This is a genomic window from Pseudomonas sp. D4002 (assembly GCF_013385665.1).
Lineage (GTDB): Bacteria > Pseudomonadota > Gammaproteobacteria > Pseudomonadales > Pseudomonadaceae > Aquipseudomonas.
In genome coordinates this window covers 228,892-344,234 of sequence record NZ_JACAPN010000021.1, presented here as the reverse complement: position 1 = coordinate 344,234, position 115,343 = coordinate 228,892, and the positions used below count along the sequence as shown (strand labels likewise).

General features: G+C 61.9%; 98 protein-coding genes and 1 pseudogene (2 of these 99 only partly in view). 43 read left to right on the top strand and 56 right to left on the bottom strand.

Annotated elements, in window-relative coordinates:
* The 10 genes and pseudogenes from HX824_RS32975 to ubiE all read right to left on the bottom strand — a co-directional run.
* Nucleotides 1-741 (bottom strand): annotated as a pseudogene (locus HX824_RS32975) (methyl-accepting chemotaxis protein); its annotated part reaches 318 nt to the left of the window's first position; the annotation flags it as partial.
* Between the two features lie 178 nt (nt 742-919).
* Nucleotides 920-1,627, bottom strand: coding sequence for a 16S rRNA (uracil(1498)-N(3))-methyltransferase (locus tag HX824_RS16600; RefSeq protein WP_003209293.1), 708 nt, complete (start codon nt 1,625-1,627; stop codon nt 920-922).
* The gene (gene tatC, locus HX824_RS16595; protein ID WP_026078063.1) at nt 1,624-2,415 is read right to left on the bottom strand and encodes a twin-arginine translocase subunit TatC; all 792 of its coding nucleotides are present in this window, start codon (nt 2,413-2,415) and stop codon (nt 1,624-1,626) included. Before tatC ends, HX824_RS16600 begins: the two co-directional genes overlap by 4 nt.
* Complete coding sequence (gene tatB, locus HX824_RS16590) at nt 2,412-2,858, bottom strand: Sec-independent protein translocase protein TatB (protein WP_003209296.1); 447 nt, start codon at nt 2,856-2,858, stop codon at nt 2,412-2,414. Before tatB ends, tatC begins: the two co-directional genes overlap by 4 nt.
* Before the next feature lie 10 nt (nt 2,859-2,868).
* Complete coding sequence (locus HX824_RS16585) at nt 2,869-3,147, bottom strand: twin-arginine translocase TatA/TatE family subunit (RefSeq protein ID WP_003209298.1); 279 nt, start codon at nt 3,145-3,147, stop codon at nt 2,869-2,871.
* Between the two features lie 25 nt (nt 3,148-3,172).
* Nucleotides 3,173-3,505, bottom strand: a complete 333-nt coding sequence (locus HX824_RS16580) for a phosphoribosyl-ATP diphosphatase (RefSeq protein ID WP_008439273.1) — start codon at nt 3,503-3,505, stop codon at nt 3,173-3,175.
* A 2-nt stretch (nt 3,506-3,507) separates the two neighbouring features.
* Complete coding sequence (hisI, locus tag HX824_RS16575; RefSeq protein ID WP_010169173.1) at nt 3,508-3,900, bottom strand: phosphoribosyl-AMP cyclohydrolase; 393 nt, start codon at nt 3,898-3,900, stop codon at nt 3,508-3,510.
* A gap of 41 nt (nt 3,901-3,941) precedes the next feature.
* On the bottom strand, nt 3,942-5,546 hold the full coding sequence (ubiB, locus tag HX824_RS16570; RefSeq protein ID WP_003209302.1) for a ubiquinone biosynthesis regulatory protein kinase UbiB: 1,605 nt from the start codon (nt 5,544-5,546) through the stop codon (nt 3,942-3,944).
* Nucleotides 5,543-6,166, bottom strand: a complete 624-nt coding sequence (locus HX824_RS16565; RefSeq protein WP_003209304.1) for an SCP2 domain-containing protein — start codon at nt 6,164-6,166, stop codon at nt 5,543-5,545. The genes ubiB and HX824_RS16565 overlap by 4 nt, the downstream gene beginning before the upstream one ends.
* Nucleotides 6,166-6,936, bottom strand: a complete 771-nt coding sequence (gene ubiE / locus HX824_RS16560; RefSeq protein WP_003209306.1) for a bifunctional demethylmenaquinone methyltransferase/2-methoxy-6-polyprenyl-1,4-benzoquinol methylase UbiE — start codon at nt 6,934-6,936, stop codon at nt 6,166-6,168. Before ubiE ends, HX824_RS16565 begins: the two co-directional genes overlap by 1 nt.
* 143 nt (nt 6,937-7,079) lie before the next feature.
* On the opposite strand from ubiE, the gene HX824_RS16555 reads away from it, so the two are divergent.
* The 3 genes from HX824_RS16555 to HX824_RS16545 all read left to right on the top strand — a co-directional run bounded on the left by HX824_RS16555 (nt 7,080) and on the right by HX824_RS16545 (nt 8,906).
* Nucleotides 7,080-7,355 (top strand): polyhydroxyalkanoic acid system family protein, encoded by a 276-nt coding sequence (locus tag HX824_RS16555; protein WP_008439272.1) that lies wholly within the window; start codon nt 7,080-7,082, stop codon nt 7,353-7,355.
* 105 nt (nt 7,356-7,460) lie between these two features.
* Entirely contained in the window at nt 7,461-7,883 is a 423-nt protein-coding gene (locus tag HX824_RS16550) for a phasin family protein (protein ID WP_003209309.1), read from the top strand.
* Between the two features lie 12 nt (nt 7,884-7,895).
* Nucleotides 7,896-8,906: a phasin family protein gene (locus HX824_RS16545; RefSeq protein WP_177054815.1), complete on the top strand. Its 1,011-nt coding sequence runs from the start codon at nt 7,896-7,898 to the stop codon at nt 8,904-8,906.
* Between the two features lie 171 nt (nt 8,907-9,077).
* On the opposite strand, the gene HX824_RS16540 is transcribed toward HX824_RS16545, so the two are convergent.
* From HX824_RS16540 to HX824_RS16495, 10 genes are all read right to left on the bottom strand, one after another.
* Nucleotides 9,078-9,698: a TetR/AcrR family transcriptional regulator gene (locus tag HX824_RS16540; RefSeq protein WP_003209312.1), complete on the bottom strand. Its 621-nt coding sequence runs from the start codon at nt 9,696-9,698 to the stop codon at nt 9,078-9,080.
* A gap of 27 nt (nt 9,699-9,725) precedes the next feature.
* Nucleotides 9,726-11,408, bottom strand: coding sequence for a class II poly(R)-hydroxyalkanoic acid synthase (gene phaC, locus HX824_RS16535; protein WP_003209314.1), 1,683 nt, complete (start codon nt 11,406-11,408; stop codon nt 9,726-9,728).
* Between the two features lie 101 nt (nt 11,409-11,509).
* Nucleotides 11,510-12,355 (bottom strand): poly(3-hydroxyalkanoate) depolymerase, encoded by an 846-nt coding sequence (gene phaZ, locus HX824_RS16530; RefSeq protein WP_003209316.1) that lies wholly within the window; start codon nt 12,353-12,355, stop codon nt 11,510-11,512.
* A gap of 174 nt (nt 12,356-12,529) precedes the next feature.
* Nucleotides 12,530-14,209, bottom strand: a complete 1,680-nt coding sequence (phaC, locus tag HX824_RS16525) for a class II poly(R)-hydroxyalkanoic acid synthase (RefSeq protein WP_102605853.1) — start codon at nt 14,207-14,209, stop codon at nt 12,530-12,532.
* Between the two features lie 249 nt (nt 14,210-14,458).
* Complete coding sequence (locus HX824_RS16520; RefSeq protein ID WP_003209319.1) at nt 14,459-14,836, bottom strand: gamma-butyrobetaine hydroxylase-like domain-containing protein; 378 nt, start codon at nt 14,834-14,836, stop codon at nt 14,459-14,461.
* A 162-nt stretch (nt 14,837-14,998) separates the two neighbouring features.
* Nucleotides 14,999-16,336, bottom strand: a complete 1,338-nt coding sequence (gene hslU, locus HX824_RS16515; protein WP_003209321.1) for an ATP-dependent protease ATPase subunit HslU — start codon at nt 16,334-16,336, stop codon at nt 14,999-15,001.
* A gap of 38 nt (nt 16,337-16,374) precedes the next feature.
* The gene (gene hslV, locus HX824_RS16510) at nt 16,375-16,905 is read right to left on the bottom strand and encodes an ATP-dependent protease subunit HslV (protein ID WP_003209323.1); all 531 of its coding nucleotides are present in this window, start codon (nt 16,903-16,905) and stop codon (nt 16,375-16,377) included.
* Between the two features lie 256 nt (nt 16,906-17,161).
* Nucleotides 17,162-17,866 (bottom strand): SPOR domain-containing protein, encoded by a 705-nt coding sequence (locus HX824_RS16505; RefSeq protein WP_003209324.1) that lies wholly within the window; start codon nt 17,864-17,866, stop codon nt 17,162-17,164.
* A gap of 1 nt (nt 17,867) precedes the next feature.
* Nucleotides 17,868-19,604, bottom strand: a complete 1,737-nt coding sequence (gene argS, locus HX824_RS16500; protein WP_003209327.1) for an arginine--tRNA ligase — start codon at nt 19,602-19,604, stop codon at nt 17,868-17,870.
* Between the two features lie 169 nt (nt 19,605-19,773).
* On the bottom strand, nt 19,774-21,993 hold the full coding sequence (locus HX824_RS16495; RefSeq protein ID WP_177054814.1) for a primosomal protein N': 2,220 nt from the start codon (nt 21,991-21,993) through the stop codon (nt 19,774-19,776).
* A 297-nt stretch (nt 21,994-22,290) separates the two neighbouring features.
* Between HX824_RS16495 and rpmE the strand changes: the two genes are divergently transcribed.
* The 3 genes from rpmE to HX824_RS16480 all read left to right on the top strand — a co-directional run bounded on the left by rpmE (nt 22,291) and on the right by HX824_RS16480 (nt 24,801).
* Entirely contained in the window at nt 22,291-22,521 is a 231-nt protein-coding gene (rpmE, locus tag HX824_RS16490) for a 50S ribosomal protein L31 (protein WP_003209330.1), read from the top strand.
* A 41-nt stretch (nt 22,522-22,562) separates the two neighbouring features.
* The gene (locus HX824_RS16485; protein WP_177054822.1) at nt 22,563-23,351 is read left to right on the top strand and encodes a thermonuclease family protein; all 789 of its coding nucleotides are present in this window, start codon (nt 22,563-22,565) and stop codon (nt 23,349-23,351) included.
* Between the two features lie 181 nt (nt 23,352-23,532).
* Complete coding sequence (locus HX824_RS16480; protein ID WP_003209334.1) at nt 23,533-24,801, top strand: malic enzyme-like NAD(P)-binding protein; 1,269 nt, start codon at nt 23,533-23,535, stop codon at nt 24,799-24,801.
* Between the two features lie 195 nt (nt 24,802-24,996).
* Here HX824_RS16480 and HX824_RS16475 read toward each other — a convergent pair whose 3' ends face one another.
* On the bottom strand, nt 24,997-27,453 hold the full coding sequence (locus HX824_RS16475) for a penicillin-binding protein 1A (protein WP_371319416.1): 2,457 nt from the start codon (nt 27,451-27,453) through the stop codon (nt 24,997-24,999).
* Between the two features lie 220 nt (nt 27,454-27,673).
* Between HX824_RS16475 and pilM the strand changes: the two genes are divergently transcribed.
* The 10 genes from pilM (at nt 27,674) to hemE (ending at nt 42,205) form a co-directional block, all read left to right on the top strand.
* Nucleotides 27,674-28,327, top strand: a complete 654-nt coding sequence (pilM, locus tag HX824_RS16470; protein WP_177039677.1) for a type IV pilus biogenesis protein PilM — start codon at nt 27,674-27,676, stop codon at nt 28,325-28,327.
* Complete coding sequence (locus tag HX824_RS16465) at nt 28,327-28,878, top strand: PilN domain-containing protein (protein ID WP_102367941.1); 552 nt, start codon at nt 28,327-28,329, stop codon at nt 28,876-28,878. The genes pilM and HX824_RS16465 overlap by 1 nt, the downstream gene beginning before the upstream one ends.
* Nucleotides 28,875-29,900, top strand: a complete 1,026-nt coding sequence (locus HX824_RS16460) for a pilus assembly protein PilP (RefSeq protein ID WP_177054812.1) — start codon at nt 28,875-28,877, stop codon at nt 29,898-29,900. Before HX824_RS16465 ends, HX824_RS16460 begins: the two co-directional genes overlap by 4 nt.
* A 69-nt stretch (nt 29,901-29,969) precedes the next feature.
* On the top strand, nt 29,970-31,307 hold the full coding sequence (locus tag HX824_RS16455; RefSeq protein ID WP_177008353.1) for a type IV pilus secretin PilQ: 1,338 nt from the start codon (nt 29,970-29,972) through the stop codon (nt 31,305-31,307).
* 4 nt (nt 31,308-31,311) lie between these two features.
* Nucleotides 31,312-31,830: a shikimate kinase AroK gene (gene aroK / locus HX824_RS16450; RefSeq protein WP_003209345.1), complete on the top strand. Its 519-nt coding sequence runs from the start codon at nt 31,312-31,314 to the stop codon at nt 31,828-31,830.
* Nucleotides 31,831-31,977: 147 nt separating this feature from the next.
* Entirely contained in the window at nt 31,978-33,078 is a 1,101-nt protein-coding gene (gene aroB / locus HX824_RS16445; protein WP_003209346.1) for a 3-dehydroquinate synthase, read from the top strand.
* 10 nt (nt 33,079-33,088) lie between these two features.
* On the top strand, nt 33,089-34,648 hold the full coding sequence (locus tag HX824_RS16440) for an SPOR domain-containing protein (RefSeq protein ID WP_177054811.1): 1,560 nt from the start codon (nt 33,089-33,091) through the stop codon (nt 34,646-34,648).
* 350 nt (nt 34,649-34,998) lie between these two features.
* The gene (gltB, locus tag HX824_RS16435; RefSeq protein WP_003209351.1) at nt 34,999-39,444 is read left to right on the top strand and encodes a glutamate synthase large subunit; all 4,446 of its coding nucleotides are present in this window, start codon (nt 34,999-35,001) and stop codon (nt 39,442-39,444) included.
* Nucleotides 39,445-39,476: 32 nt separating this feature from the next.
* Nucleotides 39,477-40,895 carry an FAD-dependent oxidoreductase gene (locus HX824_RS16430; protein WP_003209353.1) on the top strand — a complete coding sequence of 473 codons (1,419 nt, stop codon included), beginning with the start codon at nt 39,477-39,479 and terminating at the stop codon, nt 40,893-40,895.
* Nucleotides 40,896-41,137: 242 nt separating this feature from the next.
* Nucleotides 41,138-42,205, top strand: a complete 1,068-nt coding sequence (hemE, locus tag HX824_RS16425; RefSeq protein ID WP_087692524.1) for a uroporphyrinogen decarboxylase — start codon at nt 41,138-41,140, stop codon at nt 42,203-42,205.
* Nucleotides 42,206-42,258: 53 nt separating this feature from the next.
* Here the strand turns inward: hemE and HX824_RS16420 are convergent, their stop codons facing one another.
* Complete coding sequence (locus HX824_RS16420) at nt 42,259-43,476, bottom strand: MFS transporter (protein ID WP_371132458.1); 1,218 nt, start codon at nt 43,474-43,476, stop codon at nt 42,259-42,261.
* A gap of 181 nt (nt 43,477-43,657) precedes the next feature.
* Here HX824_RS16420 and HX824_RS16415 point away from each other — a divergent pair, with 181 nt between their 5' ends.
* Nucleotides 43,658-44,551, top strand: a complete 894-nt coding sequence (locus HX824_RS16415; protein ID WP_177054810.1) for a LysR family transcriptional regulator — start codon at nt 43,658-43,660, stop codon at nt 44,549-44,551.
* A gap of 161 nt (nt 44,552-44,712) precedes the next feature.
* Here the strand turns inward: HX824_RS16415 and HX824_RS16410 are convergent, their stop codons facing one another.
* The 19 genes from HX824_RS16410 to HX824_RS16320 form a co-directional block, all read right to left on the bottom strand.
* Entirely contained in the window at nt 44,713-45,153 is a 441-nt protein-coding gene (locus tag HX824_RS16410; protein WP_003209360.1) for a hypothetical protein, read from the bottom strand.
* A 26-nt stretch (nt 45,154-45,179) separates the two neighbouring features.
* A complete protein-coding gene (locus HX824_RS16405) occupies nt 45,180-46,406 on the bottom strand; it encodes a beta-ketoacyl-ACP synthase (RefSeq protein ID WP_177054809.1) in 1,227 nt (408 codons plus the stop codon).
* Nucleotides 46,406-47,134: a 3-oxoacyl-ACP reductase FabG gene (gene fabG, locus HX824_RS16400; protein ID WP_087692521.1), complete on the bottom strand. Its 729-nt coding sequence runs from the start codon at nt 47,132-47,134 to the stop codon at nt 46,406-46,408. The genes HX824_RS16405 and fabG overlap by 1 nt, the downstream gene beginning before the upstream one ends.
* Entirely contained in the window at nt 47,131-47,592 is a 462-nt protein-coding gene (locus HX824_RS16395) for a hotdog family protein (RefSeq protein ID WP_102604305.1), read from the bottom strand. Before HX824_RS16395 ends, fabG begins: the two co-directional genes overlap by 4 nt.
* Nucleotides 47,589-48,755, bottom strand: coding sequence for a beta-ketoacyl-[acyl-carrier-protein] synthase family protein (locus HX824_RS16390; protein WP_102604304.1), 1,167 nt, complete (start codon nt 48,753-48,755; stop codon nt 47,589-47,591). Before HX824_RS16390 ends, HX824_RS16395 begins: the two co-directional genes overlap by 4 nt.
* Complete coding sequence (locus HX824_RS16385) at nt 48,752-49,234, bottom strand: hypothetical protein (protein WP_173883011.1); 483 nt, start codon at nt 49,232-49,234, stop codon at nt 48,752-48,754. Before HX824_RS16385 ends, HX824_RS16390 begins: the two co-directional genes overlap by 4 nt.
* Nucleotides 49,231-49,965 carry a class I SAM-dependent methyltransferase gene (locus tag HX824_RS16380; protein ID WP_102604302.1) on the bottom strand — a complete coding sequence of 245 codons (735 nt, stop codon included), beginning with the start codon at nt 49,963-49,965 and terminating at the stop codon, nt 49,231-49,233. Before HX824_RS16380 ends, HX824_RS16385 begins: the two co-directional genes overlap by 4 nt.
* Nucleotides 49,962-52,280 carry an MMPL family transporter gene (locus HX824_RS16375; protein ID WP_177054808.1) on the bottom strand — a complete coding sequence of 773 codons (2,319 nt, stop codon included), beginning with the start codon at nt 52,278-52,280 and terminating at the stop codon, nt 49,962-49,964. Before HX824_RS16375 ends, HX824_RS16380 begins: the two co-directional genes overlap by 4 nt.
* Nucleotides 52,270-52,995 carry an outer membrane lipoprotein carrier protein LolA gene (locus tag HX824_RS16370; RefSeq protein WP_177054807.1) on the bottom strand — a complete coding sequence of 242 codons (726 nt, stop codon included), beginning with the start codon at nt 52,993-52,995 and terminating at the stop codon, nt 52,270-52,272. The genes HX824_RS16375 and HX824_RS16370 overlap by 11 nt, the downstream gene beginning before the upstream one ends.
* Nucleotides 52,992-53,417, bottom strand: a complete 426-nt coding sequence (locus HX824_RS16365) for a thioesterase family protein (RefSeq protein ID WP_177028670.1) — start codon at nt 53,415-53,417, stop codon at nt 52,992-52,994. Before HX824_RS16365 ends, HX824_RS16370 begins: the two co-directional genes overlap by 4 nt.
* Nucleotides 53,410-54,951, bottom strand: coding sequence for a histidine ammonia-lyase (gene hutH, locus HX824_RS16360; protein WP_177008294.1), 1,542 nt, complete (start codon nt 54,949-54,951; stop codon nt 53,410-53,412). Before hutH ends, HX824_RS16365 begins: the two co-directional genes overlap by 8 nt.
* Nucleotides 54,935-55,870 (bottom strand): glycosyl transferase, encoded by a 936-nt coding sequence (locus tag HX824_RS16355; RefSeq protein ID WP_003209381.1) that lies wholly within the window; start codon nt 55,868-55,870, stop codon nt 54,935-54,937. The genes hutH and HX824_RS16355 overlap by 17 nt, the downstream gene beginning before the upstream one ends.
* Nucleotides 55,867-56,601: a glycosyltransferase family 2 protein gene (locus HX824_RS16350; RefSeq protein ID WP_177054806.1), complete on the bottom strand. Its 735-nt coding sequence runs from the start codon at nt 56,599-56,601 to the stop codon at nt 55,867-55,869. The genes HX824_RS16355 and HX824_RS16350 overlap by 4 nt, the downstream gene beginning before the upstream one ends.
* A 167-nt stretch (nt 56,602-56,768) precedes the next feature.
* Nucleotides 56,769-58,439, bottom strand: a complete 1,671-nt coding sequence (locus HX824_RS16345; RefSeq protein ID WP_177054805.1) for an acyl-CoA synthetase family protein — start codon at nt 58,437-58,439, stop codon at nt 56,769-56,771.
* Entirely contained in the window at nt 58,436-58,981 is a 546-nt protein-coding gene (locus HX824_RS16340; protein ID WP_008439202.1) for a membrane protein, read from the bottom strand. The genes HX824_RS16345 and HX824_RS16340 overlap by 4 nt, the downstream gene beginning before the upstream one ends.
* Entirely contained in the window at nt 58,978-59,232 is a 255-nt protein-coding gene (locus tag HX824_RS16335; RefSeq protein ID WP_003209389.1) for an acyl carrier protein, read from the bottom strand. Before HX824_RS16335 ends, HX824_RS16340 begins: the two co-directional genes overlap by 4 nt.
* A gap of 9 nt (nt 59,233-59,241) precedes the next feature.
* Nucleotides 59,242-59,511, bottom strand: coding sequence for a phosphopantetheine-binding protein (locus HX824_RS16330; protein WP_008439197.1), 270 nt, complete (start codon nt 59,509-59,511; stop codon nt 59,242-59,244).
* Nucleotides 59,489-60,301, bottom strand: a complete 813-nt coding sequence (locus HX824_RS16325) for a 1-acyl-sn-glycerol-3-phosphate acyltransferase (protein ID WP_177054804.1) — start codon at nt 60,299-60,301, stop codon at nt 59,489-59,491. Before HX824_RS16325 ends, HX824_RS16330 begins: the two co-directional genes overlap by 23 nt.
* Nucleotides 60,277-60,999, bottom strand: a complete 723-nt coding sequence (locus HX824_RS16320; protein WP_177049099.1) for a beta-ketoacyl synthase chain length factor — start codon at nt 60,997-60,999, stop codon at nt 60,277-60,279. Before HX824_RS16320 ends, HX824_RS16325 begins: the two co-directional genes overlap by 25 nt.
* A gap of 348 nt (nt 61,000-61,347) precedes the next feature.
* On the opposite strand from HX824_RS16320, the gene HX824_RS16315 reads away from it, so the two are divergent.
* Together HX824_RS16315 and HX824_RS16310 are read left to right on the top strand one after the other, a co-directional pair.
* On the top strand, nt 61,348-62,118 hold the full coding sequence (locus HX824_RS16315; protein ID WP_003209397.1) for a ParA family protein: 771 nt from the start codon (nt 61,348-61,350) through the stop codon (nt 62,116-62,118).
* Between the two features lie 441 nt (nt 62,119-62,559).
* Nucleotides 62,560-62,808, top strand: coding sequence for a DUF6124 family protein (locus HX824_RS16310; protein ID WP_003209399.1), 249 nt, complete (start codon nt 62,560-62,562; stop codon nt 62,806-62,808).
* On the opposite strand, the gene trxC is transcribed toward HX824_RS16310, so the two are convergent.
* Nucleotides 62,796-63,230: a thioredoxin TrxC gene (trxC, locus tag HX824_RS16305; RefSeq protein WP_003209402.1), complete on the bottom strand. Its 435-nt coding sequence runs from the start codon at nt 63,228-63,230 to the stop codon at nt 62,796-62,798. The two genes, HX824_RS16310 and trxC, sit on opposite strands and share 13 nt — an antisense overlap.
* A gap of 235 nt (nt 63,231-63,465) precedes the next feature.
* Here trxC and HX824_RS16300 point away from each other — a divergent pair, with 235 nt between their 5' ends.
* Both HX824_RS16300 and HX824_RS16295 read left to right on the top strand, forming a co-directional pair.
* Entirely contained in the window at nt 63,466-63,762 is a 297-nt protein-coding gene (locus HX824_RS16300; RefSeq protein WP_093202502.1) for a type II toxin-antitoxin system HigB family toxin, read from the top strand.
* Nucleotides 63,759-64,160 (top strand): type II toxin-antitoxin system HigA family antitoxin, encoded by a 402-nt coding sequence (locus HX824_RS16295; RefSeq protein WP_008439186.1) that lies wholly within the window; start codon nt 63,759-63,761, stop codon nt 64,158-64,160. The genes HX824_RS16300 and HX824_RS16295 overlap by 4 nt, the downstream gene beginning before the upstream one ends.
* A gap of 6 nt (nt 64,161-64,166) precedes the next feature.
* Here HX824_RS16295 and selO read toward each other — a convergent pair whose 3' ends face one another.
* From selO to HX824_RS16275, 4 genes are all read right to left on the bottom strand, one after another.
* On the bottom strand, nt 64,167-65,630 hold the full coding sequence (gene selO / locus HX824_RS16290; protein WP_177054803.1) for a protein adenylyltransferase SelO: 1,464 nt from the start codon (nt 65,628-65,630) through the stop codon (nt 64,167-64,169).
* 50 nt (nt 65,631-65,680) lie between these two features.
* Complete coding sequence (gene mscK / locus HX824_RS16285; RefSeq protein WP_102604294.1) at nt 65,681-69,031, bottom strand: mechanosensitive channel MscK; 3,351 nt, start codon at nt 69,029-69,031, stop codon at nt 65,681-65,683.
* Between the two features lie 70 nt (nt 69,032-69,101).
* Entirely contained in the window at nt 69,102-70,844 is a 1,743-nt protein-coding gene (locus HX824_RS16280) for a potassium/proton antiporter (RefSeq protein ID WP_008439183.1), read from the bottom strand.
* Between the two features lie 234 nt (nt 70,845-71,078).
* Complete coding sequence (locus HX824_RS16275) at nt 71,079-72,704, bottom strand: methyl-accepting chemotaxis protein (protein ID WP_177028666.1); 1,626 nt, start codon at nt 72,702-72,704, stop codon at nt 71,079-71,081.
* A gap of 277 nt (nt 72,705-72,981) precedes the next feature.
* Between HX824_RS16275 and HX824_RS16270 the strand changes: the two genes are divergently transcribed.
* Together HX824_RS16270 and HX824_RS16265 are read left to right on the top strand one after the other, a co-directional pair.
* The gene (locus tag HX824_RS16270) at nt 72,982-73,212 is read left to right on the top strand and encodes a hypothetical protein (RefSeq protein WP_010169256.1); all 231 of its coding nucleotides are present in this window, start codon (nt 72,982-72,984) and stop codon (nt 73,210-73,212) included.
* The gene (locus HX824_RS16265; protein ID WP_003209415.1) at nt 73,209-73,502 is read left to right on the top strand and encodes a cell division protein ZapA; all 294 of its coding nucleotides are present in this window, start codon (nt 73,209-73,211) and stop codon (nt 73,500-73,502) included. Before HX824_RS16270 ends, HX824_RS16265 begins: the two co-directional genes overlap by 4 nt.
* Here HX824_RS16265 and HX824_RS16260 read toward each other — a convergent pair.
* Nucleotides 73,499-75,301 (bottom strand): acyl-CoA dehydrogenase, encoded by a 1,803-nt coding sequence (locus tag HX824_RS16260; RefSeq protein WP_177054802.1) that lies wholly within the window; start codon nt 75,299-75,301, stop codon nt 73,499-73,501. The genes HX824_RS16265 and HX824_RS16260 overlap by 4 nt on opposite strands.
* Before the next feature lie 227 nt (nt 75,302-75,528).
* Nucleotides 75,529-79,482 carry a trifunctional transcriptional regulator/proline dehydrogenase/L-glutamate gamma-semialdehyde dehydrogenase gene (gene putA, locus HX824_RS16255; protein ID WP_008439180.1) on the bottom strand — a complete coding sequence of 1,318 codons (3,954 nt, stop codon included), beginning with the start codon at nt 79,480-79,482 and terminating at the stop codon, nt 75,529-75,531.
* 29 nt (nt 79,483-79,511) lie between these two features.
* Here putA and HX824_RS16250 point away from each other — a divergent pair, with 29 nt between their 5' ends.
* Both HX824_RS16250 and putP read left to right on the top strand, forming a co-directional pair.
* The gene (locus tag HX824_RS16250; protein WP_158213528.1) at nt 79,512-79,802 is read left to right on the top strand and encodes a hypothetical protein; all 291 of its coding nucleotides are present in this window, start codon (nt 79,512-79,514) and stop codon (nt 79,800-79,802) included.
* 138 nt (nt 79,803-79,940) lie between these two features.
* On the top strand, nt 79,941-81,425 hold the full coding sequence (putP, locus tag HX824_RS16245; RefSeq protein WP_003209422.1) for a sodium/proline symporter PutP: 1,485 nt from the start codon (nt 79,941-79,943) through the stop codon (nt 81,423-81,425).
* A gap of 268 nt (nt 81,426-81,693) precedes the next feature.
* Here putP and HX824_RS16240 read toward each other — a convergent pair whose 3' ends face one another.
* Nucleotides 81,694-82,188 (bottom strand): DUF2165 family protein, encoded by a 495-nt coding sequence (locus HX824_RS16240; RefSeq protein ID WP_008439179.1) that lies wholly within the window; start codon nt 82,186-82,188, stop codon nt 81,694-81,696.
* Between the two features lie 188 nt (nt 82,189-82,376).
* On the opposite strand from HX824_RS16240, the gene HX824_RS16235 reads away from it, so the two are divergent.
* Together HX824_RS16235 and HX824_RS16230 are read left to right on the top strand one after the other, a co-directional pair.
* On the top strand, nt 82,377-84,410 hold the full coding sequence (locus HX824_RS16235; protein WP_177054801.1) for a type VI secretion system tip protein VgrG: 2,034 nt from the start codon (nt 82,377-82,379) through the stop codon (nt 84,408-84,410).
* Nucleotides 84,407-85,120, top strand: coding sequence for a DUF4123 domain-containing protein (locus HX824_RS16230; protein ID WP_023659354.1), 714 nt, complete (start codon nt 84,407-84,409; stop codon nt 85,118-85,120). The genes HX824_RS16235 and HX824_RS16230 overlap by 4 nt, the downstream gene beginning before the upstream one ends.
* On the opposite strand, the gene HX824_RS16225 is transcribed toward HX824_RS16230, so the two are convergent.
* Entirely contained in the window at nt 85,106-86,383 is a 1,278-nt protein-coding gene (locus HX824_RS16225) for an O-acetylhomoserine aminocarboxypropyltransferase/cysteine synthase family protein (RefSeq protein WP_008439168.1), read from the bottom strand. The two genes, HX824_RS16230 and HX824_RS16225, sit on opposite strands and share 15 nt — an antisense overlap.
* A 174-nt stretch (nt 86,384-86,557) precedes the next feature.
* On the opposite strand from HX824_RS16225, the gene HX824_RS16220 reads away from it, so the two are divergent.
* Nucleotides 86,558-87,394 carry a 23S rRNA (adenine(2030)-N(6))-methyltransferase RlmJ gene (locus HX824_RS16220; RefSeq protein ID WP_003209435.1) on the top strand — a complete coding sequence of 279 codons (837 nt, stop codon included), beginning with the start codon at nt 86,558-86,560 and terminating at the stop codon, nt 87,392-87,394.
* Nucleotides 87,395-87,517: 123 nt separating this feature from the next.
* On the opposite strand, the gene msrA is transcribed toward HX824_RS16220, so the two are convergent.
* The 4 genes from msrA to aceE all read right to left on the bottom strand — a co-directional run bounded on the left by msrA (nt 87,518) and on the right by aceE (nt 95,543).
* The gene (gene msrA / locus HX824_RS16215; protein WP_003209436.1) at nt 87,518-88,165 is read right to left on the bottom strand and encodes a peptide-methionine (S)-S-oxide reductase MsrA; all 648 of its coding nucleotides are present in this window, start codon (nt 88,163-88,165) and stop codon (nt 87,518-87,520) included.
* A gap of 74 nt (nt 88,166-88,239) precedes the next feature.
* Entirely contained in the window at nt 88,240-90,930 is a 2,691-nt protein-coding gene (locus tag HX824_RS16210) for a bifunctional diguanylate cyclase/phosphodiesterase (RefSeq protein WP_003209437.1), read from the bottom strand.
* Nucleotides 90,931-91,245: 315 nt separating this feature from the next.
* The gene (gene aceF / locus HX824_RS16205) at nt 91,246-92,886 is read right to left on the bottom strand and encodes a dihydrolipoyllysine-residue acetyltransferase (protein WP_177054800.1); all 1,641 of its coding nucleotides are present in this window, start codon (nt 92,884-92,886) and stop codon (nt 91,246-91,248) included.
* An 11-nt stretch (nt 92,887-92,897) separates the two neighbouring features.
* Entirely contained in the window at nt 92,898-95,543 is a 2,646-nt protein-coding gene (gene aceE / locus HX824_RS16200) for a pyruvate dehydrogenase (acetyl-transferring), homodimeric type (protein WP_003209439.1), read from the bottom strand.
* 383 nt (nt 95,544-95,926) lie between these two features.
* Between aceE and glnE the strand changes: the two genes are divergently transcribed.
* The 8 genes from glnE to HX824_RS16160 are packed head-to-tail and all read left to right on the top strand — an operon-like array spanning nt 95,927 to nt 105,868.
* Entirely contained in the window at nt 95,927-98,866 is a 2,940-nt protein-coding gene (gene glnE, locus HX824_RS16195; RefSeq protein ID WP_102367964.1) for a bifunctional [glutamate--ammonia ligase]-adenylyl-L-tyrosine phosphorylase/[glutamate--ammonia-ligase] adenylyltransferase, read from the top strand.
* Between the two features lie 55 nt (nt 98,867-98,921).
* Nucleotides 98,922-99,956: a lipopolysaccharide heptosyltransferase II gene (gene waaF, locus HX824_RS16190; RefSeq protein WP_003209441.1), complete on the top strand. Its 1,035-nt coding sequence runs from the start codon at nt 98,922-98,924 to the stop codon at nt 99,954-99,956.
* Between the two features lies 1 nt (nt 99,957).
* Entirely contained in the window at nt 99,958-101,016 is a 1,059-nt protein-coding gene (waaC, locus tag HX824_RS16185) for a lipopolysaccharide heptosyltransferase I (RefSeq protein ID WP_003209442.1), read from the top strand.
* The gene (locus HX824_RS16180) at nt 101,016-102,140 is read left to right on the top strand and encodes a glycosyltransferase family 4 protein (RefSeq protein WP_177054799.1); all 1,125 of its coding nucleotides are present in this window, start codon (nt 101,016-101,018) and stop codon (nt 102,138-102,140) included. The genes waaC and HX824_RS16180 overlap by 1 nt, the downstream gene beginning before the upstream one ends.
* Nucleotides 102,137-102,943: a lipopolysaccharide core heptose(I) kinase RfaP gene (rfaP, locus tag HX824_RS16175; protein WP_134325629.1), complete on the top strand. Its 807-nt coding sequence runs from the start codon at nt 102,137-102,139 to the stop codon at nt 102,941-102,943. The genes HX824_RS16180 and rfaP overlap by 4 nt, the downstream gene beginning before the upstream one ends.
* Nucleotides 102,943-103,677 carry a lipopolysaccharide kinase InaA family protein gene (locus HX824_RS16170; protein ID WP_003209451.1) on the top strand — a complete coding sequence of 245 codons (735 nt, stop codon included), beginning with the start codon at nt 102,943-102,945 and terminating at the stop codon, nt 103,675-103,677. The genes rfaP and HX824_RS16170 overlap by 1 nt, the downstream gene beginning before the upstream one ends.
* Nucleotides 103,674-104,426, top strand: a complete 753-nt coding sequence (locus HX824_RS16165) for a lipopolysaccharide kinase InaA family protein (RefSeq protein WP_008439156.1) — start codon at nt 103,674-103,676, stop codon at nt 104,424-104,426. Before HX824_RS16170 ends, HX824_RS16165 begins: the two co-directional genes overlap by 4 nt.
* Nucleotides 104,426-105,868 (top strand): lipopolysaccharide kinase InaA family protein, encoded by a 1,443-nt coding sequence (locus HX824_RS16160; protein ID WP_008439147.1) that lies wholly within the window; start codon nt 104,426-104,428, stop codon nt 105,866-105,868. The genes HX824_RS16165 and HX824_RS16160 overlap by 1 nt, the downstream gene beginning before the upstream one ends.
* Before the next feature lie 66 nt (nt 105,869-105,934).
* Here the strand turns inward: HX824_RS16160 and HX824_RS16155 are convergent, their stop codons facing one another.
* Nucleotides 105,935-108,025 (bottom strand): TonB-dependent receptor, encoded by a 2,091-nt coding sequence (locus HX824_RS16155; RefSeq protein WP_177039700.1) that lies wholly within the window; start codon nt 108,023-108,025, stop codon nt 105,935-105,937.
* A 157-nt stretch (nt 108,026-108,182) separates the two neighbouring features.
* Between HX824_RS16155 and HX824_RS16150 the strand changes: the two genes are divergently transcribed.
* From HX824_RS16150 to HX824_RS16120, 7 genes are all read left to right on the top strand, one after another.
* Nucleotides 108,183-108,515, top strand: coding sequence for a YceK/YidQ family lipoprotein (locus HX824_RS16150; RefSeq protein ID WP_010169294.1), 333 nt, complete (start codon nt 108,183-108,185; stop codon nt 108,513-108,515).
* Nucleotides 108,516-108,568: 53 nt separating this feature from the next.
* Entirely contained in the window at nt 108,569-108,922 is a 354-nt protein-coding gene (locus HX824_RS16145; protein WP_008439144.1) for a YceK/YidQ family lipoprotein, read from the top strand.
* A gap of 154 nt (nt 108,923-109,076) precedes the next feature.
* Complete coding sequence (locus tag HX824_RS16140; protein WP_008439143.1) at nt 109,077-110,834, top strand: carbamoyltransferase; 1,758 nt, start codon at nt 109,077-109,079, stop codon at nt 110,832-110,834.
* A complete protein-coding gene (locus HX824_RS16135) occupies nt 110,835-111,731 on the top strand; it encodes a GNAT family N-acetyltransferase (RefSeq protein ID WP_003209464.1) in 897 nt (298 codons plus the stop codon).
* Nucleotides 111,728-113,134, top strand: coding sequence for a PIG-L deacetylase family protein (locus HX824_RS16130; RefSeq protein ID WP_087692494.1), 1,407 nt, complete (start codon nt 111,728-111,730; stop codon nt 113,132-113,134). The genes HX824_RS16135 and HX824_RS16130 overlap by 4 nt, the downstream gene beginning before the upstream one ends.
* 85 nt (nt 113,135-113,219) lie before the next feature.
* Nucleotides 113,220-114,368, top strand: coding sequence for a glycosyltransferase family 4 protein (locus HX824_RS16125; protein WP_008439138.1), 1,149 nt, complete (start codon nt 113,220-113,222; stop codon nt 114,366-114,368).
* The gene (locus tag HX824_RS16120) at nt 114,365-115,249 is read left to right on the top strand and encodes a glycosyltransferase (RefSeq protein ID WP_102604281.1); all 885 of its coding nucleotides are present in this window, start codon (nt 114,365-114,367) and stop codon (nt 115,247-115,249) included. The genes HX824_RS16125 and HX824_RS16120 overlap by 4 nt, the downstream gene beginning before the upstream one ends.
* A gap of 66 nt (nt 115,250-115,315) precedes the next feature.
* On the opposite strand, the gene HX824_RS16115 is transcribed toward HX824_RS16120, so the two are convergent.
* On the bottom strand, nt 115,316-115,343 hold the 3' portion of the coding sequence (locus HX824_RS16115; protein WP_008439137.1) for an O-antigen ligase family protein. The gene runs 1,850 nt beyond the window's last position; the window shows 28 of its 1,878 coding nt (coding positions 1,851-1,878); the start codon falls outside the window, past its right edge — the gene reads right to left on this strand; the stop codon is at nt 115,316-115,318.

The following is a 115,343-nucleotide window of genomic DNA, read 5'->3' as shown; positions in this document are numbered from 1 at the left end:
CACCTGGGAGTCGCGGTACTGGCTCACGGCGGCGCGGTAGGCCTGCAGCGAGACGCTGGCCTCTTGCAGGTTGGCCCGGTATTGCTCGGGCAACTGGTCGTTGAGGTCGGTGATTTTCTTCAGGGCGTTGTCGATGGCATCCAGCGCCGGTTGTTCGGCCTCGACCTTGCCACTGTAGGTGTAGCCGCGCACCTGGAAGCGCGCTTGCTGGATCAGTTTGCTCAGGTCGACCACGCTGTTGAACAGGGTGACGCTGTCGCCTTGCAGCAGGGATTTTTCCACTTCGTTGATTTTCGCGACGGCGTTGTCGGCGGTATCGCCCAGTTTGCTGCGGGCGCCTTCACGCTTGAGGCCGGCCTGCACCATGGCGCCGAAGGCTTTTTTGTATTGCCCCAAGGCATCCTGTTGCTGCTCTACCACGAGCTTGTCGTCGGGTTGCTCGATCAGGTCTGCGGCGGTTTTCAGGCCACTGTCCAGCTGGGTGATCAGGTCGTTGACCGCGCTGGTGCCTTGTTCGCCACGGCGCATTTCGAAGTCCAGTCGGGCCAGGCGCAGGTCCTTGGTCAGCCCGTTGAGGCTGGAGATGTAGCCCAGCTTGTCGCCACGGCTGATCACGCCGCTGAGGCCGGTCCAGCCGGTGAAGGTGATCAATAGGGTCAGGACCAATACCAGGCCGAAGCCTATGCTCAGCTTGCGGTTGACGCTGACATTCCCCAGTTTCTCGGCTAACCAACGATACATGCTGCGAACTCCCCTGGAACAAGGCTTGGACTTATTCAGAGCGTATCGGCAGATTCGGATGTTTCTGTAGGAGCGAGCTTGCTCGCGAAGGTCGTCAACGATAACGCGGGCATTCTGAGTGAGCGCGGTGTCCTTGAGTTTTTCGCGAGCAAGCTCGCTCCTACAGGAGAGGGCGGTGTTAGAAAAGGCGGGCGAGCAATGCGGTGACGGCGGTTTCGACTCTCAGGATGCGCGCGCCGAGTTGCACCGGCTGCAACCCGGCCTTGGCCAGCAGGTCCACCTCGTAGGGAATCCAGCCGCCTTCCGGCCCGATGGCCAGGGTGACCGGCTCATCCAGCCCGCGAGGGCAGGGCGGATAGTCGCCAGGGTGACCAATCAGGCCGAGGGTGCCTTGCGCCATGGCGGGCAGGCGGTCTTCGACGAATGGCTTGAAGCGCTTTTCGATCACGATCTCGGGCAGCACCGTGTCCCGGGCCTGTTCCAGGCCGAGGATCAATTGCTCGCGAATCGCTTCCGGCTCCAGGAACGGCGTCTGCCAGAAGCTTTTTTCCACGCGATAGCTGTTCACCAGCACCACTCGCGGCACGCCCATGGACGCCACGGTTTGCAGCACCCGGCGGAGCATTTTCGGACGGGGCAGGGCCAGCAGCAGGGTCAGGGGCAGTTTGGCCGGCGGCGGCTGGTCGAAGGTCACTTCCAGCTCGGCTTCCCGGGCTTCCAGGCGCAGCAACTGCGCGTTGCCCATCAAGCCGCCAATCCGTCCGACCCGCAGGCTGTCGCCTACGGCGGCACGGTGGACTTCCTGCATATGCACCAGGCGCCGATCACGCAGCACCACCCGGTCGGCCGCGATAAAGTCGGCCTCCTCAAGCAGCAGCAGGTTCACGGCTGGGTCGCTGGCGGCTGGTCGTCGTCGGCGGGTTGGTCATCGGGGTGATCGCCACGCTTGCTCACCAGGCTGCCAAACAGGATGCCAATCTCGAACAGCATCCACATCGGTACGGCCAGCAGGGTCTGGGAGAAGATGTCCGGCGGGGTCAGGATCATGCCGACCACGAAGCAGCCGATGATCACGTACGGGCGGATCTTCTTCAGGTATTTGACGTCGACCACGCCGATCCATACCAGCAGCACCACGGCCACCGGGATTTCGAAGGCCACGCCAAAGGCGAAGAACAGCGTCATCACGAAGTCGAGGTAGCTGGTGATGTCGGTCATCATTTCCACACCGGCCGGGGTGGCGGCGGCGAAGAACTTGAAGATCAGCGGGAACACCAGGAAGTAGGCGAAGGCCATCCCGGTGTAGAACAGCAGGATGCTCGACACCAGCAGCGGCACGGCGATGCGTTTTTCATGCTTGTACAGGCCCGGCGCGATAAAGCCCCAGATCTGATGCAGGATCACCGGGATCGCCAGGAACAGCGAAACCATCATCGTCAGCTTCAACGGCGTGAGGAACGGTGACGACACGTCGGTGGCGATCATCGTCGCGCCAGCCGGCAAGTAGTCGCGCAGCGGCGTGGAGACGAAGGTGTAGATCTGCTGGGTGAAGGCAAACAGCCCGGCAAAGATGATGAAGATCGCCGCGACACAGCGCAGCAGGCGGGTGCGCAACTCGGTGAGGTGCGAGACCAGTGGCATGTGCTGGTCGGTTTCCGGTTTATCAGCGCTCATGGGGCTCGCGGCGGCAATGTAGGGTCGTGGGGCGCGGGCGACACGGCAGGTGTCGGCGCGGGTTCGGTCGGGGTCACGGGCGCAGTGGGCGCAGGCTCGACGGCGTGCACGGGTTCAGCGACCGGTGCAGGCGCGGGTGCGGCGGGCGGAGCAATCGAATGCTCGGCCACAGGCTCGACCGGCTTGGGCGTTTCCTGCACCGGCGAGAGAATCTTCCGTGCCTCCTGCTCCAACGACAGAATGTGTTCGTTGTGCAGTTGCCGGCGAATCTCGTCGGCGCCGATTTCCCGTTCAACTTCCTGTTTGATCGCGTTGAAACTGCGTTTCAGGCGCCCGATCCACAGGCCGGCCGTGCGCGCGGCACCGGGCAGGCGTTCCGGCCCCAGTACCAGCAGGGCCACGAGGCCGACGAGCAGCAGTTCAGAGAAGCTGATACCAAACATTATTCAGTACTCACGAGTCTTTTTGGTTCTGCTCTTTGACGTGCTCGGCCTGCACGTCGAAGGTGCGACGTTCAGTGATCGGCTGAGTGGCCTGCGGGTGTACAGGCTGCGCCGGTGGCACCGGATTGACGGCCGGGTCGGCAGGCTTTTCGTCGTCGTTCATGGCCTTGCGAAAGCCCTTGATCGACTCACCGACGTCGGTGCCGAGGTTTTTCAGTTTCTTGGTGCCGAACACCAGCACAACGACCACAAGAATGACGATCCAGTGTTTCCAGTCAAAAATGCCCATGCTGCAATTCCTCTGTAAAAGTTGGTCAGACGGACGGGCGCGAGGCCTTTTCGGCATGCCCGGACAAGCCGAAGCGACGGTCCAGTTCATCAAGCACTGCCTGTGGATGCTGCCCCAGTTGGGCGAGCATGACCAGACTGTGGAACCACAAGTCGGCAGTTTCGTAGATCACGTCGCTGCAGTCGCCGCTGATTTGCGCGTCCTTGGCCGCAATAATCGTCTCGACGGATTCTTCGCCGAGTTTTTCCAGGATCTTGTTCAGACCCTTGTGGTACAGGCTGGCGACGTAGGAGCTGTCGGCGTCCGCGCCTTTGCGGTCTTCCAGCACCTGGGCCACACGGTTGAGGGTATCGCTCATGTTCAGTGTCCTGCCGAATAGATAGCGTGCGGGTCTTTGAGCACGGGCTCGACGGTCTTCCACTCGCCGTTCTCGAACACGCGGTAAAAGCAGCTGTGACGGCCGGTGTGACAGGCGATATCGCCGATCTGCTCGACCTTGAGGATCACCACATCGGCATCGCAGTCGATGCGCATCTCATGCAGGGTTTGCACGTGCCCGGACTCTTCGCCCTTGCGCCACAGTTTGCCACGGGAACGTGACCAGTAGATGGCGCGGTTCTCGGCGGCGGTCAGGCTCAGGGCCTCGCGGTTCATCCAGGCCATCATCAGCACGCGCCCGGTCTTGTAGTCCTGGGCAATGGCCGGCACCAGGCCGTCACTGTCCCACTTGATCTCGTCCAGCCAGTCTTTCATTTTCGGCTCCGGCAATTTGCGACAGTGTATAACCGGATTGGCTATCGACGCACGATCAGATACACGCCCACCGCGACCATGATGCCGGCCGGCCAGTGGCCCAGTTCATTCAGCGGCCCGCCGGCGGCCAGTATCGTACCGCCCACCAGGTGCGCGGCGCCCAGCAGGCGCAGGAACCAGTCGTCCTTGCGCTTGTGCCACGGCGGTGCGGGGTCCTTGGCGTGGGGCTGGGACATGCGCTCCAGCAGGTCGCGGGTCATGTTGGCCAGGTGCGGCAGTTGCTCGACCTGGCTTTGCAGGTTGCCCAGCAGGGTTTTCGGGCTGATACGGTCCCGCATCCAGCGCTCGAGGAACGGCTGGGCGGTGTTCCACAGGTCGAGGTCCGGGTACAGCTGGCGGCCCAGGCCTTCGATGTTCAGCAGGGTCTTTTGCAACAGTACCAACTGCGGCTGCACTTCCATATTGAAGCGCCGCGCCGTCTGGAACAGACGCATCAGCACCTGACCGAAGGAAATATCCTTTAACGGTTTTTCAAAGATCGGCTCGCACACAGTGCGGATCGCCGCTTCGAATTCGTTGAGCTTGGTTTCGGCCGGCACCCAGCCCGAATCGATGTGCAACTGCGCCACGCGGCGGTAGTCACGCTTGAAGAAGGCAAACAGGTTGCGCGCCAGGTAGTCCTGGTCTTCCGGGGTCAGGCTGCCGACGATGCCGCAGTCGATCGCAATGTACTGCGGGCTCCACGGGTTCACGGTGCTGACGAAGATATTGCCGGGGTGCATGTCGGCGTGGAAGAAGCTGTCGCGGAACACCTGGGTGAAGAAAATCTCCACGCCGCGCTCGGCAAGCATCTTCATGTCGGTGCGCTGGTCGGCCAGGGTCGCGAGGTCGGTGACCTGCACGCCGTAGATGCGCTCCATCACCAGCACTTTCGGGCGGCACCAGTCCCAATAGACTTGCGGCACGTACAGCAGCTGCGAGCCTTCGAAGTTGCGTTTGAGCTGGCTGGCGTTGGCCGCTTCGCGCAGCAGGTCGAGTTCGTCGTAGATGGTTTTTTCGTAGTCCAGCACCACGTCCACCGGGTGCAGCAGGCGTGCATCGGCAGAAAAGCGCTCGGCGGCGCGGGCAAGAATGAACAGCCACGCCAGGTCCTGGCCGATGATCGGCTTGAGGCCCGGGCGGATCACCTTCACCACCACTTCTTCGCCGCTTTTCAGTTGCGCGGCATGCACCTGGGCCACCGAGGCCGAGGCCAGCGGCGCGATGTCGAAGCGGCTGAAGACTTCGCTGATCTTCTTGCCCAGCTGTTCTTCAATCAACGTGACTGCCAGTTGCGAGTCGAACGGCGGCACGCGGTCCTGCAACAGCATCAGTTCGTCGGCGATGTCTTCGGGCAACAGGTCGCGGCGGGTGGAGAGGATCTGCCCGAACTTGATGAAGATCGGCCCCAAGTCCTGCAACGCCAGGCGCAGGCGCGCGCCACGGCTCAGCTCGAGGGTCTTGCGCGGGAACCAGCGCCACGGCAGCACATAGCGCACCGCCAGCAGAAACCACGGCAGCGGCAGGGCGAACAGCAGGTCATCGAGGCGGTAGCGGATTACGACGCGCTGGATACGAAACAAACGGCGGACGGCGAGCAGCTTCATGCGTTATCGCTTGAATCAAGGGAGCGGCTCAGGCGCTCGAAGCGCGCCTCAAGTCGTTCCAGGTCGAGTTTGGCCTGGTCGAGTTCGCGAAAGCGCGCTTCCGCTTCCCGTTGTCCGACCAGGGTGCGCGATTCTTCGCTCAGGTATTCGGCGAGGTTCTGGTTCAGGCTGGCGAAACCCTGCTGGTACCAGCGCGTGCGGCTGCGCAGGTGACCGCTGATCAATTGGGTGGCCACCGGGCCGAGCCAGCGTGACAGCTCGTATTCCCAGTCCAGTTCCAGGTCTTGCAGCACGGCGGCCAGGTCCATCAGCACCGCGCTGTCGCCTTCAAGTTCCACGTCCGGGCCGTGGAGGATCGCCGTCTTGTCCCGGCTCAGGGCCAGGCGCAGCAGGCTTGAGCCGGAAGCACGCAGGGTGCAGTCGGCGTCGGCGGCCCAGTGGGACGCCAGCAACAGGCCTTCATCGCTGGGCAGGATAAACAGCTGCAAGGCGGGGCTGGTGCAGTCGACGGCGATGATCCTGCCGTTCAGGTGCGCCAGCCGTGCCAGGGCGGTGCTGTCCAGGCGCAGTACACGGTTGAGGCCGTGTTCGACGCTGGCGAGAAGGCCTGCGAACAGCATCAGGGCTTGATGCCGCGGTGCAGGGCGACGATGCCCGAGGTCATGTTGTGGTAGGTCACGCGGTCGAAACCGGCCTCTACCATCATCGACTTCAGGGTTTCCTGGTTCGGGTGCATACGGATCGATTCGGCCAGGTAGCGGTAGCTTTCGGCGTCATTGGTGATCAGCTTGCCCATCAACGGCATGAAGGCGAACGAGTAGGTGTCGTAGACCTTGGACATCAGTGCGTTGGTCGGCTTGGAGAACTCCAGCACCAGCAGGCGACCGCCGGGCTTGAGTACGCGCAGCATCGAGCGCAGTGCGTCTTCCTTGTGGGTCACGTTACGCAGGCCGAAGGCGATGGTCACGCAGTCGAAGTGGTTGTCCGGGAACGGCAGCTTTTCAGCGTCGGCCTGGACGAACTCGATATTGCCCGCCACACCTTTGTCCAGCAGGCGATCACGACCGACCTTGAGCATCGAGCCGTTGATGTCGGCCAGTACCACCTGCCCGGTGGGGCCCACCAGCTTGGAGAACTTGGCGGCCAGGTCGCCCGTGCCGCCTGCGATATCCAGCACACGGTTGCCGGTGCGTACACCCGACAACTCAATGGTGAAGCGCTTCCACAGGCGGTGCATGCCGCCGGAGAGCACGTCGTTCATCAAGTCGTACTTGGCGGCGACCGAGTGGAACACCTCGGCGACTTTTTCCGCTTTCTGGCTTTCCGGGACGTTCTTGAAGCCGAAGTGAGTGGTGGGTTCGGCATCGCTGCCTTTGCGCTGATCAGTCATATCGCTGTCACCAAAAGAGAATGGGGGCATTCTAATCCCCAAGGCATGCTTTGTCTTGGCAAGGCTGAAGGTAAGATAGGTGGTCACCGAGACCTTTTGCCGCATGGCGGGTCGACAAGTCTCTATAACGAGGAGTCATTCAAATGGCCCGTATACAGGTTGAACGTGCCCACACACTGGGCAAAGACGCTGCGCGAGAAAAAGCCGACAAGTTGGCGAGCAAACTCAAGGAGCAATATGGCCTGGAGTCTTCCTGGGCCGGCGACACACTGAACCTCAAACGTTCGGGCGTTAAAGGCACCGTGAAAGTGGCGGAAGATTCCCTGCGGATTGAAGTCGAACTGGGCCTGTTGATGTCGGCCATGAGTGGCACCATCAAGTCCGAAATCGAGAAGGCACTGGATAAAGCCCTGGCCTGATTTGCGACCTTCTTAGGGTGCCGATTCTAATTTTTCTGCCTACTTTGTGCCCAAGCCCCCAACTTCTGTGGGCAGTTCCTCCCCCCTTTATGCGTGAGGTGCACCATGGCCAAAGTTATTTTGAAGAAAAAAATTGCTACCGGAACTAACGCCCTGACTGACGTTAAATCCTATGCCCGCAAGATCTGGCTGGCCGGTTTGGGGGCTTACGCCAAGGTCGGAAGCGAGGGCGCCGAGTACTTCAAAGAGCTGGTTAAGACTGGTCAACATGTTGAAAGTAAAGGCAAAAAAGTTGTGATTGAACAACTTGATGCAGCCAACAGTCAGATTGATCAAGTCAAGAGCGAAGTCTTCGGCATCAAAGGTCGAGTCGAAGTGCAACTGGATAAAGTTGAAAGCGCTTTTGATAGTCGTGTTGGAAGTGCCTTGAATCGGATCGGCATTCCGTCTAAACATGACGTGGAGACACTCTCTGCTAAGCTCGATGAGCTGACGGCATTGCTCGAACGTGTCGCGCGTAAACACTAAGGAGACAACGGGATGGCTGGTAAAAAGACTACTGATAAAGAAGGCAGCTCGTGGATCGGGGAAGTTGAAAAATACTCCCGCAAGATCTGGCTGGCCGGTTTAGGCGTGTACTCGAAGGTGAGCAGTGACGGCGGTAAATACTTCGAGACTTTGGTTAAAGACGGCGAGAAGGCCGAGAAGTTGACCAAGAGCACAGTGGGTAAACAAGTCGATGCGGCAAAGGCTTCCGCCGGTTCTGCCAAATCACGTATCAGCGACAAGTGGGGCGAACTGGAAGGGGCTTTTGACAAGCGCCTGAACAGTGCCATTTCGCGACTGGGCGTACCTAGCCGTACTGAAGTGAAAGCGCTGCACAGCAAGGTCGATACCTTGACCAGGCAAATCGAAAAACTCACCGGCCTCAAAGCTGCGCCAGTTGCGGCTAAAACTGCAGCGGCTAAACCGGCTGCCAAGCCTGCGGCGAAAACTGCAGCGGCCAAGCCTGCTGCTAAAACCGCCGCTAAACCGCTGGTCAAGGCCGCCGCCAAACCGGCAGCCAAGCCAGCCGCCAAGGCGCCGGCCAAAGCTGCTGCAAAACCGGCTGCCAAGCCTGCGGCGAAAACCGCAGCGGCTAAACCGGCCGCCAAGCCTGCCGCTAAACCAGTGGCCGCTAAAGCAGCTGCAAAACCTGCGGCGAAACCTGCAGCCAAGCCGGCAGCAAAAGCAGCAGCCAAGCCAGCGGCGAAAACCGCTGCCGCCAAACCTGCTGCTGCCAAGCCAGCCGCTGCGAAACCTGCAGCCAAGCCGGTTGCTGCCAAACCCGCCGCCAAGCCTGCGGCTGCAAAACCTGCAGCGGCCAAGCCAGCTGCAAAACCGGCTGCGGCGAAGAAGCCGGCCGTAGCCAAAAAGCCAGCAGCGCCGAAGCCAGCGGTAGCGGCCAAGCCTGCAACTGCAGCGCCGGCGACCAACTCGGTCACGCCACCGACGCCTGCTGCTACCCCGACTGCAACGCCGGCAACCCCGACGCCTACCAGTCAGTCCTGATTTTTACGGGACACATAAAAACGCCCGGCCTGCGAAGGTCGGGCGTTTTTTATGGAATCTACAGAACAACACAAATCCAATGTGGGAGCGGGCTTGCTCGCGAAAGCGGTGGATCAGTCACACATGTATTGACTGACACTCCGCTTTCGCGAGCAAGCCCGCTCCCACATTTTAGTCCGCGTCGTCCAGGTAGCGCAGCGCCAACCTCTCTGTCGCCAGCCTCGCCGGCATCAGCAGATGCGGGGCCACCAGCATCATGATCTGGTACACCACCACCCGCACCTCACCTTCTCGGTCGAGAATCCGCTGGTAGTCCAGGGAAAACAGCAAGGTCATGGTGATCTGTTCCACCAACTGCCCCAGCGCTTGGGTTTCACTGACCAGTTGCCCATCCGTCTTGAGGCGGGCCAGCAACGAGGCCAGCGTGCGCTTGAGCGCCGTCAGCAGGTTGCGGATGCCCTTGGCCAATTTCGGCAGGCGGCCCGCCAGGTTCGACAGGTCCTGGAACAGAAACCGATAGTGCGCCATGCGCTCCACGATCAGGTGCAGGAACAGCCAGTAATCCTCGGCCGCCAGTTGGGCGTCTTCCGGCGGATCGAGCAACGGCGCCAATTCGTTTTGAAAGCGCTCGAACAGCCCGAGCACCAACGGTTCCTTGCCATGGAAGTGGTAATAGAGATTGCCGGGGCTGATCCCCATTTCATTGGCCACCTCCATGGTCGACACGTTCGGCTCGCCCTTGTGGTTGAACAACTGCAAGGCACATTCAAGGATACGGTCGCGGGTCTTCATCCAGTCTTCTTAAAGTCGTCGTGGGGCTCAGCGGACTCGCACATAGGTGCCCGGCGCCGCTTCCATCGGTGGGTAATTCTGGTTGCCCAGGGCGGTCAGTGTTTCGCGCTGCACACCGGAGCGCTGCTGGATCCACGCCAGCCAGTTGGGCCACCAGCTGCCCTCGACATGATTGGCGTCGTAGTACCAGGCGCGCGGGTCGCTGCTCAGCTTGAGGTTCTCGACGTAGTTGGCCTTGGGGTTGCCCGGTGGGTTGAGGATGCTCTGGACATGCCCGCTGTTGGACAGAATGAAGCGCTTGTCGCCGCCCAGCAGTTGGGTGGAGCGGTACACCGCGTCCCACGGCGTGATGTGGTCGTTGATGCCGCCCACGCTGAAGCTGTCCACCGTCACCTTCTGCAAGTCGACAGGCGTGCCGCACACCTCCAGGCCGCCGGGGTGGCTCAGCGGGTTGTGCTTGAAGAAGTCCAGCAAGTCGCCGTGCAGCGCGGCGGGCAGGCGGGTGTTGTCGTTGTTCCAGTACAGGATGTCGAAGGCCGGCGGTTCCTTGCCCAGCAGGTAGTTGTTGATCCAGTAGTTCCAGATCAGGTCGTTGGGACGCATCCAGGCGAATACCTTGGCCATGTCCCGGCCGTCGAGTACGCCTTGCTGGTAAGAGCGGCGCTTGGCGGCTTCCAGCGTCTGTTCGTCGGCGAACAGGGTGGCGGGGCTGTCGATCTGGCTGTCCAGCAGGCTCACCAGGTAGCTGGCGCTGGAGATGCGGCGCAGCTGGCGCTTGGCCTGCAGATGGCCTTGCAGCGCGGCGATGGTCAGGCCACCGGCGCAGGCGCCCATCAGGTTGACCTCACGGGCGCCGGTGATTGCGCGGGTTACGTTCAGCGCTTCTTCCAAAGCCGCGACGTAGGTGGACAAGCCCCATTCGCGGTGGCGTACATCCGGGTTGCGCCAGCTGACCATAAACACTTGCAGGCCATTTTTCAGGGCGAACTGGACGAAGCTGTTGTTCGGGCTCAGGTCGAAAATGTAGTACTTGTTGATTTGCGGCGGCACCACCAGCAGCGGCTTGGCGTACTGTTTTTCGCTCATGGGCTTGTACTGGATCAGCTCCAGCAGTTCATTGCGAAACACCACCGAACCGGGTGTGGTGGCCACCGTCTTGCCGACTTCAAAGGCCTGCTTGGTGACCTGGCGCGGCAAGCCGTTGTTGTGCAGCAGGTCGTCGAACAGGTTGCTGACGCCACGCACCACGCTGTTGCCGCCGGAGTTGAGCAGCTCCTTGATCGCCAGCGGGTTGAGCAGGGTGTTGGATGGCGACACCGCATCGTTGAGCAGGGCAAAGGCAAAGTGCGCCCGCGCCCGGTCGTCGGCGCTGAGGTTGCTGTCGTCGATCCAGTGGCGGGTCTGTTTTTGCCAGCTCAGGTAGGCTTGCAGGCTACGCCGATAAAACGGGTTGAGCTGCCAGGTCGGGTCGGCGAAGCGGCTGTCCTTCGGGTTCGGCTCGTGCACCGTTTCCCCGAGCAGCACGCGGCCCAATTGCCCGCCCAACTTCAAGGCGTGGCGGGCGGTGTGCACCGGATTGCGCAAGCCGTGTGCGGCGACGCTGCGCAGGGTCGAGAGCAAATCCCGGCCGCGCAGGCCGGTGATCGCACTTTCAATATTGATGAACGCGGCGGGTGTGGGCACCGGGTTCGATACGGGTCTTTCTCGCATGCGCCAACACTCCTTCGTCAAGCCATCAACAAGCACGCCAATTCAGAACCATAGTCGGTTCTGGCCAAGTTGCGCGGCGCGGTCGTCCTGACCGCCGCCGTCTAAAGTGCGGGTTGCGGGTGAATCACCGCCCTCAGGCGTTCCTCTTGGAGAAACTTCATGATGATCGGCGCCACGGCCTCGGCCCGGGTAATCAGGAACAGATGGCCGTCGTCGATGATGTGCAGTTGGGCGTTGGGAATGCGCCAGGCCAGCATGCGCATGTTGATCAGCGGGATCAGTGGGTCGTCGTCGCCGGCCAGCACCAGGGTCGGCTGCTTGATCTTGTGCAGCCAGTGGATGCTGGTCCAGCCAAGCCCGGCGAACAGTTGCCAGTAGTAACCCAGCTTGCCCGCCGAACGCACTTTGCTCGCGTGTTCGGCGGCCAGTTTCGAATCCCGACGGAAGGAGCCGCCGTAGATCATCGGTGCAATGCGCACCACGTGGGACGGTTGGATATAACGCCGGGGGCTGGCCATCAGCCACAAGACCTTCGGCTTGCCCGGCACCATGAAGGCACCGGCGGCGGTGGCGGCCAGAATCAGCTTCTTGCAGCGTTCCGGATAGTCATAGGCGAACTGCTGCGCCAGCGCGCCGCCCCAGGAAACGCCCACCGCGTTGACCTGGCCATAGTCCAGGTAGTCGAGCATGCGCGCGGTGAGTTTGGCCAGGCCGGGAAAGCGATAAGGCCGGCTGGGGGTCGACGAGCCGCCGACGCCTGGCACATCAAAGGCAATCACTTCCAGGTCCGGGTCCAGGGCCTGGACGAACGGAAACACCAGCTCAAGGTTGGCGCCGATGCCATTGAAAATCAGCAGCGGCGTCAAGTGAGGCTTGCCCGGGCGTACCGCCGTGCGGATAGCTTGGCCATCCAGGTCGATGGTACGGAAGATGAACGGTTGCGGCATGGGCTTGCCCTGCAAAATGGCGCGCTATTCCCTGTCGGAACTCGGTCAGTGTGGGAGCGGGCTTGCTCGCGAAGGCGGTGAATCCGTCTCTAGATGCATCAACTGACACACCCCCTTCGCGAGCAAGCCCGCTCCCACAGTTGATACCGTTCCAGTCACAAAAGTGTGTGTGCTTTATCGTTCATGTACATAAGTGCCCGGCGCCGCTTCCGCCGCTGCATAAGTCTTGTTGCCCAGGTTCGCAGGCGCCTTCTTCAACTTGCCCGACCGCTCCGCCTGCCACGCCTGCCAATGCAACCACCACGAATCGGTGTGCTTGGTGGCGTTCTCCTGCCAGTCCAGGGCCTTGCCCGGCATTGTATCGCTGGTCTGGTAACGCGATTTTGGATTGCCCGGCGGGTTCAGAATGCTCTGGATATGCCCGCTGCTGGACAGCACAAACTCCACCTTGCCGCCAAACAGCTGCGCCGACTTGTAGCAGGACTGCCACGGTGTGATGTGGTCGTTGGTGCCGGCCAAAGAATAAATATCGGCAGTGACCTGCTTCAGGTCGATCGGCGTGCCGCACACTTCCAGGGCATTGGCGCGCACCAAGGGATTGTTCTTGAACAGTTCGATCAGGTCGCCATGGAACGCGGCCGGCAAGCGGGTGGTGTCGTTGTTCCAGAACAGGATGTCGAACACCGGTGGCTCGTTGCCCAGCAGGTAGTTGTTGACCCAGTAGTTCCAGATCAGGTCATTGGGGCGCATCCAGGCAAACACCTTGGCCATGTCGCGGCCTTCCAGCACACCGGCCTGGTAGGAATGGCGCTTGGCCGCTTCCAGGGTCTGTTCGTCGACGAACAACGCCACCTGGGTGTCCAGGGTGGTGTCCAGCACGCTCACCAGCAAGGTCAGGGCGTTGACCTTCTTCTCGCCCAGCGCCGCGTAGTGGCCCAGCAGGGCGGTGCAGGTGATGCCGCCGGAGCAGGCGCCGAGCATGTTGATGTCTTTGCTGCCGGTGATCGCGCTCACCACATCGACCGCTTCTTTCAGCGCCTCGATGTAGGTCGACAGGCCCCACTCGCGCTGGGCCTTGGTCGGGTTGCGCCAACTGACGATAAACGTCTGCTGGTTATTGCGCAGGCAGAAGCGCGCCAGGCTCTTGTCCGGGCTCAGGTCGAATACATAGAACTTGTTGATCTGCGGCGGCACTACCAGCAGCGGACGTTCGTGCACCTGCTCGGTGATCGGCCGGTACTGGATCAGCTCCAGCACATCGTTGCGAAACACTACGGCGCCTTCGGTGGTGCCCAGGCTCTTGCCCACTTCAAAGGCGCCCATGTTGACCTGGCTCGGCATGCCGCCGTTGTGCACCATGTCCTTGGCCAGGTTGGACAGGCCATCCAGCAGGCTCTTGCCGCCGGTTTCAAAGAAGCGTTTGACCGCCGCCGGGTTGGCTGCGCTGTTGGTGGGCGCCATGGCTTCGGTCATCAGGTTGATGACGAAGTGGCCGCGGCTGATGTCGTGTTCCGACAGGTTGCTGTCACCGATCCAGTCGTGCAGCTCCTTGCGCCACGCCAGGTAGGTTTGCAGGTAACGTTTGTAGAGCGGGTTCTGGGTCCACGCCGGGTCGTTGAAACGACGGTCGTCGGCCTCGGGTGTCAGCTGTGATTTGCCGAACACCACGTTCTTCAATTCGACGCCGAAATGGGCGACATGCTTGACGCTGTGCAACGGTTGTTTGATGGCCTGGGTCAGCACCATCCGAGCGGATGCCAGTAAATCCTTTTTCCGTAACGCGATGATCGGGTTCAGCCCCAGGGTGTTTTCCGAGGCCTGGCGTTTCAAGTCATCGTTGTTCTTGTTACTCATCTACGACGCTCCATTGTCCGACAGACGAGTACCGGGTACCGCTGTGTACCACTACTTGCCACACAGCACAGCCTGGTACTACTGCTCGGGTGACCGTTAATACCGCATCGTCAAATGCAGGGAACTTGCCAGTTCCATTGGTTACCCGAGTTTAATTTTTTTCGCAAGCGGGCCAATCGTTGGCCACGACAGAGGGGCATTCAAGCAGATGGAATTAGAAAATGCCCACTAATGAGCAAGAGGCCTGGGCTAGAGCATCAGCCGCACGACCGACTGGCTCGGGTCGCGGGTTTTTCCGGCGGCTTTCAGCTCGGCAAGATAGTCAGCCCACAGCGCGTCCTGACGCACGGCAAGTTGATAGAGGTAGTCCCAGGTGAACAATCCGCTGTCATGGCCATCGTCGAAGGTCAATTTCAGTGCGTATTGGCCGGCGGGTTCGATCTTGGTCAAGCCGACATTGAGCTTGCCGAATTGCAGGATCGGTTTGCCGTGGCCCTGGACCTCGGCGGAGGGGGAGTGCACGCGAAGGAATTCGGCGGGCAGTTGATACACCTCGTCGGGACCGTAGGTGAGGCCCAGGGTCCTGGAGGCTTTGTGCAGGTTGATGGCGGTAGGCAGTTTGGTCATTTGGGGAACCGCTCAGAGATGATCCTGAAGGAACCGGCTTTAAACTGTGGGAGCGGGCTTGCTCGCGAATGCGGTGGGTCAGTTCATGCAATTGTGACTGACCCACCGCATTCGCGAGCAAGCCCGCTCCCACATTAAAGCAGAGCGGTTCCTGCGTGAGGCTTACAGGATATAACGAGACAGATCTTCGTTCTGCGCCAATTCGCCCAGGTGGCTGTTGACGTAGTCGGCGTCGATCTTGATTGCCACGCCATTCTGCGCGCCCGCCATGTCGCCAGCACTGAAGGACACTTCCTCCAGCAGGCGCTCCAGCAAGGTGTGCAAACGACGGGCACCGATGTTCTCGGTCTTCTCGTTGACCTGCCAGGCGATCTCGGCCAAACGCTTGATACCGTCCGGCAGGAACTCAATCCCCAGGCCTTCGGTTTTCAGCAGCTCGCGGTATTGCTCGGTCAGCGACGCATGCGGCTCGCTGAGGATGCGTTCGAAATCGCCCGGCGTCAGCGCTTTCAGTTCAACGCGAATCGGCAGGCGGCCTTGCAGCTCCGGCACCAGGTCGCTTGGCTTGCTCAGGTGGAAGGCACCGGACGCGATAAACAGGATGTGGTCGGTCTTGACCATGCCCAGCTTGGTGTTGACGGTGCAACCTTCGATCAGCGGCAGCAGGTCGCGCTGCACGCCTTCGCGGGACACGTCGACGCCGCCGGAATTGCCGCGCTTGGCCACCTTGTCGATCTCGTCGATGAACACGATGCCGTGCTGCTCGACCGCTTCCAGGGCCTTGGCCTTGAGTTCTTCCTCATTCACCAGGCGCCCGGCTTCTTCGTCGCGCACCAGTTTCAGCGCTTCCTTCACCTTGAGCTTGCGGCTTTTCTTCTTGCCTTTGCCCATGTTGGCGAACAGGTTCTGCAACTGGCTGGTCATTTCTTCCATGCCAGGCGGTGCGGAGATGTCGACGCCGGACACTTCGGCGACTTCGATCTCGATTTCCTTGTCGTCCAGCTGACCTTCACGCAGGCGCTTGCGGAACAGCTGGCGGGTGTTGGAATCCGAGCTTGGCGCGGCGTCTTCGTTGAAGCCCATGCGTGCCGGTGGCAGCAAGGCGTCGAGGATGCGTTCTTCAGCGGCGTCTTCGGCGCGATGGCTGACCTTGGTCATTTCCTGTTCGCGCAGCAGCTTCAGGGCAGCGTCGGCCAGGTCACGAATGATCGACTCGACGTCACGGCCCACATAGCCCACTTCGGTGAACTTGGTGGCTTCGACCTTGATGAACGGCGCATTGGCCAGCTTGGCCAGGCGCCGGGCGATCTCGGTTTTACCGACACCGGTCGGGCCGATCATCAGGATGTTCTTGGGGGTTACTTCAACGCGCAATTCTTCGGGCAGTTGCATCCGGCGCCAGCGGTTACGCAGGGCGATGGCAACGGCGCGCTTGGCATCGTCCTGGCCGATGATATGGCGATTGAGTTCATGGACGATTTCGCGGGGAGTCATGGACATAGTAATTGGCGGTCCTCAAGCGGGAATAAGCCTGCGGCTTACTCGGCGAGGTCCTGCTCCTCAATGGTCAGGTTGTGGTTGGTGAAGACACAGATGTCGCCAGCGATACCCAGGGCAGTCTCGACGATTTCCCGGGCCGACAGGTCGGTTTTCTTCAACAGGGCGCTGGCCGCCGCTTGTGCGTAGCCGCCGCCGGAGCCCATGGCGATCAGGCCTTCTTCGGGTTCAACCACGTCGCCGTTGCCGGTGATGATCAGGGAGGCGTCTTTGTTGGCGACGGCCAGCATGGCTTCCAGGCGGCTGAGTGAGCGGTCGGTGCGCCATTCTTTGGCGAGCTCGACGGCGGCACGGACCAGATGGCCCTGGTGCTTCTCAAGTTGGCCTTCAAAGCGCTCGAACAGGGTAAAGGCGTCAGCGGTGGCGCCGGCAAAACCGGCGAGGACCTGGCCGTGGTACAGGCGACGGACTTTTTTCGCGTTGCCTTTCATCACGGTATTGCCAAGTGAAACCTGGCCGTCGCCGCCCATGACGACTTTGCCGTGGCGGCGAACTGAAACGATGGTGGTCAAGGGGAGAGTCTCCACGCTGCGGGGCGAAAATGCCCTGATGGAACTCATATGGGGGTGGCGGGGGGGATTTCAACTGTAGGACGGGAGGGCGGACGAGTGGTGTTTATGTGTCGGACTCGGTCCTGAGGCCGATGAAAATCAAATGTGGGAGCGGGCTTGCTCGCGAATGCGGTGTGTCAGTCACCTAAAATATTGACTGATCTACCGCATTCGCGAGCAAGCCCGCTCCCACATTAATCCGATGCTGTTTCCGGAATCAGCGGCTCTGGCGTTGTTGTAACAACAGGTTGCTAAACCCGGCGCCGGCCAGTTGCTTCTGCGCCACGGTCAGCTGTTCACGGTTGCTGAACGGCCCCACCAGTACGCGATACCAGGTCGCATCCTTAACCGTCCCGGACTCCACCGTCACCGCCTGCCCCAGCAAAATAATCTGCGCGCGTACCCGGTCCGCATCCGCCTGTTTCGGGAACGAGCCCGCCTGCAGGAAGAACTTGGTCACCGGCGCGGCCTTGGTGGTGGCGACCGGCGGCGGTGGCGGCGGGGTAATCCCGGCCAGCGCCGCCTGGGCCCGGGCCGTGTCGATCTTCGCTGCTTCGGCCGGGGTAACCGGCGTAGTCGGCACCGGCTGCGGCGTCGGCAGGGTTTTCTCCGGCACGGCGTCCGGCGGCACGATCACTTCCGATTCCGGCAGCAGCGTGTAGAAGTCGTACTTCGGCTTCACCGGCGCAGTCGGGCTAGGCGGTGTCTTGTTCGCCTCGGCCATTTTCGTGGCCTTCTGCTGTTCTTGCTTGACCCGTTTGACGTCATCGCCCTTGCCCGGGTCGAGCTTCATCAGGAACACCACAAACGCGCCGACCGTCAGGCCGATGGCCATCCACAACCAGCCCGGAATAGGCTTCTTCGCCGGTGCCTGGTAGCGGCTGGCGCCGCGCTTGGGTGCAGGTTTTTTCTTGGCAGCCAACTTACATACGCTCCAGAGTTTCCAGGCCCAACAATTCCAGGCCTTGCTTGAGGGTCCGTCCTGCCAGTGCGGCGAGGCGCAGGCGGCTCTGCTTTTGGGCTTCGTCGTCTGCGGTCAGGATCGGGCAGTTCTCGTAGAAGCTGGAGAACAAACCGGCGACTTCGTACAAATAGGTGCAGAGGATGTGCGGTGTGCCTTTTTCGCCGACGCTGTTCAGCACTTCGCCGAATTGCGCCAGTTTGGCGGCCAGTTCCTGCTCGTGTGGCGCCTCAAGGTTGATCTGGCCTTCGACTTCGCTGAAGTCCTTGCCCAGCTTGCGGAACACACCGGCCACCCGCGTGTAGGCATACAGCAGGTACGGCGCGGTGTTGCCTTCGAAGTTGAGCATCAATTCGAAGTTGAAGCTGTAGTCGCTGGTGCGGTGCTTGGACAGGTCGGCGTATTTCACCGCGCCAATCCCCACGACGCGGGCGATGTTGCGCAGGTCGGCTTCGGCCAGCTCCGGGTTCTTTTCCTTCACCAGGTTGTAGGCGCGGTCCTGGGCTTCGTTCAGCAGGTCGATCAGCTTCACGGTGCCGCCGTCACGGGTCTTGAACGGGCGGCCATCGGCGCCGTTCATGGTGCCGAAGCCCATGTGCTCCATCTGCATCGGATGGGTCACGAAACCGGCGCGGCGCGCCACTTCGAACACTTGCTGGAAGTGCAGGGCCTGGCGCTGGTCAACGAAATACAGGGCACGGTCGGCTTTCAGCACGCCGCTGCGGTAGCGCACGGCGGCCAGGTCGGTGGTGGCGTAGAGGTAGCCGCCATCGGCCTTGACGATGATCACCGGCAGCGGGTCGCCGTCGGCGGTCTTGAATTCTTCGAGGAACACGCACTGCGCGCCGTTGCTTTCAACCAGCAGGCCCTTGGCCTTGAGGTCGTTGACCACGTTGATCAGGTCGTCGTTGTAGGCGCTTTCGCCCATCACGTCGGCCATGGTCAATTTGACGTTGAGCAGCTCGTAGATTTCCTGGCAGTGGGACAGCGAGATCTCGCGGAAGCGGCCCCACAGTTCCAGGCATTCGGCATCGCCGGCTTGCAGCTTGACCACCAGGCCACGGGCACGGTCGGCGAATTCTTCGGATTCATCGAAACGCTTCTTGGCGGCGCGGTAGAAGTTCTCCAGGTCCGACAGCTCGTTGCTGGTGATCGGGTTTTCCTGCAGATATGCCATCAACATGCCGAACTGGGTACCCCAGTCGCCCACGTGGTTCTGGCGGATCACGTCATCGCCGAGGAACTCCAGGACCCGCGCCACGCCGTCACCGATGATGGTGGAGCGCAGGTGGCCCACGTGCATTTCCTTGGCCAGGTTCGGTGCCGACAGGTCGATGGCCACGCGCTGTGCCGGGCCGGCCTTGCGCACGCCGATTTTCGCGTCGGCCAGGGCCGCGTCCAGGCGCGAAGCCAGGGCCTGGGTGTTCTGGAAGAAGTTGATGAAGCCTGGGCCGGCGATTTCAGCCTTGGTCACCTGCGGGTCGGCCGGCAGCGCGGCGATGATTTTTTCCGCCAGGTCGCGCGGCTTCAGGCCGGCCGGCTTGGCCAGCATCATCGCGATGTTGCTGGCGAAATCACCGTGGGTCTTGTCGCGGGTATTTTCCACCTGGATCGCCGGCGTCAGGCCTTCAGGCAACACACCTTCGTTGACGAGTTGGGTGAGGGCTTGTTGGATCAGCTGGCGAATGGTGTCTTTCATGGTGTTCTCTTTCGACCGCAAGCGGTGGCGCGCGATGCGCAGGTGGAAAAACTGGGCATTATCCGTGGCGAGGGCGGGCTTGCCAACCTTCGCGGGACCTTGACGGACGATTAACCTGTGGCGAGGGAGCTTGCTGTGGCGAGGGAGCAAGCTCCCTCGCCACAGGGGGTTAGTACAAATCTACCGGGTCTACGTCCAGCGACCATCTCACCTGGCGACCACTGGGCATTTGCTCCAGCGCAAGTAACCAGCTGCTTAATAAACGATGCAGCGGCGCGCGGGCGCTGGCTTGCAAGAGTAGCTGGGCGCGGTAACGCCCGGCGCGGCGTTCCATCGGTGCTGGCACCGGGCCCAATAGCTCGATGCCGGTCAGACCCAGTTCCCCCAGCAAACGTTCAGCCTCGCTGCACGCTTCATCCAGGAAACCTTCGGCCTGCCCCGGCTTGTGCGCTTCGGCCCGCAGCAGCGCCAGATGCGCAAACGGTGGCAAACCTGCCGAGCGTCGCTCGCTCAAGGCCTGTTCGGCGAAGGCAAAGTAGCCTTGTTCTGTCAGTTGAATCAGCAGCGGGTGGTCGGCCAGGTGCGTCTGGATGATCACCTTGCCCGGCTCTTCGGCCCGCCCGGCCCGGCCTGCGACCTGCACGATCAACTGCGCCATGCGCTCGCTGGCGCGAAAATCCCCAGAGAACAGCCCGCCGTCGGCATCCAGGATCGACACCAGGGTCACCCGTGGGAAGTGATGCCCTTTGGCAAGCATCTGCGTGCCCACCAGAATGCACGGCTGGCCCTTCTGGATCGTGGCGAACAACTGATTCATCGCGTCCTTGCGCGAGGTGCTGTCGCGGTCGACCCGCAGCACCGGGTAATCCGGGAACAGGATGCCCAGTCGTTCTTCGGCGCGCTCGGTGCCCGCACCCACCGGTCGCAAGTCGACTTTGCCGCACTGCGGGCAGTGCCGCGGCACCCGTTCCAAATGGCCGCAGTGATGGCAGCGCAACTCGCCGGAGCGCTGGTGCACGGTCATTCGCGCATCGCAGCGATTGCACTCGGACATCCAGCCGCAGTCGTGGCACAGCAGCGTCGGCGCAAAACCCCGGCGGTTGAGGAACACCAGCACTTGCTGGCCCGCCGCGAGGGTTTGGCCTATGGCTTGTTGCATCGGCCCGGAAATGCCGCTGTCCAGCGGGCGACTTTTCACGTCCAGGCGCAGGAAGCGTGGCTGCTTGGCGCCGCCGGCCCGCTCGTTCAGGCGCAGCAGGCCGTAGCGCCCGGTGTAGGCGTTGTGCAGGCTTTCCAGGGAAGGCGTGGCCGAGCCCAGCACAATCGGGATGTTTTCCTGGCGGGCGCGCACCAGCGCCAGGTCGCGGGCGTGGTAGCGCAGGCCTTCCTGCTGTTTATAGGAGCCGTCGTGTTCTTCGTCGATGATGATCAGCCCGGGATTTTTCATCGGGGTGAACAGCGCCGAACGGGTGCCGATAATAATGTCGGCCTCGCCGTCCCGGGCGGCGAGCCAGGATTCCAGGCGCTCGCGGTCGTTGACCGCCGAGTGCACCAGGGCGATGCGCGCGTTGAAACGCTGCTCGAAACGCGCCAGGGTTTGCGGGCCGAGGTTGATCTCGGGGATCAGCACCAGTGCCTGTTTGCCGGCTTCTAGGGTTTCGCGGATCAGTTGCAAATAGACTTCGGTCTTGCCGCTGCCGGTGACGCCCGCCAGCAGGAACGCGTGGAAACTGTCGAAACCGGCGCGAATCGCTTCATAGGCGGCACGTTGTTCGGGGTTGAGCGGCAGTTCCGGCTGGGCCAGCCAGTGTTCGTGGCGCTCGCCGGGGGCGTGCTTGCGGATCTCCACCTGCACCAGGCCCTTGGCCAGCAGCAAGTCCAGGCTGTCCTTGCTCAGCATCAGCTTGCTTAAAAGCTGATGGGCGACGCCGTGGGGATGCTGGGCCAGGGTTGCCAGGGCTTCACGCTGGCGCGGGGCGCGGGCGATACGCGGGTCGTCCATGCGCGCCCCCGGGACCATCGACCAGAAACGCTCCTGGCGCGCCTCGGCCAGTTCGCCCTGGCGCAACAGCACCGGCAGCGCCCAGCTCAAGGTGTCGCCGAGGCTGTGCTGGTAATACTGCGAGGTCCACAGGCACAGCTTGAACAGCGCGGGCGGCAGCGGCGGCGTGCTGTCGAGGATGGCCACGGCGGGCTTGAGCTTCTCGGCGGGCACTTCGCTGTGATCGGCGACTTCCACCAGGATGCCGATCATCTCCCGCCGGCCAAACGGTACCCGTACGCGCATGCCGGGCTGCAACTGCGACCGCAATACGCCGGCAGGGGCCCGATAATCGAACAGGCGGCGCAGGGGCGAGGGCAGGGCGAGGCGCAAAATGGCGTCGGGCACGCGGGGGTTCTCATATGACGGGCGGCGAAGAAGGGCGGGAGCCTAGCAGACCAGCGGTGGATGTGGGAGCCGGGCTTGCCCGCGATAGTATCGACACGGTGCACCTGAGGCACCGCAGCGCCTGCATCGCGGGCAAGCCCGGCTCCCACGGGACCTTGTGTATGTCGTGCTTTTCTGATGAAAGGGGCCGTAGTGCTTCTTGCGCGTTTAAAAAGGTCTGGTAGAATCCGCGGCCTAATTACGTGCGGTATTCAACAATAGTGTTGATTGGCGGCACGCTAGCCTGAGGAATACACCATGAAAGCCGATATCCATCCAAACTATGTTGCCATCGACGTTACCTGCAGCTGCGGTAACAAGTTCGAAACCCGTTCGACTTTCGGCAAAGCTCTGCCAATCGACGTGTGCAACGAGTGCCACCCGTTCTACACCGGTAAGCAGAAGACTCTGGATGTTGGCGGCCGTGTTGACCGCTTCAAGACCCGCTTCGGTGCTTTCGGCGCTAAAGCTGCTCCTAAAGCCGAGTAAGGCTGGTTCGCTTGGATGGCCTGTATGGCTTGTCCTCGCTGATGAAAAAGGCGTCCCTCGTGGGCGCCTTTTTTGTGTCTGCGATTTGGCTGGCGCCCGCCCAGGCCGAGGTGTTCTGCCCGGCGCCCAGGGATGTCGCGACCTTCGACGTGCAGCGGGTAGTGGATGGCGACACCGTGCGCCTCAAGGACGGCCGAAGCATACGCATGATCGGCGTCAATGCCCCGGAAACCGGCAAGCAGGGGCGCACTGACGAGCCCTTCGCCGTGGCCGCTCGCGAGCGCCTGCAAAGTCTGGTGGACGCGAGCGGTGGGCGCGTTGGCGTGGTGCCCGGACGGGAGAGCAAGGACCGTTACGGCCGCACCCTGGCCCATCTCTACGGTGCCAATGGAGCAAATCTGGAAGCGCAGTTGCTCGCCGAAGGCCTTGGCTTCCAGGTGGCGGTCGCGCCGAATGTGGCACTGGTGGCCTGCCAGCAAGCCGCCGAACGCAGCGCCCGGCAGGCCCGGCTGGGGGTGTGGCGCCGGTCACCGGTGGTCGATGCGGCGAACATCCGGCGCTCGGGCTTTGCCGTGGTCCACGGCCGAGTGAGCAAAATCGAACGCAATCGCGGCGGAGTCTGGATTGAGTTGCAGGGCTCACTGGTACTGCGCATTGCACCCAATCTGGTGGGCCGATTCGACAGTGCGCTGTTGAAAGGTTTGCAGGGCCAGTCCATCGAAGCCCGCGGCTGGGTGCTGGACCGCTACCGACGCGGCGGCCTGGAAAAGGGCCAGGCACGCTGGCTGTTGCCACTGACCGATCCCGGCATGCTCGAGCAGGCGCCGTAAGAAAAAATTGTAGACATTTTTCAGGTCGATTGTGAACAGTTGAGCCCTTGTATCCCGTGGCTCTTGGCCAAAAGTCGTAGGGCAGGGCCCTTGACACCTGTGACTGCCCAGTCTTGTGGGGACTTTGCGACACGCGTATCCTCGGCGGTCCGTCGACCAACAGTAAAAGCGGAATGCCGATATGTCTGATTTGAAAACTGCCGCTCTCGAATATCATGCCCATCCTCGTCCAGGAAAGCTGAGTGTAGAGCTCACCAAAGCCACTGCCACCGCCCGCGACCTGTCGCTGGCCTACAGCCCTGGCGTTGCCGAGCCCGTACGTGAAATCGCCCGCGATCCTGAACTGGCCTACAAGTACACCGGCAAAGGCAACCTGGTTGCAGTGATCTCTGATGGCACCGCGATCCTCGGCCTGGGTAACCTCGGCCCATTGGCTTCCAAGCCAGTCATGGAAGGTAAGGGCGTGCTGTTCAAGCGCTTCGCCGGCATTGACGTATTCGATATCGAAGTCGATTCCGAGAGCCCGCAGGCTTTCATCGACACCGTAAAGCGCATCTCCATCACCTTCGGTGGCATCAACCTGGAAGACATCAAGGCACCTGAGTGCTTCGAGATCGAAAAGGCCCTGATCGAACAGTGCGACATCCCGGTATTCCACGATGACCAGCACGGCACCGCGATCGTTACCGCGGCCGGCATGATCAACGCCCTGGAAATCGCCGGCAAAACCCTTGGCGAAGCCAAGATCGTTTGCCTGGGCGCCGGCGCCGCGGCCATCTCCTGCATGAAGTTGCTGGTGAGCATGGGCGCCAAGCTGGAAAACATCTACATGGTCGACAGCAAGGGCGTTGTGCAGTCCGAGCGTACCGACCTGAACCAGTACAAGGCGATGTTCGCGCATCCGTCCTCCAAGCGTACCCTGGCTGACGCCCTGGACGGTGCAGACGTGTTCGTTGGCCTGTCCGGCCCGAACCTGCTGAGCGCCGAAGGCCTCAAGTCCATGGCGGCCAACCCGATCGTGTTCGCGTGCTCCAACCCGGATCCGGAAATCTCCCCGGAGCTGGCCCACGCCACCCGTAGCGACGTGATCATGGCCACCGGCCGTTCGGACTACCCGAACCAGGTCAACAACGTACTGGGCTTCCCGTTCATCTTCCGTGGTGCCCTGGACGTTCGCGCCAAGCGCATCAACGAAGAGATGAAAGTCGCGGCCGCCAACGCCCTGCGCGAACTGGCCAAACTGCCGGTTCCTCAGGAAGTGTGCGACGCCTACGGCGGCATCAAGCTGGAATTCGGTCGTGAGTACATCATCCCGAAACCAATGGACAAGCGCCTGATCACCCTGATCTCCGATGCCGTGGCCAAAGCCGCAATCGAGACGGGTGTGGCCACCCTGCCGTATCCGAAGAACTACCCGCTGCAAAGCGTGGATGATGTGTTCAACGGCTAAGCCGTTGTAGCGCACCACCAAAAAGCCCCGGCTCTTGCGAGTCGGGGCTTTTTTTGTGGCTGGCAATTGGCTCGAGCCTGGCGGTGATCCAACTGTGGGAGCGGGCTTGCTCGCGAAGACGGTGTGTCAGTCGGCCCATCTGAGCCTGATACTCCGCTTTCGCGAGCAAGCCCGCTCCCACATTGGAACTGCGTGTTAGAACAAATCGATCGGCGCCGCCTCGTCCGCCGGCAGCGGGCTGCCCGGTGCAACACCATTGCCCAGCTCGTTGACCGACGGCGGCGTATCCTCGCTCTTGAACAGCTCGAAGTACGCATTCGGCGTGCTCGGCGCTGCTGCACGGCCGCTGACCGGGTCGATCCGCAGGCTCAGGATGCCTTCCGGTTCCGGCTGGGTATGCAGCGGCATATCCTTCAGCGCGGCGCCCATGTAGCTCATCCAGATCGGCAGCGCGACGGTGCCGCCGAACTCCCGGCGACCGAGGCTTTCCGGCTGGTCGTAACCGGTCCATACGGTGGTCACGTAGTCGGCGTTGTAGCCGGAGAACCAGGCATCCTTGGAATCGTTGGTGGTACCGGTCTTGCCGGCGATATCGGCACGGCCCAGGGCCAGGGCGCGACGCCCCGTACCTTTCTTGATCACGTCTTCCAGGATGCTGTTGAGGATGTAGGTGGTACGGCCATCCACAACGCGTTCGGCTACCGCCGGCGCTTGTGGTGCGGCGGGAGCACCGGCTGCCGGGGCTTCGCCTGGCGTCGGCTCGATGGTGATGCCGCCGTTGGCCGGTGCTGCCTGGCCGTCAGTGGCCGCGACGCCATTGACCACGTCGCCCGGGACCCGTGGTGGGTTGGCGGTGAACAGGGTTTCGCCGCTACGGCTTTCGATCTTGTCGATCAGGTACGGGGTGATCTTGTAGCCGCCGTTGGCAAAGGTGCTCCAGCCGGTGGCGATTTCCATCGGCGTCAGCGTGGCGGTACCCAGTGCCAGGGACAGGTTGGGCGGCAGGTCCGACTTGTTGAAGCCGAAGCGGGTGATGTAGTCGATGGTCTTGCCTACGCCCATCGCCTGCAGCAGGCGGATCGACACCAGGTTACGCGACTTGTACAGCGCCTCGCGGACGCGGATCGGGCCGAGGAAGGTGTTGGTGTCGTTCTTCGGGCGCCAGACCTTGTCCAGGTACTCGTCGACGAACACGATCGGTGCATCGTTGACCAGGCTGGCGGCGGTGTAGCCGTTATCCAGGGCGGCGCTGTAGATGAACGGCTTGAAGCTGGAACCCGGCTGGCGCTTGGCCTGGGTGGCGCGGTTGTAGTTGCTCTGCTCGAAGGCAAAGCCGCCGACCAGGGCACGGATTGCACCGTTCTGCGGGTCAAGCGAAACCAGCGCGCCCTGTGCCACGGGCACCTGGCTGAATTTCAGGCTGTCGTCCTTCTGGCGCTGCACACGAATCAGGTCGCCGACCTGGGCCACGTCCGACGGCTGCTTGGGCATCGCCCCCATGCTGTTGGTGTTCAGGAACGGGCGAGCCCATTTCATGCTGTCCCACGACACATGCTCTTCGCCGGTGCGGGTCAGTACCTGCACGCCATCTTTCTTCACCTGGGTGACGATGGCGGGTTCAAGGCCGCTGATCGGGCGCTGTTTGCCCAGCTCGACGGTCCAGGCGCTCAGGGTCTTGCCCGGCAGGCGCGATTCAGGGCCGCGGTAGCCATGGCGCTGGTCATAGGCGACCAGGCCGTCGTGTACCGACTTGTTGGCGATTTCCTGCAGGTTGCTCGGAATCGTCGTGGTCACGCGGAAACCTTCGGTGTACGCCTCGCTGCCATAGCGGCCGACCATCTCGGCACGGGCCATTTCGGCGATATACGGGGCATTCACTTCCGGGGTCGGCACGTGATAGCTGGCGTTCAGCGGCTCGGCCACCGCACTTTCGTACGCGGCCTGGTCGATCTTGCCCAGCTTGTACATGCGGCCCAGGATCCAGTCGCGGCGCTCTTTGCTGCGCGCCGGGTTGGCCAGCGGGTTAAAGCGTGAAGGCGCCTTGGGCAGGCCGGCAATCATCGCCATCTGCGCCAGGCTGGCGTCACGAATCGACTTGCCGTAGTAAACCTGTGAAGCCGCCTCAATGCCGTAGGCGCGGTTGCCCAGATAGATCTTGTTGACGTACAGCTCAAGGATCTCATCCTTGGTCAGCTGACGTTCGATCTGCAACGCCAGGAGGATTTCCGTGGCTTTGCGGGAAAAGCTGCGTTCGCTGGTGAGGAAGAAGTTCTTCGCCACCTGCATGGTGATGGTGCTGCCACCGGATTGAATGTGTCCGCTTTTTACCAACTGCGTGGCCGCCCGCACCAGGCTGCTTGGGTCGACGCCATAGTGATTGGCGAAGTTATCGTCTTCAGCCGACAGCAGGGCGTTGATGAAATTGGGTGGAATGTCGGCGAAACGGATCGGTGTGCGGCGCATTTCGCCGAACTCCGCGATCAGTTTTTCATCGCTGCTGTAGACCCGCAAAGGAATCTGCAACTGGATACTTCTCAGGGCCTCTACGGAGGGCAAACCCGGACTAAGGTAGAGATAGGCCCCGCTGAACACGAGCATCAGCCCGCAGACGATCGCGACAATGGAGTACCCGAAAAACTTCAGCAGACGAATCAAGGCTTTTGGATTTCCAAGGAAAAGAATGGGTTAGGCGTCGGGGCATGCACGGCAAGTGGTGGATCGACCCGGCCAGCAGATAAACGCGGGAAAAAACGCTGGGCATTAAAGCATTTTTCGGCTTCGGGCGTCATTCGCGCCGCTCATACAAGCCGACCGAATGCAGGAAGCCTGGCAGCAATCAGTCCGTAAGACAGGGAAAGTTTTGGGGAGTTTTATGAGAAAGGGATTTTTCAGGCGAAAAGCCGATGCCGTCCTGGGTATCGACATCAATGACACCGGCGTCAGGCTGGTGGAGCTGGAGGCTTCAGGCACTGGCTACAGCGTGCGGGGCTACGCCATGCAGCAGTTGCCGGCCCATGCGGTGGTCGACAGCAGCGTGGTTGATTTCGATGCCGTCGCGCAGGCACTTTCCCGGGCGCTGGTACAGGCGCATACATCACTCAGGCATGCCGCCGTGGCCGTGGCAGGGCCCTCGGTGATTACCCGCGTGCTGGAGATGGACGCGGGGCTGACGGATGCTGAAATGGTGCGTCGAATCCATGGGGAAGCAGACCAGTACATTCCTTATCCGCTGGAGGATGTGGCTATCGACTTCCAGGTGCAGGGCCCGTCGGCCCATGACCCGCAAAGCGTCGATGTGCTGCTGGTTGCCTGCCTCAAGGAACAGGTGGAGGCCCGTGAGGCGGTTTTGGCCCTTGCGGGGCTGACGACGCGGATAGTGGATGTCGAAGCATTTGCATTGGCTCGCGCGGGCAGGCAGGCTTCGGACAGCATCACGCTGGGCCGTCGTGTCGATGGCGCGCAATGGGCCGTGGATGCCCAGGGAATGGGAGTGGCCTGCGGGCTGGCCCTGAGGAGTTTCGACTGATGACACGAATCAACCTGTTGCCGTGGCGCGCAGAACGGAATGAGCGGCGGCGCAAATATTTTCTGGTGTTTTTGGCGGGGGCTGCAGCGGTGGCGCTGGCTGCGGTTTGGCTGGCAGACCAGGTGATCGACCGTGCAATCGATCGGCAGTTGGCCCGCAATAACCAGTTGAGCCAGGGTGTCATCGGGCTCGACTCGCGGATCAAGGCCATCGACGAACTGCATGAGCAGCGCCAGCAGTTGATGGAACGGATGAAAGTTGTGCAGGGTTTGCAGGACGATCGTGCGGCGGGTGCTCAGTTGCTGGACCAGTTGGCCCGTGCCGTGCCGGACGGGGTGCAGTTGCGCGAAGTGAGCGTCGACGGCGGTTCTGTTTCCATCAGCGGCACGGCCGGATCGAACCGGGACATTGCTCAGTTCATGCGAGGCCTCGAAGCTGCCGAAGACTTGGAAGCGCCCCGGCTTCAACGGGTTCGCGGCGCGCAGGAGGGCGACGACAATGGCTTCCAGTTGACGGTTCGCCATGGTCACTCGGATGAGGTGCGCCAATGAGAGGGGCGTCAGGCCTGCCAGGGCTGACGGAATCCGATATAACCCAGCTCTGCCAGAACGCCGCCAACTGGCCTTTGCCGGGCAAGGCGTTGCTGGCTGGCGCGGTGGTTTGCCTGCTGTGGGCAGTGGGCAATACCTTCTACTTGAGTGGAGCGCGGGAGCAACTGCGCCAGCTTGAGTCGCAGGAAGTGGCGCTTGAACAGCAGGTCGCGCTGAAAACCAGCCAGGCTGCCGGCCTGGAGTCCCTGGTCCGCGAACTCGAAACAATGCGAGGCCATTTCGCCAACCTGTTACGGCGGCTGCCTGCCGACCCCCAGGTACCCGGCCTGCTTGAAGATATTGGCCGCCTGAGTGCCGCCAATGGCTTGGTGCTGGAGGCCATCGAACTTCGGGATGACCAGCCTCGCGCCCTGTACATCGAATCGCCCATGCAGATTGGCGTCACCGGGACTTTTCACGACCTGGCGGCGTTCATCAACGGCATGGCCAGCTTGCCAGGAATTGTCACGGTGCATGACTTGGCATTCAGTCCTGTCGATGCCTCGGTGTTGCACCTCAGTCTGGTAGCCAGGACCTATCGTCACAACCGCCAGGCGGGCGATGACCTGAAGGTTGATTTGCACCCGCCGGCACAGGCTGTCGCCGAGCCCGGGCCGCAGCAAGTGGCCTACGATTTTGCAGCCTTGCGCGACCCTTTCCAGCCGCCCTCTCGCCAACTGGTTCGACCCGCCGGGCGACCGGCTGCCGGACCTGATCTCGCCAGGCCTCGCGGAATCCTCGAAGGCTTCGCCGTGGAGCAGTTCGAAATGGTCGGGACCTTGGCCCTGGGGGCTCAAACCTTCGCCCTGCTGCGCGGAGCGTCGTCTGTCCATCGGCTGGCAATCGGCGATTACCTGGGCCCGGACCACGGGCGCATCACGGCGATTCATGACTCCCATGTCGAACTGGCCGAGCTTTTCCCGGATGGCCAGGGCGCGTGGCTGGAACGCTCGCAAACCCTTGCCCTGAACGTGAACTCATAACGGAAACAAACAATGAAAAGGACTTTTTCGTCCTTCGGTGTGGCGCTATGGATAGCGTTCACGGCACCGATGGTCATGGCTGTGCCCAATCGAATCGACTTGATTCACCTGCCGCCACCTGGCAATGCGCCCCTGAGTACCGGGCGCGTGGCATTCACCGGGGACAAGCTGTCCCTCAACTTCCAGAACATCGAGTTGCGCGCGGTGCTGCAGCAGATTGCCGACGTTGCCGGCCTCAATCTGGTGACCAGTGACGACGTGCAGGGTTCGATCACCCTGCGCCTCAAGGACGTGCCCTGGGACCAGGCCCTGGACCTGGTGCTGCAAACCAAGGGGCTGGACAAGCGTGTGACGGCCAATGTGCTGCTGGTCGCGCCGGCCGAGGAGTTGGCCGCCCGTGAGTTGCTGGCGATGGAGTCGCGCAAGCAAATGACTGAGTTGGCACCGCTGCGCCGCGAGTTGCTGCAAGTCAATTACGCCAAGGCGTCGGACCTGGCCAAGCTCTTCCAGTCGGCCGTGGGCCTGGAAGGTGCCACCGATGAGCGCGGCTCGGTGGCGGTGGATGACCGCACCAACAACATCATCGCCTACCAGACCCGGGAGCGGCTGGAGGAGCTGCGCACGATTGTGGCGCAACTGGATATTCCGGTAAGGCAGGTGATGATCGAGGCGCGGATCGTCGAGGCCAATGTGGATTACGACAAAAGCCTTGGCGTGCGCTGGGGCGGGCAACTGAATCGAGGTAACTGGAGCGCTGGCGGGATCAGGAAACCGCTGGCCGAAGGCACCGAGCCGCCTGAAACCCCGCCCAGCTCGCCGTTTGTGGACCTGGGGGCGGTCAACGGCAGCGCCGGCCTGGGTGTCGCGTTTATCACCGACAACCTGCTGCTGGACCTGGAACTGACCGCCATGGAAAAAACCGGCAATGGTGAAATCGTTTCGCAGCCCAAGGTCGTCACCTCCGACAAGGAAACCGCGCGAATCCTCAAGGGCACCGAGATTCCCTATCAGGAGTCCAGCTCCACCGGCGCGACCTCGGTGTCGTTCAAGGAGGCCTCCTTGTCATTGGAAGTGACCCCGCAAATCACCCCGGACGGCTGGGTGATCATGGAGGTCAAGGTCACCAAGGACGAGCCCGACTACCTGAACAGGCTCAACGATGTGCCGCCAATCAAGAAAAACGAGGTCAATGCCAAGGTGCTGGTCAAGGACGGGGAGACCATCGTGATCGGCGGGGTTTTCTCCAATACTCAAAGCAAAGTGGTAGATAAAGTGCCATTTTTGGGCGATGTGCCGTATCTTGGCCGCCTTTTCCGGCGGGATGTGGTTTCGGAGAAAAAATCCGAGCTGCTGGTATTCCTGACTCCGCGTATTATGAATAACCAGGCGATTGCTGTGAGTCGTTGATTCTGTGCGAAATTTGATTCTTGTAGGACCGATGGGGGCTGGAAAAAGCACCATCGGCCGTTTGCTGGCCAAAGAGCTGCGCCTGCCATTCAAAGACTCCGATAAGGAAATTGAATTGCGCACGGGCGCCAATATCCCGTGGATCTTCGATAAGGAAGGCGAACTGGGCTTTCGCGACCGCGAGCAGGCGATGATTGCCGAACTGTGCGGCTGCGATGGCGTGGTATTGGCCACCGGCGGTGGCGCAGTGATGCGCGACGAGAACCGCCGGGCGCTGCACGCCGGCGGTCGCGTGGTTTATCTGCACGCGTCTGTCGAGCAGCAGGTGGGCCGCACCGCTCGCGACCGCAATCGCCCATTGCTGCGCACCGCCGACCCGGCAAAAACCCTGCGGGACCTGCTGACGCTGCGCGACCCGCTTTATCGGGAAATCGCCGATCTGGTGGTGGAAACCGATGAGCGGCCGCCACGAATGGTGGTTCTCGACATTCTCGAGCGCCTGGCACAGTTGCCACCCCGTTAAAGCCAGGGCCGAAATGCGCTATCCTCGGCGGCGCGTCATGACCGTCCGAGTTGTGGCGTAGAGCCATCAGGCAGCGTCAGATCCCGACGTTGCCGACAACGTTAATGTAGGGCAGGACGCCTGCTTTCATCTTCAACGCGGGGACACATGCAGACACTTAAGGTCGATCTTGGCGAGCGCAGCTACCCGATCCATATTGGCGAAGGTTTGTTGGACCAGCCCGAGTTGCTCGCACCGCATATTGCCGGGCGGCAAGTGGCGATCATCTCCAATGAAACGGTCGCGCCGCTGTATCTTGAGCGTCTGAGCCGCAGCCTGGCGGCGTACTCGGTGATCTCGGTGGTGCTGCCGGACGGCGAGGCCTTCAAGACCTGGGAAACCCTGCAACTGATCTTTGATGGCCTGCTGACGGCCCGTCATGACCGGCGCACCACGGTGGTGGCCCTGGGTGGCGGTGTGATCGGCGACATGGCCGGCTTTGCAGCCGCCTGCTATCAGCGCGGCGTGGACTTTATCCAGGTACCGACCACCTTGCTGTCCCAGGTCGATTCGTCGGTGGGCGGCAAGACCGGCATCAACCACCCGCTGGGCAAGAACATGGTCGGCGCGTTCTATCAGCCGAATGTGGTGCTGATCGACACTGCCACCCTCAATACCCTGCCACCCCGCGAGCTGTCGGCGGGCCTGGCGGAAGTCATCAAGTACGGGCTGATCTGCGACGAGCCGTTCCTGACCTGGCTGGAAGAACACGTCGACGCCCTGCGCGCCCTCGACCAGGTGGCACTCACCGAAGCGATTTCCCGCTCCTGCGCCGCCAAGGCGCTGGTGGTGAATGCCGACGAACGTGAGTCCGGCGTGCGCGCCACCTTGAACCTCGGCCACACCTTCGGCCATGCGATCGAGACCCACATGGGCTATGGTGTGTGGTTGCATGGAGAGGCCGTAGCGGCTGGCACAGTGATGGCATTGGAGATGTCGCAACGCCTGGGCTGGATCAGCGCCCAGGAGCGTGATCGCGGGATCCGCCTGTTCCAGCGCGCCGGGTTGCCGGTCATTCCTCCCGAGGAGATGACCGAGGCAGATTTTCTCGAACATATGGCAATAGACAAGAAAGTGATCGACGGTCGACTGCGACTGGTGCTGTTGCGCCGAATGGGCGAAGCGGTAGTGACCGACGATTATCCGAAAGAGATTTTACAGGCCACGCTGGGAGCGGATTACCGCGCCCTGGCCCAGCTTAAAGGTTAATAAGATCCCGATGACTAGTTTGCATGCCGACGAGGCGTTCCTCGGCCATTACCAGTTAAGCCACGACCCTTTTGCTCCTCGGGTGCCTGGTTTCAAGTTTTTCCCTGCGCAACGCAAGCCGGTGCTGGGGCAACTGCACCACCTGGCGCGCTACAGCCAGTTGCTGCTGGTGGTCACCGGCCCATTGGGCAGCGGCAAGACCTTGCTGCGCCAGGCACTGGTGGCCAGCACCAACAAGCAATCGGTACAGAGCGTGGTGGTTTCCGCCCGTGGTGCCGGTGATGCGGCAGGCGTGTTGCGTCAAGTGGCCCAGGCCCTCGACGTGTCCACTGCCGAGCCGAATGCGATCCTCAAGCAAGTGGTGCAACTGGGCCTGACCGGCCAGGAAGTCTACCTGCTGGTGGATGACGCCGAGCAGCTCGACGAATCTGCCCTGGAAGCGTTGCTGGCCCTGGCGGCCGGTACGCCTGAAGGGCGCCCGCATGTGTTCCTGTTTGGCGAGTCTTCGCTGATCGCCGAACTTGAACAGATCAGCGGCGAGCAGGAGCTGTTCCACGTCATCGAACTGCAGCCTTACGAAGAAGAAGAAACCCGCGAATACCTGGCCCAGCGGCTGGAAGGCGCAGGGCAGGGCATCGAACTTTTCTCCGCTTCGCAGATCTCTGATATTCACGAAAGCTCCGACGGCTGGCCTGGCACCATCAACCAGGTTGCCCGGGATGCCATGATCGAAGCCATGATTGCCAGCCGCTCAGCGGTAAAGCGTCCAAAGATGGGGTTTACTATGCCGAAGAAGCACGTATTGGCAATTTCTGCCGTTGTCGTGGTTGCCGTCGCCGCCGCCTGGTTGATTCCAGGTCGCAACAAGGCACCGACCACCGCTGGCGCGCCAACCGAACAGGCGCAGTTGCCACTGGGCAAGCCAACACCGAACGTTGAGTTTGCCAACTCCGGCCAACCCACCAACTTGCCAATGGTCGGCCAACCGGTGATGCGCGGCCCGCTCGCCGAAGAAGCTGGCGGCATCTCCGAAGGCGACGATGGGGTGCCGGTGGAAGGCTCCAGCGCCACGCCGCCGACCGTGACCACCACCGCGCCACCTGCGGGCGTGCCAGCCGGTCAGCCAGCGGCCAAGCCGACGCCAGCGCCAGCCCAGGTCGCCACCGCCAAGCCTGCGCCTGTTGCCAAGCCGGTCGCCCCGGCGCCTGCGGCCAAACCGGCTCCAGCCGCCAAGCCTGCCGAAAAACCGGCCGTCGTGGCCAAGGCCGCGACTGGCGCTGCCGGCAGCAGCTGGTATGCCAGCCAGCCTACCGGTAACTTCGTGGTGCAGATCCTCGGCACCAGCTCCGAAGCCAACGCCCAGGCGTTCGTGAAAGAGCAGGGCGGCGAGTACCGTTATTTCAAGAAAGTGCTCAACGGCAAGCCTCTCTATGTAATCACGTACGGCAACTTCTCCAGCCGTGCAGCAGCGGAATCCGCGATCAAGGCCTTGCCAGCGAAGGTTCAGGCTGGTAAACCTTGGCCTCGCACTGTCGCCAGCGTTCAACAAGAACTGGCAACAACTCGCTGAAGATCCGGCGGCCTTACCCAGGCCGCCCTCTCGGCACCTCAAAAAAAACAACACAGCGTGCAGCCCTGAAGGCCGCGCGCTTTGTGGTGTCTGCGTCACAGTGGCTTTTGAGTCGTAGCGGTCAAAATTAAAAAAGTTTTGACTAGCACAGCATATCGCTTTAAACCTTTCATAAATGCGACATAGATTTGCGACATTTCGTCGCTAAATTTGTGAGCGTCTGTGTCGGTGTGTACAATGACCTCCCTTTTGCCCCCGCTAAGCCGGCGTACGTTCGGCGTGGAAGGTAACCGGTTGAATTGAAAAGAAATTTGCCTCGAAATAAGAGGCAGCCTGGTGAGAAAGTGTCTATGAAAGCAGGTCTGTACCAACCCGATGAATTCAAGGATAACTGCGGTTTCGGCCTGATAGCCCACATGCAGGGCGAGCCCAGTCATACCCTTTTGCAAACGGCCATCGAGGCCCTGACCTGCATGACCCACCGCGGTGGGATCAACGCCGACGGCAAGACCGGTGACGGTTGCGGCTTGCTGATTCAAAAGCCCGACCAGTTCCTGCGCGCAGTCGCCAAGGAACATTTCGGCGCCGATTTGCCCAAGCAGTACGCTGTGGGCATGGTGTTCTTCAACCAGGACCCGGTAAAAGCCGAAGCTGCTCGCGAGAACATGAACCGCGAGATCCTGGCCGCTGGCCTGCAGCTCGTCGGCTGGCGCAAAGTGCCGATCGACACCAGCGTACTCGGCCGCCTGGCCCTGGAGCGCCTGCCGCAGATCGAACAAGTGTTCATCGCAGGCGACGGCCTGAGCGACCAGGACATGGCGATCAAGCTGTTCACCTCTCGTCGTCGCTCGTCCGTGGCCAATGCCGCCGACACCGACCACTACATCTGCAGCTTTTCCCACAAGACCATCATTTATAAAGGCCTGATGATGCCGGCGGACTTGACCGCCTTCTATCCAGACCTGAGCGATGAGCGCCTGCAAACCGCAATCTGCGTGTTCCACCAGCGCTTCTCCACCAACACCCTGCCGAAATGGCCGCTGGCCCAGCCATTCCGCTTCCTCGCCCACAACGGCGAGATCAACACCATCACCGGCAACCGCAACTGGGCCGTGGCCCGTCGCACCAAGTTCGCCAACGACCTGATGGACCTGGAAGAGCTCGGCCCGCTGGTCAACCGCGTGGGTTCCGACTCCTCCAGCATGGACAACATGCTCGAACTGATGGTCACCGGCGGCATCGACCTGTTCCGTGGCGTGCGCATGATCATTCCGCCAGCGTGGCAGAACGTCGAGACCATGGACCCCGACCTGCGGGCGTTCTATGAGTACAACTCGATGCACATGGAACCGTGGGACGGCCCGGCCGGCGTGGTAATGACCGACGGTCGCTACGCCGTGTGCCTGCTCGACCGTAACGGCCTGCGCCCGGCGCGCTGGGTGACCACCACCAACGGCTTCATCACCCTGGCGTCGGAAATCGGCGTGTGGAACTACAAGCCGGAAGACGTGATCGCCAAGGGCCGTGTTGGCCCGGGCCAGATCCTCGCCGTGGACACCGAGACCGGTCAGATTCTCGACACCGATGCCATCGACAACCGCTTGAAGTCCCGTCATCCGTACAAGCAATGGCTGCGCAAGAATGCCCTGCGCATCCAGGCAACCATGGAAGACAACGACCACGGTTCTGCCTTCTACGACGTCGACCAGCTCAAGCAGTACATGAAGATGTACCAGGTCACCTTCGAAGAACGTGACCAGGTGCTGCGCCCACTGGGCGAGCAGGGCTACGAAGCCGTCGGCTCCATGGGCGATGACACGCCAATGGCCGTGCTGTCCCAGCGCGTGCGCACGCCGTACGACTATTTCCGCCAGCAGTTCGCCCAGGTGACCAACCCGCCGATCGATCCGCTGCGCGAAGCCATCGTGATGTCCCTGGAAGTGTGCCTCGGTGCCGAGCGCAACATCTTCCAGGAATCGCCTGAGCACGCTTCCCGCGTGATCCTCAGCTCGCCGGTCATTTCCCCGGCCAAGTGGCGCTCGTTGATGACCCTGGATCGCCCAGGCTTCGACCGGCAGATCATCGACCTGAACTACGACGAGAGCCTCGGCCTGGAAGCCGCTGTGCGTAACGTCGCCGATCAGGCGGAAGAAGCCGTTCGCGCCGGCCGTACCCAAATCGTGCTGACCGACCGCCATATTGCTCCGGGCAAGTTGCCGATCCACGCGTCCCTGGCCACCGGCGCGGTACACCACCGCCTGACCGAAAAGGGCCTGCGTTGCGATTCCAACATCCTGGTTGAAACCGCCACCGCCCGCGACCCGCATCACTTTGCGGTGTTGATCGGCTTCGGCGCCTCGGCGGTGTATCCGTTCCTGGCTTACGAAGTACTCGGCGACCTGATCCGTACCGGCGAAGTGCTGGGCGACCTCTACGAGGTGTTCAAGAACTACCGTAAAGGCATCACCAAGGGCCTGCTGAAGATCCTGTCGAAGATGGGCATCTCCACCGTCACGTCCTACCGCGGCGCGCAATTGTTCGAAGCCATCGGCCTGTCGGAAGAAGTTTGCGAGATGAGCTTCCGTGGCGTGCCAAGCCGCATCAAGGGCGCACGTTTCGTCGACATCGAAGCCGAGCAGAAAGCCCTGGCCGCCGAAGCCTGGAGCGCGCGCAAGCCGATCCAGCAAGGCGGCCTGCTGAAGTTCGTGCACGGTGGCGAATACCACGCCTACAACCCGGACGTGGTCAACACCCTGCAAGCCGCCGTGCAGCAAGGCGACTACGCCAAGTTCAAGGAATACACCGCGCTGGTGGATAACCGCCCGGTGTCGATGATCCGTGACCTGTTCAAGGTGAAAACCCTGGACACGCCGCTGGCCATCAGCGAGATCGAGCCACTGGAATCGATCCTCAAGCGTTTCGACTCCGCCGGTATTTCCCTGGGCGCCTTGTCGCCTGAGGCTCACGAAGCCCTGGCCGAAGCCATGAACCGCCTGGGTGCGCGTTCAAACTCCGGCGAAGGCGGTGAAGACCCGGCGCGCTACGGCACCATCAAGAGCTCGAAAATCAAGCAGGTCGCCACTGGCCGCTTTGGTGTGACCCCGGAATACCTGGTCAACGCCGAAGTGCTGCAGATCAAGGTTGCCCAGGGCGCCAAGCCGGGTGAAGGCGGACAGCTGCCAGGCGGCAAGGTCAATGGCCTGATCGCCAAGCTGCGTTATGCAGTGCCGGGCGTGACCCTGATTTCGCCGCCGCCGCACCACGACATCTACTCGATCGAGGATTTGTCGCAGCTGATTTTCGACCTGAAACAAGTCAACCCGCAGGCCCTGGTCTCGGTGAAACTGGTAGCGGAAGCCGGCGTGGGCACCATCGCCGCCGGTGTGGCCAAGGCCTATGCCGACCTGATCACCATCTCCGGCTACGACGGCGGCACCGGCGCTTCGCCGCTGACCTCCATCAAGTACGCCGGTGCGCCGTGGGAACTGGGCCTGGCCGAGACTCACCAGACCCTGCGCGGCAACGACCTGCGCGGCAAGGTCCGGGTGCAGACCGACGGTGGCCTGAAAACCGGCCTCGACGTGATCAAGGCTGCAATCCTCGGCGCCGAAAGCTTCGGCTTCGGCACCGCGCCAATGATCGCCCTGGGCTGCAAATACCTGCGCATCTGCCACCTGAACAACTGCGCCACCGGCGTGGCCACTCAGAACGAGAAGCTGCGCAAGGACCACTACATCGGGACCGTCGACATGGTGGTGAATTTCTTCACCTACGTCGCCGAGGAAACCCGTGAGTGGCTGGCCAAGCTGGGCGTGCGTTCCCTGGAAGAGCTGATCGGCCGTACCGACCTGCTGGACATCCTCGAAGGCCAGACCGCCAAGCAACAGCACCTGGACCTGACGCCGCTGTTGGGCAGCGATCACATCCCGGCCGACAAGCCACAGTTCTGCCAGGTTGACCGCAACCCGCCGTTCGACAAGGGCCTGCTGGCCGAGAAGATGGTCGAGATGGCCACTTCGTCGATCAACGACGCAAGCGGCGGCGAATTCGCCCTGGATATCTGCAACTGCGACCGTTCCATCGGCGCACGCATCTCCGGCGAAATCGCGCGCAAGCACGGCAACCAGGGCATGGCCAAGGCGCCGATCACCTTCCGCTTCAAGGGCACCGCTGGCCAGAGCTTCGGCGTATGGAACGCCGGTGGCTTGAACATGTACCTCGAAGGCGACGCCAACGACTACGTGGGCAAGGGCATGACCGGCGGCAAGCTGGTGATCGTCCCGCCAGTGGGCAGCGTCTACAAGACTCAAGACAGTGCCATCATCGGCAACACCTGCCTGTACGGCGCAACCGGCGGCAAGCTGTTTGCCGCGGGCACGGCCGGTGAGCGTTTCGCAGTGCGTAACTCCGGTGCCCACACCGTGGTTGAAGGCACGGGCGATCACTGCTGCGAGTACATGACCGGTGGTTTTGTCGCGGTGCTGGGCAAGACCGGCTACAACTTCGGTTCGGGCATGACCGGCGGTTTCGCCTACGTGCTCGACCAGGACAACACCTTCGTCGACAAGGTGAACCACGAGTTGGTGGAGATCCAGCGGATCAGCGGCGAAGCGATGGAATCCTATCGCAACCACTTGCAGCATGTGCTGGACGAATATGTCGAGGAAACCAACAGCGAATGGGGTCGCAACCTCGCTGAAAACCTCGATGACTACCTGCGTCGTTTCTGGCTGGTCAAGCCCAAGGCTGCCAACCTGAAATCGTTGCTTTCCAGCATCCGTGCCAACCCGCAGTGATATGCGCCTGAAGAGTTTGATGAGGTTTTAACATGGCTGAACGTCTGAATAACGACTTCCAGTTCATCGATGTCGGGCGCAAAGATCCGAAGAAGAAACTGTTGCGTCAACGCAAGAAAGAGTTCGTGGAAATCTACGAGCCCTTCAAACCCCAGCACTCGGCCGACCAGGCCCACCGCTGCCTGGGTTGCGGTAACCCGTATTGCGAATGGAAGTGCCCGGTGCACAACTTCATTCCGAACTGGCTGAAGCTGGTGGCCGAGGGCAACATCCTCGCCGCCGCCGAGCTGTCGCACCAGACCAACACCCTGCCGGAAGTGTGCGGCCGGGTGTGCCCGCAGGACCGTCTGTGCGAGGGTGCGTGCACCCTCAACGACGGCTTCGGCGCGGTGACCATCGGTTCGGTGGAGAAGTACATCACCGACACCGCGTTCGCCATGGGCTGGCGCCCGGACATGTCCAAGGTCAAGCCGACCGGCAAGCGCGTCGCGATCATCGGCGCGGGCCCGGCGGGCCTGGGCTGTGCCGACGTGCTGGTGCGTGGCGGCGTGACCCCGGTGGTGTTCGACAAGAACCCGGAAATCGGTGGCCTGCTGACCTTCGGCATCCCCGAGTTCAAGCTGGAAAAAACCGTACTGAGCCATCGTCGCGAAGTCTTCACCGGCATGGGTATCGAGTTCCGCCTCAATACCGAAATCGGCAAGGACGTGACCATGGAGCAACTGCTCGAAGAATACGATGCCGTGTTCATGGGCATGGGCACCTACACCTACATGAAGGGCGGCTTTGCCGGTGAAGACCTGCCGGGCGTGTACGACGCTCTGGACTTCCTGATCGCCAACGTCAACCGCAACCTGGGCTTTGAAAAGTCGCCGGAAGATTTCGTCGACATGAAAGGCAAGAAGGTCGTGGTGCTGGGCGGTGGTGATACCGCGATGGACTGCAACCGCACTTCGATTCGCCAGGGCGCCAAGTCGGTGACCTGTGCCTACCGTCGTGACGAAGCCAACATGCCGGGTTCGCGCAAAGAGGTGAAGAACGCCAAGGAAGAAGGCGTGAAATTCCTCTACAACCGCCAGCCGATCGCTATCGTCGGTGAAGACCGTGTCGAAGGCGTGAAAGTGGTCGAGACCCGTCTCGGCGAACCGGACGCCCGTGGCCGTCGCAGCCCCGAGCCGATCCCGGGTTCCGAAGAGATCATCCCGGCAGACGCCGTGGTCATCGCCTTCGGTTTCCGCCCAAGCCCGGCGCCGTGGTTCGAGCAGTTCGAAATCCAGACCGACAGCCAGGGCCGCGTTGTAGCCCCGGAACAAGGCCAGTACAAACACCAGACCAGCAACCCGAAAATCTTCGCCGGTGGCGACATGGTGCGCGGGTCTGACCTGGTAGTGACGGCCATCTTCGAAGGCCGCAACGCCGCCGAAGGTATCCTGGATTACCTGCAGGTCTGACCCCGATCCCGGATTGAAATGGGATCAAAATGTGGGAGCGGGCTTGCTCGCGAATGCGGTATATCAGTCACCAGATGTGTTAGCTGACCCACCGCTTTCGCGAGCAAGCCCGCTCCCACATTTGTTTTGTGGCGCTTTCATATCCGCGACAAATTGACCCGATAGACAAAAGGCACGGCTCTTGCCGTGCCTTTTGCGTCGCGCTCTGAGAAAATGCCCGCACTTTTTTTGCGGATGCCGACATGACTGCCCTCAAGAACGACCGTTTCCTTCGTGCCCTGCTCAAGCAACCCGTGGACGTCACCCCTGTGTGGATGATGCGCCAGGCCGGTCGCTACCTGCCGGAATACCGCGCCAGTCGCGCCCACGCCGGCGACTTCATGAGCCTGTGCATGAACCCGGAGTTCGCCTGCGAAGTCACCATGCAACCGCTGGACCGCTATCCACAGCTGGATGCGGCCATCCTGTTCTCCGATATCCTGACCATCCCTGATGCGATGGGCCAGGGCCTGTACTTCGAAACCGGCGAAGGCCCGCGTTTCAAGAAAGTCGTCAGCACCCTGGCCGACATCGAAGCCCTGCCGATCCCCGATCCCCACAAGGACCTGGGCTACGTCATGGATGCGGTCAGCACCATCCGCCGCGAGCTGAATGGCCGCGTGCCGCTGATCGGCTTCTCCGGCAGCCCGTGGACCCTGGCCACCTACATGGTCGAAGGCGGCTCGTCGAAAGACTTCCGCAAGACCAAGGCCATGCTCTACGACAACCCGCAAGCCATGCACCTGCTGCTGGACAAGCTGGCGCAGTCGGTCACCTCCTACCTCAACGGCCAGATCATGGCCGGCGCCCAGGCGGTGCAGATCTTCGACACCTGGGGTGGCAACCTGTCGGCGGCGGCGTACCAGGAGTTCTCCCTGGCCTACATGCGCAAGATCGTCAGCGGCCTGATCCGCGAACACGAAGGCCGCAAAGTGCCGGTGATCATGTTCACCAAGGGCGGCGGCCTGTGGCTGGAAAGCATCGCCGACGCCGGCGCCGACGCGCTGGGCCTGGACTGGACCTGCGACCTCGGCGAAGCCCGTCGCCGCGTGGGCAACAAGGTTGCGCTGCAAGGCAACATGGACCCGACCGTGCTGTACGCCAAGCCGGAAGCCATCCGTACTGAAGTGGGCCGCATCCTCGCCAGCTACGGCAAAGGCAGCGGTCACGTATTCAACCTCGGCCATGGCATCACTCCGGAAGTTGATCCGGAGCACGCAGGCGCGTTCCTGCGGGCGGTGCACGAGTTGTCGGCGCAGTATCACGAGTGATCGCGCGGCAATGAAAAAGCCCGGCAGATGCCGGGCTTTTTTGTAAGCGCTGGTTAAGCCTTGGCTTCCTGCAACGGCGGCAACTTCGCCAGCTTCAACGCCACCAGCAACGCGACGATCAACAGCGCGACGATAAACCCGCCAATCCCGTTCCACCCGGCGTAGTGCCAGAAAAACCCGCCCGCCGTCCCCGCAATACTCGACCCCACGTAGTAACTGAACAGGTACAGCGACGACGCCTGGCCCTTGGCTTTCAGCGCGCGGCGGCCGATCCAGCTGCTGGCCACCGAGTGGGCGCCGAAGAAGCCGAAGGTGAAGATCAGCATGCCGGGCACTACCAGCCACAGCGGGGTAAACAGCGTCAGGGCGATACCGCCGAGCATCAGCACGATGGTGCCCCACAGCACGCGGCGACGGCCCAGGCGGTCGGCCAGGGAGCCGATTTTCGCCGAGCTGTAGATACCCGAGAGGTAGACCAGCGACAGCAGGCCTACCACGGCCTGGCTCAAATCGTACGGGTCCGCCAGCAAGCGGTAGCCGATGTAGTTGAACATCGTCACAAAGGCGCCCATCAGCACGAAGGCTTCGAGGAACAGCCACGGCAGGCCGGCGTCCTTGAAGTGCATGGTGAAGCCGTCCACCAGGCTGCGCGGGTGCAGGGTGCTGGCGCGGAAGTTGCGCGATTCGGGGAGGATCTTCCAGAACACCGTGGCTGCGATCAGCGCCAGGGCGCCGATGATCAGCATCGCCGTGTGCCAGCTGACGAAGTCGATCAGCACACCGATGATCAAGCGGCCGCTCATGCCGCCAATGGCGTTACCGCCGATATACAGGCCCATGGCCAGGCCGATGTGTTGCGGGTGGATCTCTTCACTCAGGTAGGTCATGGCCACCGCTGCCAGGCCGCTGAGGGACAGGCCCACCAATGCACGCATCAGCAGGATGCCTTCCCAGCTTGGCATCAGGCCGCTGGCGATGGTGCACAACGCGGCGCAGAACAGTGCGGCAACCATCACCGGCTTGCGCCCCAGGGTGTCGGAAATCGGCCCGGTGATCAGCAGGCCAATGGCGAGCATGCCGGTGGCCACCGAGAGAATCAGGCTGCTTTGCGCGGCATTGATGGAAAATTCGTGGGACAGCGCCGGCATCATCGGCTGTACGCAGTAGAGCAGGGCGAAAGTGGCGAAACCGCCGGAGAACAGCGCCAGCACCGTGCGCATGAACATCGGGGTGCCTTTTTCGATGTACTGCTCGTTGAGCTGTGCCACCACTTCATCGAGGGCGGTGGGCGGTACTTCTTGAGCAAGCGGAGCGACAGCAGATTTCACGCGGGACCTCGGGGAGGAAAGGCTGCCAGGGCTGGCAATGCAAAAAAGAATATAGCTCCCTATTGATTCTTTCCAATATATTGTTCGACCTGTTTAAGAGCTTTTACGACCTAATGAGGTTTTCATGGAACTGCGCCACCTGCGTTACTTCATCGCCGTGGCTGAAGAGCTGCATTTTGGCCGCGCCGCGCAGGTGCTGGGGATCTCCCAGCCGCCCCTGAGCCAGCAGATCCAGGCGCTGGAGCAGGAGATAGGTGCGCGGTTGTTTGAGCGTACCAATCGTCGGGTCGAGCTGAGCGAGGCCGGCAGGTTGTTCCTGCAAGAGGCGCGGTTGGTGCTGGCGCAGGTGGATAAAGCGGCGGACGTGGCGCGTCGGGCGCAGCTGGGGGAACTGGGGGAGTTGAAGATTGGCTTCACCTCTTCTGCGCCGTTCAACTCCAGCATCCCACAGGCGATCTTCGCGTTTCGCCAGGCATTCCCGGCGGTGCATTTGAATCTGCAGGAGATGAGCAGCACGGAGGTGGCCGAGTCGCTGCTGGATGAGTCGATTCAGGTGGGGTTGATGCGACCGTTGCCGTTGCCCGATTCCCTGAGCGTCGTGGAACTGATGCGCGAGCCCTTGGTGGCCGTGCTGAACGCCGGGCATCCGTTGGTGGAAGGCAGCGAGCGGGGTTTGCACCTGGCGCAATTGGCCGAAGAACCGTTTGTGTTTTTCCCGCGGACTTACGGCAGCGGGTTGTATGCCCAATTGATGAGCCTGGCGCGTGATGCCGGCTTCAGCCCGCATTTCGCCCAGGAGGCCGGGGAGGCAATGACCATCATTGGCCTGGTGGCGGCGGGGTTGGGTGTCTCGGTGTTACCGGCGTCGTATCAGCGGATCCGCATTGATGGCGTGGTGTATCGCACGTTACTGGATCAGGAGGCGGTGACGGCGGTGTGGCTGGTGCAGCGCAAGGGCCAGCAGACGCCGATGGCCAAGGCGTTTGTCGAGTTGCTGACCCGTAAGGCATTGGTATGACCGACGCATAACCTGTGGCGAGGGAGCTTGCTCCCGCTGGGCTGCGCAGCAGCCCCGAAACCCGACGACTGAGTTTTACCAGGCAACCTTCAATCGCAGGTTTCAGGGGCGCTTCGCGCCCCAACGGGAGCAAGCTCCCTCGCCACAGGGAAGCGGGTGTTTCAGTTCTGCTTCGACGTCCCGGTCTGCTGGAGCAACTGCGCCGTGTCACTCACACCATTGGTGCGCAACGCCGCCAGGATGTCACGGTCCAGCATGCTCACCCAGCGGTTGTAGTTGCGGTGAATCTTGCCGTCCTTGTAGCCCAGGTCGCGGCTGTCGCGGTAGGTGATGGCGTAGCTGGTGGCGGTGTAGCGGATGTCGATTTCAGCGTGGAACTGGTTGCGCACGTTGATCTCGGCCTGCACCAGTTGCGGGCTCAGGCGCTGCACCACCCATTGGCGTTTGTTCAAGGCCGCGATAATGGTCTGCTTCATTTTTTCTTCGTTGACCTGCGGGTTCGCCGGCAAGTCGTGCTGGGTGTTGAGCACCGGTTTGTTGGTGCAGCCAGCGGTGGTGAGCAGGGCCAAAGCGACCAGTGTTGCGCGTAGCAGGGAAGACATTCCATTTCTCCAGTCAGTAAAAAAACTTAGACCCAGCGGCGGAAAATCAGCGAAGTGTTGACGCCGCCAAAGGCAAAATTGTTGTTCATCACGTAGTCGCTGTGCAGCTCGCGGAACTCACCTTGCAGGTAGTCCAGCTCGCCGCAGCGCGGGTCGACTTCGTCGAGGTTGAAGGTGTGCACGTATTGGTTGCGGTTCATCATCTCGATGCTGAACCACGACTCCAGCGCGCCGCATGCGCCCAGGGTATGCCCAAGGAAACTCTTCTGCGAACTGATGGGCATGCGGCCGCCGAACAGGCTGCTGGTGGCCAGGGTTTCGGCGATGTCGCCCTGGTCGGTGGCGGTGCCATGGCCGTTCACATAGCCGATCGCGTCGGGCGCAAGCCCCGCATCTTCCAATGCCAGTTCCATGGCGCGGCGCATGGTGGCCTGTTCCGGGCGGGTGGTGTGCTGGCCGTCGGCGTTGCTGCCGAAGCCGACGATTTCGGCGTGGATATGCGCGCCACGGGCCAGTGCATGTTCCAGCTCTTCGAGTACCAGGATGCCGCCGCCTTCGCCGATCACCAGGCCGTCGCGGCCACTGTCGTAGGGGCGCGGGCTGGTTTGTGGTGCATCGTTTTTCAGGCTGGTGGCGTACAGCGCATCGAACACCATGGCTTCGGTAGGGCACAGCTCTTCGGCGCCACCTGCCAACATCAGCGGCAGGCGGCCGAACTTGATGGCCTCATAGGCGTAGCCGATGCCCTGGCTGCCGCTGGTGCACGCGCTGGAGGTGGGGATCAGCCGGCCGGTGAGGCCGAAGAAAATGCTGATATTCGCTGCCGTGGTGTGGGGCATCATCCGCACGTAGGAGTTGGCGTTCAGCCCCTCGGCCACCGAGTTCAGCAGCATATTGCCGAAGGCCTTGATCTCGTCGGTGCTGCCGGTGGACGAGCCACAGGCCACGCCCATGCGCCCGTCCTTGATCGACTCGTCGCCCAGCAAGCCGGCGTCTTTGAGCGCCTGCTCCGCCGCCCATACCGCCAGCCGGGAAACCCGGCCCATGCTGCGCAGTTGCTTGCGGGTCCAGTGGGCGGGTACCACGAAATCATCGATCGGCCCGGCCAGCCGTGTGTTCAGTTCGGTGAAACGGTCCCACTCATCCATGCGCCGGATGCCGCTGCGGTTGGCGCGGAAGTTGGCGGCGATGGTTGCCCAATCGCTGCCCAGGGACGTAACGCCGGCCATGCCGGTGACCACCACGCGTTTCATCAGCACAGGCCTCCATTCACGGCCAGCACTTGGCGGGTGATGTAGCCGGCTTCTGCCGACATCAGGAAATTCACCGCCCCGGCGACTTCTTCCGGCGTGCCCATGCGCTGGGCCGGGATCATTTTCATCAGCTCTTCCACCGGTACGTTTTCATCGAGCATCGCGGTGTCGATCAGCCCGGGGGCCACGCAGTTGACGGTGATCTTGCGCTTGCCCAGCTCGATGGCCAGGGCCTTGGCGGCGCCGATCAGGCCGGCCTTGGACGCGCTGTAGTTGACCTGGCCGCGGTTGCCGATCAGCCCGGATACCGAGGTGATGCACACGATCCGCCCGGCGGCGCGACGACGAATCATCGGCATCATCACCGGGTGCAGCACGTTGTAGAAACCGTCGAGGTTGGTGCGCATCACCACGTCCCAATCGTCTTCCGACAGCGCTGGAAACGCGCCGTCGCGCGTCAGGCCCGCATTGAGCACCACGCCGTAATACGCGCCATGGGCTTCCACGTCGGCTTCAAGGATCTCCTTGCAGCTGGCGCGGTCCGCCACATCGAATTGCAACACCCGGGCCTTGCGCCCCAGCGCTTCGATTTCGACCTGCACCGCATCCGCCTCGGCACGCCCGCTGCGGCAATGCAGCACGATGTCGTGCCCGGCCTGGGCCAGGCGCACAGCGATAGCGCGGCCGATGCCACGGCTGGAGCCGGTCACCAATACGGATTCAGTCATGGCGTGGTGTCCTTCGATTCATCTAAATAGTTGGCCGCCTGGGGCGGTCGAAATACGTTCAAGCGCGCGCTGGCCTGGATGCCGTGACCGGTGAGGTGGCATTCGAACACACCCATGCCGTTGTCGTCTTCCAGGGAGCGCAGGCCGTGGATGGTCAGCTCGGTGCCTGCGGGAAAGTGCTCGACGTTGCACTCGAACTTGCGCGTGCCCAGCAGGAAGCCCAACTCCACGGCTTCACCTTTCTGGCGCGCGCGGCAACCGGCGTAGGCCGCGACGCTTTGCGCCATCAACTCAATGCCGACCCACGCGGGCAGGCTGCCATCGGCGCGGTTGAAAAGACCGCCGGGCTTGACCGTCAGGCGGGTCTGGATCTGTTCTTCATCAAAGCTCAAGACCTGATCGATCAGGATCATGTCACCGGCGTGGGGCAGCAGTTCGGCGAGCGGCCAATCAGTCATGGGGCGTCTCCGATAATCAGGCTGACGTTGTTGCCGCCGAAGGCAAACGAGTTGCTCATCAGGCAGCGTTTTTCCAGGGCGTCGCCGGGCGACGCCCACTTCAGTACGGGCAGGTCGGGGTCCGCCTGGCCATCCCAGACATGCGGCGGCACTATGCCTTCTGCCAGGCTCAGCCAGCAGAACGCCGCTTCCAGCGCGCCGGCGGCGCCCAGGGTGTGGCCGGTCATGGGTTTGGTCGAGGAGCAGGCTACGCCGTCCGGGAACAGGGCCGCGACCGCCAGGCTTTCCATGGCATCGTTATGTTGGGTAGCGGTGCCGTGCAGGTTCAGGTAACCGATTTGTCCGGGCGCCAGTTGTGCGCTGGCCAGGGCCTTGCGCATCGCTTGCAACGCACCCTTGCCGGTAGGCTCGGGGGCGGAAATATGGTGGGCGTCGCAACTGGCACCACTGCCCAGCAGTGCGACCGGCGCCGGGGTTTTGCTCATCAGGAACAACACGGCGGCTTCGCCGATATTGATGCCGTTGCGGTTCAGCGAAAACGGATTGCAGCGCTCTGCCGAAACCGCCTCCAGCGACGAAAAACCATTGAGGGTCAGCTTGCACAGCGTGTCGACGCCACCGCAGATCACCGCATCGCACACGCCCAGGTCCAACAGGCGTTGGGCACTCATCAGCGCTCGTGCGCTGGAGGTGCAGGCGGTGGAAATCACGTAGGCCGGGCCGCTCAGTTGCAGCCAGTCGGCGAGGAAATCGGCCGGGGCGCCAAGCGCCTGTTGCTGATAGTCGTAGTCGGCGGGGAACTGGTTTTCCCGCAGATAGTGGGCGATGCCACGGCTGGCTTCATCGATGCCCGAGGTGCTGGTGCCGAGCACGATGCCAATGCGCGACGCGCCGAACGTTTGGATCGCTTGCCGGATCTCGTCGTCAATCTGCAACGCGGCTTCCAACAGCAACTGGTTATTGCGGCTGCGATGGGATTCCAGCCCGGGCGGTATCGCCGCCAGTTCACCGTGCACAGCGGCCACCGGCAACACACGCTCCGGCACCCAGCCGCTTTCGGCGCGCATGCCGGAGCAGTCGCCGGCAAACAGGCTGCGGCTGACTTCGCGCTTGTCGCGGCCCAGGGCGCAGATCACGCCGAGGGCATTGAGGTAGGCGCTCATCGGGCAGCCCCAAGCGGCGAGATGTGGTAGGTCAGGTGTTGCCCGATCACGTCCACGCGAAACACCAGGGAGGAGTGATAGGTGATCTTCCAGTGGGACGGCAGGGTGCGGATCAGGTCCATTTCCTGGGTCCCGGGGTACAGCCTGGAAACTTCATCCGCCGAGGTCAGGGCGAACAACAGCGCGGCAAACAGTTCACGCGCCTGGGGATTGGGCGGCAGCAGACCGTCGGCCTGCCAGGCGCCATTGATCAGCATCTGCCGAGCCTGGGGAATGCCCAGCGGGTCCATCATCGACCAGCGAATCCCGCCGCCTTCGCGCTGCATCACCAGCAACCAGTCCTGGCGTTGGCCATCCTGTTCGCGCTGCACATGCAGTTGCAACGGCAGGCTCAGCACCGGGTTTTTCGACGGCAACGGCGGCTGGCTGGCGCAGGCACTCAGCAGCAACAGGCAACCGATCAACAGCATTCGGATCATGTTTCAGTGCTCGCCAGAGGTTTACGGGCAACCACGTTGACCAAGGTTTCTTCGCGCTGGCCGGCCGGTTTTGGCTGGCGCAGGCCCCAGCGCTCAAGCAGGCCGAAATCGGTGGCGCGGCTCCACCACAGGTACGGGTACGAGACGTTCTGCGGGCCGAACTCAAAGCCCTGCTCGCGAATCATCTCAAGGTACTCCTCGGCGCTTTTCTGCACATGCATCGGGTGACGAAACAGCCAGCGGATTACCCAAGTGTCGATATAGGCCTCGGTGGATTCGGCAAACAGCAGGTAGCCGCCTGGCTTGAGCACCCGATAGAACTCTTTCAGGGCGCGATGCTGTTCCACCAGATGATGGAAGGTCTGGTGACAGAACAGCACGTCGACACTGGCGTCGGCCACGTCGAGGGTCGCGCAGTCGCTGCCGATCAACTCGATGGCGATGCCCTGGCGCGCGGCTTCGGCGCGGCTCAGGTCGAGGCTGTGGGGGTCGGCGTCGAGGCCGATCAGGCGGTCGGGGGCGAACACCTGCTGCAGGTACTGGAACGACTTGCCCTGGCCGCAACCAGCGTCCAGCAGCACCGGGGCAACCGGCAGCGGGTCGCTGAACAGGCTGCGCAGGTCGTTGATGGCCACGCGCAGCACATGGTGCTGCCAGGTGTGGCTGCGCAGGAACCAGAAGCCGAATTTGGTTTCTTCGACGTAGTTTTTACTCAGGTATTGGCTGCTCATCTCATCTTCCTTGTCCCGGACGGGCTGGCCCACGGCGCCAGCATGAAGCTGAACGCCAGCCCCAGGCTCACCGACAGCCCAAAATTACTCACCGCCGGTGTGCTGGAAATAGCCAGCAGGCCGAACGATAGCCAGGTAGTCACGGCCGCCAACAGTGTGCCCAACAGGCTCACGGCGGCGCCGCCAATTTGTTCACGCATCAGGATCGCGTAGTCGACGCTGATGGCGGTCACCAGCAGCAGGCCGAACAGGCTGAACAACGTCAACGGCTGCCCCAGCCAACCCAGGCTGGCCAGGCTGCACAGCGCCGCCAGTAACGGCAGGGCGACGATGCGCAAGGCACCGCCGAAGCCGAACGGCAGGATCAGCAGCAGTACGATCAACACGCAGGACATCAATTTCAATTCCGCCGCGCTGATCTGTGTGGCAGCGAATACCTGGTTCAAGTCGCCGAGGCGATCCACCAACTGCACGCCGGGCAGATCCAGGGCCTGTACCCGCAGCAAGGCCGGGTTGTTCAAGCCTTGCAGGCTCACCATCGCCGCCACGCCACCGTCGACATTCCCCAGCCACAGCGTGCGCCACGGCTCGGCCAGCGGGCCGACCAGTGCTGCGTCGATGTCTTCGGTGGGCAAGGCCTGCAACTGGGCCAGCTCGGCTTGCAGCGCGCTGGCGGGCACACCGAGGTCCAGCAATGGCTGCCAGTACTGCGGCAGCTGGTTAAGGGCTTCACGCAGTTGCTGTTGCTCCGCCGGCGCGCTGACCAACTGGTTGAGCGCCAGGTAACCCTGGAGCTTGTCCATGTTCACCAACTGATCCAGGCGCTGGCTCAGCGCGGCCTGGCGTTCCAGCAACTGCTGCTGGTTGTCCGCCCGCACCAGGAAGAACTGGCTGGTGGGCTGGAACCCGGTAATCCGCGCAACGGCCTGGGCTTCCTGCAGCAACTGCGGTGGCGCACCGATCCACTGGCGGATATCGTTTTTGCTGTTCAGGTGCCACAGCCCACCGGCGCAAAACACCAACACCAGTACCAGCAACACCGGGCTTGGCAGGCGCTTGAGCAGCGACTCGCGCACGCTCAGCAGGAACTCGGCAATGCGCAGGGGCCATTGCGCCGGGCGCAGCTCGACGCCTTTGAGCAAGGCCGGCAACAGGCACACGGCCGACAGGTAAGCGCCCACCAGACCGGCAGCGGAGAACACCGCGATTTGCGTCAGCGCCGGGAACGGCGTCCACGCCAGGGCCAGGTAACCGATGCAACTGGTGGCCAGGCTCAGGCTCAGGCCCGGCAAGGTCAGGCGCAAGGCCGGCCAACTGCGCCAAGGGCTCATGCTCCAGCTCTTGGACAGGTAATGCAGCGGGTAATCCACCGCCACGCCGATCAGGCTCGAGCCCAGCACCAGCGTGATCACATGCATATGCCCGAACAGCGCCACACAGGCCACCGCACCAAACAGCATGCCCACCAGCACCGGCACGAACGCCAGCAACACCCGCCAGCGGCGGAACGCAAGCAGCAGCAATAACAGGATGCCTACCGTCGCGCCGCCGCCGACCCAAGTGATTTCCCGCGTGGCCTGCTGCTGACCATTGGCTGCATACAGCAGGCCGCTGGCGGCGAGCAATTGCGCGCCTTGCTGGTCGGCCTGCTCGCGGCTGGCCTTGAGCAGGTCAGCCACTTGCAGCGGCAGTTTCATGTCGAAGGCATTGCCGGTGGTGCGGGCCCGCAGCAGTACCCAGCTTTTGCCGTCGGCATCGGCGATCAGCGCGCCGCTGCCGATATCCAGCTGCACCGAACCGTGTTGCGGCTGGCTGTTCTGGATGCGCCCGGTGAGGCCCAGCCAATCGTCCTGGCTGGGCACCAGGCTGAAGCCGGTGAACGGGTCGAACAGCGCCTGAACCCGCTGCTGAATAAACGCCTGGGGCTCGTCGATCAGTTGCTCGCGATCCTTGGCCGAGAGCATCGCCAGCCGGCCTTGCAGCAACTGCTGACGCAGGGCCGGCAGGTCGGCTTGGAGGTTCCACTGGACCTTTTCAAACAGGCCGCTGGCTTGCCAGGCTTCGCCCAATTGCGTCGCCATGGCCACGGCTGTTTGCCGGTCGGCATGCCCCACCAGCACCAGCATTTCGCGGTTCAGCGGTTCCTGCATGCGCTGTTCGGCGCGCAGCTCCAGCGCATCCGGCGCGGTGCCGGGCACCAGTTCCATCAGGTTCGCCGACAGCGGTGCGCCATGGCGCCATTGCCAGCCCGCCAGGGCCAACACGGCCACCAGCAGGATCAGGAACAGGCGCGGCAACCAGCGTTCACTCGGCAAAGTCGTGTTGCTCCGCGTCGCTCAAGGGCTGGCTGCTGGTGCTGTCCTGCATGCGCAGTACGGTGCTGTCGCCCTGGGTTTCCAGCAGCTCGATCTTCTGCACCAGTTCGCCGCCGTCGATATTGATTTGGGTGAACACCTGCTTGAGCAGCAGCGAGCGCGGGATCAACGTGAGTTTCCACTGCTGGGCTTCGCCTTGCAGCTGCAGTTCGAAGTCACGCTGCAAGCCGCTGCTGTCGCCCTGTAACACGGCGAGGAACAAACGGTTCTGCTCGGCGCCGGCGCTCTTGTTCGGCAACAATTGCCAGCCGTTGGCGTCACGCCGGGCGATGCCGTTGGCGCTGATGCGGTAGTCCTGTTGCAGCGGGGTTTTCAGCAGCCACAGCAGGCCGTGATCCTTGGCCAGGACAAACGTGCCCTTGCTGGTCAGCGGCTGCGGCAGCGCGCGCAGGTGTTTTTCCTGGATGAAGTTGCCGTGGATCACCGACGGTTTTGCAAGCTGATCGCTGAGTTGTTGCAGGTCGAAAGCATGGGCCAGGCCTGGAATGCTTAACAACAGAATGAAGGCGATTCCTGTGGGAGCGGCGGTGCGACGATTCGACTTGCTCGCGAAGAACCTGAGGGCGCCACGGGGTGTCAGGCGGCCTGCGTTATCGTTGACGATTTTCGCGAGCAAGTCGAATCGTCGCACCGCCGCTCCCACAGGGAATCTCATTTCAAGGCTCTCTCTATGGCGTCAGTGAATATTTTTGGCGACGCCAACTGCATTTCGCGGCTGGCAATTTCCACCGCCACTTGCACGGTGCTGGCGCGGGTCAGGCGTTCACCGGTGGCCTTGTCGCTGATCAGGTAATTGACCTTCAAGCGGTTCTCCCACTCCACCAGGCTGGCGCGCACGTTGATGGTCTGGCCGAAGGTCGCACCGCGCACATAGCGCAGCTGCATGTCGATCACTGGCCAGGCGTAGCCCGCTTGCAGCATAGCCGTGTAGTTGTGGCCGAGCTTGTCCAGCAAGGCGCAGCGAGCGATTTCCAGGTACTTCACGTAGTGCCCGTGCCACACCACGTTCATGGTGTCGATGTCGAAAAACGGCACGAGGATTTCAGTGTCGCAGTGCAACACACCGGGGCTACGCATGCAGCCTCCAGTGTTGCTCGGCGATGCGTTTCAGGCACAGGCGCAGTTCGCCTTCCAGGGCGCGGTCTTCGATGACCGGCGGGAAGTCTTTGGCCAGTTCGATGTGCATGGCAGCCAGCGCCGGGGGCAGCGGGCGCGCGTCTTCTGCCTGAGCCCGCAGCCATACGCCCTGGTTGGCGGCGAGCAAGGTGGCGGCGGCGACTTGTTCGGTCAGTTCCAGCACACGAATCGCATCGCGGGCGGCGATGGTGCCCATGCTCACCTTGTCCTGGTTGTGGCACTCGGTGGAGCGCGAGAACACGCTGGCCGGCATGGTGTTTTTCAGCGCTTCGGCGGTCCAGGCGCTGGTGCCGATCTGCACGGCCTTGAAGCCGTGGTTGATCATCGCCCGCTCGGCTGGCGCACCGGACAAATTGCTCGGCAAGCCGTGGTTGTAACGCACGTCCACCAGCAGCGCGAGCTGGCGGTCCAGCAGGTCGGCGACGTTGGCCACCAGGGTCTTGAGGCTGTCCATGGCGAACGCGATGTGGCCGCCGTAGAAGTGGCCGCCGTGCAGCACGCGTTCTTCTTCGGCGTCGATGATCGGGTTGTCGTTGGCGCTGTTGAGTTCGATCTCGATGAACGAGCGCAACCAGTTCAGGCTGTCGGCCAGCACGCCCAGGACGTGGGGCGCGCAGCGCAGGGAGTAACGGTCTTGCAGGCGATGTAGCGGCGCGGTCGGCGCGTCAATCGCCAGATCCTTGCGCAGCCAGGCGGCGACTTGCATCTGCCCCGGGTGCGGCTTGGCGGCGAACAGGCGCTCGTCGAAATGCTCCGGATTGCCTTGCAGCGCCACCACGTTCAGCGCGGTGATGCGCGTGGCCAGTTGCAGCAGGTAGTCGGCGCGGGCGAAGGCCAGGCAGGCGAGGCCGGTCATCACGGCGGTGCCGTTCATCAGTGCCAGGGCCTCTTTCGGGCGCAGTACCAGCGGGTCCCAGCCCAGCTCGCGGTGCACCTCCGCCGCCTGGCGACGTTCGCCACGGAACAGCACTTCGCGCTCACCAGACAAGGTTGCGGCCACGTAGGACAGCGGCGTCAAGTCACCGCTGGCACCTACCGAGCCTTCTTCCGGAATCAGCGGCAGCACGTCGAATTCCAGGAACGCGTGCAGGCGCTCCAGCAACTCCACGCGCACGCCCGACACGCCATGGCACAGCGACTGCAACCGCGCCGCCAGCACCGCGCGGGTGGCTTGCGCATCCAGCAACTTGCCCAGGCCGCAGCCGTGGAACGTGTAGAGGTGGCGGGGCAGTGCTTCGACGTGCTCCAGCGGCACCGCCACCACGCACGAGTCGCCGTAGCCGGTGGTCACGCCGTAGATCACGCCTTCCTTGTCCAGCAACGAATCCAGGAACTGCGCGCCCTTGGCGATGCGCTGGCGGTACTTGGCATCGGCTTGCAGTTGAGTCGGCGCCTGACGGTTGGCCAGGGCCAGCACGTCTTCGATGCGCAGGGGAATTTCGCCGAAGGTTACCGGCTCAAGATGCGTCGTCATCGGTCTTCCAGAAAGGGTAAAAGTTGAACCATTGTTGGGGCGCTTCCAGGCAGAACTGGCCCAGGCGCTCGGCGTAGCGGGCGGTCCATTGTGCGATCACCTGCTGGCGGTCGCTGCGTTTCCATTCGATCAACCGGGCGAACGGCTCGATGATCAGGCGATAACGGCCTTGATGCTTCAAGCACATCAGCAGGTTGACCGGGCATTTCAGCAAACCGGCCAACAGCCACGGGCCTTGGGGGAAGGCGGCGTCATGGCCGAGGAAATCCACGCGCACCGTACGCCCGCCATGCAGCGGTACGCGGTCGCCGGCAATCGCCAGCCACTCGCCGTCGTCGAGGCGCTGGCTGAGCAGCATCATCACCGCCGGGTCAAGTTCGCTGACCTGGATCAGGCGCAGATTGGTCGCCCCGGCTTCGCCCAGAATCCGGTTGAAACGTTCAGCGTGCTTGGTGTGCACCAGCACGTTCATGGTGACCTTTTCGCCAAGCTCGGCGAGGGCGCGGCACACCTCAAGATTGCCCAGGTGCGCGCCCACCAGCATCTGCCCGCGTTCGCTGCGCAGCTGGCCGCGCAGTTGGGCCGGGTCGATGATTTCGATCTGCTCCAGGCGCAACTTGCCGTTCCATACGTCGAGCTTGTCCAGCAGGGCGTCGGCGAATGCCATGAACTGGCCGAAGACGCTTCTGTGGGTAGGGCGCAGGTCGTCGCGCCGGCTCCAGTCGGCCAGGCGCTGCTGGTATTGCCAGGCGCTTTGGCGGGCCGTGCGGCCGAACAGAAAGAAGTAGAAAACGATGCCGTAGAGCAGCGGGCTCAGCAGCCGGCGCCCGAGGACCTTGGCGGCGAAGGCGGTGAATTTCATCAGCCAGAAGCTGCCACGCTCCTCGCGGTCGGCCCAGTGCTTGGTGTCCTGGCTCATGCCTGCCACCGGCGCCAGAGGATCATCGGCGCGCGCACCAACATGCCGAAGAACAGCCGGGTGTGCATCGAGGAAATCAGCGCGTTGTCATGGAACAGGCGAAAGTGCGACAGGCCGTCGGCGGGGTAGTGGACCTTGGTCGGCAGCCAGCGCATCGGCTGGTTGCGCCAGGCCAGTCGCACCAGGATGTCGGAGTCGAAATCCATGCGTTTGCCGATGTTGGCCGAGTCCATCAAGGCCAGGGTCGGTGGCAGTGGGTACACGCGAAAGCCGCACATGGAATCGCGGATCTGCAGCGACAAGGTGTTGATCCACACCCAAACGTGGGTCAGGTAGCGCGCGTAAAGGCGGCCCTTGGGCACGCTGTCGTCGTATTCCGGGTAGCCGCAGATCACCGCATTCGGGTGGGCGCGGGAGGCGTCGAGGAAGGTACCGACTTCCCGCAGGTCGTGCTGGCCGTCGGCGTCCACTTGCAGGGCGTGGGTGAAACCCAGGCGTGCGGCTTCGCGAAAGCCGGCCATGACGGCGGCGCCTTTGCCCTGGTTGGCGGGCAGGGTCAGCAGGGACACGTTGTCGAGGGTTGCCAGTTGCGCCAGCACGGCGGCGCAGGCGGCGCTGCTGCCGTCGTCTACCAGCAGGCATGGCAGGCCGCTGGACAGCACGCTATGAACCACGGCGGGCACGGCGGCTTCGTGGTTATAGACCGGGATCAAGGCGCAGGGCTTATGCATAACAGGTACCCCATTGGCACAAGCACTTCGTGTGGCGAGGGAGCTTGCTCCCGCTGGGCTGCGAAGCGGCCCCAACACAGGCGACACCGATTTGCCTGATAAACCACAGTGCCTGGGTTGGGAGCGCTGCGCACTCCAGCGGGAGCAAGCTCCCTCGCCACAAAAGCTTAATCACTGACCCTCTCCAGCACGATCCGCCCACTGGAGCAGGCGGCCGCCTCATTGCGGTAGGCGAAGTACAACTTGCCGCGCTCCTGGTCGAACCGCAGGTGCAGTTCGATCCGGTCATCCGGGCGCACCAGTTGCTGGAACTTGAGCACCTCCATCCCGGCGAACGGCCCCGGCAGCTTGAGCAGTTGCTGGCCCAGGCTCAGCGCCCAATCCACTTGCACCACACCCGGTAGCACCGGGGTTTGCGGGAAGTGGCCGCTGAAGTAGGCGAGGTCCGGCGGGATCGCCAGTTGCAGGGTCCATTCACCGTTGGCTTCGACTTGTTCCAGTACTTCCGGGGCTTTCGGGCGCGGTGCCAGCAGCAGGGCTTCGACGTCGGCCTGGGGCAGCTTGCCTTGGGTGTTCAGCGGCAATTGGCGCAACAGGCGCCAGCGGCGGGGCAGGGCCAGGGCTTCGCAGTGTTGGCTCAAGTGCTGGCGCAGGGTTTGGGTGACGGTGCGCCGGCCCTGGTTACGCAGGGCATGCAAGCCGTCTGCGCTGAGCACCACGAGGGCGCCGAGGGAGGCGCGGTTTTCCTGCACCACGCCCAGGCGCGTTTCAGCGACCCAGGCATGGTCCATCAGCGCCTGTTCCAGCATCGGCAGGGAGATGCGTTTTTCTTCCAGCTTGACGATGCGGTCCAGGCGGCCGAGCAATTCGAAGCGGCCGTCGGCGTGGATGGTGGCGGCGTCGGCGGTCTGTTCGACATGGCCGGCGGGCAAGTATGGCGAGGCGATGCGCAAGGCGCCGTCGGCGTCCTGGCTCAGTTGCACGTCGGCAAACGGCTGCCACGGTTGTTCGCCCTGGCGCCAGGCGATGCCGCCGGTTTCCGAGCTGCCGAGGATTTCCGTCGGCCATTGCTGCAAACGCTGATGCAGGCTGCCGGCGGCTTCAAGGGGCAAGGCGCCGCCGGAGGAAAACACCCGTTTGACCGGTGTAAGCGCTGGCCAGTCGAGGTTGTCACCCATGCGCTTGAGGAGCGCCGGGCTGGCGACCCAGGCAAATTGCGCATGCTCCCGGCTGGCGCGCTGCAAGTCCTCGGGAAATGCCAACTGTTGGCGCACAAAGGTGCGCCCGGCACACAACGGCCACAGCACCCGGAACAGCAAGCCATAGATATGCTGGGTGGCGACGCTGCCGATGATGCAGGCCTCGCCCAGGTCGGCGCCCCACAGGGTTTCCAGCGCCTGGACCTCGTTGGCCATCTGGCGCAGGGTTTTGTCGATGCGCTTGGGTTCGCCGCTGGAGCCGGAGGTGCACAGGCTCAGGCAGCAGGCATCCAGGTCCAGGGCTGCGGCGCTTGATGGCGCTTGATACAGCGCGTCCAGGTCGCCGGCCTCGGTCAGCCAGGCGTCGACGGCATCGTCCCAGCGCTGGCGCGTCTGTGGTTGCAGGTCGGCGGGCAACAACACGCTGACGCCTGCGCGCCACGCACCCAGCAGGGCGATCGCCAGCAAGCCGGCATCTTCCAGGTACACCGCCAGGCGCTGGATGCCCCGGGCTTGCAACCCGGCGGCCAGGCTCAGGGACTTCTCCCACAGGTGTGGGTGATCCAGGGCAGGTTCGGTGGTCACCAAACGCTGCTCCACAGGCTCAAGCAGCAAGTGCTCAAGATTCAACCAATTCATACGCGGCCTCGAACCCTTTGTCGTACCAGCCATTCCACGGCAAACAACAGCCCCATCAGCCCGTAGGCGATCATGCCGTTGTACAACGTCCACCAGCTCAGCGGCGCCCACAGGGTGAGCGCGGCGGCGAGCAGGCCGTTACACAGGAAAAATACACTCCACACCACGGTGACCTGGCGGGTATACACAATCGCTTCTTCGGGCAGTTGCGGCTCGCTCATGCGCGCCAGGCGCTCGACCATCGGCGGCCCGTATTTCAGGCTCAGGCCGAACAGTGCCAGCATGAAGGCGCTGACCAGGCTCGGGTACCAGCGCAGCATCTGCGGGTTGTCGAACCAGGCGAGCAGCAGGCAAAAGACAATGATCGCCGCCGCCATCCAGCGGCTGCCCGGGCGCCTGGCGCCGGTCAGGGCGCGCAACAGCCACAGGCTGCCCAGCAGCAGGCCAAATTGCCACGGGGCAAAATGCTCAGTGCCGTAATACACCGCAAAAGGGTACAGCAGCCCCGCCAGCAACAGGCCAAGGCCGATCAGCCGGCTCATGCGGCCGGTTGAACCAGACGGTAGACCGCCTCGACCACGTCATTCACGGTACGCACGGCCTTGAACTCTTCGGCGGCGATTTTCTTGCCGGTCTGGCGCTTGATGTGGTCGATCAGGTCCACTGCATCAATGCTGTCGATTTCCAGGTCCTGGTACAGGTTGGCGTCGAGCGTGACGCGTTCCGGTTCCAGTTCAAACAGTTCCACCAGGGCGTCGCGCAAGGTGTTGAAAATATCGTCACGAGTTTGCATGGTACGGTCTCAAGCTGCCTGTCGGGCCGTGACGAACGCCGCGAGGCTGGCCACGTTGGTGAAGTGATTGCGGGTGTCCTTGGCGTCGGCATCGATCTTGATGCCGTACTTTTTCTGGATCGCCAGGCCCAATTCCAGGGCGTCGACTGAATCCAGGCCAAGGCCTTCGCCGAACAGGGTTTGCTCGTTGCCGATGTCGCTCTCGCTGATGTCTTCCAGGCCCAGGGCCTCGATGATCAGCGTTTTTATGTCGTGCTCAAGGCGGTGTTGGTCGCTCATCTTCGGCGAGCTCCTTAATAAAATACTGGTGCAGGTAATCGTTGAGCTTGCGTGATGCCTGGGGCGCGGGCCCTTGTGCGGCAAACGCCTGTGGTTCTATATCGGCACCCACGCGCAAACTGAAGTGAAAGCGGCGATTCGGGATGCGATACCAGGGTTCGGCCTTGGTCAGGGTGGTGGGGCTGACCTTGATCACTACCGGAGTGATGATGCTCGCACCGCGCAGGGCAATGGCGGCGGCGCCGCGATGAAAGGTCGGTGCCTGGCCCGGTGAGGTGCGGGTGCCTTCCGGGAAAATGATCAGGGTCTGGCCGTCCCGCAGGGCATCGGCGGCGGCGTCGAGCATGTCGGCGCTGCCGTCGTTGCTGATGTAACCGGCGTCGCGCACCGGCCCACGGGTGAACGGGTTCTGCCACAGGCTCTGCTTGACCACGCAGTTGGTCTGGCGCATCTGGGCGATCAGGAACACCACGTCCACCAGCGACGGGTGGTTGGCGATGATCATCTGGCCCGGGCGGCCGAGCTTTTCCGCGCCTTCGACGCTGTAGGTCAGGATGCCCAGGCGCGTCATCATGCGGATAAACAACCAGAACAGGCAGCTGATGGTGTGGCGGGCGCGTCGCTGATGCTGTGTGGCATCACCCGGCAGGCAACTGAGCAGCGGAAACACCAGCACACGCAGGCACAGGCCGCCGAGGCCAAACAGGGCGAAGGCGGTGGCAGTGGCGAACAGGCGCCAGTAGTAGGCCTTCCGAGGCTTTTCGGTCAGGACTTGCGTTGCCAGTTCCATACTCGGTTCTTCCAGGCATGTTGGCAGGCGCCCTCTTCGTTCAGCAGGGTGCGCAGCAGGTTCAGGGCGTGGGGCCACTGGGCTTTGGTGGTGGGTTGGACAGCGGCTGTATTCAGTTCCAGCTGCCACTCGTCGCCCGGTGTCAGCAGCAGGCCGAGGGCGTAGGGGAAGGGCACGTCCTCGATCCAGCGCGCATAGGCTTCGGGGGGCTGTTCCTCGGTAATGATCAGCAATACAGCCGGTGCGCCTTCATTGAGCAGGGCAGCGGCTTCGAGCATGCCGTGCTCCAGGCCATCGCCGGCGGCGGCGAGGGCGGTCATTTCACTGGTTTCATTGCGCAGGATCGACCACAGGCCAATCACCGCGTTATGCACCGACAGGCTGAACTGGGTCGGCGACAGGGGCTCGTCGTTGGCCAGGTCGCTGAGAATATCGAGGGTGCGTGGGGTTTCGCCGTGACGGGAAACAAACACCAATGGCAACTGTTGCAAGCCTTCGGCCAGGGGCCAGCCCACACTGAAGGCCATGCGCGCCAGGCGGCTCAGGCGCCGGCGCTGCATGGCCGGCAGGAAGGACACATCGGGTGCCGCGTCGCTGCGGGCGAGCAATGTCGGCTGCCGGCACCAGGTGCGCCAGTCGTCCGCGCTTTCGAGCCCGGGAGCCCAGGCGCGCCATTGGGCGATGTTGAAATTGATCACTGAGAAGTTATCCCGCCCCTGCGGGCTTCCTTGTGCGGCCATTGGCCCCGAATACCGGGACAGGGTGCAATCGCCGAATGGCGCGCATTATCCCGGTGCTGCGGGGTTCTAGCAAACTTTGGTAAAGAATTGTTCACGGATGATTACAAATTCGCTGGAAAGAATTACCGATTGTCCATCATGCAGGTAGGGCAGCAGGTGTCAGGCAATTCCTGCTTTGTCGGACAGACGGGAAATTGTTATGCGAGATAGAGCCTCTGATGCTGTAGTACAGGAACAAACGAGGTAGCTAACGGGCGCTTTTGCCCTCTACACTCGGGTCATTCATTGATACACGGAGGTTTTTCCATGCGGCGCGTGGTGTTCAACCAAAAAGGCGGTGTTGGCAAGTCCAGCATTGCCTGCAACCTGGCGGCGGTCAGCGCCAGCGAAGGCTATCGAACCCTGTTGGTGGACCTCGATGCCCAGGCTAACTCTACCCAGTACCTCACCGGGCTGACCGGCGACGATATCCCCATGGGAATCGCCGACTTCTTCAAGCAAACCCTGTCTTCCGGGCCGTTTTCGAAGAAGAACCAGGTGGATATCTACGAAACCCCGTTCGACAACCTGCACGTCATCACCGCCACCGCGGAACTGGCAGACCTGCAGCCCAAGCTCGAGGCCAAGCACAAGATCAACAAGCTGCGAAAGCTGCTGGATGAATTGAGCGAGGACTACGACCGGATCTACCTGGATACGCCGCCGGCGTTGAACTTTTATGCCGTTTCAGCGCTGATTGCCGCTGATCGCGTGCTGATCCCCTTCGATTGCGACAGCTTCTCCCGCCAGGCGCTGTATGGCCTGCTGGCAGAGATTGAAGAATTGAAGGAAGACCACAACGAAGGGCTGGAAGTGGAAGGCATCGTGGTCAACCAGTTCCAGGCCCGGGCGAGCCTGCCGCAGCAGATGCTGGATGAATTGATTGCCGAAGGTTTGCCGGTACTGCCGGTGTACCTCACCAGTTCGGTGCGCATGCGTGAATCGCACCAGGCGAACATGCCGCTGATCCACCTGGACCCACGGCACAAGCTGACACAGCAGTTTGTGGAGTTGCATAACTTGCTGGAAAACGCGTGATTTAGCAGGCAACACATCACCCATGTGGGAGCGGGCTTGCTCGCGAATGCGGTGGATCAGTCGAATTCTCTATTGACTGACTCACCGCATTCGCGAGCAAGCCCGCTCCCACATTTGGTCTTTGTTCCTACAGGGAAATCGTCGTCTTGCGCCGTTGCCTACAGTTACGCCAGAATCCGCCGGCTTGTGCGTCTGGATGGGCGTCTCTAAGGTTGCTCGGTCGCTGAATTCTCAGTGATCGGGTTTAGTAGCCCGAGTGTTTGTCGTTAAGTGCATAAGCTTCATCTTTCAGGCGCTGAGTCTGTGCTTGATGGTAGCTGTGCGTAGGGCGTCTTCGGGCGCGCCGGCTTCGACATTTCCCGGTCTACTAACCTGCGTACAGCTGCCACCCTAATTCGTTTAGTAGCGATCAGATGGCGGCTCCAATCAGGAATGTCGACCATGTTTAAAGCTACTCCAAATCCCCCGTCGTACCTTTTTACAGTCAGCCCCGGCCAAGCCACCGAAACCCTGATCCTCAATACCTACGAAACCTTCTCCTCAGTCACCACCCTCTTGCTCGACCTTTCCGACGACCTCACCGGCAAGCAGCGCGATGTCGCGTTGGCCATTCATCAGTTGAGCGAATTGGGCGTATTGCTGATGGGGCAGGTGATGGACCGGGGCGTCCCGCTACCTCAAACGCCCTGACTGCGCAGCCAGCTCATCAACTGCGGTAACGGAAACGCACCGCTCTGACGCGCCACTTCCCGGCCATTCTTGAACAGGATCAGGCTGGGAATCGAGCGAATCCCCAACTGAGCGGATAACTGCTGATTGGCCTCGCTATCGAGCTTGGCCAATCGGCACTTCCCGGCCAACTGCCCGGCGGCCTGCTCAAACACCGGTGCAAACGACTTGCACGGCCCGCACCATTCGGCCCACACGTCCACCAGCAACGGCAGGTCGCCCTTGATCTGGCTGGCGTAATCGCCCTGTTTCAGCTCAAAGGGTTTGCTCAGCAGCACCGGTTGCTTGCAGCGCCCGCATTTAGGCGCATCGCCCAGGCGTTCATTGGGGATGCGGTTAAGACCGTTGCAGTGGGGGCAGGGAATTACTAGAGAGTCGGACATGCTGGGCTCCGTGAAAGTGGCCAATGGGTTCTATTTGGAGCCGGGAAGGGTGTTTATCAAGGTTCGACGCCAGTGACGTACGCGTTCACATTTTTGGTGGTGACTTCTATCGCGGCGTATCTAGGCTGTTGAAGGGTGCTTGGAATTGCGCCACTGGTCCGCCAAGGAATATCGCAGATTGCGATATTTTTTCGGCAAGACTAACCTTCATAGCAAGATGCGATAAGGATGTTGCATGCGAGTGATCAGCGAAAAAAGGATATGGGAAGCGAAAGAAAGATGGCCGCATTCAGCCACGGCACTGGATGAGTGGTATCGCAGAATGAAACGCAACAGTCCCGCCGACTTTGCGTCGATGAAAGGAATGTTCCCTGCAACAGACAAAGTCGGGCAGTTCCATGTGTTTGACATCGGGGGCAATAAGCTGAGGTTGATTGCCTTCGTGCATTACCAAGTACAACGAATTTATATCAAGTACCTGTTCGATCACCGTGAATATGAGCAAGGTAAATGGAAGGAGAAAATCAGATGAGCGCACTCATCAGGCAGGCTGCCGAACACTGGCAATTTGTTTCGCCATTGCTGCGCAAGCCAAGAAACGAGGCGGACTACGATACCTTGGTCAGCGCCCTCGACGAATTGCTGGACCTGATAGGCGAAGATGAATCCAGCCCGCTCATGAGCCTGGTGGATATCCTCAGTGACTGGATCGAGGCCTACGATCTCGAGCACCGGCCGATGCCCGTTGCCAGTGGCGTTGAAGTGCTACGTTCAATGATGCGAGAGCATGGCTTGACCCAAAGTGATCTCCCGGGCGTTGGTGCGCAGTCGGTTGTCTCTGAAGTACTTAGTGGCAAACGCCAACTCAACCTGCGGCAGATTCGTTGGCTGGCGGAGCGCTTTGGGGTTTCAGTGGAAACCTTTATCTAGGTCGCGCTATGAAGAACAACTAATCTCCAAATGCTTCCCCCAATCCGGCGGCCGCTGGGCGTATTGTTCCATCCCCGGCTGCTCTTCAAACGGTTTGGTCAGCACTTCATGCAGCCGGCGCACTTCGCTGTAATCCCCAAGCTCTGCCGCCTGGATGGCGTTCTGCGCCAGGTAATTGCGCAGGATATAAAGCGGATTCACCCCATGCATCCGCTCACGTCGCTGTTCTTCTGTGCCGCTGGCGTCGCGCTCCGCACGCGCCTTGTACAGATCCGCCCACTCATCAAACCCCTTGAGGTCGACAAAGTCGTCGCGCAACCGCGCCACGGCCAATGCGGCGGATTCATCCCCCAGCCGGCGGAAGAACAGGGTGTAGTCGACGCCGCTGTTCTGCATCAGTTGCAGCAGGCGCTCCACCAGTTTCTGATCGTCATCTTCGGCGGTGGTGAGGCCCAGTCGGCGGCGCATCAGGTCCAGGTAGTGGGCCTGGAACAACGGCAGATACAGCCCCAGCGTTTCCCGCAGCGCCTCGACGCTGATAAACGGCGTCAACGCCTGGGCCAGTGCGCTCAGGTTCCACTGCCCGATCGGCACCTGGTTGCTGAAGGAATAACGCCCTTCATGGTCGGAGTGGTTGCAGACGAACTGCGCGTCGAAATCGTCCAGGAACGCAAACGGCCCGAAGTCGAAGGTGATGCCGAGGATCGACATGTTGTCGGTGTTCATCACTCCATGGCAGAACCCATAGGCCTGCCACTTGGCGATCAACTCGGCATTACGCTCGACGATTTCGCGGAACATCGCCAGGTACGGCTCGGGCTGTTCCATGCATTCCGGGAAGTGCAGGGACAGCACGTGCTCCGCCAATTGCTTCTGCAATTCAGGCTTCTTGGTGTAGTAGAAATATTCGAAATGCCCAAAGCGCACGTGGCTGTGGGCCAGGCGCAGCACCATGGCGGCGCGCTCCTGTTTCTCGCGCCACACCGGCGTGGTGGAACCGATCACACACAGCGCACGACTGCTGGGAATGCCCAGCGCATGCAGTGCTTCCGACGCCAGAAACTCCCGGATCGACGAGCGCAACACCGCACGACCATCGCCCATGCGCGAGTACGGGGTTTGCCCGGCACCCTTGAGGTGCAGGTCCCAATGCTCGCCGGCCTGGTTGTACACCTCGCCCAGCAACAATCCGCGGCCATCCCCCAGTTGCGGGTTGTACGAGCCAAACTGATGCCCGGAATAGATCATCGCCCGCGGCTCGGCCTCGGCCCACAGCTTGTGCCCGCCGAACAGCTCGGCAAATACCGGTGTTTCGGCCACGGCGGGGTCGAGATCCAGCAGCGCCATGGCTGCCTCGCTCGCCACCACTAAACGCGGTTCGTCGATGGGCTCGGGCAGCACATGGGTTGAGAAGCCGTCGCCCAGGCGGGCGAAGCGGTTGTCGAAGGTCAGTTCGTCGAGGGCTTTCAACGGCCATCTCCTGAGCAGAATGTCCGACCATTCTGCTGGGGAGAGCGCGTTTAGTCGAGTTTGGCGGGCGGCGGCTCGGGCAGGTCCTGGTCCTGGGCGGGCGGCAGGATGGTCCGGTTTTCTTCTTCCACCGGCACCAGCTTGTATTCCTGGCCATGCAGGTTCTTCAGGTAAACCTCCATCTGCCGGAACGAGATGTTGATGTGGTGGTTCTTGAACTCGCGGTTGATGAAGCGGTTGACCTCATCGATCACCGGGTTGCGGTCGCCCAGGTCCCGTACATGCATGCGCAGTTCGTGATCGAGGGTGCTTTCACCGAAGTTGAGGAAGTACACGTGGGGCGCCGGGTCCTTCAACACGCGTGGGTTTTCGGCGGCGGCCTTGAGCAGCAATTCCTTCACCAGGTCCAGGTCCGAGCCGTAGTCCACGCCCAGCTTCAGGGTGACCCGGGTGATGGTGTCGGTCAGCGACCAGTTGATCAGTTGCCCGGTGATGAACGTCTTGTTCGGGACAATGATGTCCTTGCGGTCGAAGTCGGTGATGGTGGTGGCACGGATGCGGATCTTGCTCACCGTGCCCGACAGGTTGCCGATGGTGATGGTGTCGCCGATCCGTACCGGCCGCTCGAACAGGATCATGATGCCGGAGATGAAGTTGGCGAAGATTTCCTGCATCCCGAAACCCAACCCCACCGACAGCGCGGCCACCAGCCATTGCAACTTGTCCCAGCTCACGCCGAGGGTCGACAGGGTGGAGACAAACCCGACGCCGGCAATCACATAGGACAGCAAGGTGGTGGTGGCGTAGGCGCTGCCCTGGGCCAGGTCGAGCTTGGACAGCACCAACACTTCCAGCAGGCCGGGCAGGTTGCGCGCCAGGGCGAAGGTGATGCCGATGATGATCAGGGCGCCGAGCAAGTCGCCGATGCTGATGGGCACCATGCTGATATTGGCGCCGGTGCCGCTGGTGTATTCGTAGAGGGTGACGTTGTCCAGGTAGGAAAACACCGAGATCAAGTCGGACCACACCCAGTACAACGCAGCGATAAAGCCGCCCAGCAGCGCCAGGCGAATCAGTCGCATCGACTGTTCGTTGACCTGTTCGATGTCCAGGGTCGGCTCTTCGATCACTGCTTCACCATCACCGGCTTCCTTGGCGGCCTGGCGTTTGGCCAGGGCCCGCGCATAGGCCAGGCGCCGTGCCGCTACGCCCAGGCCACGTACGAAGGTGGCTTCGATCACCAGCCAGAACATCAGCAGGTACAAGGTGTTGATCAGCCGGTCGCTGAGCTTGAGGGCGGTGTAGTAGTAGCCAAAGCATACGGCGATAAACAGCGCCACCGGCAGTGCCGTAAACACCAGGCCCACGGCCTTGCGAAACAGCGAGGCTTTTTCATGAGTCGGGCTGTTGAGCAGCAGGCGCCCGAGCAGCCACGCCATCAGTGCGTAGCAGGTCAGTACCACGCCGATGCCCAGCACATCGTCGGCCAGCGCTGCCGGCTGATGCTCGGCGATGGCCACCACGGCCACCAACGCCAGTACCACGAGCCCGAGCTTGCGTACCCAGCCCTGGAGGAATTCGACCTGGGGTTTTTCCCAGCGGAAGTGCAACTCGGCGACGCCGCCGGGCGCGAGGATCCGATACGCGGTGTAGAACACCAGCCACGCCTGGGCGATCTGCAGCAGGGCGGCGCCGAGGTTGGCGTTTTGCCCACGGGCGTCGATCTGCAGCGCATAGCCGCAGAGTGCCAGGCCCAGGGCCACCGGCATCGCCAGCGCGATATTCACCAGGATCGCCACCGGCGTGTGCCACTGGCTGTCGCGTTTGAAGTGGCCGATGTCCATATGGATTTTTTTCAGCCGGGCATACAGGTAGCTGCGACGCCACAGCAGCGCGCCGATCAACAACAGCAGGGGCAGGAACAGCAGCGGGCGCTGGGTCAGGCCGTCATACAGCTCGCTGACGCTGGAGGCCCACGGCAGGGTATTGACCTGTTTGCTCAGGTGCGCCGGTACGGTTTCCAGCCATTCGGTATCCAGCGGCTTGTTGCTGGGAATCCAGAACATCTGTTCGTCGAGGGTCGCCCGCAAGGTGGTGGCGGTGCTCAGCAGTTGTTTCTGGTTCAGTTGCAGGGTGATGGATTCGTTGAGCAGTGCGCTCAGTTCCCGGCTCAAGCGTTCCAGCAGGTCGCTGCGGGTGATCGCCAGTTCCAGCAGGGTGCGCCGCAGTTGTGGCGTCACCTGGTCGGCCGGCTGGTTGGCCAGCAAGCTGTCGACGTAGGTGCTCGGGGTGCTGATCAGTTCGCGCTGTTGATTGACCTCGAACTGGTACAGGCGAATGTTGGCGATGTCATCCGCCAGGTCGCGGTCCACGGTCAGGCGCGGCAAGGCCTGCTTTTGTTTGTAGAGGATCTTGGACAGCAACAGGCTGCCCTTGAGCACGTTGATCTGCTCGTCCAGCGCCGAGTCGCTTTGGGTCACGCTGTCCAGTTGCTGCTTGGTTTGCAGGTTTTTCTGGGTCAGCTCGTTGAGCCGGTCAGTGCTTTTGAGCAGGTAGTCGGACAGTTTCAGGTTGGCCGCGCTTTCCGTGGCGAGCAGGCTGCTGCCCCCGGCCTTCTGGGCTTCGATGGACTGCTGGGTCACGGTTTCCTGGGACTGGGCCAGGCGTTTCTGGTTGATCAGGGTTTGCAGGTCCTGGATTTCCTGCTCCAGGCGCGCGGTCTTTTCCAGCACCAGGTCGTGCTGGCTGTTGCCCAGGTCTTGCAGTTGGCTGTTGCCGGCCAGTTCCTGGCGGCGCAGGGGAATCAGGGCGTTGAGTGCGGCCAACTCGGCATTCAGCTGGTTGCGCTGGTCGCCGCTGAGGGTCTTGCCGTTGTCCTTGCCTGCCTTGAGGGTCGCGTTGATCTGCTGGATACGTGTCTGGCTGCTGCTGATTTCGGTCTGGGCGCGCTCGGGTCGGGTCTGGGCCGCGATGGTCAGGCTGTTGGCGTCGGCCAGTTCCTTTTGCAGGTCGCCTTGCTGGGTGGTGCGCTGCACCAGCAGTTGTTCAAGCTGTGGCACGGGCAAGGTGGCGTAGCGCTGGGCGACGGGAATGACCTTGGTGGCCTTGAGGCGGGTCAGTTCGCGCTGGTTGTCGACGGTCTGGCGCGGCGCGTCTTCGAGCTGGCGCTTGAGGTCCACCAGGCGCTGCTGGTAGTCCTGCTGGTTGCCCAGGAAGGTGAGCGTTTGCTGCAGGATGCTTTGCAGCGCCTTCATGTCGGCGTCGGGCAGCTTGCGGTCCGGCAGCTTGTCCAGGGTTTGCTGGACGGAATCGATGCTGGGCGGGTCGGCCGCGTGTACGGTGCCGACGCAGAGAGTCAGGCCCAGCAGGGCAGTGGCGAGAAAAGTGCGCAGGGTTGTCATAGAGACCGGTCGAGCAAGGTGAAAAATAGGGGGCGTCCCGACATCGACTGGCGCGCCGTCGCCCCGCAGTTTAGAGGAAGAGTCCGGGGCCCGGGCGACTTCCTTCGGGGAATCTGACGCCGACTTTGCCGATCTTGTTCCCGTCCATGACCGCGACGGTCCAAATGGTGTTGTTCCATTCCACCTGGTCGCCGACCACGGGTGCCCCGCCGACTTTCTGGGTGATGAAACGACTCAGTGGCATGTCCGGGTCGATGCCCTCGAGCTTGAGCCCGTACAGGGCCGAAACCGCGCCCAGCTGGGCGTCGCCTTCCAGGACGAAGTCACCGAAGAAGCGCAGGTCGAGGCCCCGTTGTGGTGCCTGGCTGAACAGTTTGCCGAGGGCCGGCAAGTTGTGTTCATGGCCGATTACGCATAGCAGATCGTCGACTTCGAGCACCGTACTACCCGACGGATGGAGCAGTTGCTGGCCACGAAACAGCGCGGCGATCCGCGTGCCTTCGGGCATTTTCAGCTCCCGCAGGGCGGCGCCGATGCACCATTTTTCGGCGCCCAGGCGGTAGACGAACAGCTCCCACTCGCTGGTGACGTGCACTTCCAGGGCCGCCCGGGAAATCGGCGCCGGCTCTGGCGGTACCGTCACTTTCAACAGTTTGGCGACCCACGGCAGGCTCGTACCCTGCACCAGCAACGACACCAGCACGATAAAGAACGCCAGGTTGAAGTACAGCTGCGCGTGGGGCAGGCCGGCCATCAGCGGGAACACCGCCAGAATGATCGGTACCGCACCGCGCAGGCCGACCCAGGCGATAAAGGCTTTCTCTCGGCCATGGAAGGCCTTGAACGGCAGCAGGCCGACAATCACCGACAGCGGCCGTGCGAAGAGAATCATCCACAGCGCCAGGCCCAGGGCCGGCAGCGCGATGGGCAGCAAATCATGGGGCGTGACCAGCAGGCCCAGCACCAGGAACATGCCGATCTGTGCCAGCCAGGCCATGCCGTCGAGCATATGCAAAATGCCATGCCGGCTGCGCACCGGGCGGTTGCCGATCACCAGGCCGCACAGGTAAACGGCGAGGAAACCGCTGCCGTGCAAGGCGTTGGTCAGGGCGAACACCACCAGGCCGCCGGAAATCACCAGGATCGGGTAAAGGCCGTTGGCCAGGTTGATCCGGTTGACCATCTGCAGCATCAACCAGCCGCCGCCCAGACCGATGATGCCGCCGATGCCAAACTCGCGGATCAAGTGGCCCAGCAGGCTCCAGTGCAGGCCGGTCTGGCCGCTGGCAAGCATGTCGATCAGGGTGACGGTGAGGAACACCGCCATCGGGTCGTTGCTGCCGGATTCGATTTCCAGGCTGGCGGTGACCCGTTCGTTCAGGCCTTTGCCGCCCAGCAGCGAGAACACCGCTGCGGCGTCCGTGGAGCCGACGATGGCGCCGATCAGCAGGCCTTGAATGATGTTGAGGTTGAACAGCCAGGCGGCTGCCATGCCGGTGAGGCCGGTGGTGATCAGCACCCCGACCGTCGCCAGGGACAACGCAGGCCAGAGGGCTACACGGAAACTGGCTACCCGCGTTCGCAGTCCGCCGTCGAGCAGGATCACGGCCAGGGCGAGGTTGCCCACGAGGTAGGCAGTCGGGTAGTTGTCGAAGATGATGCCGCCGCCGTCGACGCCGGCGATCATGCCCACGGCCAGGATGATCACCAGGATCGGAATCCCCAGGCGGGACGAAAGAGAACTCACCAGAATGCTCGCACCTACCAGCAACGCGCCGATCAAGAACAGGCTGTTGATGGTCGTCGCATTCAAAGGCAGTACTCCATGAGCAGGAAAGACGAGGCGCAAACTGACCATGCAGTCTGCGTGCCAGCGATTCTAACCTGTTGAATTGCTGTGCTGTCAAAAAGGTTTTGAATGGCTGGCGCATATTCAATGTGGGAGCGGGCTTGCTCGCGAAAGCGGTGTGTCAGTCGCGTTATGCGTAGCTGATCCACCGCATTCGCGAGCAAGCCCGCTCCCACATTTTTAGCCCTGCGGTATCCGTTAAAGCCTGAACCGCCCCACCATCCCGTTCAAATCCACCGCCAACCGCGACAGCTCACTGCTCGCCGCACTGGTCTGGCTGGCGCCGGTCGCCGACTGCACCGACAAGTCACGAATATTCACCAGGTTACGATCCACTTCCCGCGCCACCTGCGCCTGCTCTTCAGCGGCACTGGCGATCACCAGGTTGCGCTCGTTGATTTCAACGATGGCAGTGTTGATGGTGTCCAGCGACATCCCCGCACCCTTGGCGATGTTCAACGTCGATTCCGCCCGCTCGGTGCTGTTGCGCATCGAATCCACTGCATGCTCGGTACCGGCCTGAATGCTGCCGATCATCCGCTCGATTTCGCTGGTGGACTGTTGGGTGCGATGGGCCAGGGCCCGCACCTCATCCGCCACCACCGCAAAACCACGCCCGGCTTCACCGGCCCGCGCCGCTTCAATCGCGGCGTTCAGGGCCAGCAGGTTGGTCTGGTCAGCCAAGCCACGAATCACGTCCAGCACCTTGCCGATGTCCCGGGACTCTTCCGCCAGGTTGCCGATCAAGGTGGCAGTGGCTTGCACGTCGCTGCTCATGCGTTCAATGGCGCTGACGGTTTCCTGCACCAAATCACGTCCATCGCCCGCAGACGACGTGGCGTTCTTCGAGGCTTCGGAAGTGCTGACCGCGTTGCGGGCCACTTCTTCAACCGCGCTGGTCATCTCGTTCACCGCCGTGGCGGCCTGTTCGATTTCGTTGTTTTGCTGGGTCAGGCCACGGGCGCTTTCGTCGGTCACGGCATTCAGCTCTTCCGCGGCGGAGGCCAATTGGGTGGCCGAGCCGGAAATGCGCTGCAAGGTGTCCTTCAATTTGTCCTGCATCTTGGCCATTGCCAACAGTAGTCGGCCGGCTTCGTCGTTGCCTTCCACCTTGATCGGGCGCGTCAGGTTGCCTTCGGCGATTTCCTCGGCGGCATCCAGGGCCTGGGCGATCGGCTGGGTAATGCTGCGGGTCAGCAGCCAGGCGAACAGCATGGTCAATGCAGTGGCCAGGATCAGCAGGATCACCACCAGCTCAAACGCCATGTCGTACTGGTCGGCGGCTTGCTGGTTGGTGGCCAGCGCCATCTTGTTGTTGATGTCCAGCAGGCGGTTCAGTACGGCGTTGACCTGATCCGAGTTGTTCAGCAGCTCGGTATTCAGCAGCGTGCGCAGCTCTTCCACCTGATTGGCCCGTGACAGGCTCTTCATGCGCTCTTCAATCTGATGGTACTGGGCCAGCAGACGCACGTATTCGTCGTAGGCAGCACGTTCTTCGCTGCTGTCGATCAACTTCTCGTAGACCGCCTGGGCCGTACGAATCTGCTGATTGCGCACGTCAAAAGACTCAAGGGTCTTTTGCTGGACGTCAGGCTCGCGGTTGGTCAGCAGGCGATACGACAGCACCCGCAGGCGCAGGGTCAGTTGAGTGAACTCGTCCAGGGCGCGAATGCTCGGCACGCTGCTAAGGGTGATGTCTTCCGTCGCCGCACGGATCTTGCTCATCTGGTTCAGGGCGAACACACCGAGAAACAACATCAGCGCGCCAATCAACGCGAAGCCGAGAAAGGCCCGCGGCGCGATATTCATATTACGAAGAGACATGTTGTGATCCTGGGGAGAAGCGCGATCCATGCGGGGTTTGAGCGGGGTGTCCATGACCTATCGGTCATACGACTAAAGTCTTGAGGGGGTGCGCGCTTTTGTCGCAGATCGGGGCGGGCCGACGGGATTCAGGAACCAGATGCCATAAATGCAGTCACTAAGGCTCGAAAGCGTGGCCTGCCCTGTAAAATCAAGGCCCCGCGCCAGGGATAACCCTGGCATCCGAGGTGAATTTTCTTTATCGTCACCGCCCTTTGAAAAAGCCCGAGAAATCAAAATGTTAGAAGCATCCCTCAGCCAATTGGAACAACTGGTCAGCGACCTGGTACAGCAGAACCAGGATCTACTGGGCACCAACGAATCCCTCAAGGCCGAACTGGCTCGCGCCAAGGATGAAAACGACAGCTTGCAGCTGAACCTGATGGAACAGGAAGAAAAGCAGGGCGCCACCGCTGCCCGTATCCAGGCGTTGGTTGAGCGTGTGAGCGCAGGTCCTGTCGGCGCATGAATGAAGGGATAAAGGTCGTTTCGATTCTCGGTGAGGATTACTCGATCAAGGCACCGGAAGGGGAAGACAACACCCTGATGAGCGCCGTGACGATGCTCAAGGCATCCCTGGCCACCACCAAGAAAAAGTACCCGACGCTGATCGGTGACAAGCTATTGGTGCTGGCGGCGCTGAACCTGTGCGCCGAGCAGATCGAAATGCAAAAGCACCACCAGCAGGAACTCGACCGTTACCAAGAGCAAGTCAGCGCCACGGTCGAGGTGATTTCCAAGGCAATCGGAACGCCTTAGAACCACTCATCCTGCATCCCCAGGCACGTGTCATCGCGTGCCTCGAGAATCGCCAGTTCATGATGGCAGCCCGGTATTTCCCACGTCAGGAAGTACCGGGCGGCCTGGAGCTTGCCCTTATAGAAGGCGACATCGGCAGCATTGCCCTTGGCCAGCCCTTCCTCGGCGCGAATCGCCTGTTCCAGCCAGCGCCAGCCAATCACCGTATGCCCGAACACTTTCAGGTACAGCGCCGAATTCGCCAGGCTGCTGTTGACCTTGCCTTGGGCGAGATCCGTCAACAGGCCGAGGGTGACCTCTTGCAGGCGTGCCACCAGTTGTTCCAGCGGTTCCCGCAAGGCATTCAGCGACGGATACTCCTGTGCCCGTGCGCCGGTCTCGGCGATCAGGCGGATCAGTTGCTTCAAGCCCGCACCGCCGTTCTGCGCCAGTTTGCGCCCGAGCAAGTCCAGCGACTGAATGCCGTGGGTGCCTTCATGGATCGGGTTCAGGCGGTTGTCGCGGTAGTACTGCTCCACCGGGTATTCGCGGGTGTAGCCGTGGCCGCCGAGGATCTGGATCGCCAGTTCGTTGGCTTTAAGGCAAAACTCCGACGGCCAGGATTTGACGATCGGCGTCAGCAGGTCCAGCAGTTCGTGGGCCTGTTTGCGCTCGGCTTCGTTGGGCAGAGTAGTGGTGTCATCGAACAACCGTGCGGCGTACAAGCCAAGGTCGAAGGCGCCTTCCACGTAGGCTTTTTGGGTCAACAGCATGCGTTTGATATCGGCGTGCTGGATGATCGACACCGGCGCGGTGTTGGGATCCTTGCTGTCGGGCAAGCGGCCTTGGGGACGTTCACGGGCATATTCCAGGGAATACAGGTAGCCGGCGTAACCCAGCATCACCGCGCCCATGCCCACGCCGATCCGCGCTTCGTTCATCATCTGGAACATGCAACTCAGGCCCTGATGCGGCTGGCCCACCAGGTAGCCGACGCACTCGCCGTTATCGCCGAAATTCAACGCGGTCGAGGTGGTGCCACGCCAGCCCATCTTGTGAAACAGCCCGGCCAGCAGCACATCGTTGCGCTTGCCCAGGCTGCCGTCCTCGTTGACCAGGAACTTGGGCACGATAAACAGCGAAATGCCCTTCACCCCGGCAGGTGCGTCCGGCAGCTTGGCCAGCACCATGTGCACGATGTTCTCCGATAGCGGGTGATCGCCGCCGGAGATGAAGATCTTGTTGCCCTTGAGGCGATAGCTGCCATCAGCCGCCGGCTCTGCGCGGGTACGAATATCCGACAGCGATGAGCCCGCATGGGGCTCGGTCAAGGCCATGGTGCCGAAGAAGCGGCCTTCGATCATTGGTTGCAGGAAGCGTTGTTTCTGCTCCTCGGTGCCGAAGCTCTCGATCAGGTTGGCGGCGCCCATGGTCAGAAACGGGTACGACGTGGAAGCCGCGTTGGCTGACTGGAAGTGTGCGAAACACGCCTGGGACAGCAGGGTTGGCAATTGCATGCCGCCAGCGTCGAAGCTGCGGGCGGCGTTGAGAAAGCCGGCTTCAAGAAAGGCCTCCACCGCCGGTTTCACTTCAGGAATCAGAATCGCCTGACCGTTCTCGTAGCGGGGTTCGTTCTCGTCGCCCTTTCGGTTATGCGGGGCGAAGAACTTCTCGGCAATGCTGCGGGCGGTGCCGATGGCGGCGTCGAAGGTTTCACGGTTGTGTTCGGCAAACCGCTCGCGCTGGGTCAGGCCCTCGGCATCGAGGACTTCATACAGCTCGAAAGCCAGATTGCGGGAACTGAGCAGCGTCTCGGACATGGCGGCTTACCTGTGTGGGAATGGGCCTGAGTCTAAGTGCGCAAATAGAGGCTGGATAGCAAGATTGATCTGGGTGATGGAGGGGCAAAACGCGGCTCGAAGGTGGAACGCGGTCAATGTGGGAGCGGGCTTGCTCGCGAATGCGGTGGATCAGTCAGTACCTCCGGTGACTGACACTCCGCATTCGCGAGCAAGCCCGCTCCCACAGTTTTACCGCGTTTCTTCAGTTAGCCGATGGTCATCAGGCTGGCGTTGCCGCCCGCAGCAGCAGTGTTGACGCTCAACGCCCGCTCGATCACCAGGCGCTCCAGGGCAATCCCGGTTTCGCCCGAAGACAAACCGTGAACCCCGACAATCGCCCCGCCACGCTTGGCCACTTGCTGGCAAACCCCGCGCAGTTGGTCGGAATCACCGTGATGCAGCACGGCATCAAACACGGTTTCATCCTTGGTCCAGTCAGCCACCCGCGTGATCTTCGCCTGAATATCCTTCGGCAAGCGTGCGAACACGGCCTTGGTCAATTCAGTTTCCGGCCATACCGCCGAGCCGCCGACTGCCAGCACGGCCGCCAGTTGCGTCAGCAGGTCGCCTTCCACTTCCGCCAGGCACAACACGTGCTCGCGGGGCAGGATGGCGTAGCTGTTGCGCTCGCCGGTCGGGCCGGCCAGTTGGCGGGTGATACCGCTTTGGGATTGCGCGGCGAACTGCACGCACAGGGCGCTCAAGTCGCTGAGCTTGCTGCTGTCGGCCCAGGCTTTCAGGGCGGTCAGCGGCTTGCTCATGGCATCCCGCAGGCGAACATCCGGTGCGGCCAGTGCATCACCACGGACGAAGGATTGCTCGATGGCGTCCGTAGGACGGGTCGACAGCAAACGGTACAGATACAGCGGGCCGCCAGCTTTCGGGCCAGTGCCCGACAAGCCTTCGCCACCGAACGGCTGCACACCGACCACGGCACCCACGATGTTGCGGTTAACGTAGACGTTACCGGCATGGACGTTGTCGATCACCTTGGCGATGGTCTCGTCGATGCGGGTGTGCACGCCCAGGGTCAGGCCATAGCCGGAGGCATTGATCTGGCCGATAAGCTGGTCGATCTCTTTGCGCTTGTAGCGCACCACGTGCAGCACCGGGCCGAAGATCTCCCGTTGCAGTTCGTCGAAGCTTTCCAGTTCGATCAGGGTTGGCATCACGAAGGTACCGCGCTTGATCTCTTCGCTATCGGCAATCGCGACCTGGTAAACGTTGCGGCCTTTGTCGCGCATGGCCTGGATATGTTTCTCGATGCCAGCCTTGGCTTCGGCGTCGATCACCGGGCCGATATCCACCGACAGGCGCTCCGGGTTGCCGAGGCGGCATTCAGCCATGGCACCTTTAAGCATTTCGATGACGCGGTCAGCGGAATCTTCCTGCAAGCACAGTACGCGCAGGGCCGAGCAACGTTGGCCGGCACTGTCGAAGGCCGACGACACTACGTCGATCACCACTTGTTCGGTGAGTGCTGAGGAGTCGACGATCATTGCGTTCTGGCCACCGGTTTCGGCGATCAGCGGAATCGGACGACCCTGTGCATCCAGACGGCCGGCGACACTGCGTTGCAGCAAGCGCGCAACCTCGGTGGAACCGGTGAACATCACGCCCTTGACGCGATCATCACCCACCAGGCGCGCACCGACGGTTTCGCCCTGGCCCGGCAGCAGTTGCAGCACGCCTTCCGGAATCCCGGCTTCCAGCAGCAGGCGCACGGCTTGTGCGGCCACCAGCGGTGTTTGCTCGGCAGGCTTGGCCAGTACCGGGTTGCCGGCGGCCAGTGCAGCGGCGACCTGGCCACTGAAGATCGCCAGCGGGAAGTTCCACGGGCTGATGCACACCACCGGACCCAGCGGGCGGTGAGCGTCGTTGGTGAAATCGTTGCGAGCCTGCACCGCGTAGTAACGCAGGAAGTCCACGGCTTCACGCACTTCGGCGATGGCGTTGGCGAAGGTCTTGCCGGCTTCGCGGGCCAGCAGGCCCATCAGCGGCTGGATCTCGCCTTCCATCAAATCGGCGGCACGTTCCAGGATCGCGGCGCGTTCGGCGGGCGGGGTGGCCTGCCAGATTGGCGCAGCGTTCAGGGCGCACTGGATGGCGTTGTCGACGTCTTCGACAGTTGCTTCCTGTACGTGGCCAACCACGTCACGCAGATCCGACGGGTTCAACACCGGTGCAGCCGCTTCATTGCTGGAAGCGCAACCGAGCATCGGCGCGGATTTCCAGTTGTTATGCGCGGTAGCCAGCAAGGCGCAGGACAGCGACGCCAGGCGGTGTTCGTTGGCCAGGTCGATACCGGCGGAGTTGGCGCGCTCGGCACCATACAGGTCGCGGGGCAGAGGGATACGCGGGTGCGGCAGGCCGAAGCCGCCTTCCAGCGTCGCCATCTGCTCGATGCTGGCCACTGGATCGGCCACCAGCTCCTGGATCGAGATGGATTGGTCGGCAATACGGTTGACGAACGAGGTGTTGGCGCCGTTTTCCAGCAAGCGACGCACCAGGTAAGCCAGCAGTGTTTCGTGGGTGCCGACGGGTGCGTACACGCGGCACGGACGGTTCAGCTTGCCTTCGGAGACCTTGCCTACAACCTGCTCGTACAGAGGCTCGCCCATGCCGTGCAGGCATTGGAACTCGTACTGGCCGGGGTAATAGTTCTGACCGGCGATGTGGTAGATCGCCGACAGGGTGTGGGCGTTGTGGGTAGCGAACTGCGGGTAGATAACTTCCGGTACCGAAAGCAGTTTGCGTGCGCAGGCAATGTAGGAAACGTCGGTGTACACCTTGCGGGTGTACACCGGATAGCCTTCCAGGCCTTCGACCTGGGCGCGCTTGATTTCGCTGTCCCAGTACGCGCCTTTTACCAGGCGGATCATCAGGCGGTGGCGGCTGCGGCGCGCCAGGTCGATCACGTAGTCGATCACATACGGGCACCGCTTCTGGTAAGCCTGGATCACGAAACCGATGCCGTTCCAGCCGGTCAGTTGCGGCTCGAAGCACAGGCGTTCCAGCAGGTCGAGGGACAGCTCCAGGCGGTCGGCTTCTTCGGCGTCGATGTTCAGGCCGATGTCGTACTGCTTGGCCAGCAGGGTCAGCGACAGCAGGCGCGGGTACAACTCGTCCATCACCCGCTCGTACTGCGCACGGCTGTAACGCGGGTGCAGGGCCGAGAGCTTGATGGAAATGCCCGGGCCTTCATAAATCCCGCGACCGTGGGACGCCTTGCCGATCGAGTGGATGGCTTGTTCGTACGAGGCCAGGTACTTCTGGGCGTCATGTTCGGTGAGTGCGGCTTCACCGAGCATGTCGTAGGAATAGCGGAAGCCCTTGGCTTCGAACTTGCTCGCATTGGCCAGGGCTTCGGCGATGGTTTCGCCGGTGACGAACTGCTCGCCCATCAGGCGCATGGCCATGTCGACGCCCTTGCGGATCATCGGCTCGCCGCTCTTGCCGATGATGCGGCTCAGGGACGAGGTCAGGCCGGCTTCGTTGTGGGTGGCGACCAGTTTGCCGGTCAGCAACAGGCCCCAGGTGGCGGCGTTGACGAACAGCGACGGGCTGTTGCCCAGGTGCGGGTGCCAGTTGCCGGTGCTGATCTTGTCGCGGATCAGTGCGTCGCGGGTGCCCTTGTCCGGGATGCGCAGCAGCGCTTCGGCGAGGCACATCAGCGCTACGCCTTCCTGGGACGACAGGGAAAATTCTTGCAGCAGGCCCTGGACGATGCCTGCACGGCCGCCGGCGCTTTTCTGATTGCGCAGTTTCTCGGCGATCGAAGAGGCGAGCTTGTTGGTGGCCTCGGCCATTGCCGCGGGCAAGCGAGCCTGCTCGATCAGCATCGGCACCACTTCCGGCTCCGGGCGACGGTAGGCGGCGGTGATCGAGGCGCGCAGTACGGATTGCGGCAGGATGCTTTCGGCAAATTCCAGGAAGCACTGGTGGGCGTGGTCGGTCTGGACCTCGCCGGCTTCTTCCGCGTCCTTGCTGCCCAGGCCGTTGAGCTCGGCCAGGGTTGCACCACCCTCGAGTTTCTCCAGGTAATTGAAAATCGCCTGCTTGATCAGCCAGTGCGGCGTGCGATCAATGGAGGTCGCGGCCGCCTTCAGGCGCTCGCGGGTCGGGTCGTCAAGTTTGACCCCAAGGGTGGTCGTAGCCATCTTTTTATCCTCATGGGTGCCACTACTGCGTGGCATCAGCTGGCGGCAAGATTAGCTTTGCGCCGAGAGAGGTGCAACCGGGTGCAACCCTTTTTATCCATGAAATTTTTGATGCTGATCGGGAAAAATTATCGCCGCAGCCGAATCGGCTGCGCCTTGGTGCATTTGCTTCTGACTTTGGCTGCTCTTGCTCCGAAAAGGAGCAAAAACACGGTGTTTTTCGCAAAATACATCAAGGTGCAACTTATTCTCAAGAAACTGGTTGCACCTTATTTGCTTTGTTGAATAGCATTCGCGCCCAAGGTGCAACCTCTTACTGACGGTTCATCGGCTGATGGCTTTCCTGGGGAAACGTCAGTCATAAATGCGCGGCGCCAGGCTTCGTCTATCCACTAGCAAAGTGGATGGCCGTCCGGACAGACCGCCGCTACATAAAAACAAAGCCAGGGCGTAACTCAATGAGCGTAAGTAATCCTACCCTGATCACATTTGTGATCTATATCGCTGCCATGGTGCTGATCGGCTTTATGGCCTATCGCTCCACCAACAACCTTTCCGACTACATCCTCGGCGGTCGCAGCCTCGGCAGCGTGGTTACCGCGCTTTCGGCCGGTGCCTCGGACATGAGCGGCTGGTTGCTGATGGGCTTGCCCGGCGCGATCTACATGTCTGGCCTGTCGGAAAGCTGGATCGCCATCGGCCTGATCGTCGGTGCCTACCTGAACTGGCTGTTTGTAGCCGGCCGCCTGCGGGTGCAGACCGAGCACAACGGCGACGCCCTGACCCTGCCGGATTACTTCTCCAGCCGTTTCGAAGATAAAAGCGGCCTGCTGCGAATCATCTCTGCGGTGGTGATCCTGGTGTTCTTCACCATCTACTGCGCTTCCGGCATCGTGGCTGGCGCCCGTCTGTTTGAAAGCACCTTCGGCATGTCCTACGAGACCGCGCTGTGGGCCGGTGCTGCCGCAACCATTGCCTACACCTTCGTCGGTGGTTTCCTGGCCGTGAGCTGGACCGACACCGTGCAAGCCACGCTGATGATCTTCGCCTTGTTGCTGACCCCGATCATCGTGCTGCTGGCCACCGGTGGCGTCGACACCACCTTCCTGGCGATCGAAGCGCAGAACCCTGACAACTTCAACATGCTGAAAAACACCACCTTCATCGGCATCATTTCGCTGATGGGCTGGGGCCTGGGTTACTTCGGCCAGCCGCACATCCTCGCGCGTTTCATGGCGGCGGATTCGGTGAAATCGATTGCCAACGCACGTCGCATCTCCATGACCTGGATGATCCTGTGCCTGGGCGGCACCGTGGCGGTGGGCTTCTTCGGTATCGCCTACTTCTCGGCGCACCCGGAAGTCGCCGGTCCCGTGACCGAGAACCACGAGCGTGTGTTCATCGAACTGGCCAAGCTGCTGTTCAACCCATGGATTGCCGGTGTGTTGCTGTCGGCCATCCTGGCGGCGGTAATGAGCACCCTGAGCTGCCAGTTGTTGGTGTGCTCCAGTGCCCTCACCGAAGACTTCTACAAAACCTTCCTGCGTAAAAACGCCTCCCAGGTCGAGCTGGTATGGGTCGGTCGCGCCATGGTGCTGTTGGTGGCGCTGATTGCCATCGCCATGGCCGCCAACCCGGAAAACCGCGTACTGGGCCTGGTGAGCTACGCCTGGGCCGGTTTCGGTGCTGCGTTCGGTCCTGTGGTACTGATCTCCGTACTGTGGAAAGGCATGACGCGTAATGGCGCATTGGCCGGCATCCTGGTGGGTGCGATCACCGTGATCGTGTGGAAGCACTTCAGCCTGTTTGGCCTGTACGAAATCATCCCGGGCTTCATCTTCGCCAGCCTGGCGATCTACTTCGTGAGCAAGCTGGGCGCTCCGACGGCTGGCATGCTTCAGCGGTTTGACGCAGCCGAGGCGGATTACAACCTCAACAAGTAATCGGCGGGGGCTTGAATGCCCGCTGAAGTGAAAACGGCCCGCATCTTTTGGATGACGGGCCGTTTTTTTGCCTTCCAGATCTCGCAGTGTTGTTTTCACAGATTCAGATGATCACTGAAGTAAACGGCCAATTTAAGGGCTCGCCTGGTGGCTGTGAGCGTTGAATGTGAGGCGGTTTTTATACTTTGGGAAAAGGGCTACAAACTACCGTCAGCTATCTGACAGTAGTTTGTGAAAGGGCATCCACCGATTTTGAATTCGTGGTTTTTCAGTCGTGGTCAGTGTCCGGCTGGTTGAGAAAAATCAGCACACCCAGGATCGCCATATAGAACTTGAACGCCGCTTCCTGGCCGTTCCACTGATGGGATTGCCACATCAGGAACCACTCGCCGCCGATCACCATAAAGCCGAAGAACCACACCACAAAACCCAGGGTCAGCCCGACGATTGCGCTTTTCTTGGCGCGATTGAAGTCGATACCTGTGGCACGACGAGCCCGCCACAAGGCCAGTGCTCCACGCGCCAGCAGCACGGCCGTCAGGGCTTCACCGGCGATGATCAGCCAATATGCACCGTGCCACAGCCATGGGGTGGTGATGGCGCGATACATCGCGGCGTTGCCGGGGAAGGTGGTGTCCATGCTCAGCACATGTTTGACGAAGGCAAAGTTGGAGCCGTAGTCGGTGATGTTGCTGAAGGCCACGAGTGTGGCGAAGGCTGCCAGGGCAAGGGTCAGGACGATTTTTGCGTAGCGGGTGGCCATGTTTTTTCCATTGTCATGGGGCGACGGGGGACGAATACGCTAGCACGCTGGTGGTAGGGCTTCGATGCCTGATACATGAAGATTAAAGCGCCTGCGATGTAGGGATTTACTGATTTGCCTGCAGCGCACTCAGCTCGGCAAACAGCTGGTGCAGAATCGGCCACCCACTACTCGCAGAGAAACACCGGATGTTCGCTCCTGCCAATCAAAGTGCCTTTAGCCTGACCCTCGACGGTGTGCCCAGTGATCTCAAGGTACGTGAGTTCACGGGCGATGAATTCGTCAGCCTGCCCTATCGTTTTGACCTTGAACTGGTCAGCGAGCAACCCGACCTTGACCTGGAAAGCTTGATGCATCGCCAGGCGTTCCTGGGGTTTGATGCGCATGGCCATGGTATTCATGGCCAGGTCTATCGGGTGGCGCAAGGCGACTCGGGCAAGCGCCTGACGCGTTATCAGATCACGCTGGTTCCGCAGTTGGCTTATCTTGAGCACAGCGCTCACCAGCGGATTTTCCAGAACCGGACGGTGCCGCAGATCATTGCACTGGTGCTGGAAGGGCAGGGTATCCAGGCGGATGCCTTCTCGTTTCAACTGAGCGGGGTGTACCCCGAGCGTGAGTACTGCGTTCAGTTTGGCGAAACCGATCTGGCGTTCATCCAGCGCTTGTGCGCCGAGTCGGGCATTCACTACCACTTCCAGCACCACCCCGAGCGCCACCTTTTGGTGTTCGGCGATGACCAGAGCGTGTTCGCCCAGCCTGAGCAAGCCACTCAATACGCGGCGGGTTCGGGGATGGTTGCCGACACGCCGGTGATCAAGCGTTTTACCCTGCGGTTGCAGACCCGTACCAGCGATGTGAATCTGCGGGACTACGACTTCAGAAAGCCACGCCTGACCTTGGAAAGCACGGTGTCCGGCGGCCAGCGTCCCATGCTGGAGGAACAGTGTTATCCCGGGAATTTTACGGATCGCGCTCATGGTAAATACCTGGCGCAACGTAGGTTGGAGCGCCATCGCGGTGACTTTCGCCAGGCCAGTGGCCATAGCGACCAGCCGTCCCTGGTCAGCGGGCAGTTCCTGAGGATGGAAGGGCATCCTCGCCAGGAATGGAATGATTTGTGGCTGGTCACCCAGGTGACGCATGCAGGGCGCCAGCCTCAGGTGCTGGAGGAGTCGGCCATCGACGCCTCAGGTGATGAATCGGCTCAGGGCTACAGCAATCACTTTGTCGTAACGCCATGGGAGGTGCCGTTTCGAACACCGCTGCTGGTATCGCGACCGCCGGTGTCTGGCTATCAAAACGCAGTGGTTACAGGGCCGGCAGGCAGCGAGATCCATTGTGACGAGTATGGCCGGGTCAAGGTGCAGATGGCCTGGGATCGCGCCGGGGAGCACGACGAACATTCCAGTTGCTGGCTGCGGGTGGCCAGTGGCTGGGCCCATGAGCACTACGGCTCGGTGTTGATCCCGCGGGTGGGCATGGAGGTGCTGGTGGGTTTCGTCGACGGCGACGCCGACACGCCGCTGGTGGTCGGTTGCCTGGCCAATGCCGCCACGCCGGTGCCGCTGGACCTGCCAGCCGACAAGACCCGCAGCATCTTCCGTAGCCAGACCAGCCCCGGCGGCGGTGGCTACAACGAGCTGCGCATCGAGGACCGCAAGGGTGCCGAGGAAATCTACCTGCGCGCCCAGCGCAACTGGACCCAGCATGTACTGCACGACCAGCACGTGCAGGTCGACAACCAGCGCGATGTGATCGTCAAAGGCCTTGATCGTCACGAGCTTCAGGGCGAAGAACAGCGCACCACCCACGGCAACCGCCTGACCGAACTCAAGCAGGACGATCACCTGATGGTCGCGGGCTCCCAGCAGGTACGTGCCGGGTTGACCATTCACATCGGTGCCGGGCAAAACGTCGTTATTGATGCGGGTGCCAGCGTGACCCTCCAGGCCGGTGGGCAGTGGATCAACGTTTCGGCGGGCGGGATTTTCAGCAGCACGCAAATCCAGCTTGGCGGCGCCCCGTCACCGGCGGGAGCGCCGCTGACGCCGGGGCTGCAGGAAAAGTTGCTGGCGGTAATACCTGCACCGTTGAGTGCCGTCCAGGTGTTAAGCCTGAAGCGCAGCGCACCCTTTTGCGAAGAGTGCGAGCGCTGCAGGAATGGCGTGTGCAATACGCCCCTGCATCGCAATACATCACTGCCCGCGGGTGCGCCATGATTTCTCCCGGGCAGTGGCTTGAGGCTGCGCCGTTGCAGGCGGGCGAGCAGTTGTTTGTGGTGATGGGCAATGCCAGCGACTGCAAGCCGCTCGATGCGTGGCGGCGTACCGACGGACGTGCACTTAGCCCCATCTGGGCGGGTAGCGAGTATGCAGCGTGGGAGGAGGTCATGCCCTACGTCGCGGTGGTCGCCGTGGACAGCGCTTTTCTGAAATGGGCCGCCGAATGCGAAGGTATCGACTGGGGTTGGCTGGCGGTGTCGTCCTGTTCCTTGCACACCGTCGTCGAGCATCTGCGCAGCCTGACCAAGGTACTGTTGCCGGAAGGGCCGGCGGTGTTCTTTCGCTTCTGGGACGGTGCTTATGTCCTGCCTGTGTTGCAGGCGCTGGGGCCACAGGCAAAGGAGTTGCTCCCGGTGTTCAGTCGCTACTGGATCAATGGTCGCCAGCATGAGGTAGCGGTTACGGCAGCGGGAGCGGCAAAGCCCGGCCCATGGTGGCAAGTGCCGCCGCATGTTCTCCAGCACCTGGGTGAGCAATCGAGCGTTACGCAGGTGGACAACCTGTTGCAATGGCTGGAAGAACAGCGCCCGGACCTATACAGCGCCTTTGTGCCGGCGACCTTGAAGCACAAGGTCGCCTACTTCGTGCGCCGGCCGGATGTCAGCCATCAGGCGCTGGCCGCCTGGCTGGCCTCAGAGCTGGGTTGAGGCCAGCGACTGCTGCAAGTCTTCGATCAGGTCCTCAATCGCCTCAATGCCGACAGACAGGCGAATCATCTCCGGCTTCACCCCGGCCTTCGCCTGCTCCTGTTCATTCATCTGGCGATGGGTGGTGGACGCCGGGTGGCAGGCCAGGGACTTGGCATCGCCAATGTTCACCAGGCGCTTGAAGATCTGCAGCGAATCGTAGAAACGCACGCCCGCCTCATAACCACCCTTCAGGCCGAAGGACAGAATCGCCGACGGTTTGCCCTGCATGTATTTCTGCGCCAGGTGATGGTGGGGGTGATCCGGCAGGCCGGCGTAGCTGACCCACTCCACCAGTGCGTGGTCTTGCAGGAAGTGGGCAATCTTCAAGGCGTTTTCGGTGTGGCGCTCCATGCGCAGGGCCAGGGTTTCCAGGCCTTGCAGCAGCAGGAATGCATTCATCGGCGCCAGGGCCGCGCCGGTGTTGCGCAGCGGCACGGTACGGGCGCGGGCAATGAACGCCGCCGGGCCGAATTTTTCGGTGTAGACCACACCGTGATAGGCCGGCTCCGGCTGGTTGAGGCCGGGGAATTTCTCCGGGTACTGGGTCCAGGGAAAGGTGCCGCTGTCGACGATCACGCCACCCAGCGAGTTGCCGTGGCCGCCCACGTATTTGGTCACCGAATGCACGACGATGTCCGCGCCGAACTGGATCGGCTTGCACAGGATTGGCGTGGCCACGGTGTTGTCCACCATCAGCGGCACGCCACGGGCGTGGGCGACGTTGGCCAGGGCTTCGATATCGATGATATTGCCTGCCGGGTTGCCGATGCTCTCGCAGTACACCAGTTTGGTGTTGTCATCGATCAGCTCGGCGATGGCTTCGGCGCAGTCGTCACGGGCGAAGCGCACGTCAACGCCGAAGCTCGGCAGCAAGTGGGCGAACAGGGTGTAGGTGCCACCGTACAGCTGCGGGGTGGTGACGATGTTGTCACCGGCACGGGTCAGGGTCTGGATCGCGTAGTGGATCGCCGCGCTGCCGGCCGACACCGCCAGGGCCGCGATGCCGCCTTCCAGCGCCGCGATGCGTTGCTCCAGCACGTCGTTGGTGGGGTTCATGATGCGCGTGTAGATATTGCCGGGCACGTCGAGGTTGAACAGGTCGGCGCCGTGCTGGGCGTTATCGAATTCGAAAGCGACGTTCTGGTAGATCGGCACGGCGACGGCCTTGGTAGTCGGGTCCGACTTGAAGCCATGGTGCAAAGCGATGGTGGCGTCTTTCATGAGTTGTTATGACCTCCATGGATAATTGCTCGCCACAATAAATCCGCTTTCGCACCGCCAATTAGACTATTTTCGGCAGCGCCCCTGTGTTTGCGGCATAAGCGCCACCTGACGCGCAGCCCTGCACCTTTGCCTGCGTAAAAGGTAAACTTCGCCCCCTGCGCAGGAGCAACCATGAATTATCGTCACGCCTATCACGCCGGCAACCACGCCGATGTCTTCAAACACCTGACCTTGACCCGCCTCATCGCCCTGATGTCGCGCAAGGAGCAGCCGTTTGCCTATCTCGACACCCACGCCGGCATTGGTCTGTACGACCTGCAGGGCGACCAGGCGAACCGTACCGGTGAATACCTGGAAGGCATCGCCCGCCTGTGGGGCCAGGCCGACCTGCCGCCGCTGACCGCCGATTACATGCGTGTGCTGCACGAGATGAACCCGGATGGCGAATTGCGCTACTACCCGGGTTCGCCGGAGCTGGCGCGACGCCTGACTCGTCCTCAGGACCGCGTGCTGCTCAACGAAAAGCACCCGGAAGACGGCCTGCTGCTCAAGGACAACATGAAGGGTGATCGTCGGGTGAAAGTCCACCTTGGCGAAGGTTGGCACGTGCCGCGGGCATTGCTGCCGGTGCCGGAAAAGCGTGCGTTGATGTTGATAGACCCGCCGTTCGAGAAGCTCGACGAGATGCAGCGCTGCGCCGCGTCCCTCAAGGAAGCCGTGAGCCGGATGCGCCAGACGGTGGCTGCGATCTGGTACCCGGTGAAGGACCAGCGCATGCTGCGCCGCTTCTACCAGGACCTGGCCGGTACCGGTGCGCCGAAGTTGCTGCGGGTGGAATTGCTGGTGCATCCGCTGGACACGCCCAACACCCTGACCGGTTCGGGTCTGGCGATTGCCAATCCGCCGTGGGGGCTGGAGGAGGAGTTGCGTGAGCTGCTGCCGTGGTTGTCCAAGCAGCTTGGGCAAACCCAGGGTGGCTGGCAGATGGATTGGCTTATCGCCGAGTAACTGATCGTTCCCACGCTCTGCGTGGGAACGCATCCTGTGACGCTCTGCGTCACGAATTTCAGAGCGGACGCGGAGCGCCCAGAGCGGCATTCCCACGCAGAGCGTGGGAACGATCTGGTGCAATCAGATCGGGCAGGTCACGCCGGTGCCGCCGATTCCGCAGTAACCCTGCGGATTCTTCGCCAGGTACTGCTGGTGGTACGCCTCGGCGAAATACACCGTCGGCGCTTCTTCGATTTCGGTGGTGATGGTGCCCAGGCCCGCCTTGGTCAATTCCGCCTGATAAGCCTCTGCGCTGGCCTTCGCCGCCTCCAGGTGCTCCGGCTTGACCGCGTAGATCACCGAGCGGTACTGGCTGCCGATGTCATTGCCCTGGCGCATGCCCTGGGTCGGGTTGTGCAGTTCCCAGAACATTTTCAGCAGCTCTTCGTAGCTGATCTTGTCCTGGTCAAACACCACCAACACCACTTCGCTGTGGCCGGTCAGGCCCGAGCAGACTTCTTCATACGTCGGGTTCGGCGTGTAGCCGCCGGCATAGCCCACCACAGTGCTGACCACACCGTCACGCTGCCAGAAACGACGCTCTGCACCCCAGAAGCAACCCAGGCCGAAGATCGCAAACTCTACGTTATCGACAAACGGGCCCAGCAGCGGGTTGCCGTTGACGAAGTGCGTCTCGGGCAGCGACATCGGGGTTTCACGGCCAGGCAAAGCTTGTTCTTGAGTGGGAAGCACGTTTTTATTCACCAGGATTTCCGAGCGCAAGACCATGATCAGTCCTCTCAGTCAGATTGAGTTACAAGTAAGAGTTCAGACTGCCAGTGTGCCCGAGTGTTACCGCGCTGTCAGGCGATTGGCCCGCGAGGGTAGCGTTTAAGCATCGTCATCAGCTCGGCCCCCGGGATTGGCCGGTCGAACAGGTAGCCCTGGCCGACGTCGCAACGGTGGCGGCGCAGGAACGCCAGCTGCTCGGCAGTCTCGATGCCTTCGGCCACCACCTTGAGCTTGAGGTTGTGGGCCATGGCGATCACCGCCGAGGTGATTTCCATGTCGTCCTGGTTGTCCGGGATTTCATGGATGAAGCTGCGATCAATCTTGATGATGTCGATCGGGAATTTTTTCAGGTAGCTCAGCGACGAGTAACCGGTACCGAAGTCATCCATCGCCAGGGTCAAGCCGAAACTCTTCAGTTGGTCCAGTTGCAGGCGCGTGTCTTCGGTGGCTTCCAGCAGCAGGCCTTCGGTCAACTCCAGTTCCAGCAGGTTGGCCGGCAACTGTTCTTCCTTGAGGATCGTGGCAATCGAGGCCACCAGGTCCGGGTCGGAAAACTGCTTGGGCGACAGGTTGATCGCCACTTGCAGGTTGCCCATGCCGGCGGCTGTCAGTTGTCGGCTCATGCGGCAGGCCTGGCGGGCGATCCATTTGCCGATGGGGATGATCAACCCGGTCTCTTCAGCCACGCTGATGAACTGATCGGGGCGGATCATGCCCTTTTCCGGATGGTTCCAGCGTAACAACGCTTCCATCCCCAGCAGACGACCGCTGCGCAGGCACAGCTTGGGCTGGTAGAACACGTCCAGTTCGTTCTGGGTCAGGGCGCGGCGCAGATTGTTTTCCACGAACAGCTTGTAGCTGGCTTCGGCATTCAGCGCTTCGGTAAATACCTGCACCTGGTGTTTGCCGTTGGCCTTGGCCTTGTGCAGCGCCAGGCCGGCGTTGCGCATCAGGGTCTGCGGGTCGCGGCCATGCAGCGGCGCGCAGGCGAGGCCCACGGAGCCGGTGACGCTGATCAGCTGGTTGTCGACGAACATCGGCTTGTCGAGGGTGGCTAGCAACTGGCTGGCGACCTGCTGGCCGGTTTCAAGGTCGGTATCGTCCAGCAGCACGGCAAATTCGTTACTGGCAAACCGCGCCAGGCTGCCACTGGCGGTCAGGCTGTTGCGCAGGCGCCGGGCCAGGCTGATCAGCAGCTTGTCGCCGGTCTGGTGGCCGAGGCTGTCGTTGATCCGCTTGAAGTTGTCGATGTCCACCAGCAGCAGGCTGATGGGGCTGTCGCTGTCGCGGGCAAAGCGTTCGTCCAGGTTGCGGATGAACGCCGGGCGGTTGCCCAGGTTGGTCAGGTTGTCGGTGTAGGCCAGCCGCTCGATGCGCTGCTGGGCCAGCTTGGTCTGGGTGATGTCTTCGTAGATGCCGATGTAATGGGTCAACTCACGGTTATCGCCATAAACCTTGGAGATCGACAACTGGCCCCAGTAGGGTTCGAGGTTCTTGCGCCGGCTCTTGAACTCGCCTTGCCAACTGTTGCTCTTGGCCAGGCTTGAAGGTGCGTCGAACAGCAGCTCGCTGAGGTTCTCCAGCGCCGGCAGTTCCGACAGCTGGTGGCCGTGGACTTCTTCGGTGCTGTACTGGGTGATCGCGGTAAAGCTGGGGTTGACGTATTCCACCACGCCGTCGCAATTGACCAGCAGGAACGCATTGGCGCTTTGCTCCACGGCTCGCTGGAACAAGTGCAGGGCACTGGTGGCGGTGCGGCGGTTGTGGTTGTTGATCACCTGGGCGAACTGGTCGGCCAGCTCGCCGGCAAAGGCGATCTCGTCGGACTGCCAGACGCGGGTGCTGCCACTTTGCTCCAGGCACAACACGCCGACCACGTTGCCATCGACGCGGATGCTGGCGTCGAGCATGGCGTGGATGTCCCGCGGGCGCAGGCTCTCGGCCATTTCACGCGTGCGTGGGTCGCGCATGGCGTTGGTGGCGTCGATCGCACGGCTGGTTTGCAGGGCTTCCAGGTAATCCGGGAAGCCACTGGCATCGATAGACTCTGGCAGGTGGTGCTGCTGATCGGCGCGGTGATAAGCGGAAATCGGCACCAGATGCTGGTTTTCGAGGTTCCAGATGCTCGCGCAGTCGATCTGGTAGATATCGCAGGCACTGCGGGTGATCAGCTCGGCGGCTTCCTGCAGCGAGTTGTTGGTGCTGTAGCGCTGGCGGGCCAGCAGCAGGATCAATTCCTGCTGGGCGCGTACCCGCTCAAGGTGTTGCAGTTGTTCCTGCTGGGCGCGCTGGTTGAGTTCCAGGGCAATCTGCAAGCGGCTGTTCTGGCTCTCCAGGTCTGCCGCAGGGGCCGGTGGGAGATCACTGAACAGGCCGTCGACCACCATCAGGTAGCCGCGCAGCAGGTGACGATTGTGTTGTTTGTAGGCTTCACCCAGTTCCAGCAGGCTCAACGGGCCGTCGTTGGTGTGCAGGGTGTAGCGCACCAGGTAATGCGGGCTGATGGTCAGCTGTTCCTGGATCGCATCATGCAGCTGATAGCGCGCCTGGGGCTCCATCAGGCTGGCGTAGGGCGAGCCGATCAGGGCGCACAGTTCCATCGCGGGCAGGCCGAACTGGCGTTCGCAATTGGGGTCGAGGTACAGCAGGGCCCAGCTAGCCTCATTAAGCCGCTCGAAACGCAGCATACCGAGGCGCGAAGGCACCGGTAATTGCGTCACTACCTCGGCCGCCGTACGGGCGACATCGGGTTGGCTTTTCATGGGGAAACTCGCTTGGAAAAATGCGCATCGCGCCGGGCTCACGCCCTCTTTACTGTTGCCTGCGGCAAGGTTGCATCATGCAGCACAGGCTGACAAGAGAGGATGAAGGCTAAGTGCTATAAGTGGGTTATCGGCCAGCGAGCGGTTTTCTGCAACCGGGGTGATGGGCGGTGTACAACCTCGATTTCCGTGTCCAGGTTTTCCCTGGAAAGCAGGCAAAAAAAGCCCCGCCAATTGGCGGGGTTGAGGTACGAGCGTGGCGCTCGGAAATCGTTGAAGCCAGGTCTTCTGCATGGGCAGAAGACCTGTTGTGGCTTAAAGCAGGATGGTGCGGATGTCGTTCAGCAACTGGCTCAGGCGCTGGGTGAAGCGTGCGGCAGCCGCGCCGTTGATCACACGGTGATCGTAGGACAGCGACAGTGGCAGCATCAGCTTCGGCTGGAACGCTTTACCGTCCCACACAGGCTGGATAGTGGCCTTGGAAACACCCAGGATCGCCACTTCCGGCGCGTTGACGATTGGCGTGAAGCCAGTGCCGCCAATGTGCCCGAGGCTGGAGATGGTGAAGCACGCGCCCTGCATGTCGTCCGGGGTGAGCTTCTTGTCGCGGGCCTTGGCAGCCAGTGCAGCAGCCTCAGCGGCAAGCTGCAGCAGGCTCTTCTGGTCGACGTTCTTGATGACCGGTACCAGCAGGCCATCCGGAGTGTCGACGGCAAAGCCGATGTGCACGTACTTCTTGCGAATGATCGCCTTGCCGCTTGGCGCCAGCGAACTGTTGAAGTCCGGCAGTTCCTTGAGCAAATGTGCGCAAGCCTTGAGCAGCAGGGGCAGCACGGTCAGCTTCACGCCGGCCTTCTCGGCCACGGCTTTCTGCGCAACGCGGAATGCTTCCAGGTCGGTGATGTCGGCCTGGTCGAACTGGGTCACGTGCGGGATGTTCAGCCAGCTGGCGTGCAGGCCGGCCGCGCCGATTTGCATCAGGCGGGTCATCGGCACTTCTTCGATTTCGCCGAAGCGGCTGAAGTCGACGGTGCGGATCGGCGGAATGCCCGAGCCACCGGTAGCAGCGCCGGCAGCCGGAGCTTCCTTGGCCTTCTGCATCATGGATTTGACGTAAACCTGCACGTCTTCCTTGAGCACGCGACCGTGAGGACCGCTGGCGGTTACCGCGCTCAACTCGACGCCGAATTCACGGGCCAGTTGGCGCACGGCAGGGCCGGCATGAACCTTGGCACCGCTTGGCGCAGGTGCAGTCGCCGGAGCCGGTGCGGCCTCGGCTTTTGCAGCAGGCGCAGGTGCAGGCGCGGCGGCAGCCGGTGCGGCTTCAGCCTTGGCGGCCGGAGCAGCGGCGGCCGGAGCGGCAGCAGGAGCCGAAGCGCCCGCTACTTTCAGCTTGAGGATGAAGTCACCAGTGCCGACTTCGTCTTCCAGCTTCACGGCAATGCTTTCCACCACGCCGGCTGCCGGCGAAGGGATTTCCATGGAGGCCTTGTCGGACTCCAGGGTGATCAGCGATTGATCGGCTTCGACGGTGTCGCCGACTTTAACCAGCAGCTCGATGATCTTGGCCTTGCCCGACGAACCGATGTCCGGAACATGAATGTCCTGGACTGTTTCGGCGGCAGGTGCAGCCGCCGGAGCCTCGGCAGCAGCGGCAGGCTTCTCGGCGGCAGGAGCCGGGGCAGCAGCAGGAGCGGCCGCCGCAGGGGCCGCATCAGCGGCACCTTCGATTTCCAGCTCAAGCAGTTCGTCGCCTTCTTTCAGGCGGTCGCCCAGCTTCACTTTCAGGCTTTTGACCACGCCGGCCTTGGGAGCAGGGATTTCCATGCTCGCCTTGTCCGATTCCAGGGTCAGGATGCTCTGGTCGGCTTCGACGGTGTCGCCGACCTTCACAAACAGTTCAATTACTTCACCTTCACCGCTGCCGATGTCAGGTACGCGAATGAGTTCGCTCACAGAAAGTCTCCTCAGCAGTCCAGTGGGTTGCGTTTTTCCGGGTTGATCCCGAACTTGACGATAGCGTCTGCTACCACCTTGGGTTCGATTTCACCACGGTCAGCCAAGGCTTCCAGGGCTGCCAACACCACGAAGTGACGGTCGACTTCGAAGAAGTGACGCAGCTTTTTGCGGCTGTCACTACGGCCGAAACCGTCGGTGCCCAGGACTTTGAATTCCTTGGACGGTACCCACTGACGAATTTGTTCAGCAAACAGCTTCATGTAGTCGGTAGAGGCGATAACCGGACCCTTACGGCCAGCCAGGCACTCTTCGACGTAGGTGCGCGCAGGCTTCTGGCCCGGGTGCAGGCGGTTGCTGCGCTCTACGGCCAGGCCGTCGCGACGCAGTTCGTTGAAGCTGGTAACGCTCCATACGTCAGCACCGACGTTGAACTCTTCACGCAGGATTTTTGCAGCTTCACGCACTTCGCGCAGGATGGTGCCGGAGCCCATCAGTTGCACGTGGTGAGCGGCTTCCTTGGTGTCTTCTTCGAGCAGGTACATGCCCTTGATGATGCCTTCCTCGACACCGGCCGGCATGGCTGGCTGCTGGTAGGACTCGTTCATGACGGTGATGTAGTAGAAAACGTCCTGCTGCTCTTCGGTCATCTTCTTCATGCCGTCCTGAATGATCACCGCCAGCTCATAGCCGTAGGTTGGATCAAAGGTGCGGCAGTTCGGGATGGTGCCCGCCAGGATGTGGCTGTGACCGTCTTCGTGTTGCAGGCCTTCGCCGTTCAGCGTGGTCCGCCCGGCAGTACCGCCGATCAGGAAGCCACGGGTACGGCTGTCGCCTGCTGCCCAAGCCAGGTCGCCAATACGCTGGAAACCGAACATCGAGTAGAAGATGTAGAACGGCAGCATCGGCTGGTTGTGGCTGGAGTACGAAGTACCGGCAGCGATGAAGGAGCTCATGGCGCCCGCTTCGTTGATGCCTTCTTCGAGGATCTGGCCCTTCTTGTCTTCCTTGTAGAACATCACCTGGTCTTTATCGACTGGCTCGTAGAGCTGGCCGACGGAGGAGTAGATGCCCAACTGACGGAACATGCCTTCCATACCGAAGGTACGGGCTTCGTCCGGGATGATCGGCACGATACGCGAGCCGATTTCCTTGTCCTTGACCAGCTGCGCGAGGATCCGCACGAAGGCCATGGTGGTGGAGATTTCACGGTCGCCCGAGCCGTCCAGGATTGCCTTGAGGGTATCCAGTGGCGGAGTCGGGATGTTGAAGCTCTTGGCGCGGCGCTGAGGCACGAAACCGCCCAGTGCAGTGCGACGCTCGCTGAGGTAGCGGGCTTCGGCGCTGTTTGGCTCCGGCTTGAAGAACGGCAGGTTCTCCAGCTCTTCGTCCTTGACCGGGATGTCGAAGCGGTCGCGGAACAACTTCAGGCTGTCGACATCGACTTTCTTGGTGTTGTGCGCAGTGTTCTTCGCTTCGCCGGCACCGGTGCCATAACCCTTGATGGTCTTGGCCAGGATGACGGTCGGTTGTTCTTTGTGGTTGACCGCTTCGTGGTACGCCGCGTAAACCTTGTACGGGTCGTGGCCGCCACGGTTGAGTTTCCAGATCTCGTCGTCGGACAGGTCTGCAACCATTGCCTTGAGTTCAGGCGTGTTGAAGAAGTGTTCACGTACGAACGCGCCGTCTTTGGCCTTGTAGTTCTGGTACTCGCCGTCGATGACTTCGTCCATGCGGCGTTGCAGGATGCCGTCGACGTCCTTGGCCAGCAGTGGGTCCCAGAAACGGCCCCAGATGACTTTGGTCACGTTCCACTGAGCACCACGGAACACGCCTTCGAGTTCCTGGATGATCTTGCCGTTGCCGCGAACCGGGCCGTCGAGGCGCTGCAGGTTGCAGTTGATGACGAAGATCAGGTTGTCCAGCTTCTCGCGACCGGCCAGGGAAATGGCGCCCAGGGATTCCGGCTCGTCACACTCGCCGTCGCCCAGGAAGCACCAGACTTTCTGCTTGCCTTCAGGGATGAAGCCACGGGCTTCCAGGTACTTCATGAAGCGTGCCTGGTAGATCGCCTGGATCGGGCCCAGGCCCATGGATACCGTCGGGAACTGCCAGAAATCAGGCATCAGCCAAGGGTGCGGATAGGACGAGAGGCCCTGGCCGTCGACTTCCTGGCGGAAGTTGTTCATTTGTTCTTCGGTGATGCGGCCTTCCATGAACGCACGGGCGTAGACGCCTGGCGAGGTGTGGCCCTGGAAGTAGATCAGGTCGCCGCCATGTTCTTCGGTCGGGGCCTGGAAGAAGTAGTTGAAGCCGATGTCATACAGGGTTGCGCTGGAAGCGAAGCTGGAGATGTGACCGCCCAGGTCAGAATCTTTCAAGTTCGTGCGCATTACCATCGCCATGGCGTTCCAGCGTACCAGCGAGCGAATGCGGCGTTCCATGAACAGGTCGCCAGGCATGCGTGCTTCGTGGGTTACCGGGATGGTGTTGCGATACGGCGTGGTGATGGCGTAGGGCAGTTGCGAGCCGCTGCGGGTCGCGAGTTCGCCCATACGGGTCATCAGGTAGTGAGCACGGTCTTCGCCTTCTTTGTCGAGAACCGATTCCAGGGCGTCCAGCCATTCCTGGGTTTCGACGGGATCGAGGTCTTGCATGGCTTGCTCCAGGGCGGAAAGGCTACCAGAATCGGTTGCCTGAAGTTTGCGACTGGCCTTGTGGGCAGACGACATAAATTCTTGGATGGCCGAAGGTTGCTTCGGCGTCCTGTAGTTTTACTACAAATCGTCGGCCATTTCAGCCTTTCGAATGTATATACGAGTAGTAAAACTACACAAAACTGAGCGGATTGCTCGGTCTAGCTGGCGAGCATAATCGTTATTGTTGATCTTTTGCGAACAAGAAAGGGTAGAGATTTGATGTTGACTGCCAAAAAAGAAAAATTTTCAGCTATTTCTAACCTTTGTTCGACAGTCCTTCACCGAGCGTGGTTCTTGCGTTCACAGCTACAAGCCCTTTACGCGCCGATCAAGGATAGACCATGAGCCTTCCAATGCAGGCCGAACTCCCGGCCATCCTGCTTCCATTTGCCAAGCGGGCCGAGCAGTCATTTCGTGACGCCGTGGCCGGATTGGACGGCGATAATGGCCTTTCTGAGTGGACGCCGCAACGTTGGGCTGACTTCGCCCGTGTGTGCGCCGCCAGTGATTTCGTCATTGAACAGAGTGTTCGTGACCCTTTGATGTTGCTCGAGCTGGTGGCCTGGGGCGAACTGGACCGCAGCTTTGCCCCCGGCGAGCTGTGCGGACAGATTGCAACGGCCGTGCAACAAGCCGAGACAGAAGACGAACTGGGCCGGGTTCTGCGCCGCCAGCGCACCCGCCAGCAGGTGCGGATCATCTGGCGCGACCTGACCCGACAGGCGGACCTGGTGCAAACCTGCCGCGACCTGTCGGACATGGCCGACGCCAGCATCGACCAGGCCTATCAGTGGTTGTACCAGCGCCACTGCGTATTGTTCGGCACACCCACGGGCCGTCGCAGCGGCGAACCGCAGCACATGGTCATCCTCGGCATGGGCAAGCTCGGCGCAGTGGAGCTGAACCTGTCGTCCGACATCGACCTGATCTTCGCCTACCCCGAAGGCGGCGACACGGTTGGCGTGAAGCGCTCGCTGGACAACCAGGAGTTCTTCATCCGCCTTGGTCAAAAACTGATCAAGGCCCTGGACCCGATGACCGTCGACGGCTTTGTGTTCCGGGTCGACATGCGCCTGCGACCTTACGGCTCAGCCGGGGCGCTGGTGCTCAGTTTCAACGCGCTGGAGCAGTACTACCAGGACCAGGGCCGCGACTGGGAACGCTACGCCATGATCAAGGCGCGGGTGGTGGCCGGTGACCAGGTGGCCGGTGCGCAACTGCTCGACATGCTGCGACCGTTTGTCTACCGGCGTTACCTGGACTTTTCCGCCATCGAAGCGCTGCGCACCATGAAGCAGCTGATCCAGCAGGAAGTGCGGCGCAAGGGCATGGCCGAGAACATCAAGCTCGGCTCGGGCGGCATCCGTGAAGTCGAATTTATCGCCCAGGCGTTCCAGCTGATCCACGGTGGCCGTGACCTGAGCCTGCAGCAGCGCCCACTGTTAAAAGTGCTGGGTACCCTGGAAGGCCAGGGTTACCTGCCGCCGGCGGTGGTCGCCGAGCTGCGCGATGGCTATGAATTCCTGCGCTACACCGAGCACGCGATTCAGGCGATCGCCGATCGCCAGACGCAGATGCTCCCGGATGGCACCGAAGACCAGGCGCGGATTGCCTTCATGCTGGGCTTTCCGGACTGGACCGCGTTTCATGAGCGCCTGATGTACTGGCGTGGCCGGGTGGACTGGCATTTCCGCCAGGTGATTGCCGATCCGGATGAAGAAGAGGGCGAAGAGAGCGAGTTGGTGGTGGGCGGTGAGTGGTTGCCGTTGTGGGAAGAGTCCCAGGACGAGGAAGCCGCCTGCCGTCAGTTGCAGGAAGGCGGTTTTACCGACGCGCCCAAAGCCTTGAAAACCCTGGCCGGCCTGCGCAGCAGTCCGCAATTGCGTGCCATGCAGCGCCTGGGTCGCGAGCGTCTGGATGCATTTATCCCGCGCTTGCTGGCCCAGGCCGTCGAACATGCCAACCCGGACCTGGTACTGGAGCGCGTCCTGCCCTTGGTCGAAGCCGTCGCCCGGCGTTCCGCTTATCTGGTGTTGCTGACGGAAAACCCCGACGCCCTGCGTCGCCTTCTGACCCTGTGCGCCGCCAGCCCGTGGATTGCCGAGCAGATCACTCGCTTCCCGCTGCTGCTGGATGAACTGCTCAACGAAGGCCGCCTGTTCAAGCCGCCGCTGGCGCCGGAACTGGCCGCCGAATTGCGCGAGCGCCTGACGCGCATCCCCGAAGATGACCTTGAGCAGCAGATGGAGGCCCTACGGCACTTCAAGCTGGCCCACCGCCTGCGGGTGGCCGCCTCGGAAATCGCCGGCAGCCTGCCGCTGATGAAAGTCAGCGACTACCTGACCTGGCTCGCCGAAGCCATCCTCGAACAAGTGCTGGCCCTGGCCTGGCGCCAGACGGTTGCCCGCTACGGCTCGCCGCAACGGGTGGACGGCACCTTGTGCGATCCTGGCTTCATCATTGTCGGTTATGGGAAAGTCGGCGGCATCGAATTGGGGCATGGTTCGGACCTGGACCTGGTGTTTATCCATGACGGTGACCCCCAGGCCGAAACCGACGGTGCCAAGCCGATCGATGGCGCGCAGTTCTTTACCCGGCTGGGGCAGCGGATCATTCACCTGCTGACCACCCAGACCAACTCGGGCCAGTTGTATGAAGTGGACATGCGCCTGCGGCCTTCGGGCGCATCCGGTTTGCTGGTGAGTTCCCTGGGCGCATTTGCGCGTTATCAGGAAAACGAAGCCTGGACCTGGGAGCACCAGGCGCTGGTGCGTGCGCGAGTGCTGGTAGGCAGTCAGGATGTGGGCCGTGCTTTCGAGCAGGTACGGGCGCAAGTGCTGGGCCGCGCGCAGGACCTGGACAAGCTGCGCCAGGAGGTCAGCGAGATGCGCGCCAAGATGCGCGACAACCTCGGCACCAAGTCCACGGCGGCGGGAACGGCGGCGAATGCCTTCGAACCCACGGCGTCGTTCGACCTCAAGCAGGACGCCGGAGGTATCGTCGATATTGAATTTATGGTGCAATACGCGGCTCTGGCGTGGTCTGCGCAACATCCATCGTTGCTGCGCTACACCGACAATATCCGCATTCTGGAAGGCCTGGAGCAGGTCGGGCTGATGCCCGCCGCCGATGCCCATTTGCTGCGCGAGGTGTATAAAGCCTACCGTTCCGCCGCTCACCGCCAGGCCCTGCAGAACGAGGCCGGTACGGTGGCCGGGGACCAGTTCGCTGACGAACGGCGCCAGGTGCAGCGAATCTGGCATGAACTGGGGTTAAGCTGAAACACTATATAAGGCGGGGAGGCATGAGCCTCCCCGTATCGTTTGTGGAAACTACATGAATATTCTGATCGTTGGGCCCAGTTGGGTCGGTGACATGGTGATGGCGCAGACACTGTTCCAGTGCCTCAAGCAACGTCATCCCGACTGCCAAATCGACGTGCTCGCCCCCGAGTGGAGCCGGCCGATCCTTGAGCGCATGCCCGAGGTGCGTCAGGCCTTGAGCTTCCCGCTCGGCCACGGCGCGCTGGAGCTGGCGACCCGTCGACGCATCGGCAAGTCCCTGGCTGGCCAGTACGATCAGGCGATCCTGTTGCCCAACTCGATGAAGTCGGCACTGGTGCCGTTCTTCGCCGGTATTCCCAAACGCACCGGCTGGCGTGGCGAGTTTCGCTATGGCCTGCTCAACGATGTGCGCAAGCTCGACAAGGCCCGTTACCCGCTGATGATCGAGCGCTTCATGGCCCTGGCCTACGCGCCGGGAGCCGAGTTGCCGACGCCTTATCCGCGCCCGAGCCTGCAAATCGACCCGGTCACCCGCGACGCCGCCCTGGCCAAGTTCGGCCTGGAGCTGGACCGTCCGGTGCTGGCGCTGTGCCCTGGCGCGGAGTTTGGCGAGTCCAAGCGCTGGCCTTCGGAGCATTACGCCAAGGTTGCGGAGATGAAGATTCGCGAGGGCTGGCAAGTCTGGTTGTTCGGCTCGAAAAACGATCATTCGGTGGGCGAGGATATTCGCCAGCGCTTGATCCCGGGGCTGCGCGAAGAGGCGGTCAACCTGAGCGGCGACACATCCCTGGCCGAGGCCATCGACCTGCTGTCCTGTGCCGACGCGGTGGTGTCCAACGACTCCGGCCTGATGCACGTGGCCGCGGCGCTGAACCGCCCGCTGGTGGCAGTGTATGGCTCGACGTCTCCCGGGTTTACCCCGCCGCTGGCCGACAAGGTCGAAGTGGTGCGCCTGGGCCTGGATTGCAGCCCGTGTTTTGATCGCACCTGCCGCTTCGGCCACTACAACTGCCTGCGCCAGTTGCTGCCGCAACCTGTCAGCGACGCGTTGCAGCGGTTGCAGGGCTCTGTGGTCGAGGTTCGTTAAGTTGCGGGTTCTGGTAATCAAGACCTCATCCCTGGGCGATGTGATTCATGCCTTGCCGGCGTTGACCGACGCGGCGCGGGCGATCCCGGGCATCCGGTTTGACTGGGTGGTGGAAGAAGGCTTCGCCGAGATTCCCACCTGGCACCCGGCGGTGGACAAGGTGATCCCGGTGGCGATCCGCCGCTGGCGCAAGAACCTCTGGCAGACCTTCAAGAGTGGCGAATGGCGGCGCTTCAAGAAGAGCGTGCAGTCGACCAAATATGACCTGGTGATCGACGCCCAGGGCCTGCTGAAAAGTGCCTGGCTGACCCGCTACGTACGTGCCCCGGTGGCCGGTTTCGACAAACAGTCGGCTCGCGAGCCATTGGCGGCGCACTTCTATTCCCGGCGCCTGGCCGTGGCCCGTGGGCAGCACGCGGTGGAGCGCTTGCGCCAGCTGTTTGCCGTCGCCCTCGGTTATGACCTGCCAAAAGGCCTGGGCGACTACGGCCTCAGTGTCGACAAGCTGCTGGGCCTGCCGCCGAAAAAACCGTTTGTACTGCTGCTGCACGGCACCACCTGGGACACCAAGCACTGGCCTGAAGCCTACTGGCGCGACCTGGCCGAACGCATGGACCGCTTTGGCGTGGACGTGAAGTTGCCGTGGGGCAATGCCGCCGAAAAAGCCCGGGCTGAACGCCTGGCCCAGGGCCTGAAAAACGCCGAAGTGCTGCCCAGGCTGAACCTCGCGGGGGTGGCCCGGGTGCTGGCGGGTGCGAAGGCGTGTGTCGCGGTCGACACCGGCCTTGGCCACTTGGCCGCAGCGCTGGATGTGCCAACGATTTCCCTGTTCGGCCCTACCAATCCTGGCCTGACCGGGGCTTATGGCAAGGCGCAGATTCACCTGGCCAGCGACTTCCCGTGTGCGCCTTGCCTGCAAAAGAAATGCACTTATCAACCGACTGCCGAAGACCAGCGTCGGTTCGATCTCAAGCGCGAGTGGCCCCTGTGCTTCACTCGCCTGAACCCTGAGCGTGTCGCAACTCGTTTAAGCACGTTGTTACTGGCTGAGGAACACTGATGCAACTGGCTTTTGTCCTCTACAAATACTTCCCCTTTGGTGGCCTGCAGCGCGACTTCATGCGTATTGCCCTGGAGTGCCAGCAGCGCGGGCATCAGATTCGCGTCTATACGCTGATCTGGGAGGGTGACGTACCGCCGGGCTTTGAAGTACTTGTGGCGCCGGTCAAGGCGCTGGTCAACCATCGGCGCAATGAAAAGCTCTACGCCTGGATCCAGGCCGACCTGGCCAAGCGCCCGGTGGACCGCGTGGTGGGCTTCAACAAGATGCCGGGGCTGGACCTGTACTTCGCCGCCGACGGCGTGTTCGAAGACAAGGCGCAGAACCTGCGCAACCCGATGTATCGCTGGTTCGGCCGGTACAAGCACTTTGCCGAATACGAGCGTGCAGTGTTCGACAAAGACGCCAAGACGCAGATCATGGTGCTGTCCGAACACCAGCAGCAGCTGTTCACCCAGTATTACGGGACCCAGGCCGAGCGTTTTCACTTGTTGCCGCCGGGTATCGCCCGCGACCGCCGCGCGCCGCCCAATGCTGCCGAGATCCGCGCCGAGTTTCGTCGCGAATTCGGCCTGGCCGACGATGATTTGCTGCTGGTGCAGATTGGCTCGGGCTTCAAGACCAAGGGCGTCGATCGCAGCCTCAAGGCCGTGGCCGCGCTGCCGTCGAGCCTGAAGAAACGCACCCGGCTATTTGTAATCGGCCAGGACGACCCCAAAGTATTCCAATTGCAGAGTGCTGCGCTGGGCCTGGGCGACCAGGTGCAGTTCTTCAAGGGCCGCAGCGACATCCCGCGCTTTCTGCTGGGCGCCGACCTGTTGATCCACCCCGCGTACAACGAGGCGGCCGGCATGGTGCTGATCGAAGCGGTGGTCGCCGGCCTCCCGGTGCTGGTGAGCAAGGTCTGCGGCTACGCGTATTACATCGACAAGGCCCAGAGTGGGCGGGTGTTGGACGAACCGTTCGAGCAGGCCCAGCTCAACCAGTACCTGGTGGATATGCTCGACGATCCACAAGCGCGCGCGGCCTGGAGCCGCAATGGTCTGGCCTTCGCTGAGACGGCCGACCTCTATAGCATGCCGCAGTACGCTGCGGACCTGATTCTGGCGGAGCCAAACCGATGAAGTTGATTCTTGCCGAACCGTTCAAGACCCTGTGGGCCGGACGCGATGCGTTCGCCGAAGTCGAGAAGCTGGACGGCCAGGTGTTTCGTGAGCTGGCCGCGCGCCGTACCCTGCGTACGGAAGTGGAAGGCCGCCATTATTTTGTAAAGATCCACCGGGGAATTGGCTGGGGTGAAATCCTCAAGAACCTGATCACGGCCAAGTTGCCTGTCTTGGGCGCGGGCCAGGAGTGGGACGCGATCCAGCGTCTGCAGGAACTCGGCGTGCCCACCATGACCGGCGTGGCCTTTGGTGAAAAGGGCAGCAACCCGGCCGACCAGCACTCGTTCATCGTCACTGAAGAGCTGGCGCCTATCGTCAGCCTTGAAGACCTGACCATGGACTGGGTCAAACAGCCGCCCGTGCCGGCGATTCGGCATGCCTTGACCGTTGAGCTTGCGCGCACCCTGGGCACGATGCACCGGGGGGGCGTGAACCATCGTGATTGCTACCTGTGCCACTTCCTGTTGCACACCGACCAACCGGTTACCGTGCACAACATCAAGCTCTCGGTGATCGACCTGCACCGTGCCCAGGTGCGTTCGAAGATTCCCCGGCGCTGGCGTGACAAGGACCTGGCGGGGCTTTACTACTCCGCCCTGGAGATCGGTTTGACCCGGCGCGACAAACTGCGGTTTCTCAAGGCCTACTTCCAGCAACCTTTGCGCCAGATCCTGGGCGAGCAAAGCGCGCTGCTGTCGGCGTTGGAACGCATGGCCGCCAAGCTTTACGCACGCAAGCAACGATACGGGGATGCGCTCTGATGGCGGGTTGGAACCTGGAACCCGCTTACGCCGCCCTGGCGGATGACTTTGGTAGCCTGGAAGCCGTGTTCGCCCTGCAAGGCGAGCGGCTGACCCGCGATCCGTTGTCCGAAGTGATTCGCGTGGAGCGCGGCGGGGTCAACTATTACGTCAAGCGCTACGTCGGTGCAGGCAAGGGGTTGCGCCGCTATCTGGGCAAGCCACGAGTCAAGTCCGAATGGCAGAACCTCAAGCGCTTCGCCAAGTGGGGCATACCCACCGCCGATGTGATTGCCTGGGGTCTGGAGCGTAAAGGCCTGGCGTATCACCGCGGGGCGATGATCACGCGCGAGCTGCCGAAGACTGAAGACTTGTCGGCATTGGCCGAGCGCAATGACCCGCAACTGTCAGACCCGGTGTGGGTCAACAAGATCAGTCGCCAGCTCGCTGAATACACGCGGACCATGCACGACCACCGGTTTACCCACAACGATTTGAAGTGGCGCAACTTGTTGGTGGACGACCAGCAAACCCTGTACCTGATTGATTGCCCCAATGGCGATTTCTGGCGCGGGTTCTGGCTCAAGTACCGCATTACCAAGGACCTGGCCTGCCTGGACAAAGTCGCCAAGTATCACTTGTCGGCTACCCAGCGCCTGCGCTTCTACATGCAATACCGTCAGCGCAAACACTTGAGTGCGGCGGACAAACAGCGAATTCGCCACGTGGTGAAGTTTTTCGAGGGGCGAGAATGAGTGATTTCCTGGCGGCCGAAGATCGAGCATTGCTTGAGCGCAACGGCCTCGGCACTTTCGACGCGCTGTGGGCCAAGCAACTGGATGCGGTGGACGAGCCCAATACCAGCCGCGGCGGCTGGAGCAGCGTGTTTCGCCTCGAACTCGAAGGCCAGGGCTACTACCTCAAGCGCCAGAGCAACTACCTGACGCGCACCTTGCACCGCCCGTTTGGCGAGCCGAGTTTTGCCCGCGAGTTTCGTAACATCAGCCGCTATCGGCAGTTGGGTATTCCGGCATTGCAGGCGGCGTTTTTCGGTGAGCGCAAAGTGGCCGGAGAGCATCGGGCGATGTTGCTGACCCGGGCGCTGGATGGTTGGAATGACCTGGATTCATTGCTGGAGCAATGGTCTGAGTTGAGCGACGTGCAGCAGCGGGCAATCCTGCTGGCCTGCGGTCAGCTTGCTCGTCAGTTGCACAGCGTGGGCCAGGTGCATGGCTGTTTTTATCCCAAGCATATTTTCCTGCAAGCCACCGGCGACGGGTATGCGGCACAGTTGATCGACCTGGAGAAAACCCGCCCGCTGCTGTTCGGCTGGCGTGACCGGGTCAAGGATCTGGAACCGCTGCTGCGCCGTGCGCCGCAATGGTCTGACGATCAGGTTCGCCAGCTGTTGGCGGCCTACCTGGACCAGCCGCAGGACAGCGCATTGGTTGCCACCTGGCACCAGCGCCTGGCGGCCCGGCGCAGTCACAAGGAGAACCGCTGATGCGTTTGTCCGAACTGAAAAATGCCGGCCGCACGCCAAGCCTGCCCCTGAGCATCGAACTGGCAGACGCTGCCGGGCCTGGGCAGTTGCAACTGCTGAGCCTGCTGCGGGTATTGCCGGGCCAGCGTTATGTCGGCGCAGCTGTGTGGCGCGGGCGCCCGGTGCTGGCCAAATTGTTGGTGGGCAGCAAGGCGGCGCGGCATTTTCAGCGTGAACTCAAGGGCGTGCGGCTGTTGGCCGAGCAAGGCCTGACCACGCCGCTGTTGCTGGCCGATGGTCTGCAAGAGGGTGAGGGCGGTTGGCTGCTGTTCGAGTTTCTTGAAGGCGCCGACAGCCTGGCTGATGCGTGGCAGGCTGTTGAACACCTGCCGCCGCTGGCTGACCAGCAGCAAGCGGTGCTCGCCGAAGCGCTGGGTGCGATTGCGCAGATGCACGCCAAGGGCCTGTGGCAGGAAGACCTGCACCTGGACAACCTGCTGCGTCAGGACGGCAAACTGTATTTGATCGACGGCGCCGGGATCTGTGTCGAAGAAGCGGGCAAACCGCTGTCGCGTAACCGGGTGCTGGAAAACCTTGGGGTGTTTTTCGCGCAGTTGCCGAAAAACCTCGAGCCGTTTACCGAAGAGTTGCTGGTGTATTACCTGCTGAGCAATGGCGAACACGCGTTGCCGCTCGAAGCGTTGCAGAAGCAGGTACGCAAGGTCAGCGTCTGGCGCTTGAAGGACTTCCTGAGCAAGGTTGGCCGGGAGTGCACGCTGTTCAGCGTCGTGCGCGGGCCGTTCGCCCTGCGCGCGACTCGTCGTGAGGAAGAAGCGGCGATGCTGCCGGTGCTGGCGCAGGCTGACGCGCTGCTGGATCAGGGCCACCTGTATAAAACCGGTGGGGCGGCCAGTGTCGCCAAGGTCGAGGTGGCCGGTCGACCACTCGTGATCAAGCGCTACAACATCAAGGGTTTTGCCCATTGGCTCAAGCGCTTCTGGCGCCCGAGCCGGGCCTGGCATTCGTGGCGCGAAGGCAATCGCCTGGCGTTCCTCGGCATCGCCACGCCCAAGCCGCTGGCGTTGCTGGAAAAGCGCTTCCTGTGGCTGCGCAGCCGCGCGTATCTGGTGACCGAGTACCTGCCGGGGCCGGACATCATCGAGCGGTTCGCGCCGTATGTTGAGAGTGGCGAGGCACCCGAGGCCGAATTGCAGGCCCTGGATTATTTGTTCGCAGAGTTGATCCGCGAGCGCATCAGCCATGGGGATTTCAAGGGGCATAACCTGTTCTGGCACACGGATCGCTGGGCGCTGATCGACCTGGATTCGATGTGTCAGCACACGTCCTTGAGCAGCTTCGCTCCGGCATATGCCAGGGATCGGGCAAGGTTTATGCGTAACTGGCCTGAGAGCAGTGCGTTGTATCGGGTGATTGATCAGCGGTTGCCAAAGGCAGTGGGCTAGGGGTTTAGGGCCGCTGCGCGGCCCAACGGGAGCAAGCTCCCTCGCCACAAGTTCGATGGTCAGTTTCTAAAATGTGTACTCGGCGCCGGCGCCTGCATACCACGAGCGTCCCGGCGCTGCTTCGTAATAGCGGCCGTTGCCGTCTCCGACGATGACCGACCCTACGTACTGGCGATCCAGCAAGTTATCCAGGCGCAGGGTCTGGTGGAACGTCCAGTGCTCCACCTTCTGCTCAAAGCGTGCACGCCAGTTGAACACGCTGTAGCCCGGTGCCGCGTGTTGCTGGTTGGTATCTTCGACGTAGACCTTGCTGCGGTACATGCCTTCCACGGCGGTGCTGACCCAGTCCCGGGGTTTCCAGTTGAGCTCTGCGAACAGTGTGGTTTGTGGCACACCGGGGAGGTAGTTGCCTTTGTCCACCGGTTTGCCGCCGCCAATGAAGTCGCTGTCGTAGGTGGCTTGCAGGCGGGTGTAGGCGATGTTGGTACTCCACTGCTCGCTGAGCTGGCTTTCGATGCCCAGCTCGAAGCCGCGGCGCAGGGTGCGGCCGGCGTTCTGGTAGCTGGTGCGGCCACCGATCGATTGGTCCACCACCAGCTCGTCCTCGGTGGTGATCTGGAAAACAGCGGCGTTGACCCGGGTGTCGTTCAACTGTGCCTTCAAGCCCACTTCATACTGCGTGCTTTCCGACGGCTTCAGGCCGAAGTTGAACCCTTCGATGTTGCCCGGCGCGTACGCCAGTTCCGCCTGGGTTGGCGTCTCGAACCCCTTGCCGGCACTGACGTAGCCGTGCAGGTCGGGCGTGAAGGCATACATCACGCTCACGGACGGTGTGTTCTTCTGATAGGTCTTGTTGCCGCTGGAGTCGCCGTTGCTCAGGAACTGGTCGTCGACATCCAGTTCCATGGTGCTGTGGCGTACCCCGGCTTGCAGGGTCCAGCGATTGATGGCCCAGTTGGCCTGGATGTAGGGGTCGAGGCTGCGGGCGGTGTCGATTTCATCCCGGCGCAACTGGCCTTTTACGCCAAGGGTGCTGCCGCTGTAGTTCTGGTAGCCGTGGCGGCTGTCTTCGCTCTGGTCGAAATCCAGGCCGGTGATGATCATCAGCTCGCCCGGTACGCTGTCGACCGGTTGCATCCAGCGCACGGAGCCGCCGTAGAACTTGCGGTCGAACTGCACCACGCCGCCGCCGCGTTCGTTGGCGGGCGTTCCCTTGGGAATCGACAGGTACTGAATCACGCTCCGTCGCCCGGTATAGGCATTCACCTGCAGTGTGGCGTCACCGAAATACCGCTCGTAATTCATCCCCAGTTGCTGGTGGTCGATGCTTTTGCGGGTGTTGTACAGCTCGGCAGCGCTGCTGACTGAGCGCGGGTCGGCCTTGTACGCATCCCACGCCTGCCCCAGCGGATCCTGCGTGCCGTTCTGTTCCAGGCTGCTGTAGATCAGCGCCAGTTTGCTGTCTTCATCGGGCTCGAAATTGAGCTTGGCAAAGGTCTGGTCGCGGCGGGCGCTGCTGTGGTCGCGATAACCGTCGGTGTCCATGCGCGAGGCGTCCAGCACGAAGCCTGCGCCGTCTGCCGCGCCTTCGGCGGTGAGGTGGTTCTTGCTCAGGCCGTCACTGCCCACCAGCGTCTCGGCACCGATGCGCGGCGGGCCTTCGCCGTTGCGGGAGAACATCTGGATCACGCCGCCGGCATTGCTGCCATACAGCGTGGCGGCCGGGCCGCGCAGGACTTCGATGCGCTCGGCGGTGTCGAGGTTGAACGTCGCCGCCTGGCCCTGACCGTCCGGGGTGCTGGCGGGTATGCCGTCGGCGATCAGCTTGATACCGCGCACACCAAATGCCGAGCGAGCACCGAAGCCACGGGAGGAAATCTGCAAGTCCTGGGCGTAGTTCTGGCGATTTTGAACCACCAGGCCGGGCACGCGGGACAGTGCCTCTGAAGCATTGATGCCCAGTTGGCCATCGCTGATTTGCTCGCGGCTGATGCTGTCCACCGAATACGGCAGGTCAAACGATGGGCTGGCACTGCGCGAACCGGTGACCACGCTGGGGTCCAGGACCAGTGGCGCTTCATCGGCCTGGGCGCTGCTGTACAGGCCAAGCAGTCCGGGAAGCAGCATCGCAAATCGAGTGGGTACAACAACTTTCATGAGTAAACCAGCATCCATGGCGCACAAAAGTGCGCGAGTTTAACGATTCAGCCAGCTTTTGCCATTTCGGAATCTTCTTACATGGCGCGGCGGTGCGTGGGGTCTGGGTCACCAACAGGGCCGATGTTAGCGTTGCTGGCCATTCAGAGGGCTTGCCATGACGCTAAAAATGACTGCTGCGCTAAGCATTGGAATCCTTGTGTTGAGCGGCTGCGGAACGGCCAATACGCTGTTGCGCGAAGACGCGGCGGCGGCACGTGAACTCAGGAAGCAAAAAACCTACTGCCAGTCGATTCCCCGTGTCTACAGCGGGGTTGCCTTTGATTTCTGCCTGCTGCACGCCGCGCCGGACCTCACTGGCGTGCTGATGCCATTCGTTCTATTGGATATAACGGTCTCGGGCATTGTTGATACAGTGGTCCTGCCCTATACGGTCTACAAGCAAGGTACCGATGGCAACATCAGTATCTATTGGCGCCCGGGTTCATAAACGGATCCGGCAAGGTTGTATGGGGCAGGGATGAATGCCCACACTTATGCCAAATGGAGTTGTCCGTGAGTCTTGCAACCAGAGTCCTTCTCGCCGCTGTACTGGTATCCACCACCGGTTGCGGCACCATCAACACGGTGTTTCGCCCGGACGCCGTTGCCAGCCAGAACCTCAAGGAATCGCGCAGTTATTGTGAAAACGTGCCGCGTATCTACAGTGGGGTGATCTACGGTTTCTGCACCTTGAACGGCGCGCCCGACACCACCAAAGAGCACACGCGCGATGCCTCCGGCTCCCTGCCGATCTTCGCCGCCGAGCTCGTGGCCTCCGGCTTGCTCGACACCCTTGTGCTGCCCTACACGGTCTACCGCCAGAACAGGGACGGCAGCATCGAGATTTTCCGCTAGGCCTGCAGTGACAACCGGTCGCCACAATCCCTAGATCATCCCGCGCCGTGTTTACGCTATAATCCCGCCCTTTAGCTGTTTCTCGCCCAGGCGGGGAGCACACTTTTTTCAGGCGTGACGCGCCTGCATGCAGACTAAAAGAGGCTAGACCCCTGTGGCATTGACGATTCTTGGCCTGTCCGGCGCCCTTAGCCATGATCCTTCCGCAGCCTTGTACATCGACGGCAAGCTGATCGCGGCCGCCGAAGAAGAGCGCTTCGTGCGCGACAAACATGCAAAGAACCGCATGCCCTACGAGTCGGCGAAGTTCTGCCTGGAACAAGCCGGTATCAAGCCTTCCGACGTTGATGTGGTGGCGATTCCGTTCGCCCCCATCAGCCTGTTCGGCGAGGCCCGCTGGCACTACGCCAAGCGTTACTGGTACGCCCCGGACCGCGCCCTCGACGCGATCCTGATGGGCAACCGTCGCTACAAGCGCTATCGCAACAAGATCGTCTGGTGCCTGGAGCAACTGGGCTTCGATCCGAAGAAAATCAAGATCGAACCGGTTGAACACCATCTGGCTCACGCCTCCAGTGCCTACCACTGCTCGGGCTTCCAGGAGAAGACCGCGATCCTCGGGATCGACGGCAAGGGCGAGTACGCCACCACCTTCTTCGGCTACGGCGAAAACGGCAAGATCCACAAGATCAAGGAATTCTACGATCCGGACTCCCTCGGCGGCCTGTATGGCGCGATCACCGAGTTCCTCGGTTTCGAGATGCTCGACGGTGAGTTCAAGGTCATGGGCATGGCGCCGTATGGCGATGCCAGCAAGTACGATTTCTCGCGCCTGGCCTCCTTTGAAAACGGCGAGCTGGTGATCAACACCGACTACGCCAACGTCATCGGCCTGCGCCGCTACAAAGAGAAGGGCAAGGGTTTCTACTTCTCGCCAAAACTGATCGAGTGGCTGGGTCCGAAGCGCGAAGGCGATATCGCCGACGAGCCGTACATCCACTACGCGGCCAGCATGCAGGCGCTGTTCGAGAAGCTGGCGTTGCAGATGATCGACCATTACCTGGGCGACATCCTCAAAGACACCGGCAAGCTGGCGTTTGCCGGCGGCTGTGCGCTGAACGTCAAGCTGAACCAGAAGATCATTGCCCGCGACGACGTCAAGGAGCTGTTCGTGCAGCCGGCGTCCGGCGATGCCGGTACTGCGGTGGGTGCAGCCGCCTACGTGTCTCACGCCCGTGGCGTACCGGTTGAGAAGATGGAACACGTCTATCTCGGCCCGTCCTACAGCAACGAAGACGTGATCGCGGCGTGCGCCAAGCACGAGAGCAAGCCGGTTTGGCGCAAGATTGAAAACATGCCCAAGCGCATCGCCAGGATCATGGTCGACGGCAACCCGGTGGCCTGGTTCCAGGGCCGCATGGAGTTTGGCCCGCGTGCCCTGGGCGGTCGTTCGATCATCGGTTGCCCAAGCGCCACCGGCGTGGCTGACCGGATCAACCACCAGATCAAGTTCCGCGAGCGCTGGAGGCCTTTCTGCCCGTCGATGCTCGACACCGTTGCGCCACAGATGATCAAGGTCGATCACCCGGCGCCGTTCATGACCTTCACTTTTGAAGTGTCGGAAGAGTGGAAAACCCGCGTGCCGGAAGTGGTCCATGAAGATGGTACCTCCCGTGCCCAGGTGCTCAAGCGCGAATACAACCCGCGCTACTACGACATGATGAAAGAACTGGAAGTACTGACCGGCAATGGTGTGTCGCTGAACACCTCGCTCAACCGTCGTGGCGAAGCGATGATCTGCTCGCCGACCGACGCGCTGAATATGTTCTTCGGTTCCGACCTGCAGTACCTGATCATGGAAGACATCCTCGTGGTCAAGGACGGCGTGGACCCTTATGACGCCGTGGTCTAAATGCTGAACCGCTTCCAGGGCTGGCGTGAACGTGGCTGGACGCCTGTCGAGGCCGAGGTTTACGCCCAGGCCTGGCAGCGTTTTGGCGGCAGCGTGGCGACTCATCCGCAGATCGTCGAGCGGCTGGCGCACCTGGCGCAGATTCCGGTGCGCTACCTGGGCTGGGAGCAGGACGGTGAGCTGAAGGGCGCAATTGCTACCTGGGGGCGCGACCTGGCCCTGTCCAAGGACGTGCTCAAGCGCAAAGGCAAAAAAGGCCTGTTTGATCTGGGTAACGCCGAGATCATCCTGCCGCTTGCCGCCGATGCGCAGGTGCCGTTGCGCCATCGCGCGCGCTATCTCTCTGCACTGAATGAAGGGCGCGTAAGCACCCTCAAGCCCCAGGCCGAGCAGTTGGCCATGGCGCGCACACCGGAAGAGCTGTCGAAGAAGTTTCGCTACAACCAGCGCCGCGAACTGCGTTTGCTGGAAGAGGCGGGCGGCGTGGTAAGGGCGGTCGGCGAGTTTTCCAGCAGCGAACTGGCGGCGATTTATTGCGACCTGTTCCAGCGGCGTTGGGGTTTCCCTGCGGCGGGAGCCGAGCGCTTGGCCGAGGTGCTGGAGTTGCTCAAGGAATTCCTGTTCGGCTCGGTGCTGTTTCTCAATGATGCTGCGATTGCCGTGCAACTGGTGTATCAGGTGCAGGCGCCGCAGTGGGTCAGCGCCGAATACGTCAACGGCGGTGTCGACCCTGAAACCAAGGCGTTCAGCCCCGGCAGCGTGCTGAGCTTCCTCAATACCCAAAGTGCCTGGGAGCAAGCGCGGGCGAGCGACAAGCCGCTGCGTTTCTCCTTCGGGCGTTCCGACCGTGAATACAAGGAGCGCTGGTGCAACCCGGTGCCGGTGTTCAGCGTATGAGTCGCAAACAGCAATTGCTCAAGCAGCACCGGCGTAACAAGCGTATTGCGCTGTTGGTGGGCCTGTTGCTATTGGTGGCTGTCGGTGTGCTGGTGGCCTGGTGGTTGCCACTGGTGCTGGCCGTGGTGCTGTGGGCCGCACATGAGGCCTGGTTTGCCGATCATCTGTTCTACTCGCCGAAAGACGATTATGAGTACGCGTTTCCTGAAGGGAGCGAGTGCGCGGGCCTGCGTCTTGAAGCCGGGCGCCTGCTGTTGGACACGCCTCTGGTGGGCGATGAAACCCTGATCGTCGGGGTTGAACTCAAAAGCTCTTGGCTCGGGCGTTTTCTCGATCCTGCGGTGGAGTTATCGGGCCTGGATGCACCAGACCGGCAAGTCTTCGAGCGGGGGGTTGCAGGACGGCGCTACCTCAACCTGACAGGCATGGGCGAAGCGCTGGCCAGCGGTAAGCTGCGCTTGCGCGGGCGCTTCTGCCGGATCAAGGGGCAGCCGACGCTCTGGTTGTTCCGCCAGCCGGACTACCGTCGCCAACGGGTGATGGTCATCGCGCCCCATGCCGACGATGCCGAATTGGCCGCTTTCAGCCTGTACAGCCAAGCCGACGAGAGCTGGATCGTCACCCTGACGGCAGGCGAAATCGAAGCCGATCACTATCAGCAGATGGGCATGCCCAAGGCCGATGCCGCACGACTCAAAGGCCGCCTGCGTGCCTGGGACAGCGTCACCGTGCCGCGTTGGGCGGGCGTTCCCGAAGCGCAGTGCGTGCAGTTGGGGTACTTCTGCATGCAGCTTGCAGCGATGCAGGCCGCACCGGATCAGCCCCAGGCTTCCCGGGAAGCTCAGTTGGACGATACGCGGCTGTTTCGCCAGTTCAATGCCCTGGCCTTGCCCGGGGATGTGGACGGCGCCCCGACCTGGAATAACCTGATTGCCGACCTGCGGGCATTGCTGCTCAAGGCGCGCCCGCAGGTGATCGTGTTGCCGACGCCGTTGCTGGATCCGCACCCGGATCACATCTGCGCCCACGCCGCGATTCTCGAAGCCTTGCAAGGCCTGGAGTGGCAACCGGGCACGTTGCTCGGCTACGCCAACCACCTGCATGATAACGATCGTTGGCCCATGGGTGATTCGGGCGCTGGCGTGGCCTTGCCGCCGCGTTTTGATGCCTCCCGTGAACTTGTGCCTTGCAGCTTGCCGCTGACGCTCAGCCAGCAGCAGGACAAGGCCATGGCCCTGGGCATGATGCACGACTTGCAGCCGCGGGCGCCGTTCAAGCGCCGCGTGCGCAGGTGGTTGCAGCAATTACTGGCGGGCCGTAGTCCATCGCCTTACGGAGAGAATGAGTTCTTCCGCAAGGCGGTGCGCCGTCATGAGTTGCTCTGGGTGTTGAAGCAGGATTGAGACCTTATTGAAGGCAGGCTTGCAGCGCCTGCCGCCCCTTTTCGCCGGGCTGCGCGCCCGCAGCCAGATTGCAGCATGGAGAGTTATGAAACCTCGTTTCAAGGTTTTGCAGTTACAGCCGGACTACAACGTCAAGACCCACGACTTCGCCGACCTCGGCGAGCAGATCGTCAAGGCCTTGCCGGCTGAACGTTTCGAGGTCACATCCGGGTTCCTCAGCGGCCGCCCGCTGCCCGGCCAGCCCCTGAGCGTGGCTGAGCACTCCCATTATTTCGAGTTGCCGGAAAAGTCCCTCAAGGGCATTCGTTTCGGCGCGATGTGGCAGATCTACAAATATTGCCGCGAGCAGAAATTCGACGTGGTCATCTGTAACCGCTTCAAGTCGGTGAACATGATGCTGTCGCTCAACCGCTGGTTGAAGATCCCCCTGTGCATCGGCATCTCCCACGGTTTTGGCGAGTACGCCCGGGGCTACCGCCGGCGCCAGACGCAGAAGTGGGTCAGCCCGGCGTGGCGATTCGTCGGGGTGTCGGCAGCGGTCAGGGATTACCTGGTGGACCTCAACTGCGGGTTCACCCGCGAAAACACCACCTTTGTCACCAATGCCATCGACATCCCCCAGGCCGAAGCCTTGCAGTTGCCACGGGATGAAGCGCGCAAGGCCCTGGGCCTGCCGCTGGATGCACGGATGATTGGCGCCCTGGGCCGCCTGGTGCCGATCAAGGGCCACACCCATTTGTTGCAAGCGTTCGCCACCCTCAAGGACAAATACCCTGAGGCCCAGGTGGGGATCATCGGCTCCGGCCGCGCCGAAGCAGACCTGCGCGCCGATATCGAGCGCCTGGGCCTGACCGGCCGTGCGCACCTGCTGGGCTTTCGCGAAGATGGCATGAAGTATGTGCGCGGTTTCGACATCTGGACCATGCCGTCGTTGTTCGAAGGCCTGGGCCTGGCGCTGCTGGAAGGCATGAGCGGCCATCTGCCGGTCATCGCCTCCAATGGCCCGGCGATGCTGCCGTTGGTGCAAGGTGCCGGCGGCCTCTCCCATGATCCGGGCAATGTCGAGCAGTTGGCGGCAGCACTGGACACTTACCTGGCGCTGAGCGACGAAGAGCTGCGTGCCAAGGGTGAGCAAGTGTTCCGCTACCTGGAAGAAAACCACACCTTGGACGAGTTCCGGCACAAGTATTTGAACCTGATCGAAACCGGTCTGCGTGAAGTAGGTAAAGCATGAGTCTGCAGCAACCCCTGGTCACTGTGATCATCGCCTCCTACAACCACGGGCCGTACATCGAGCAGAGCATTCTCAGTGTGCTCGGCCAGACCTACCCCAACATCGAGTTGCTGGTGGTAGACGATGGCTCCAGGGATGACAGCGTGGAGCGCATCCAGCGCTTGCAGGCCGAACACGGGTTTGATTTCCAGGTGCAGCAGAACCAGGGCCTGACCAATACCCTGAACGGTGCCATCGCTCGCGCCAAAGGCAGCCTGATCGCGCCATTCGGCTCCGATGACATCATGCTGCCCGAGCGCATCGCCACCCAGGTTGCCTACATGGAAGGCAAGCCGAAGGTGGGCATTTGCGCCGGCAATATCGAGTTGATTGATGGGGACGGCAAGCCATACCCGGAGAAGAAGCAGCGCCGCGACTTGCCGTTTCGCAGCCTGGATTTCGATGACCTGTTCCTCGATCGCAAGCCCTTTCCGCCGGCACCGACGCTGATGATCCGTCGGCAGGCGCTGGAAGAGGTCGGAGGGTTCGATCCGCTGATTCCGCTGGAAGACTTGCTGATCGAATTGAAGATCACCCACGCCGGGTACACCATCGACGTGTTGAACGTGGTGATGGCGCGCTATCGCCAGCACGCGACCAACACCTACAAGAATCACCGCTACATGATCCAGAACATCCTCAAGACCTACGGGTTGTTCAGCGATCATCCCGCCTACGATCAGGTTCGCTACAACTTCCTGAACTCGATGTTCCTCAAGACCGCCGACCGTGACCGCCCACTGGCGCGGGAGATCCTCAAGCAGATTCCGTTGAAGTTCTGGGGTCGCAAGACCTTGCGTGGGTTGGTGCGGCTGTACCTGGCACCGCAGCGCAGCTCATAGGGCTTCGGCCGGGCCATTGCGTTCACCGCAATGGCCCGGGGCCTGCAACCCCGGCGCTTCAAACCATCACTTGGCCGGGTTCGCTACCTGCGCA

What these genes read in the sequence shown, in the direction of transcription:
- tatC (WP_026078063.1), bottom strand. Translation starts at nt 2,415, where the DNA reads ATGAGCGCTGATAAACCGGAAACCGACCAGCACATGCCACTGGTCTCG.
- tatB (WP_003209296.1), bottom strand. Translation starts at nt 2,858, where the DNA reads ATGTTTGGTATCAGCTTCTCTGAACTGCTGCTCGTCGGCCTCGTGGCC.
- HX824_RS16585 (WP_003209298.1), bottom strand. Translation starts at nt 3,147, where the DNA reads ATGGGCATTTTTGACTGGAAACACTGGATCGTCATTCTTGTGGTCGTT.
- HX824_RS16580 (WP_008439273.1), bottom strand. Translation starts at nt 3,505, where the DNA reads ATGAGCGATACCCTCAACCGTGTGGCCCAGGTGCTGGAAGACCGCAAA.
- hisI (WP_010169173.1), bottom strand. Translation starts at nt 3,900, where the DNA reads ATGAAAGACTGGCTGGACGAGATCAAGTGGGACAGTGACGGCCTGGTG.
- ubiB (WP_003209302.1), bottom strand. Translation starts at nt 5,546, where the DNA reads ATGAAGCTGCTCGCCGTCCGCCGTTTGTTTCGTATCCAGCGCGTCGTA.
- HX824_RS16565 (WP_003209304.1), bottom strand. Translation starts at nt 6,166, where the DNA reads ATGCTGTTCGCAGGCCTTCTCGCCAGCGTCGAACACGGCCTCAACCGT.
- ubiE (WP_003209306.1), bottom strand. Translation starts at nt 6,936, where the DNA reads ATGACTGATCAGCGCAAAGGCAGCGATGCCGAACCCACCACTCACTTC.
- HX824_RS16555 (WP_008439272.1), top strand. Translation starts at nt 7,080, where the DNA reads ATGGCCCGTATACAGGTTGAACGTGCCCACACACTGGGCAAAGACGCT.
- HX824_RS16550 (WP_003209309.1), top strand. Translation starts at nt 7,461, where the DNA reads ATGGCCAAAGTTATTTTGAAGAAAAAAATTGCTACCGGAACTAACGCC.
- HX824_RS16545 (WP_177054815.1), top strand. Translation starts at nt 7,896, where the DNA reads ATGGCTGGTAAAAAGACTACTGATAAAGAAGGCAGCTCGTGGATCGGG.
- HX824_RS16540 (WP_003209312.1), bottom strand. Translation starts at nt 9,698, where the DNA reads ATGAAGACCCGCGACCGTATCCTTGAATGTGCCTTGCAGTTGTTCAAC.
- phaC (WP_003209314.1), bottom strand. Translation starts at nt 11,408, where the DNA reads ATGCGAGAAAGACCCGTATCGAACCCGGTGCCCACACCCGCCGCGTTC.
- phaZ (WP_003209316.1), bottom strand. Translation starts at nt 12,355, where the DNA reads ATGCCGCAACCGTTCATCTTCCGTACCATCGACCTGGATGGCCAAGCT.
- phaC (WP_102605853.1), bottom strand. Translation starts at nt 14,209, where the DNA reads ATGAGTAACAAGAACAACGATGACTTGAAACGCCAGGCCTCGGAAAAC.
- HX824_RS16520 (WP_003209319.1), bottom strand. Translation starts at nt 14,836, where the DNA reads ATGACCAAACTGCCTACCGCCATCAACCTGCACAAAGCCTCCAGGACC.
- hslU (WP_003209321.1), bottom strand. Translation starts at nt 16,336, where the DNA reads ATGTCCATGACTCCCCGCGAAATCGTCCATGAACTCAATCGCCATATC.
- argS (WP_003209327.1), bottom strand. Translation starts at nt 19,604, where the DNA reads ATGAAAGACACCATTCGCCAGCTGATCCAACAAGCCCTCACCCAACTC.
- rpmE (WP_003209330.1), top strand. Translation starts at nt 22,291, where the DNA reads ATGAAAGCCGATATCCATCCAAACTATGTTGCCATCGACGTTACCTGC.
- HX824_RS16485 (WP_177054822.1), top strand. Translation starts at nt 22,563, where the DNA reads ATGAAAAAGGCGTCCCTCGTGGGCGCCTTTTTTGTGTCTGCGATTTGG.
- HX824_RS16480 (WP_003209334.1), top strand. Translation starts at nt 23,533, where the DNA reads ATGTCTGATTTGAAAACTGCCGCTCTCGAATATCATGCCCATCCTCGT.
- pilM (WP_177039677.1), top strand. Translation starts at nt 27,674, where the DNA reads ATGAGAAAGGGATTTTTCAGGCGAAAAGCCGATGCCGTCCTGGGTATC.
- HX824_RS16465 (WP_102367941.1), top strand. Translation starts at nt 28,327, where the DNA reads ATGACACGAATCAACCTGTTGCCGTGGCGCGCAGAACGGAATGAGCGG.
- HX824_RS16460 (WP_177054812.1), top strand. Translation starts at nt 28,875, where the DNA reads ATGAGAGGGGCGTCAGGCCTGCCAGGGCTGACGGAATCCGATATAACC.
- HX824_RS16455 (WP_177008353.1), top strand. Translation starts at nt 29,970, where the DNA reads ATGGTCATGGCTGTGCCCAATCGAATCGACTTGATTCACCTGCCGCCA.
- aroB (WP_003209346.1), top strand. Translation starts at nt 31,978, where the DNA reads ATGCAGACACTTAAGGTCGATCTTGGCGAGCGCAGCTACCCGATCCAT.
- HX824_RS16440 (WP_177054811.1), top strand. Translation starts at nt 33,089, where the DNA reads ATGACTAGTTTGCATGCCGACGAGGCGTTCCTCGGCCATTACCAGTTA.
- gltB (WP_003209351.1), top strand. Translation starts at nt 34,999, where the DNA reads ATGAAAGCAGGTCTGTACCAACCCGATGAATTCAAGGATAACTGCGGT.
- HX824_RS16430 (WP_003209353.1), top strand. Translation starts at nt 39,477, where the DNA reads ATGGCTGAACGTCTGAATAACGACTTCCAGTTCATCGATGTCGGGCGC.
- hemE (WP_087692524.1), top strand. Translation starts at nt 41,138, where the DNA reads ATGACTGCCCTCAAGAACGACCGTTTCCTTCGTGCCCTGCTCAAGCAA.
- HX824_RS16415 (WP_177054810.1), top strand. Translation starts at nt 43,658, where the DNA reads ATGGAACTGCGCCACCTGCGTTACTTCATCGCCGTGGCTGAAGAGCTG.
- HX824_RS16410 (WP_003209360.1), bottom strand. Translation starts at nt 45,153, where the DNA reads ATGTCTTCCCTGCTACGCGCAACACTGGTCGCTTTGGCCCTGCTCACC.
- HX824_RS16405 (WP_177054809.1), bottom strand. Translation starts at nt 46,406, where the DNA reads ATGAAACGCGTGGTGGTCACCGGCATGGCCGGCGTTACGTCCCTGGGC.
- fabG (WP_087692521.1), bottom strand. Translation starts at nt 47,134, where the DNA reads ATGACTGAATCCGTATTGGTGACCGGCTCCAGCCGTGGCATCGGCCGC.
- HX824_RS16395 (WP_102604305.1), bottom strand. Translation starts at nt 47,592, where the DNA reads ATGACTGATTGGCCGCTCGCCGAACTGCTGCCCCACGCCGGTGACATG.
- HX824_RS16390 (WP_102604304.1), bottom strand. Translation starts at nt 48,755, where the DNA reads ATGAGCGCCTACCTCAATGCCCTCGGCGTGATCTGCGCCCTGGGCCGC.
- HX824_RS16385 (WP_173883011.1), bottom strand. Translation starts at nt 49,234, where the DNA reads ATGATCCGAATGCTGTTGATCGGTTGCCTGTTGCTGCTGAGTGCCTGC.
- HX824_RS16380 (WP_102604302.1), bottom strand. Translation starts at nt 49,965, where the DNA reads ATGAGCAGCCAATACCTGAGTAAAAACTACGTCGAAGAAACCAAATTC.
- HX824_RS16370 (WP_177054807.1), bottom strand. Translation starts at nt 52,995, where the DNA reads ATGAGATTCCCTGTGGGAGCGGCGGTGCGACGATTCGACTTGCTCGCG.
- HX824_RS16365 (WP_177028670.1), bottom strand. Translation starts at nt 53,417, where the DNA reads ATGCGTAGCCCCGGTGTGTTGCACTGCGACACTGAAATCCTCGTGCCG.
- hutH (WP_177008294.1), bottom strand. Translation starts at nt 54,951, where the DNA reads ATGACGACGCATCTTGAGCCGGTAACCTTCGGCGAAATTCCCCTGCGC.
- HX824_RS16355 (WP_003209381.1), bottom strand. Translation starts at nt 55,870, where the DNA reads ATGAGCCAGGACACCAAGCACTGGGCCGACCGCGAGGAGCGTGGCAGC.
- HX824_RS16350 (WP_177054806.1), bottom strand. Translation starts at nt 56,601, where the DNA reads ATGCATAAGCCCTGCGCCTTGATCCCGGTCTATAACCACGAAGCCGCC.
- HX824_RS16345 (WP_177054805.1), bottom strand. Translation starts at nt 58,439, where the DNA reads ATGAATTGGTTGAATCTTGAGCACTTGCTGCTTGAGCCTGTGGAGCAG.
- HX824_RS16340 (WP_008439202.1), bottom strand. Translation starts at nt 58,981, where the DNA reads ATGAGCCGGCTGATCGGCCTTGGCCTGTTGCTGGCGGGGCTGCTGTAC.
- HX824_RS16335 (WP_003209389.1), bottom strand. Translation starts at nt 59,232, where the DNA reads ATGCAAACTCGTGACGATATTTTCAACACCTTGCGCGACGCCCTGGTG.
- HX824_RS16330 (WP_008439197.1), bottom strand. Translation starts at nt 59,511, where the DNA reads ATGAGCGACCAACACCGCCTTGAGCACGACATAAAAACGCTGATCATC.
- HX824_RS16325 (WP_177054804.1), bottom strand. Translation starts at nt 60,301, where the DNA reads ATGGAACTGGCAACGCAAGTCCTGACCGAAAAGCCTCGGAAGGCCTAC.
- HX824_RS16315 (WP_003209397.1), top strand. Translation starts at nt 61,348, where the DNA reads ATGCGGCGCGTGGTGTTCAACCAAAAAGGCGGTGTTGGCAAGTCCAGC.
- HX824_RS16310 (WP_003209399.1), top strand. Translation starts at nt 62,560, where the DNA reads ATGTTTAAAGCTACTCCAAATCCCCCGTCGTACCTTTTTACAGTCAGC.
- trxC (WP_003209402.1), bottom strand. Translation starts at nt 63,230, where the DNA reads ATGTCCGACTCTCTAGTAATTCCCTGCCCCCACTGCAACGGTCTTAAC.
- HX824_RS16300 (WP_093202502.1), top strand. Translation starts at nt 63,466, where the DNA reads ATGCGAGTGATCAGCGAAAAAAGGATATGGGAAGCGAAAGAAAGATGG.
- HX824_RS16295 (WP_008439186.1), top strand. Translation starts at nt 63,759, where the DNA reads ATGAGCGCACTCATCAGGCAGGCTGCCGAACACTGGCAATTTGTTTCG.
- mscK (WP_102604294.1), bottom strand. Translation starts at nt 69,031, where the DNA reads ATGACAACCCTGCGCACTTTTCTCGCCACTGCCCTGCTGGGCCTGACT.
- HX824_RS16275 (WP_177028666.1), bottom strand. Translation starts at nt 72,704, where the DNA reads ATGTCTCTTCGTAATATGAATATCGCGCCGCGGGCCTTTCTCGGCTTC.
- HX824_RS16270 (WP_010169256.1), top strand. Translation starts at nt 72,982, where the DNA reads ATGTTAGAAGCATCCCTCAGCCAATTGGAACAACTGGTCAGCGACCTG.
- HX824_RS16265 (WP_003209415.1), top strand. Translation starts at nt 73,209, where the DNA reads ATGAATGAAGGGATAAAGGTCGTTTCGATTCTCGGTGAGGATTACTCG.
- HX824_RS16260 (WP_177054802.1), bottom strand. Translation starts at nt 75,301, where the DNA reads ATGTCCGAGACGCTGCTCAGTTCCCGCAATCTGGCTTTCGAGCTGTAT.
- putA (WP_008439180.1), bottom strand. Translation starts at nt 79,482, where the DNA reads ATGGCTACGACCACCCTTGGGGTCAAACTTGACGACCCGACCCGCGAG.
- putP (WP_003209422.1), top strand. Translation starts at nt 79,941, where the DNA reads ATGAGCGTAAGTAATCCTACCCTGATCACATTTGTGATCTATATCGCT.
- HX824_RS16240 (WP_008439179.1), bottom strand. Translation starts at nt 82,188, where the DNA reads ATGGCCACCCGCTACGCAAAAATCGTCCTGACCCTTGCCCTGGCAGCC.
- HX824_RS16235 (WP_177054801.1), top strand. Translation starts at nt 82,377, where the DNA reads ATGTTCGCTCCTGCCAATCAAAGTGCCTTTAGCCTGACCCTCGACGGT.
- HX824_RS16230 (WP_023659354.1), top strand. Translation starts at nt 84,407, where the DNA reads ATGATTTCTCCCGGGCAGTGGCTTGAGGCTGCGCCGTTGCAGGCGGGC.
- HX824_RS16225 (WP_008439168.1), bottom strand. Translation starts at nt 86,383, where the DNA reads ATGAAAGACGCCACCATCGCTTTGCACCATGGCTTCAAGTCGGACCCG.
- HX824_RS16220 (WP_003209435.1), top strand. Translation starts at nt 86,558, where the DNA reads ATGAATTATCGTCACGCCTATCACGCCGGCAACCACGCCGATGTCTTC.
- msrA (WP_003209436.1), bottom strand. Translation starts at nt 88,165, where the DNA reads ATGGTCTTGCGCTCGGAAATCCTGGTGAATAAAAACGTGCTTCCCACT.
- HX824_RS16210 (WP_003209437.1), bottom strand. Translation starts at nt 90,930, where the DNA reads ATGAAAAGCCAACCCGATGTCGCCCGTACGGCGGCCGAGGTAGTGACG.
- aceE (WP_003209439.1), bottom strand. Translation starts at nt 95,543, where the DNA reads ATGCAAGACCTCGATCCCGTCGAAACCCAGGAATGGCTGGACGCCCTG.
- glnE (WP_102367964.1), top strand. Translation starts at nt 95,927, where the DNA reads ATGAGCCTTCCAATGCAGGCCGAACTCCCGGCCATCCTGCTTCCATTT.
- waaF (WP_003209441.1), top strand. Translation starts at nt 98,922, where the DNA reads ATGAATATTCTGATCGTTGGGCCCAGTTGGGTCGGTGACATGGTGATG.
- HX824_RS16180 (WP_177054799.1), top strand. Translation starts at nt 101,016, where the DNA reads ATGCAACTGGCTTTTGTCCTCTACAAATACTTCCCCTTTGGTGGCCTG.
- rfaP (WP_134325629.1), top strand. Translation starts at nt 102,137, where the DNA reads ATGAAGTTGATTCTTGCCGAACCGTTCAAGACCCTGTGGGCCGGACGC.
- HX824_RS16170 (WP_003209451.1), top strand. Translation starts at nt 102,943, where the DNA reads ATGGCGGGTTGGAACCTGGAACCCGCTTACGCCGCCCTGGCGGATGAC.
- HX824_RS16165 (WP_008439156.1), top strand. Translation starts at nt 103,674, where the DNA reads ATGAGTGATTTCCTGGCGGCCGAAGATCGAGCATTGCTTGAGCGCAAC.
- HX824_RS16160 (WP_008439147.1), top strand. Translation starts at nt 104,426, where the DNA reads ATGCGTTTGTCCGAACTGAAAAATGCCGGCCGCACGCCAAGCCTGCCC.
- HX824_RS16155 (WP_177039700.1), bottom strand. Translation starts at nt 108,025, where the DNA reads ATGAAAGTTGTTGTACCCACTCGATTTGCGATGCTGCTTCCCGGACTG.
- HX824_RS16150 (WP_010169294.1), top strand. Translation starts at nt 108,183, where the DNA reads ATGACGCTAAAAATGACTGCTGCGCTAAGCATTGGAATCCTTGTGTTG.
- HX824_RS16145 (WP_008439144.1), top strand. Translation starts at nt 108,569, where the DNA reads ATGGAGTTGTCCGTGAGTCTTGCAACCAGAGTCCTTCTCGCCGCTGTA.
- HX824_RS16135 (WP_003209464.1), top strand. Translation starts at nt 110,835, where the DNA reads ATGCTGAACCGCTTCCAGGGCTGGCGTGAACGTGGCTGGACGCCTGTC.
- HX824_RS16130 (WP_087692494.1), top strand. Translation starts at nt 111,728, where the DNA reads ATGAGTCGCAAACAGCAATTGCTCAAGCAGCACCGGCGTAACAAGCGT.
- HX824_RS16125 (WP_008439138.1), top strand. Translation starts at nt 113,220, where the DNA reads ATGAAACCTCGTTTCAAGGTTTTGCAGTTACAGCCGGACTACAACGTC.
- HX824_RS16120 (WP_102604281.1), top strand. Translation starts at nt 114,365, where the DNA reads ATGAGTCTGCAGCAACCCCTGGTCACTGTGATCATCGCCTCCTACAAC.